Origin of the sequence: Fibrobacter sp. (assembly GCF_017545445.1) — a bacterium.
In the GTDB taxonomy this organism is placed as follows: Bacteria; Fibrobacterota; Fibrobacteria; order Fibrobacterales; family Fibrobacteraceae; genus Fibrobacter.
The window spans coordinates 1-115,343 of the sequence record NZ_JAFWOM010000133.1 but is presented as its reverse complement, the minus strand read 5'-3'; the positions used below and the strand labels follow the sequence as shown (position 1 = coordinate 115,343).

93 protein-coding genes and 1 pseudogene are annotated in these 115,343 nt (G+C 47.1%); 27 read left to right on the top strand and 67 right to left on the bottom strand.

Features of this window, described 5'->3' with window-relative positions; genetic code table 11:
* Nucleotides 1–18 precede the first annotated feature (18 nt).
* From IKG78_RS14900 to IKG78_RS14890, 3 genes are read left to right on the top strand one after another with little or no spacing between them, the layout of a single operon-like run.
* On the top strand, nt 19–465 hold the full coding sequence (locus tag IKG78_RS14900) for a MerR family transcriptional regulator (protein WP_290944868.1): 447 nt from the start codon (nt 19–21) through the stop codon (nt 463–465).
* 41 nt (nt 466–506) lie between these two features.
* Nucleotides 507–1,088, top strand: coding sequence for a flavodoxin family protein (locus IKG78_RS14895; RefSeq protein ID WP_290944866.1), 582 nt, complete (start codon nt 507–509; stop codon nt 1,086–1,088).
* A gap of 7 nt (nt 1,089–1,095) precedes the next feature.
* On the top strand, nt 1,096–2,187 hold the full coding sequence (locus IKG78_RS14890) for an MBL fold metallo-hydrolase (protein WP_290944864.1): 1,092 nt from the start codon (nt 1,096–1,098) through the stop codon (nt 2,185–2,187).
* A 15-nt stretch (nt 2,188–2,202) separates the two neighbouring features.
* Here IKG78_RS14890 and IKG78_RS14885 read toward each other — a convergent pair whose 3' ends face one another.
* Together IKG78_RS14885 and IKG78_RS14880 are read right to left on the bottom strand one after the other, a co-directional pair.
* Entirely contained in the window at nt 2,203–3,366 is a 1,164-nt protein-coding gene (locus IKG78_RS14885) for a hypothetical protein (protein WP_290944862.1), read from the bottom strand.
* Nucleotides 3,363–4,211: a TIGR02147 family protein gene (locus IKG78_RS14880; RefSeq protein ID WP_290944860.1), complete on the bottom strand. Its 849-nt coding sequence runs from the start codon at nt 4,209–4,211 to the stop codon at nt 3,363–3,365. The genes IKG78_RS14885 and IKG78_RS14880 overlap by 4 nt, the downstream gene beginning before the upstream one ends.
* Before the next feature lie 166 nt (nt 4,212–4,377).
* Here IKG78_RS14880 and IKG78_RS14875 point away from each other — a divergent pair, with 166 nt between their 5' ends.
* The 8 genes from IKG78_RS14875 (at nt 4,378) to IKG78_RS14840 (ending at nt 16,426) form a co-directional block, all read left to right on the top strand.
* The gene (locus IKG78_RS14875; protein WP_290944859.1) at nt 4,378–6,075 is read left to right on the top strand and encodes a glycosyl hydrolase; all 1,698 of its coding nucleotides are present in this window, start codon (nt 4,378–4,380) and stop codon (nt 6,073–6,075) included.
* Nucleotides 6,076–6,184: 109 nt separating this feature from the next.
* The gene (locus tag IKG78_RS14870; RefSeq protein WP_290944858.1) at nt 6,185–7,552 is read left to right on the top strand and encodes an SGNH/GDSL hydrolase family protein; all 1,368 of its coding nucleotides are present in this window, start codon (nt 6,185–6,187) and stop codon (nt 7,550–7,552) included.
* Between the two features lie 208 nt (nt 7,553–7,760).
* Nucleotides 7,761–9,218, top strand: coding sequence for an esterase (locus IKG78_RS14865; protein WP_290944856.1), 1,458 nt, complete (start codon nt 7,761–7,763; stop codon nt 9,216–9,218).
* 175 nt (nt 9,219–9,393) lie between these two features.
* Nucleotides 9,394–11,160: an ABC transporter ATP-binding protein gene (locus IKG78_RS14860; protein WP_290944854.1), complete on the top strand. Its 1,767-nt coding sequence runs from the start codon at nt 9,394–9,396 to the stop codon at nt 11,158–11,160.
* Complete coding sequence (locus tag IKG78_RS14855) at nt 11,161–12,909, top strand: ABC transporter ATP-binding protein (RefSeq protein WP_290944852.1); 1,749 nt, start codon at nt 11,161–11,163, stop codon at nt 12,907–12,909.
* Nucleotides 12,909–14,240, top strand: coding sequence for an MATE family efflux transporter (locus IKG78_RS14850; protein WP_290944850.1), 1,332 nt, complete (start codon nt 12,909–12,911; stop codon nt 14,238–14,240). Before IKG78_RS14855 ends, IKG78_RS14850 begins: the two co-directional genes overlap by 1 nt.
* 33 nt (nt 14,241–14,273) lie before the next feature.
* Entirely contained in the window at nt 14,274–15,158 is an 885-nt protein-coding gene (locus IKG78_RS14845; RefSeq protein ID WP_290944848.1) for a DMT family transporter, read from the top strand.
* Nucleotides 15,159–15,265: 107 nt separating this feature from the next.
* Nucleotides 15,266–16,426: an ATP-binding protein gene (locus tag IKG78_RS14840; protein WP_290944846.1), complete on the top strand. Its 1,161-nt coding sequence runs from the start codon at nt 15,266–15,268 to the stop codon at nt 16,424–16,426.
* An 8-nt stretch (nt 16,427–16,434) separates the two neighbouring features.
* Here IKG78_RS14840 and IKG78_RS14835 read toward each other — a convergent pair whose 3' ends face one another.
* From IKG78_RS14835 to IKG78_RS14825, 3 genes are all read right to left on the bottom strand, one after another.
* Nucleotides 16,435–17,817: an LlaJI family restriction endonuclease gene (locus IKG78_RS14835; protein ID WP_290944844.1), complete on the bottom strand. Its 1,383-nt coding sequence runs from the start codon at nt 17,815–17,817 to the stop codon at nt 16,435–16,437.
* 6 nt (nt 17,818–17,823) lie between these two features.
* Nucleotides 17,824–19,017 (bottom strand): AAA family ATPase, encoded by a 1,194-nt coding sequence (locus IKG78_RS14830; RefSeq protein ID WP_290944843.1) that lies wholly within the window; start codon nt 19,015–19,017, stop codon nt 17,824–17,826.
* 251 nt (nt 19,018–19,268) lie between these two features.
* The gene (locus tag IKG78_RS14825) at nt 19,269–20,276 is read right to left on the bottom strand and encodes a DNA cytosine methyltransferase (protein WP_290944842.1); all 1,008 of its coding nucleotides are present in this window, start codon (nt 20,274–20,276) and stop codon (nt 19,269–19,271) included.
* A 794-nt stretch (nt 20,277–21,070) separates the two neighbouring features.
* Between IKG78_RS14825 and IKG78_RS14820 the strand changes: the two genes are divergently transcribed.
* The 6 genes and pseudogenes from IKG78_RS14820 (at nt 21,071) to IKG78_RS14790 (ending at nt 26,204) form a co-directional block, all read left to right on the top strand.
* Nucleotides 21,071–22,039 carry an ORF6N domain-containing protein gene (locus tag IKG78_RS14820; RefSeq protein WP_290944841.1) on the top strand — a complete coding sequence of 323 codons (969 nt, stop codon included), beginning with the start codon at nt 21,071–21,073 and terminating at the stop codon, nt 22,037–22,039.
* Between the two features lie 146 nt (nt 22,040–22,185).
* Nucleotides 22,186–23,230, top strand: a pseudogene (locus tag IKG78_RS14815) (PDDEXK nuclease domain-containing protein).
* A 153-nt stretch (nt 23,231–23,383) separates the two neighbouring features.
* Nucleotides 23,384–23,944, top strand: a complete 561-nt coding sequence (locus IKG78_RS14805) for an ORF6N domain-containing protein (RefSeq protein ID WP_290944838.1) — start codon at nt 23,384–23,386, stop codon at nt 23,942–23,944.
* A 124-nt stretch (nt 23,945–24,068) separates the two neighbouring features.
* Nucleotides 24,069–25,250: a DUF4405 domain-containing protein gene (locus tag IKG78_RS14800; protein WP_290944837.1), complete on the top strand. Its 1,182-nt coding sequence runs from the start codon at nt 24,069–24,071 to the stop codon at nt 25,248–25,250.
* Between the two features lie 47 nt (nt 25,251–25,297).
* The gene (locus IKG78_RS14795) at nt 25,298–25,726 is read left to right on the top strand and encodes a hypothetical protein (protein WP_290944836.1); all 429 of its coding nucleotides are present in this window, start codon (nt 25,298–25,300) and stop codon (nt 25,724–25,726) included.
* A gap of 76 nt (nt 25,727–25,802) precedes the next feature.
* Entirely contained in the window at nt 25,803–26,204 is a 402-nt protein-coding gene (locus tag IKG78_RS14790; RefSeq protein ID WP_290944835.1) for a hypothetical protein, read from the top strand.
* A 270-nt stretch (nt 26,205–26,474) separates the two neighbouring features.
* Here the strand turns inward: IKG78_RS14790 and IKG78_RS14785 are convergent, their stop codons facing one another.
* The 3 genes from IKG78_RS14785 to IKG78_RS14775 form a co-directional block, all read right to left on the bottom strand.
* Entirely contained in the window at nt 26,475–27,827 is a 1,353-nt protein-coding gene (locus IKG78_RS14785; RefSeq protein ID WP_290944834.1) for a TolC family protein, read from the bottom strand.
* 118 nt (nt 27,828–27,945) lie between these two features.
* On the bottom strand, nt 27,946–31,020 hold the full coding sequence (locus IKG78_RS14780; protein ID WP_290944833.1) for an efflux RND transporter permease subunit: 3,075 nt from the start codon (nt 31,018–31,020) through the stop codon (nt 27,946–27,948).
* A 9-nt stretch (nt 31,021–31,029) separates the two neighbouring features.
* Nucleotides 31,030–32,088 (bottom strand): efflux RND transporter periplasmic adaptor subunit, encoded by a 1,059-nt coding sequence (locus IKG78_RS14775; protein ID WP_290944832.1) that lies wholly within the window; start codon nt 32,086–32,088, stop codon nt 31,030–31,032.
* A gap of 155 nt (nt 32,089–32,243) precedes the next feature.
* Here IKG78_RS14775 and IKG78_RS14770 point away from each other — a divergent pair, with 155 nt between their 5' ends.
* Complete coding sequence (locus IKG78_RS14770; protein ID WP_290944831.1) at nt 32,244–33,140, top strand: helix-turn-helix domain-containing protein; 897 nt, start codon at nt 32,244–32,246, stop codon at nt 33,138–33,140.
* A 91-nt stretch (nt 33,141–33,231) separates the two neighbouring features.
* Here the strand turns inward: IKG78_RS14770 and IKG78_RS14765 are convergent, their stop codons facing one another.
* From IKG78_RS14765 to IKG78_RS14755, 3 genes are all read right to left on the bottom strand, one after another.
* The gene (locus tag IKG78_RS14765; RefSeq protein ID WP_290944830.1) at nt 33,232–34,743 is read right to left on the bottom strand and encodes an ABC transporter ATP-binding protein; all 1,512 of its coding nucleotides are present in this window, start codon (nt 34,741–34,743) and stop codon (nt 33,232–33,234) included.
* Nucleotides 34,744–34,886: 143 nt separating this feature from the next.
* The gene (locus IKG78_RS14760; RefSeq protein WP_290944829.1) at nt 34,887–35,573 is read right to left on the bottom strand and encodes an energy-coupling factor transporter transmembrane component T; all 687 of its coding nucleotides are present in this window, start codon (nt 35,571–35,573) and stop codon (nt 34,887–34,889) included.
* Nucleotides 35,570–36,175: an MptD family putative ECF transporter S component gene (locus IKG78_RS14755; protein WP_290944828.1), complete on the bottom strand. Its 606-nt coding sequence runs from the start codon at nt 36,173–36,175 to the stop codon at nt 35,570–35,572. The genes IKG78_RS14760 and IKG78_RS14755 overlap by 4 nt, the downstream gene beginning before the upstream one ends.
* A gap of 258 nt (nt 36,176–36,433) precedes the next feature.
* Between IKG78_RS14755 and IKG78_RS14750 the strand changes: the two genes are divergently transcribed.
* Nucleotides 36,434–38,791 carry an MMPL family transporter gene (locus tag IKG78_RS14750; protein WP_290944827.1) on the top strand — a complete coding sequence of 786 codons (2,358 nt, stop codon included), beginning with the start codon at nt 36,434–36,436 and terminating at the stop codon, nt 38,789–38,791.
* An 11-nt stretch (nt 38,792–38,802) separates the two neighbouring features.
* On the opposite strand, the gene IKG78_RS14745 is transcribed toward IKG78_RS14750, so the two are convergent.
* The 17 genes from IKG78_RS14745 to IKG78_RS14665 all read right to left on the bottom strand — a co-directional run bounded on the left by IKG78_RS14745 (nt 38,803) and on the right by IKG78_RS14665 (nt 58,976).
* Nucleotides 38,803–39,702: a hypothetical protein gene (locus IKG78_RS14745; protein WP_290944826.1), complete on the bottom strand. Its 900-nt coding sequence runs from the start codon at nt 39,700–39,702 to the stop codon at nt 38,803–38,805.
* 1 nt (nt 39,703) lies between these two features.
* Nucleotides 39,704–43,360: an ATP-binding protein gene (locus tag IKG78_RS14740; protein ID WP_290944825.1), complete on the bottom strand. Its 3,657-nt coding sequence runs from the start codon at nt 43,358–43,360 to the stop codon at nt 39,704–39,706.
* On the bottom strand, nt 43,347–43,895 hold the full coding sequence (locus tag IKG78_RS14735; protein ID WP_173387928.1) for a hypothetical protein: 549 nt from the start codon (nt 43,893–43,895) through the stop codon (nt 43,347–43,349). Before IKG78_RS14735 ends, IKG78_RS14740 begins: the two co-directional genes overlap by 14 nt.
* A gap of 238 nt (nt 43,896–44,133) precedes the next feature.
* Nucleotides 44,134–45,171, bottom strand: coding sequence for a PDDEXK nuclease domain-containing protein (locus tag IKG78_RS14730; protein WP_173475043.1), 1,038 nt, complete (start codon nt 45,169–45,171; stop codon nt 44,134–44,136).
* A 450-nt stretch (nt 45,172–45,621) separates the two neighbouring features.
* Nucleotides 45,622–46,815 carry a hypothetical protein gene (locus IKG78_RS14725; RefSeq protein ID WP_290944823.1) on the bottom strand — a complete coding sequence of 398 codons (1,194 nt, stop codon included), beginning with the start codon at nt 46,813–46,815 and terminating at the stop codon, nt 45,622–45,624.
* A gap of 106 nt (nt 46,816–46,921) precedes the next feature.
* Complete coding sequence (locus IKG78_RS14720; RefSeq protein ID WP_290944822.1) at nt 46,922–49,021, bottom strand: heavy metal translocating P-type ATPase; 2,100 nt, start codon at nt 49,019–49,021, stop codon at nt 46,922–46,924.
* A 389-nt stretch (nt 49,022–49,410) separates the two neighbouring features.
* Nucleotides 49,411–49,620 carry a DUF1490 domain-containing protein gene (locus IKG78_RS14715; protein WP_290944821.1) on the bottom strand — a complete coding sequence of 70 codons (210 nt, stop codon included), beginning with the start codon at nt 49,618–49,620 and terminating at the stop codon, nt 49,411–49,413.
* Nucleotides 49,621–49,910: 290 nt separating this feature from the next.
* A complete protein-coding gene (locus IKG78_RS14710) occupies nt 49,911–50,339 on the bottom strand; it encodes a flavodoxin (RefSeq protein WP_290944820.1) in 429 nt (142 codons plus the stop codon).
* 38 nt (nt 50,340–50,377) lie between these two features.
* Nucleotides 50,378–50,938, bottom strand: a complete 561-nt coding sequence (locus tag IKG78_RS14705; RefSeq protein ID WP_290944819.1) for a DUF3793 family protein — start codon at nt 50,936–50,938, stop codon at nt 50,378–50,380.
* A gap of 291 nt (nt 50,939–51,229) precedes the next feature.
* Nucleotides 51,230–52,384, bottom strand: coding sequence for a hypothetical protein (locus IKG78_RS14700; RefSeq protein WP_290944818.1), 1,155 nt, complete (start codon nt 52,382–52,384; stop codon nt 51,230–51,232).
* 283 nt (nt 52,385–52,667) lie between these two features.
* Entirely contained in the window at nt 52,668–55,625 is a 2,958-nt protein-coding gene (gene feoB / locus IKG78_RS14695) for a ferrous iron transport protein B (RefSeq protein WP_290944817.1), read from the bottom strand.
* Nucleotides 55,625–55,909, bottom strand: a complete 285-nt coding sequence (locus tag IKG78_RS14690) for a FeoA family protein (RefSeq protein WP_290944816.1) — start codon at nt 55,907–55,909, stop codon at nt 55,625–55,627. Before IKG78_RS14690 ends, feoB begins: the two co-directional genes overlap by 1 nt.
* A gap of 1 nt (nt 55,910) precedes the next feature.
* On the bottom strand, nt 55,911–56,345 hold the full coding sequence (locus IKG78_RS14685) for an iron dependent repressor, metal binding and dimerization domain protein (protein WP_290944815.1): 435 nt from the start codon (nt 56,343–56,345) through the stop codon (nt 55,911–55,913).
* A 324-nt stretch (nt 56,346–56,669) separates the two neighbouring features.
* Nucleotides 56,670–57,020 carry a P-II family nitrogen regulator gene (locus tag IKG78_RS14680; RefSeq protein ID WP_290944814.1) on the bottom strand — a complete coding sequence of 117 codons (351 nt, stop codon included), beginning with the start codon at nt 57,018–57,020 and terminating at the stop codon, nt 56,670–56,672.
* 2 nt (nt 57,021–57,022) lie between these two features.
* Nucleotides 57,023–57,436: a hypothetical protein gene (locus IKG78_RS14675; protein WP_290944813.1), complete on the bottom strand. Its 414-nt coding sequence runs from the start codon at nt 57,434–57,436 to the stop codon at nt 57,023–57,025.
* Nucleotides 57,437–57,444: 8 nt separating this feature from the next.
* Nucleotides 57,445–58,179 (bottom strand): DUF1538 domain-containing protein, encoded by a 735-nt coding sequence (locus IKG78_RS14670; RefSeq protein ID WP_290944812.1) that lies wholly within the window; start codon nt 58,177–58,179, stop codon nt 57,445–57,447.
* Nucleotides 58,164–58,976, bottom strand: coding sequence for a DUF1538 domain-containing protein (locus IKG78_RS14665; protein WP_290944811.1), 813 nt, complete (start codon nt 58,974–58,976; stop codon nt 58,164–58,166). Before IKG78_RS14665 ends, IKG78_RS14670 begins: the two co-directional genes overlap by 16 nt.
* A gap of 171 nt (nt 58,977–59,147) precedes the next feature.
* On the opposite strand from IKG78_RS14665, the gene IKG78_RS14660 reads away from it, so the two are divergent.
* Genes IKG78_RS14660 through IKG78_RS14650 form a run of 3 tightly spaced genes read left to right on the top strand, consistent with a single transcriptional unit; the run spans nt 59,148 to nt 60,761 of the window.
* Nucleotides 59,148–59,693 carry a sigma-70 family RNA polymerase sigma factor gene (locus IKG78_RS14660; RefSeq protein ID WP_290944810.1) on the top strand — a complete coding sequence of 182 codons (546 nt, stop codon included), beginning with the start codon at nt 59,148–59,150 and terminating at the stop codon, nt 59,691–59,693.
* Entirely contained in the window at nt 59,686–60,027 is a 342-nt protein-coding gene (locus IKG78_RS14655; RefSeq protein WP_290944808.1) for a hypothetical protein, read from the top strand. Before IKG78_RS14660 ends, IKG78_RS14655 begins: the two co-directional genes overlap by 8 nt.
* Nucleotides 60,027–60,761, top strand: coding sequence for a Spy/CpxP family protein refolding chaperone (locus IKG78_RS14650; RefSeq protein ID WP_290944805.1), 735 nt, complete (start codon nt 60,027–60,029; stop codon nt 60,759–60,761). Before IKG78_RS14655 ends, IKG78_RS14650 begins: the two co-directional genes overlap by 1 nt.
* 93 nt (nt 60,762–60,854) lie before the next feature.
* Here the strand turns inward: IKG78_RS14650 and IKG78_RS14645 are convergent, their stop codons facing one another.
* The 17 genes from IKG78_RS14645 to IKG78_RS14565 form a co-directional block, all read right to left on the bottom strand.
* The gene (locus IKG78_RS14645; RefSeq protein WP_290944803.1) at nt 60,855–61,070 is read right to left on the bottom strand and encodes a hypothetical protein; all 216 of its coding nucleotides are present in this window, start codon (nt 61,068–61,070) and stop codon (nt 60,855–60,857) included.
* A 230-nt stretch (nt 61,071–61,300) separates the two neighbouring features.
* The gene (locus tag IKG78_RS14640; RefSeq protein WP_290944802.1) at nt 61,301–62,701 is read right to left on the bottom strand and encodes a DNA methylase; all 1,401 of its coding nucleotides are present in this window, start codon (nt 62,699–62,701) and stop codon (nt 61,301–61,303) included.
* 167 nt (nt 62,702–62,868) lie between these two features.
* The gene (locus IKG78_RS14635) at nt 62,869–64,245 is read right to left on the bottom strand and encodes a diguanylate cyclase (RefSeq protein WP_290944800.1); all 1,377 of its coding nucleotides are present in this window, start codon (nt 64,243–64,245) and stop codon (nt 62,869–62,871) included.
* Nucleotides 64,246–64,497: 252 nt separating this feature from the next.
* Nucleotides 64,498–65,382, bottom strand: coding sequence for a hypothetical protein (locus tag IKG78_RS14630; RefSeq protein ID WP_290944799.1), 885 nt, complete (start codon nt 65,380–65,382; stop codon nt 64,498–64,500).
* Between the two features lie 312 nt (nt 65,383–65,694).
* A complete protein-coding gene (locus IKG78_RS14625; protein WP_290944797.1) occupies nt 65,695–66,453 on the bottom strand; it encodes a hypothetical protein in 759 nt (252 codons plus the stop codon).
* Entirely contained in the window at nt 66,453–67,190 is a 738-nt protein-coding gene (locus IKG78_RS14620; protein ID WP_290944796.1) for a tetratricopeptide repeat protein, read from the bottom strand. The genes IKG78_RS14625 and IKG78_RS14620 overlap by 1 nt, the downstream gene beginning before the upstream one ends.
* Nucleotides 67,191–67,383: 193 nt before the next feature.
* Complete coding sequence (locus IKG78_RS14615) at nt 67,384–68,949, bottom strand: glycosyltransferase family 39 protein (protein ID WP_290944794.1); 1,566 nt, start codon at nt 68,947–68,949, stop codon at nt 67,384–67,386.
* 254 nt (nt 68,950–69,203) lie between these two features.
* Nucleotides 69,204–70,097 carry a hypothetical protein gene (locus IKG78_RS14610; RefSeq protein ID WP_290944793.1) on the bottom strand — a complete coding sequence of 298 codons (894 nt, stop codon included), beginning with the start codon at nt 70,095–70,097 and terminating at the stop codon, nt 69,204–69,206.
* A complete protein-coding gene (locus IKG78_RS14605; protein ID WP_290944791.1) occupies nt 70,090–70,920 on the bottom strand; it encodes a TIGR02147 family protein in 831 nt (276 codons plus the stop codon). Before IKG78_RS14605 ends, IKG78_RS14610 begins: the two co-directional genes overlap by 8 nt.
* Before the next feature lie 197 nt (nt 70,921–71,117).
* A complete protein-coding gene (locus IKG78_RS14600; protein ID WP_290944790.1) occupies nt 71,118–72,581 on the bottom strand; it encodes a T9SS type A sorting domain-containing protein in 1,464 nt (487 codons plus the stop codon).
* A 326-nt stretch (nt 72,582–72,907) separates the two neighbouring features.
* Entirely contained in the window at nt 72,908–75,598 is a 2,691-nt protein-coding gene (locus IKG78_RS14595; RefSeq protein WP_290944789.1) for a beta-L-arabinofuranosidase domain-containing protein, read from the bottom strand.
* Nucleotides 75,599–75,678: 80 nt separating this feature from the next.
* Nucleotides 75,679–76,395, bottom strand: coding sequence for a hypothetical protein (locus IKG78_RS14590; RefSeq protein WP_290944787.1), 717 nt, complete (start codon nt 76,393–76,395; stop codon nt 75,679–75,681).
* On the bottom strand, nt 76,388–77,221 hold the full coding sequence (locus IKG78_RS14585; protein ID WP_290944786.1) for a TIGR02147 family protein: 834 nt from the start codon (nt 77,219–77,221) through the stop codon (nt 76,388–76,390). The genes IKG78_RS14590 and IKG78_RS14585 overlap by 8 nt, the downstream gene beginning before the upstream one ends.
* Before the next feature lie 181 nt (nt 77,222–77,402).
* Nucleotides 77,403–79,127, bottom strand: coding sequence for a hypothetical protein (locus tag IKG78_RS14580; protein WP_290944784.1), 1,725 nt, complete (start codon nt 79,125–79,127; stop codon nt 77,403–77,405).
* A gap of 141 nt (nt 79,128–79,268) precedes the next feature.
* Nucleotides 79,269–80,909, bottom strand: coding sequence for a glycoside hydrolase family 5 protein (locus tag IKG78_RS14575; RefSeq protein WP_290944783.1), 1,641 nt, complete (start codon nt 80,907–80,909; stop codon nt 79,269–79,271).
* A gap of 219 nt (nt 80,910–81,128) precedes the next feature.
* Nucleotides 81,129–82,628, bottom strand: a complete 1,500-nt coding sequence (gltA, locus tag IKG78_RS14570; protein ID WP_290944781.1) for an NADPH-dependent glutamate synthase — start codon at nt 82,626–82,628, stop codon at nt 81,129–81,131.
* Entirely contained in the window at nt 82,628–83,515 is an 888-nt protein-coding gene (locus IKG78_RS14565) for a sulfide/dihydroorotate dehydrogenase-like FAD/NAD-binding protein (protein WP_290944780.1), read from the bottom strand. Before IKG78_RS14565 ends, gltA begins: the two co-directional genes overlap by 1 nt.
* A gap of 246 nt (nt 83,516–83,761) precedes the next feature.
* Here IKG78_RS14565 and IKG78_RS14560 point away from each other — a divergent pair, with 246 nt between their 5' ends.
* Complete coding sequence (locus IKG78_RS14560) at nt 83,762–84,184, top strand: Rrf2 family transcriptional regulator (RefSeq protein WP_290944779.1); 423 nt, start codon at nt 83,762–83,764, stop codon at nt 84,182–84,184.
* A gap of 8 nt (nt 84,185–84,192) precedes the next feature.
* On the opposite strand, the gene IKG78_RS14555 is transcribed toward IKG78_RS14560, so the two are convergent.
* The 5 genes from IKG78_RS14555 to IKG78_RS14535 form a co-directional block, all read right to left on the bottom strand.
* On the bottom strand, nt 84,193–84,852 hold the full coding sequence (locus IKG78_RS14555) for a fibrobacter succinogenes major paralogous domain-containing protein (protein ID WP_290944778.1): 660 nt from the start codon (nt 84,850–84,852) through the stop codon (nt 84,193–84,195).
* 64 nt (nt 84,853–84,916) lie between these two features.
* The gene (locus tag IKG78_RS14550) at nt 84,917–86,659 is read right to left on the bottom strand and encodes an NPCBM/NEW2 domain-containing protein (protein ID WP_290944777.1); all 1,743 of its coding nucleotides are present in this window, start codon (nt 86,657–86,659) and stop codon (nt 84,917–84,919) included.
* A gap of 1 nt (nt 86,660) precedes the next feature.
* A complete protein-coding gene (locus tag IKG78_RS14545; RefSeq protein WP_290944776.1) occupies nt 86,661–88,394 on the bottom strand; it encodes a glycosyltransferase family 39 protein in 1,734 nt (577 codons plus the stop codon).
* A complete protein-coding gene (locus IKG78_RS14540; RefSeq protein ID WP_290944775.1) occupies nt 88,394–90,052 on the bottom strand; it encodes an NAD(P)/FAD-dependent oxidoreductase in 1,659 nt (552 codons plus the stop codon). The genes IKG78_RS14545 and IKG78_RS14540 overlap by 1 nt, the downstream gene beginning before the upstream one ends.
* Nucleotides 90,053–90,076: 24 nt before the next feature.
* Nucleotides 90,077–90,490 carry a GtrA family protein gene (locus IKG78_RS14535; protein WP_290944881.1) on the bottom strand — a complete coding sequence of 138 codons (414 nt, stop codon included), beginning with the start codon at nt 90,488–90,490 and terminating at the stop codon, nt 90,077–90,079.
* A 368-nt stretch (nt 90,491–90,858) separates the two neighbouring features.
* Between IKG78_RS14535 and IKG78_RS14530 the strand changes: the two genes are divergently transcribed.
* A complete protein-coding gene (locus IKG78_RS14530; protein ID WP_290944773.1) occupies nt 90,859–91,923 on the top strand; it encodes an acyltransferase family protein in 1,065 nt (354 codons plus the stop codon).
* A gap of 381 nt (nt 91,924–92,304) precedes the next feature.
* Here IKG78_RS14530 and IKG78_RS14525 read toward each other — a convergent pair whose 3' ends face one another.
* Complete coding sequence (locus tag IKG78_RS14525) at nt 92,305–93,573, bottom strand: M18 family aminopeptidase (protein ID WP_290944771.1); 1,269 nt, start codon at nt 93,571–93,573, stop codon at nt 92,305–92,307.
* A 66-nt stretch (nt 93,574–93,639) separates the two neighbouring features.
* On the opposite strand from IKG78_RS14525, the gene IKG78_RS14520 reads away from it, so the two are divergent.
* Nucleotides 93,640–94,632, top strand: a complete 993-nt coding sequence (locus tag IKG78_RS14520; RefSeq protein ID WP_290944769.1) for an MlaD family protein — start codon at nt 93,640–93,642, stop codon at nt 94,630–94,632.
* Nucleotides 94,626–95,408, top strand: a complete 783-nt coding sequence (locus IKG78_RS14515; protein ID WP_290944768.1) for a hypothetical protein — start codon at nt 94,626–94,628, stop codon at nt 95,406–95,408. The genes IKG78_RS14520 and IKG78_RS14515 overlap by 7 nt, the downstream gene beginning before the upstream one ends.
* A gap of 93 nt (nt 95,409–95,501) precedes the next feature.
* On the opposite strand, the gene IKG78_RS14510 is transcribed toward IKG78_RS14515, so the two are convergent.
* The 16 genes from IKG78_RS14510 to IKG78_RS14435 form a co-directional block, all read right to left on the bottom strand.
* Nucleotides 95,502–96,383, bottom strand: coding sequence for a hypothetical protein (locus tag IKG78_RS14510; protein WP_290944766.1), 882 nt, complete (start codon nt 96,381–96,383; stop codon nt 95,502–95,504).
* Between the two features lie 155 nt (nt 96,384–96,538).
* Nucleotides 96,539–97,411: an orotidine-5'-phosphate decarboxylase gene (pyrF, locus tag IKG78_RS14505; RefSeq protein ID WP_290944764.1), complete on the bottom strand. Its 873-nt coding sequence runs from the start codon at nt 97,409–97,411 to the stop codon at nt 96,539–96,541.
* Nucleotides 97,411–98,661, bottom strand: coding sequence for a TrmH family RNA methyltransferase (locus IKG78_RS14500; protein WP_290944762.1), 1,251 nt, complete (start codon nt 98,659–98,661; stop codon nt 97,411–97,413). The genes pyrF and IKG78_RS14500 overlap by 1 nt, the downstream gene beginning before the upstream one ends.
* Nucleotides 98,658–100,526, bottom strand: a complete 1,869-nt coding sequence (dxs, locus tag IKG78_RS14495; protein WP_290944760.1) for a 1-deoxy-D-xylulose-5-phosphate synthase — start codon at nt 100,524–100,526, stop codon at nt 98,658–98,660. The genes IKG78_RS14500 and dxs overlap by 4 nt, the downstream gene beginning before the upstream one ends.
* Entirely contained in the window at nt 100,526–101,413 is an 888-nt protein-coding gene (locus IKG78_RS14490) for a polyprenyl synthetase family protein (protein WP_290944757.1), read from the bottom strand. Before IKG78_RS14490 ends, dxs begins: the two co-directional genes overlap by 1 nt.
* Before the next feature lie 46 nt (nt 101,414–101,459).
* Entirely contained in the window at nt 101,460–103,085 is a 1,626-nt protein-coding gene (locus IKG78_RS14485) for a carboxypeptidase-like regulatory domain-containing protein (RefSeq protein WP_290944755.1), read from the bottom strand.
* The gene (locus tag IKG78_RS14480; protein WP_290944753.1) at nt 103,082–103,918 is read right to left on the bottom strand and encodes a TIGR02147 family protein; all 837 of its coding nucleotides are present in this window, start codon (nt 103,916–103,918) and stop codon (nt 103,082–103,084) included. The genes IKG78_RS14485 and IKG78_RS14480 overlap by 4 nt, the downstream gene beginning before the upstream one ends.
* Before the next feature lie 135 nt (nt 103,919–104,053).
* Entirely contained in the window at nt 104,054–104,461 is a 408-nt protein-coding gene (locus IKG78_RS14475; RefSeq protein WP_290944751.1) for a hypothetical protein, read from the bottom strand.
* A 34-nt stretch (nt 104,462–104,495) separates the two neighbouring features.
* Nucleotides 104,496–105,839 (bottom strand): GGDEF domain-containing protein, encoded by a 1,344-nt coding sequence (locus IKG78_RS14470; protein ID WP_290944749.1) that lies wholly within the window; start codon nt 105,837–105,839, stop codon nt 104,496–104,498.
* Nucleotides 105,840–105,905: 66 nt separating this feature from the next.
* Nucleotides 105,906–106,955 carry an SGNH/GDSL hydrolase family protein gene (locus IKG78_RS14465; RefSeq protein WP_290944748.1) on the bottom strand — a complete coding sequence of 350 codons (1,050 nt, stop codon included), beginning with the start codon at nt 106,953–106,955 and terminating at the stop codon, nt 105,906–105,908.
* Nucleotides 106,956–107,118: 163 nt separating this feature from the next.
* On the bottom strand, nt 107,119–107,757 hold the full coding sequence (locus IKG78_RS14460; RefSeq protein ID WP_290944746.1) for a hypothetical protein: 639 nt from the start codon (nt 107,755–107,757) through the stop codon (nt 107,119–107,121).
* Nucleotides 107,758–107,858: 101 nt separating this feature from the next.
* Nucleotides 107,859–108,668, bottom strand: a complete 810-nt coding sequence (murI, locus tag IKG78_RS14455) for a glutamate racemase (RefSeq protein ID WP_290944743.1) — start codon at nt 108,666–108,668, stop codon at nt 107,859–107,861.
* A complete protein-coding gene (locus IKG78_RS14450; RefSeq protein WP_290944741.1) occupies nt 108,652–111,123 on the bottom strand; it encodes a UvrD-helicase domain-containing protein in 2,472 nt (823 codons plus the stop codon). The genes murI and IKG78_RS14450 overlap by 17 nt, the downstream gene beginning before the upstream one ends.
* A gap of 126 nt (nt 111,124–111,249) precedes the next feature.
* Entirely contained in the window at nt 111,250–112,269 is a 1,020-nt protein-coding gene (locus IKG78_RS14445; protein WP_290944739.1) for a lysylphosphatidylglycerol synthase transmembrane domain-containing protein, read from the bottom strand.
* Nucleotides 112,266–113,399: a glycosyltransferase family 4 protein gene (locus IKG78_RS14440; RefSeq protein WP_290944737.1), complete on the bottom strand. Its 1,134-nt coding sequence runs from the start codon at nt 113,397–113,399 to the stop codon at nt 112,266–112,268. The genes IKG78_RS14445 and IKG78_RS14440 overlap by 4 nt, the downstream gene beginning before the upstream one ends.
* 8 nt (nt 113,400–113,407) lie before the next feature.
* Nucleotides 113,408–114,184 (bottom strand): class I SAM-dependent methyltransferase, encoded by a 777-nt coding sequence (locus tag IKG78_RS14435; protein ID WP_290944735.1) that lies wholly within the window; start codon nt 114,182–114,184, stop codon nt 113,408–113,410.
* A 607-nt stretch (nt 114,185–114,791) separates the two neighbouring features.
* On the opposite strand from IKG78_RS14435, the gene IKG78_RS14430 reads away from it, so the two are divergent.
* A partial coding sequence (locus IKG78_RS14430; RefSeq protein ID WP_290944732.1) for a sigma-70 family RNA polymerase sigma factor occupies nt 114,792–115,343 on the top strand: 552 nt, incomplete at its 3' end.

Here is a 115,343-nt window from a genome sequence, read left to right as displayed (position 1 = left end):
TAATTATATTTTGTTAATATGAGTTACTCCATAGGCGATGTCGTCAAGAAAACCGGGCTTTCGGCCCATACCCTACGCTACTACGAAAAAGAGGGCCTGCTTCCCTTTGTTAAGAAAAACGCCTCGGGAATGCGTGCCTACAGCGACGAAGACCTTCGCTGGCTTACCATGATTGAATGTCTCAAGGATTCGGGATTACAAATCAAGGAAATCCGCCAATACATCGAGTGGTTCAACGAGGGCGATTCAACGCTTTCCCAAAGGCTGTCCCTTTTTGAAAACCGCCGCAAGATTCTTGAAAAGGAAATGGCCCGCCTTACAGTGGTCATGAACAAGATCCGCTTTAAGGAACTTCTATATCGGGAAGCCGTTCGGGTGGGCAACCTGGATGTCGCCACCAACGAAAGACGGTTCAAGCATCTGAAGAAAAAGTTGTTCGAGTCCCCGGACGATTTTGACAAGTAGAATTTTAATAAAGAAACTTTTTTACAACAAAGGAATTTATTATGAAGGTTATTTTATTCAATGGCAGCCGTCGTGAAAAAGGCTGCACTTATACAGCGCTGAGCCTCGTGGCAGGCGAACTCAAGGCCGCAGGCATCGAGACGGAAATTTTCTTCGTGGGTGGCCGCGTGCTAAAGGGCGAAACCGATGCCGTGGTTCACGAAGCCAAGGAAATCCTTAAAACAGCCGATGCCGTCGTCTATGGCTCTCCAGTTTATTACGCCTCCCCCAGCGGTGAAATGTTGATGTTCTTGGACAGGCTTTACGGCGTTGCCGAAGCGGAACTGCTCTTTAAGCCTGCCGCAACGGTTGCTTCTGCCCGCCGTGCAGGGACTAGCGCCACTCTCGATGCATTGAACAAGTACCCAGCATTTGCACAGCAACCCATGGTGGCATCGCGCTACTGGAACATGGTTCACGGCTCTAGCCCCGAAGACGTGCTGAAGGACGAGGAAGGCGTGCAAATTATGAAGGAACTGGGCCGCAACATGGCGTGGATTTTGAAGAGCATCGAAGCGGGCAAGAAGGCGGGTGTTGAACAGCCTGTAGCCGAAAAGAAAATTTTCACGAACTTTATCCGCTAAAAAAACGATGCGCTTGCGTTTTGCGAAGAACAAGAAACTCATGATTACGGCGATTATTTTATCGACCCTTTTTATTCTGGGAACCGTTGGCGTGCTGTTCCTGAACCAGGCAAAATTTGGGCGTATTCCGCAAGGCAAACGCCTTGAACGCATCAAACAGTCACCGCATTACGATGGTCAAAAGTTCGTGAATGACGAAAAGACTGTCACAATGACGGGCGATAAGAACTTGTTTGAATCGACGCTTGAATTCTTGTTCGGCAAAAGGTCGCAAACCGTTCCCGATACAGCGCTGACGGTCGTCAAAACGGACTTGAAATCGCTGCCGCAGGACCGCGATTGGATTGTATGGTTTGGACATTCTTCGTACTTGATGAATTTATCCGGGAAAAAGATTCTTGTGGATCCCGTGTTTTATCAGGGTTCGCCAGTAAGCTTTGTGAACAAGATGTTCAAGGGAACAGATGTTTACAAACCTGCCGACATGCCGGATATCGATTACCTGGTGATTTCACACGATCACTGGGATCATTTGGATTATCAGGCCGTGAAGGAACTCGAACCACGCGTAAAGTGTGTGGTGACGGGGCTTGGTGTGGGTGAACATTTTGAATACTGGGGTTACCCCGTCGAGAAACTTGTGGAACTCGATTGGTGGGATTCTACCGATCTGAGTGAAGGTTTTAATGTGACGTCGACTCCGGCAAGGCATTTTTCGGGTCGTGGAGTAAGGCCGAATAAAACGCTCTGGTCATCGTTTGTGTTCAAGACGCCGAAACGTAGCGTTTGGATTGGCGGTGATAGCGGTTATGGCGGGCATTTCAAGAAGATTGGCGAAAAATTTGCAGATATTGACCTCGCTATTCTCGAGAACGGGCAGTACAATGAAGATTGGAACCAAATTCATACCTTGCCCGAACAGCTCAGTAAAGAAATGCTGGACTTGAATGCAGACCGCTACATGACGGTTCACCATTCCAAGTTCTGCTTGGGTTACCATACGTATTTTGAACCGCTCGAAAACGCGAAACGCGCCGCTCAGGAATCAGGAAAACCTATGCTTATGCCGCAAATGGGCGAAGTTGTTTATTTGGAATAATACGGACAAAAAATCTTATTTGAAATCGACTCCTTCAAACACGATTTTGTCAACTTCTAGATAAGTTCCGCTTCTCATAAAGATGCTGAATAGACCGATTTCGTGAGAAATCTCATTCCACTCCACTTGATAGGAACTCTCTTCAAGAACTTCCCTACCGGGGTGCAAAATGATTTCATTCCAATTTTCGGTCGCTTTGGCCGTCCATAACGATTTTTTGAAGGCATTCTCTCCCACTTCGCGGTAATGCTCCAAAGCAATGTTCAATTCACAGTCGCCTCGCACCGTAAGGCGAATCGCTGTGAGATTGCTCAGGTCGAAAAATCCTGTATCAAGTCCGAGATGCGTTCCTAACAAAACGAAGCCCGAATCAATCGCAAACTTAAGAGCTAGATATTTTCCGTAATCTTTATCTTCTTTTAATGCAGATGTGAAACCACCTGCACTATCGGGGACCGTGAAATTCGCTTTGCCAACGGCGTTAAAATACCAGCCATAATTGGGATAAGTTTTAGCAAGGTTGTTCAAGTTATCGCCATCGTCAAAGTCTTCGAAAACGTATTCGACAGACTTTCCCGGAACAGGAACAAGCATGTCCGCAGCGTCCTCTGGTTTGAGCGACACTTCTGCAATGGACGAGTCCCCGGCAACAATGGTAAAGAGTCCAGCTGGCACATGTGCAAATACGTACTCGCTACCGGAGCGTTTTGCAAAATAGGGAGTCGATTCCAGTTTGACATCTTCTGACAGGCTGCTATTTTCTTGAGCAGAAACGCCAGTACGTACGATGAGCGATGCCGAGGGCAGTAACGCAATTTCTTGAACCGAAGAGTCGGCGAAATTGACTGATGACCAGCTCATGAATGCGGAATCTTCACCCGCAAGAGCCTCCACAAAGCAATCTCCGCCTGCACAGACACCGAGACTATCGTAGAAAGAAACTCGTCCGCTTGAATCAGAAAGGGCACTGTCAACGACTGAGAAGGCGTCTTTCGAATATACCTTCATTTGCGCATGAACGAAAGGCTTGTTTGAACCGTCAACAACCATGACGGCTATTCCGTTTGTCGTTTCACTTGTGGCACCTGCGGTATTGCTTTCTGAACAACCTAAAAACAGCGACAGGCAAAGCAAGACGCAAAACGAAACACAAAACGAAGTTTCCATACCTTTTTTCATTGTTCTTCCTTTTTCATCATCGGAAATAACTGAAAGTTTAACTGATAAACGCTATCGCAAATTTGCGGAGGCATCGCATTGACTACGTTTACGATGGCTTTTCTCGTTTTGGCGAGGATTTCACGAATTTTATCAATTTGTTGCGAATCAAGAGCCATCGTGAGCGTGCTGATGTCGCGTTTTTCTTTGGGTGTGTTTTGGATGGATTTGCCAGCCAGATCCGCGATACTGCTCTGATAGTCGCTAATACAAGCGCTCAGCCAGTGTTCCATAGTCTTGAGATGAGCGTCGGTCGGAACCACACGACCATCCTTGTTGGCGCGAGCAAGTCCGAGCTGCAACAAAGCATCGACAGCGTTTTCTACTTGCGAAGCGGAAAGCTTTGGAATGCAGCATTCCCCAAGGGCGGCAGCATCTTGTGTACCGCGATAATTGAATACATCGAGCGCCGAGCGGATCATCGGATAATACCATTGCTGAAAATAGCGGTACCGGGCTTCGTCGAGTTCTCGGCAAGCTGCAGGTCGCATTTTTTGAAGCGTTTCAAAATGGCTACGCACATCTTCATCGTTTTTCGCCTTGCCGTAAGCAATCATTTCGCGGAAGTATTCCGCCTTGGCATCCTTGAAATGGAAAAAATTAACGAAAACATCTATGCATTTCGGAGAAATGTGGCGTTTACCCTGCAATATTTTCAAAAGCAGGCTTGCGTCCATGCCAACCGCCGCAGCAAACACTCGATAACTGAACGAGGAATCCAGTGATTTTTCGAGTTCATAGAACTCTTGCAGGAACTTGCGGTAGTCCGAATAATCGTAGATGTTGATTTTGTTTTTTGCAAACATAAAGCTCTCGCCGGATATAAAATGACCCTATTTGAAAAATCGTTTCATTTCCTGACGTCTCGTAAAAAAAATATACATTTCGTGGACATTTTTGTCCACACCATTTAAAAAAAATAATTGATAAATATACTTGGGGAATATAATTTCGTGGAATGGAGGATCCCTTATGATTTATAGAAAAAGCGTTTTTGTTTTGGTCCTAGCTCTTTCGAGTATGGCGTTTGCCACTAAGTACGAAGCCGAATCAGCAACTCTTTCCGGAGGAGCAAAAAATGTCAACGCATCCGGAGTTTCAGGAACGGGTTATGCCGACTTACAAGAAGGAAATATTTCTTTTAATGGTGTCACCGCAGAGAGTGCGGGCAAGTACCAAGTAACCATCCATTACAAGGCCGGAGATTTCAAAGCAAACTACTTGAAAGTAAACGGCGCAACCGCAGGCACCATCGACTTTAACGCCACTACTTCATGGGCGGATGTCACGACAGTCGCTACACTTAAAGCCGGGACAAACACAATCTCTATTGAGAAATACTGGGGCTGGATTAGCGTTGACTATATCGATGTCGAACCTTATCAATCCTCCCCTTTCAAAATATCCGCAACGCCAGTTACCCCAAATGCCACCGAAAGTGCCGTCAAACTCTACAGTTTTTTGCGAGAAAACTTTGGCAAAAAAACGATTAGCGGTATGATGACCGGCGACATGAGCGGTTACACCATGGGAGCCGACTTCAAGACGCACGACGACGTGAAATACACCTACACGCGCACAGGAAAGTACCCGGCTCTTGTCGGTTTAGATTTCTTGTTTGCAAGCGGTCCGAAGGCAAACGAAAGTTGGAACAAGGAATACACGGACAAGGCAATTTCCATCGCGAAAGGCCTTTGGAAAGCGGGCGGCATCCCAGCATTCACTTGGCACTGGAAAGATCCTCTGGACAAGAAAGACGCCTTCTATATCCAAAGTGCAGCAAACGGAGGCGAATACACCGATTTCGATTTCTCTACAGGTTTCAAGCCAGGCACCACTGAATGGAATACCGAAAGTGCTGCTTACAAAGGAATCGTAGCCGACATTGACCACATCGCCGATTACTTCCTTGAATTGCAGAAAGAAGGTGTAGCGGGAATCTTTCGCCCTTTGCATGAAGCTGGCGGAAAGTGGTTCTGGTGGAGTATCAATTCCGGAGAACAGTTTGCAGCCCTTTATCGACTCGTCTATGACCGCATGGTCAAAGTCAAGGGTGTAAAAAACATGATTTGGGTCTATAACCCTGAAGGAAGCACTGTCACCTCTTGGAATCCAGGTAGCGAATACTATGATGTTCTCTCCATCGACATCTACAACAGCGCAAACGACCATTCCAGTAACGCAAGTGCCTTTGACAAATTCAAGAACGCCTCGAAAAGCACGAAAATTATAGCTCTCAGCGAAAACGGCCCCATTCCCGATGTGAACAACATGCATACCGACGAAGCCGTATGGAGTTGGTGGATGCCGTGGTACAGCACTTGGAGCGGGACTTGGCCCGGCCAAACAAAAGATGGCGTATGGAAGAGCAACATGAATGACGAACGCATTATCACCCTCGAAGACATGCCTGGCTGGGACAAGTACACAGCGAATACCACCCCCGATACTTCGGCAACGAAACCTGACACTTCAATTACCAAGCCTGACACGAGTACCATCAGTATCGTAACCTTGCCACGCATGGCCGGTACTGCGACCACCGTCGGGATTTTTGACTTGAACGGCCATTACTTAGGCATCACCACGCAAGGACTTCCGCAAGGCCGCTACGTTGTGCGTAAAAAGATTCAAAATCTCATTGTGAATACAGTGTATTTCAAGAAATAAAATTGTTGGGTGTAGGGCGGCGCGACAAAAAAAAGAGAGTTTTGTAAGGTTTGGAGTTTTTTTGGAGCGTCGCCCTTTTTAATTTGAAAAGCACATGGGAAACAATCCGATGAAAAGCATGACTGTCGCAACATCAATCGCTATCTGGGCAATTATCGGCCTTGGGACTGCTAACTCCATAACGCCGAACAAGTTAGTTTCGGGCGGGCTTCCTGCACATACAGGAACAAAAACAACAGATTACTTGACTGACGGATACCTCACCAATTGGAAAAGCAGCAGCGAGAAAGAAATCGCTTTGAACGTGGGTGTAGGACCCTCAAAGTTATTCGTAACCTGGGAATCGTACGGCGACTGCGCTTGGGCGACGAATTTTACCAGTGGATGCGGTCACAGCGGCGTTGCGTTGTCCAATTTCAAAGTATTGACTTCAGCGAATTCGACAAATGGCACCGATGGCGATTGGGAGATTGCCGCTACCATCAAGAACAATCCTGTAATGGCTCGCGGCGTGACAATCGATTTTGCAGGCAAGTCATGGTTCAAGTTCGTGAGCGACAAGGATGTTGGACAAATTCTCGAAATAGAGGCGTTTGACATGAGCCAAGGCGGCACTGACACTTGGTTTTTCATGGGCACAAGCATTAGCCAAATGGGAATTAAGCAGCAAGATACAGACTCAACCACAGCTCAGTTGATACACGCAAGGTTCCCGGAATATACGCCCGCAATGCTGCGTGGAGGTATCGGTTGCATCAATAGCACCGAAGTCGTCGCTCATTTACCTGAATATCTTGAATACGCAGGAAATGTGAAATATTGGGCGATTGAAATGGGAACAAACGATGCATGGGGCGGCGGCGATTGGAACTTGAACACTTTTGTGAAAAACATGCAGACAATCATTGATTCTGCAAAAGCGCATGGTATCACACCCATTATCTCACGAATTATCGCTACGGATTCCGCCAAAGCGGGCTGGCAAGTCAATCCCGCGTTTTTAAAAGCGGTAGATAAATTAACAAAAGACAACAAGCTCCCTGAAGGTCCAGATTTTTACAGCTATTTTTCGAAACATCGGGAACTACTTGGAAGTGATGGAGTCCACCCAAATGCAAATGGCGGAGGACAAGCAATGCACCACTTATGGGCACAAGCACTTGCTCCGTTATACGCCGAAAAAGACACAGTTTGCAAAGATTGCAAGACCGTTGATGACAGCACGACAACCATAAAATCGTACAACAAAGTAAAATTTACGTCACCTGTAGTCTATACGCAAGGGAAAAACCTTTTTTTCGAAAAAATCTCTTCAAATTCCGCTACGGTAATCTTAATCTCTGCAACAGGACAGATTACCGCACAAAAGAATTCTGTTGCAAGTCGAGTGACATTCGAAAATTTGCCGGTCGGCAAATACATCACAGTCATTCATGGCAAAGGATTTCGCTTTACCTCCCCTATCGTAGTGAAATAGATTAAATAAGTTTCAGCCTATCCTCCTGAAATGTTAGACAAAATAAGATTTGCATTCAAAGATGCGAATCTTATTTTTGTTTTTAGCCAGTCACGTACTTAGATTCGTGGACAATGTTGTCCACGAAATAAAAATTACATGTGAAAGAAACCTCTTTTCAAGAGTATTTTTTTGGAGGGACAAGAAAAATAAAAAAGGAGTAGCTTATATGAAAAAAGTCCTATGGAGCGGATTACCTTTTAGCGTAATTCTAATGATTTCGGTTATGGCAGCAAACGCATTTACCCTGACAGGAACAGTGAACGACAATAGCGGCAAGGCTGTTCAGGGTGCAGACATTTCACTTATTCAAAAAGGGCTCAAAACCAAAACAGATGCATCCGGCGCATTCACAATCCATCAAGACGAGGAGATGCAAGCGATAGCAAACAGGATTGATGTCGGATATCTTTCTGTAAATAACGGGATCCTTTCTTTTTCGCAAGGTGCAAACACTCCAGTACTGGTACAAATTTTTGACATGGTCGGAAATCGCTTGCTGAACGAAAAAATGTACGGCTCGGGAATGGTTGACATGAAAGCGACCGTGAAAGCGAAGGGCGTGTATGTCGCCCGCGTCCACGTTGGTTCGGCACAGCAAAATTTCAAGTTCACAGCCGACGGAAGCTTTAATACAACATTTGGCGAGCAATCTAGCGCCAAGGCTCTTCTAAAAGCAGGGGACTCGGATAACCTACGCGTCGTTGCTGACGGATTCGACACTCTCAATGTAAAACTCGACAATCTCGACACGAATCTTGCGCTTACACTCAAGAAAACGGTTCCACCGCAACCGCAGTATGAATATGGATGGGGCCTAAAGAACGATCCGGTGCCGACTCGTGGCTGCGGCAAAGACACTAAACTCGATTACAAGTACCGTGGCAATAAGCCCTACATTGATTTCAGATGGAGTAAAGGCATGCGAACCGTGCGCATTGACATGCCGAAAAGTTATGACAAGAATAAACCGTACAAACTCATTTTCGGAATGCAGTGCATGGGCGGTTCTGCAAGCGCCGTGCAGGATGAAGGCTATCACGGCCTCAAATGGATTGACAAGAACGAAACTGCAATTTTCGTCGCACCCGAAGGCAATGGCAATCAGCTGCCCTGGGGACAAGATGATTACCTCCTTTTTGACGAACTCCTCGCGTACCTCGAAGGCAACTTCTGCATTGATTCTAGCCGTGTATTTTCTATAGGATTCAGCTATGGAGCCATGTTCAGCAATGGCCTTTCGTGGAACCACCAGGACGTGCTCCGCGCAGTAGCGGTTTATGAAACTGCAGAACGCAACATCTGGCTCCCGCAGCGCAAGAAAATGGGAATCGGTTGGATGGGCGTACTCGGTCTCGATGATGGTATGTGTACCCCCGAAATGGGCCGGAATGCGCGCGACATCATCTTAACGCTCAACTCCGAAGGCGGCAAGGCGAAAAACGAACGTGCCGAAGAAGCCCAGCGCAACGCGCCGCACAAGTGCTACGACTACACGACTGTCGAGGAACGATTCCCTGTTCGCTGGTGCACGCAAAGTGGCGGTCACATTTGGGACCACAAGGACCCCGGCCAACAGCAATCCTGGGTTCCGCAGGCCACATGGGATTTTTTTAACAAATTCTAACGGGTAAAGCCATTCAGAATCGGATGTCCAGTATGCCAAAATGTGCTTTTTCAGCCACAAACTAAGAAATAAGCAAAAAAAATCTACTCCAAATGGTTTAATGAAAATCCATTTGGAGTAGAAATAAAAGCGTATTTTTCCAAAATTTGGTTCAGTCCTTTTGGGAGGAAACGCTATGAAAAAGAAATCTCTGCTCTCTTGGATTTTTCTGTTTGCCAAAAACAAGAAAAAATACTACATCGCAAGCATTTTCTTTGCGCTCTTGCGCGTCGCTTGCGGAATCGCTCCTTACATCATTATCGCAAACATCGTACGCGAGCTGCTTTCGGGCGTGCGCGACTGGGATGTATATCTTAAGGAATGCCTGATTATTGCGGCGTTCTGGTTCGGGAATGTCCTGTTCCACAGCATTTCGACGACGCTTTCGCACGTAGCGACGTTTAACGTTCTCGGCAACATCCGCAAGGACCTTTGCGACAAGCTATCGCGTGTGCCGCTGGGTTCTGTTCTCGACATGCCCTCGGGCGCGCTCAAGAACATCCTGGTAGAACGCATCGACAGCATGGAAACGACGCTTGCGCACGTAGTCCCGGAATTTACCTCGAACCTGATTCTCCCTGTGCTCATGTTCGTCTATCTTTTCCATATCGATTGGCGCATGGGCCTGGCCTCGCTTGCAACGCTTCCGATCGGCATGATTGCGATGGCGTTCATGTTCAGCGGGGCACAAAAGTGGTTCGATAATTCTATCCAGAAAACGAAAGCCCTGAACGACACCGCGGTTGAATACATTAACGGCATCGAAGTCATCAAGGCGTTCGGCAAGTCAAAATCGTCTTACGACAAGTTTGTTGTAGCAGCAAAAGAAGGGAGCGACTGTTTTGTCGAATGGATGCGCAATTGCATTTGGCCGCACGCCCTTGCCATCACGGTCGCTCCTGCCACGCTATTGACGGTGTTGCCGTTCGGCGGTTACTTCTATTACAACGGTTCCATTACGGCCGTCAATTTTATCACCGTCATCATCGTTTCGGTGAGTATCATGATGCCGCTCCTTACCATCATGAGTTACAGTGACGACATCAGCAAGGCGGGCGTCATTTTCGGCGAAGTCGGCTCGGTGCTCGAAATGAAGGAACTTGCGCGCCCCGCGATCGACAAGCGCAAACCCGCTGACAATTCCATCACATTGAAAGATGTGCGCTTTAGCTATCATAAGGGAATCGAAGGCGAAGAAAAGAAGGAAATTCTCCACGGCATCAACATGGTTCTCCCCGAAGGAAGCTTTACCGCATTCGTGGGACCGAGCGGTTCGGGCAAATCGACGATTGCACGCCTTATCGCCTCGCTTTGGGACGTTGACAGCGGCGATATCGAAATCGGCGGCGTAAACATCAGAGACCTTTCACTCGAAGAATATAACCGCCGCATCGCCTACGTTTCACAGGACAATTTCTTGTTCGACATGTCCGTCCGCGAAAACATTCGGCTCGGGCGGCCTTCGGCATCGGATGCCGAAGTCGAAGAGGTGGCGCGCCAAAGCGGCTGCTACGAATTTATCATGAGTCTTGAAAACGGTTTCGACACGATTGTCGGTGGCTCGGGCGCCCACCTCTCCGGTGGCGAGCGCCAGCGCATCGCCATCGCCCGCGCCATGATGAAAAACGCCCCCATCGTCATTTTGGACGAGGCAACCGCCTACACCGACCCCGAAAACGAAGCCATCATCCAGAAATCCGTGGCAAAGCTCGTGCAAGGCAAAACGCTCATCGTCATCGCACACCGCCTTTCGACCGTCAAGGACGCCGACAAGCTCTACGTCATCAAGGACGGCAACATCGACAGCTGCGGCACGCACCAGGAACTGCTCGAAAAGGGCGGTCTCTACAAGTCCATGTGGCAGGCCCACATCAGTGCCAAGGATTCCGAGGAGGATGCATAAATGTTCGATACTCTCATTAAATTCTTTAACTTCTGCAATGCGGAAAATCGTCGCAAATTCTACGGCTCTATCATCGTGGGAATCTTCAATTCCTTCTTCATGGCACTCCGCATCGGAGCCATGGCCGTCATGATGCAGGGCGTCATTCGCCACGTACAAGGCGAAGCGCCGTTTACCATGGACACCGTCTGGCTTTCGCTTGGGATCATGGTGGCAAGCCTTATCGGCGCAACCGTTACCAAGCGCGTCATGAGCATGTGGCAAACCGAAGGCGGCTACCGTACTTGCGCCTCCAAGCGCATCGAAATCGCCGAACACCTGCGTTACCTGCCCATGGGCTACTTCAACAAGAACAGCCTCGGTTACATCACCTCCGTCACCACCAACACCATGGAACAGCTTGGCGATGTGGCAACACGCGTTGTCATGATGGTCACGCAGGGCATTCTCGACACAATTCTCATCATCGTGATGATTGCCTTTTTCGATTGGCGAATTGCGATTGTCGCGACCATCGGCTTTGCGATTTTCCAGTTCATCAACACGCTCATGCGCATGAACGTCCGCGCCGTTTCTCACGAAAAAGTGGAATCCGACAGCAAGGTGGTCGAAAAGGTCCTCGAATACATCCAGGGAATCGCCGAAGTCAAGGCCTACAACATGACCGGTAAACGCTCCAAGGAACTGAACGAAATCATCGACAGGAACACCCGCGCGAACATTGGCATGGAACTCAAGTGCGTCCCGCTTTCGAACTTGCAGACATTCGTCGCCAAGCTCACCGGGGTTGCCATCATGATGTTCTCGATTCATTTCTACCTGAACGGCTCCATGGAACTTGCCAACTGTGCCATCATGCTCGTGTGCTCTTTCATGCTTTTTGCAGCCTTGGAACTGGGCGGTAGCTACGCAGCGCTCCTCCGTGCCGTTGATATCTCCGTGAACCGCGCAAACGATATCTTGAACAAGCCCACCATGGACATCGATGGCGAAGAAATTGCCCCCGCCAATCACGACATCAAGGCCGACGGTATCGATTTCGCTTACGATAAGCGCAAAATCATTGACAACGTGACGCTTTCCATTCCCGAAAAGACGACTACGGCTATCGTGGGCCCAAGCGGCTCCGGCAAGACGACGCTTTGCCATTTGCTCTCGCGCTTCTGGGACGTGAACGCGGGTTCCGTGACTTTGGGAGGCCACCGCGTGCAAGATTACAGCATGGATAGCCTCATGAAGAATTTCAGTTTCGTGTTCCAGAACGTGTATCTGTTCCGCGATACGATTGAAAACAACATCAAGTTCGGGAATCCGAGCGCCACGCACGAGCAAGTCGTAGAAGCCGCCAAGAAAGCCTGCTGCCACGACTTTATCGAAAAACTCCCCGACGGTTACAACACGGTCATTGGCGAAGGCGGCGCAAGCCTCAGCGGCGGTGAACGCCAGCGCATCTCGATTGCACGCGCCATCATGAAGGATTCTCCGGTCATCATTCTGGACGAAGCGACCGCGAACGTGGACCCGGAAAATGAACGCGACCTGATGCTCGCCATCCAGGAACTGACCCGCGAAAAGACGGTCATCATGATCGCGCACCGCTTAAAAACCGTGCGCCACGCCGACCAGATTATCGTCTTAGACAAGGGCCGCATCGTGGAACAGGGCAAGCACGAAGAACTCGTGAAGAACGGCGGAATCTATGCCCGGTTCATCGATTCCCGCCGCGAAGCCGTCAGCTGGAAACTGTAATGCAGATTCAACTTTCGGACCATTTCACTTACGGGAGGCTGCTTCGCTTCGTCTTTCCGTCTATCTTGACAATGTTTTTTACCACCATCTACAGCATTGTCGATGCTGCATTTGTCTCGAACTTTGTCGGAAAGACTTCTTTTGCTGCCGTAAACCTCGTCATGCCGGTCCTTATGCTTATTGCCGCTCCCGGCGTGATGATGGGGGCCGGCGGCAGCGCGCTCGTCGCAAAATTTCTCGGCGAAGGCGATAACGAAAAAGCGAACAGGGCATTTTCAACAATCGTGTATGCGACAATCGCTTACGGAATTACCGCAAGTATCACGGCATCCTATTTTATGGAAGGATTAGCCGCATTTCTGGGTGCCGACGGCGAGTTCCTTTCGCAGGCGACTCGTTACGGGCGCATTGCTGCCCTTGGCGGAATCGCCTTCGTTTCGCAGCATCTCTTTTACTGTTTCATGATTGTGGCAGAAAAGCCTAAGCTGGGTTTTGCGCTTACGGTTTTAGCGGGCATCACAAACATTGTACTGGACCTGTTGTTCATTGTCGTTTTGGAATGGGGCATTTCCGGAGCGGCCTTGGCGACCGTTATCGGTCAGTCCGTCGGAGGTTTCACCCCGTTCGTATTTTTCCTCTCGCGAAACAAGACTCCCCTCCGAATCGTGAAACCCGTTTTCGATGCCCGCGCGCTGTCGAAGGCCATCTCGAACGGAGTCTCCGAGCTGGTTACAAATATCGCCATGTCCATTGTAAGCATGCTGTACAATTTCCAGCTCATCAGAATTGCCGGAGATACGGGCGTTGCCGCATACGGGGCAATCATGTATGTAAGCTACATTTTTTCGACATTCTTTACAGGCTATTCGTTTGGACGTGCTCCCATCATAAGCTACCATTACGGAGCCCGCAATACAAGCGAACTCAAGAATCTATTCCGTATGGATTGCGTGATTGTTGCGGTTGCGGGTGTCGTGCTCACAGCCTCGTCAGAAGCACTAGCGTTACCTTTGGCAAAAATTTTCGGCGGCTACGATCCAAATTTATTCGAAATGATTCGCCACGGCATCGTCATCTATTCATTCGCCTACTTGCTGATGGGCGCGAACTATGCGGGTTCCTCTTTCTTTACGGCCCTGAACAACGGCCTAGTTTCGGCTCTCATATCGTTCTTGCGGACATTCGTGTTCGAAATCATCGCCGTGCTTGCGCTCCCCATTTTCTTCGGGCTTGACGGCATCTGGAGTTCGTGCGCTGTCGCTGAAATCGCCTCGTTTGCGGTTACTGCAATCTGCGTCGTGGCCTTCCGTAAAAAATATGGTTACTGTTGATTTGGTATTCACGCAAAATTCTGCATTTAAATCATGGACAAGAATGTCATTGCGATTGGTTATGCTATAGCGGCGGCCGCATTTTATGCACTGAATGTTCCCTGCTCCAAAATGCTGCTGGCCCACATTTCGCCCGTATTCATGGCGGGACTGCTCTATATTGGTGCGGGGATCGGCATTGGCATCCTCTACCTATTCCATGTTAGGCGCGAGCCTCAATCGGATCGGCTCTGCAAAAAAGATTTTCCCTACACGCTAGGCATGGTCCTGCTCGACATTGTCGCCCCCATACTGCTCATGTTCGGCGTCAAGTACGGAACATCCAGCAACGCCTCCCTGCTCGGGAACTTCGAAATCGTCGCGACAACGCTGATTGCGCTGTTCATCTTTAGAGAAAAGGTGTCTACGCGTTTGTGGATTTCGATTTTATTTATAACGACATCCAGCTTCATTCTCTCGTTTGAAAATGCCGATGAATTCAATTTCTCGATCGGTTCCATTTTCGTTCTCGGCGCGACCATCTGCTGGGGGCTAGAAAACAACTGCACCCGCAAAATTTCAAACAAAAGCACATACCAGATTGTGACCATAAAAGGCCTCTGTTCCGGAATCGGTTCCATCGTCGTTTCGCTTACCACAGGCGAAATGAACTTTGCCGTAAAATACATCCCGCTCGCCCTGCTGCTCGGCTTTGTGGCTTACGGCCTGAGCATTTTCACCTACATCCGCGCACAAAAATACCTGGGAGCCGCAAAGACCAGCGCCTTTTACGCATTCGCGCCCTTTATCGGCGTCCTTTTTTCCGTCGTGCTCCTGAACGAAAAAATCACGCTACAATACATTGTCGCGTTCCTGGTCATGATTGCCGGAACCATTTTCGTGGTTTACGATACGCTTTTGCAAAAAAAACGAAAATAAATAGCCTGATTATATGATTTTCATAAATCGGACTATATGATTTTCATAAACTAGACTATTGCTTTTTCATAAAAAATATGCTATATTAAAAAAAAAAGGGCGTTTTTATGATAAAAAGGGCAATTTCAGATACAATTCTAGATGTGGCGACGAAATTTCCCGTGGTAACGTTGACGGGACCAAGGCAAAGCGGCAAATCTACATTGCTGAAGTCATGTTTTGCAGACTATAAATACATTTCGCTAGAAGACCCCGATGTCCGCCAACTTGCCGAAAACGACCCTCGCGGTTTTCTAAGAGAATGCGGAACAAAATGCATTATAGACGAAGCGCAACGCGTTCCGGACTTGTTCTCTTATCTACAGACAATCGTGGATTCTCATGACCAATGCGGGCAATTTATTTTATCCGGTTCGCACAATTTTCTGTTAATGGAACGCATCTCGCAAAGCCTTGCCGGCCGCACAAGCGTCCTCAAACTTTTCCCGTTTTCCGCCGATGAATTACGGGAGGCCGACAAACTTCCTAGCGATCTAGACGAGTTTCTGCTCAAAGGGTGCTACCCAAGACTCTATGACAAGAAAGTTACGACAAAGGAATACTTTACATCATACCTGCAGACGTATGTCGAACGGGACGTACGCCTATTGCGAAACATAACGGACATGGCCGCATTCAAGCGCTTCCTCAAGTTATGCGCCGCAAATGTGGGCTCCGTAATGAACGTCGCTTCGCTCGCCAAAGATGCAGGGATATCCGTCACAACTGCAAACTCCTGGATTTCGATTCTTGAAGCAAGCTTTATACTTCTCCGCCTCCCTCCGTACTATAAGAATTTTTCGAAAAGAGTCGTTAAATCATCTAAAATTTATTTTTGCGACACCGGGCTCCTGTGTAATCTGTTGAACATTTTTAATCAAAAACAGCTGCAAAAAAGCGGATTACGCGGGGCAATTTTTGAAAATTTCGTAGTTGCCGAATACATGAAAAACGCCTTGTTCAAAGGCGAAGAACCGCAACTCTATTTTTGGCGAGATTCAAATCAGAATGAAGTTGACTTACTTTGCGAAACCGACGGAGAACTGCACGCAATAGAAATCAAGTCCGGCGAAACAAAAAATCAGAAATTCTACGACGGACTGAAAAAATTTGCCGAGGTCTCGGGCATCCCGCTTTCTAACACAAGCGTCGTCTATGGAGGCGAAGACTCATACCACGGCGAAAATCAGAAATTCATCAGCTGGAAAGAAATAGCGCCAGTCGTCTGACCCGACTCTTATCTGATCAACTCCGCGAGTTCACTTTGCGCAGTGGGGTTGTTTGCGTAGTTCCGCATGACGGATTTCATGTCGAGGAGAATGCAGCGGATTTTGTGATAAGGTCGGTTTTCGTCCTCCACGTTTTTCCAGTCACCATAGATGTAACCGACGCGTTTCATTGCATAAACGTCATTGCGAGGGAGCACCGCGACCGCGGCAATCTCATCCCATTTCCCAGCATCCGCACAGTACGGCATAATGAATGCATTGTAAACCCCGTGCGATGTCATCCCCGCGAAGGCGGGGATCTCCTTTAGACGCGTTTCCACATATTCCGCATAAGCCATCTGCTTACACACGGATTCGGCCCCCGGCAAATGCGAATTGAAACCAGTCAAGCCGTATTTGTAGTACTTTGAATCAAGGATATACACACCCTCCCCCATAACCATTATCGTATCTGGTCGGAGTGTGGAACGTTTCGGGTCGTTCAGAACTATTTCCTCTTCGGATTCATCAAGTTTTTCATCGAGGCGTCCGTCATTCCATCTCAAATGCGGATTAAATTTATCCTTGGCAACCCCCTGCGGCAACTTCCCGAAAATTTTGTCAATCATTTTCTCCCACACGGGGGCGAACTTGTTTACCCCGAAATAAAAATCATCTGCCGTTTTTCCGTCTTCGGTTTTATGCCCGGCAAGATACTCCACAATTCGGGCCAAATCGGCGAGCAAGCGTAAATCACGGTCATTAAATGTTTTCGCAAGTTTGGAATGAATTGCGTTGCAGAACAGGTCATAATCAAAATCCAACTGCGGCTCTTCGGACGGATCTATGCCGAATAAAAATCCGAGTTTCACAAGAGCGTCATGAACGCAGAACTTGTGGACTTGCGTAATGAGCGTATCTTCGTTATAACTGACTTTACGGGCGATAAAATCTAGGTACACGAGATTCTGGGCATCTTCGGTAATGACAGGTTGCACGGCCTTGATTGTCCGTCCCCAACTGATCTTCCCGTTTGCGCCCTTTTTGTACAGAATTTCCTTTTCGTCAAGGTAGCCGAAATCAAGAAAATTCCGGATAACATTCAAGTACGAAACCATCGGAAATTCAGATTCGCCATGTTCCTCCGCGAATGTGGAAATGGACGAATCCTGATGAATTTGTTCCTGCAGCGAAGGGTCGGAAAGCACCGTAAAAAGATTGACGACGCATTCCCGTAATTCTTCTTCGGGGAGCTCGCGCAAGGCCGAGTCATCCTTGAAATATCCCAAGGGAAAGATGATGCTTGTTTCTAGCACACCACCTTCCTTTGTTTTTTCGCAACGAATGCCGACGAACTCGGTCTCCGAATTCGCCTTAGATTCGCAGGAACATATTTCGTTTAGCTTTTGCATCAAGGATTACAGCGTTGGCGATGCTACAAATGCGACAAGATTCGCCTTGTCCTTGAAAACGTCAAAGCGTTCTTTTCCTTCAGACGGTTTTTCAAAGGAGTTGATCAACTTTTCCAGAGTATCAATTCCTTCGGCAAATACTTGCGGACGCTTGAACTTGAAAACGTCATCCCACAGGAACTTCAGTACCTTTTCGGCAAAGACCTTGTCGTCAATAATGCCGCCCACGTTGCTCACGAACCAGACTCCGAGCCGCTTGTCTTCGGTGCTGGAAAGACCCTTGAGGGTGGCCGTAATTTTGGCGTTGATCCATCCCCAGAATTGTCCCCATTTAATACCGGTATCGTCAATCTCCGCTTCGTATTGTGTTTTGACGGCAGGCTTAGTGAGGTCAAATTCGTTGCGAACCAGTTCCATGTCGAAACGGCGCTGGAATGCGTTATCCAACGTGAACACATTCTGGTCGCTAGTATTCATCGTTGCCAAGATGGAAAGGTTAGGCGGCAAGCGGATAGCCGTATTCGAATCAAAGCGAATATTCCCAATCTGAATGCTATTTTCAGTTCCCCGAATATAGGCGTTCACATCATCGTTCTGGACAAAATACTGGCTCCAGCCTTCTGTAAACGTGTTTACCGTCGCATTTGCAGGGTCATTGCCGAGAGAATCTGTTTCTCCCGCCTTAAGCCTATCTAACAACTGGAAGGTATCGCCGAAAATGGCCGCTGCATTACCGCGGTTGATTTCTTCGATAACCAGGTAAAATTGTTCATTGGGATTGAGATAAGCCCGCTTGATAATTTGCGTAAACGGCCCGGGCGTAAATTCGTAGGTGACGTGACCGTTGACTTTCGGTAAAATCTGACCGATGAATTCGGCGTTGGTGTATTCCGGGTGGAACACGACACGAACCTTGTTCTTTTCAGGAACGTTCTTCAGATCCTCCCTGATTTTATTGCTCTTTCCGCACCCAGGAACACCATAGTAGATGATTTGAGAGAAATTCAGAGAATCCGTGTTAAAAATATTATTTATTGCCGAATCATCTTTTTTTGTATCATTGATGACTGTGTTAACATTCTCTTGAATACTGTCAAAAAAAGATTTTAGCGTTATTGCATCATAAATTTTCCGTGGATTATTTGGAGAATTTCCTTGATAAACTTCCCATAATTCGCTTTCAGGATTTTGGTGAACCAATACATATTGATCAGCTCGTAACTGTGTAACACCCGAAAAAGTTTGATTTGATAGAGGGCGCCCATTTAATGAGCTCAAAAGTAAAAGGAATTGATTGCGTAAAATTCCGCTGTTTAATCTATTTCGGCTTGAACCAATGTATTCATTTGAATCAAACGCTTTTGCAGTATTGATTATGGTCTCATCATTTTTTTGTTTTTGATTAAATCCATATAGATTAAACAACCTATCCGCATCACTTTTATAAAACATCATGCACCCCACTTTTTGAGATTCTCTTTTTTCTGCGGTTCAGGGGAACTTGCTCCCAACGGGAACCCCATCAAGTATTCAGCATTCTTTGGAGCCGGTTTTCCAAAAACCTCTTTGAAATTTCTACATCCCTGATGTTTCATCATTGATGGAGCAGAGTAGTTTGCCATCGTAGTTGGCGTATGAACTAACCCCATCTCTTCACCATAGGTTTTCCTTATCCAAGTTTTCTGTTTTTCAAAAACCTGGGATATTTCTTTTTCTGAAACATCTTCAGTATATGTTCCATTTTCAATGTGGCGATTTACCAAAATCCTAAATGCACTTGCAGCAACAAAAGGCGATTGGGCGTTTCCAACTCCTTTCAGTTGTTCTCGGCGGTCCGCAATAGGAACATCTACACCAAGGTCATCAGGATTCTTACTCCAGTAAGAACCTTTAAATTTGGGAAGGCTAATGATGTGGTCTTTTATCTTTTCAAAAACTTTCTGATTCTTGACTGCTAGCAACCAAAAACGGTTACGCTGATGATCAGCTCCAAGATTAGAACAGCTCAAACGACAAAACTGGACCTTATATCCAATGGACTCTAAATCTTCCTTAGCTTTAGAAATAGCGCGTAATACAACATTTTCACCGAAAACAACCGGAGCGTCAGATTCTTTGGCGAAGCGCAACATTTCATCCCAAAGATTTTTCTCTGCGATATTTTTACCATGGGCCGCAGTACTGAAAGCCTGACAGGGAAACCCTCCGCACAGGACATCAAATTTTCCTTTAAATTCTTTGCCATTTAATGCGCGAAGATCTCCGTAAATTTCAAACGGATTCATCCATCCGTCTTTTTGACGTTGTTTCAAAACCTTCTGACAAAAATCACTGATTTCAACGCCTGCACAACATTCGTGGCCTAATAGTTCACCTCCATAAATACCACCACCAATTCCTGCAAAGAGATGAAATTCTTGGATTTTGGCTTCGGTTGTTGCGGCTTTTTTCTGTGCCATTTTTTCGCTCCGTGTTGAAAGTGAACGAGTTCACTCTCGCGGGAGCGGTTCTAGCCGATTCGCTTGGCCGGGGTGCGGGCAAAAAAAGAACGGCGGGGAGCCGACTCACTCCTCGCCTAAAAGCGCGACTTTTTCAAAAGAATACAATACACCCGCAAAAACCCGAGCGGATACAGTACGCCCAGGGTACACTACGCCCATGCAATCCACGGGCGATGGCGAGTCATTGCCTTATTCTCGTTGTTGAAATTGTCGAGATTCCAGATAGAGGACAAGAGCTAAACTCTGCGAGTCCACCCCTGTTCTGCACTTGTCCAATCTTTTTCGGAAACAAAAAAGGCGTGGAGTTGAATGCATTTACCTATCTGAGGCTCTCGACTGCCCACAACGAATAAACACAAACAACTCACGCCCCAAAAGGTCGTGCGGCATAAACAAATACAAATTTGCTATGTAACCTAACGATGCGGCAGGCGATGACCTGTCGCAGACGTGAGCGTCCGTCTTGTTCTCGTTGTTGAAATTGTCGAGATTTCAGATAGAGAACAAGAGAAAACTCTATTTTCATTCAAAATATAGATTATTCCGGTGTCAAAAGGTGACGCCACGCTCGGAAGGCAAGAAAAAAGCAAAAAAACGCAGAATTCAACCGCCTGCAGGGGTCGATTTTCCTTGAAATTGTCAAAATTTTCGCGAAAATCGCCAATTGTCATAATGTGACATTCGAAGAATATATATTTGTATCGAGAACACTTTACCCCACTTTTTTTGCTTGTAGGCGGAAGGAGTAGAAGATGGCTAGAAAGACCGAAAAAACGGATGATATCGCACTTAACCCGCTTATGGAGTTGGATGTAGAAAAGATGATTCGGGTTGTTCGTGGCAAGCAGGTCCTGCTTGACCGTGATATTGCAACATTATACGGTGTTGAAACTAGGGCGATAAATCAAGCCGTCAAGCGAAATATAGAACGTTTCCCGGATAGATATTGTTTCCAGTTGGAAAAAGGCGAATTGGGCATCTTGAAATCACAAAATGTGATTTCAAGTTGGGGCGGCGACAGGTTTAAACCCTATGTTTTTACAGAACAGGGCTTTGCCATGCTTTCATCCGTCCTGAAAAGCAAGGTTGCCGTGAATGTATCCATCGCAATCATGGATGCGTTTGTCGCCATGCGGCAGTATTTATATCAAAATGGCGGAATTGTCTATCGCCTTTCTAATGTCGAAGTAAAAGATTTGGAACAAGACGCCCGTTTTTTAGATCATGACCACAAAATTGATTCTCTCTTTGAGGCGATGGACAGGGGCGAGCTCAAAACCAAGGGCTTATTTTACAACAACCAGGAGTTCGATGCCTATGTATTTGTCTGTAACCTGATTCGCCAAGCCAAAAAAAGAATCGTCCTTGTCGATAGGTACGTGACCGAGAAGACTCTGACCATGATGCTCAAGCGGGAAAAAAGCGTTTCCGTGACTATTTACACCTACGACAAGAGCAAAGTCCTTGAAATGGACCTAGCCACTTACAACGAACAATATCCTGACAGCCCGATGCAAGTCTTGCCAAGTTACGGAATGCACGACCGATTCTTGTTCATAGACGATACTGCCTACCACTTCGGGGCTTCGCTCAAGGATTTGGGCAAGAATACGTTTTTCTTTACGCAGGAAGATTTCACGTTGGACGAAGTGTTGAAGGAATCGCAGAAGATTCAGGGAAAAAAAGAAAGTCGGGCATTACAGGGTAACAACGCGGATTAGAGTTCTGCGGGGTTGATTTTTGTCAAAATTGCCTAAATTTCCGCAAAAATCGCCGATTGTCATAATATGACACACGAGGAATGTATATTTGCGTCGAGAACACTTTACCCCGCCTTTTTTTGCTTGTAGGCGGATTGGAGTAGAAGATGAATAAGCGTGTACCGCCTATCGGTAAAGCCGACGGAACAACTTTTGAAATCCTTGCGGAACGGGTAAAAGACGTCCATAATGCGACAAGTTCCGTAGCCAAGGGTGCCGTAAACCAGCTTCTGACTATACGAAATTGGGCTATCGGCTGCTATATAGTTGAATATGAACAAGAGGGGTGCGACCGAGCCAAGTACGGTGCTCGTTTATTGCAAAATTTGGCTGACAAATTGTCCATCAAGGGGTTTGATCGTCAGTTACTGAATGCATGCAGGATGTTTTACATGAAATATCCACAGATTTGTGAGTCAGCGACTCACAGATTGCAGGGAATAGACTTATTTCCCGAAAAAATGGCTTTAATTGAGAAAAAACTTAGGGGGGCAATTTGCGAGACGCCGTCTCGCAAATTCGAAACGCCGCCGGAATTGCTTGTCACTCGGCTTTCATTCTCGCATATTAAAGAAATAATGACCATTGACGACCCTATGGAGAGGTTCTTCTATGAACTTGAATGTATCAAAGGCACATGGAGCGTGCGAGAACTTCGTCGGCAAATCGACACGAAACTCTATTTCAGGAGCGGAATCAGCAAAAAGCCGGAACTGTTGCTGCAAAGGGTGGAAAAAGGCGACGTTAATGCAGTCTTGTCGGTCAAGGACGCATATACTCTCGATTTTTTAGACCTGAATGTCAAGGATGCGTTCTCCGAATCCGAATTGGAACAGGCTATCATGGACCATTTGCAGGAGTTCCTGTTGGAGATGGGCAAGGGGTTTTGCTTTGAGGCTCGGCAAATTCCGCATTGAACACGCGGCACAACTGAATGCCTACATCTCTTATTTCAAGGATTGTGAGATGGTGGACGGGGATAATCCTCCGATCGGGATTTTGCTCTGTACAGAAAAAGGACCGAAAATGGTCCAGTATGTATTAAACGGCATGGACGAGAAGTTGTTTGTCTCAACATACAAGTTGCAGCTTCCTGACCGGGAACAATTGGAAAACTTCTTGATTAAGGAAGTGAAGGAGATGGGGCTGTAAAAAAACGCGACCTTTTGTTCAAAAAGTCATAAAATGCAAAAAAATTCGCCCTTTTTCTCAAATTGTCATAATATGACACACGAGGAATGTATATTTGTATCGAGAACACTTTACCCCGCCTTTTTTTTGCTTGTAGGCGGATTGGAGTAGAAGATGAATAACGAAAACACGTTTTCGATTTTAATGCGCAATGTGGCAGACCGAATTGCATCCGTTCGAAATCATAAAATCATTTTGGATGCCGATGTCGCTTTGTTATATGGTGTAGAGACAAAGCGAATCAATGAGGCGGTCAGGAACAATCCTGACAAGTTTCCCTCGACATATATGTTCCAGTTGTCAAAGGACGAAGTTGAAATTTTGCGGACGAAAATTTCGTCCACAAATTATTCGGCCAAAAGCAGATCTTTACCCTACGCTTTCACAGAAAAAGGCCTCTATATGCTTGCGACAATTTTAAAAAGCAAGACGGCGATTAACACAACTTTCGCCATCATCGAGACTTTTGCGGTTGTTCGAGAACTCAAGAGAGAACTTGTGGAGTTGCATAAAGAAGGCGACAAGGAGGAAAAGCATTCGAAAATGCAGCATTTCGGAGAGATTCTCACAAACATTGTTATGCCGGATTTAGAAACAACGGAAACAGAATCCTCGCTGGAACTGAACTTTATCATAGGCAAGATAAAACATTCCGTAAAGCGTGTTAAGCGATAGATGAAATTCGGCGCAATCAGCAAGGCCGACGGAACAACTTTTGAAATCCTTGCGGAACGGGTAAAATTTTGTCAAAATAGCAAAAAAAATGAATCTAGAGTGTTTGTATATTTTATATGGATATATGAAACAATCGTTAGCGAAATTTAAAAAGATATTGGTGCTTGTGCTGTTCACGGCATTTGCCGGTTTCGCACATGCCGAAACGCCCACGATTGATTCGACAATCGCGGACTCCGCCGCCGTCGATACCGCGCAGAAGCTTTCCCCGTTCGATCACCTGGGCCAAAACATGTTGCTGAGTGCGTTCGGCTGGCCGCTCGGATTCCACATGCTCGGCGGTGCGCTTACGTACAAGTTCTCAATGAAAAATAACGACTTGATAGTTGCCCGTTTTGCGGCCCGTCAGGACCAGTTGGTGACCGGCATCGCATTCACTCCCGGCATGATGATGGGGACGTTCTTCCCGATTCTTGTTCCGGGATACATGTATTTTTTCAGCGACAACCACACGCTGAACAACACCGGTGCCGTCGCCGTGCAGGCCACCGCCGTAGCGTTCCTCTACAACAACTTCCTCAAGGCGATTTCGGCACGCGAACACCCCGACGCGAAACTCAACAGCGGCGAGCGTTCCCGCGATTTCAAGTGGGGATTTTTTAGGCGCGGCGTCTTTTACGGCTGGCCCTCGGGACATTCCATGACCAACGCTGCCATGGCCATGAGCATCACAAGCTACAACCGCGACAAGCCTCTCGTCGTGGCAGGCTGCGCCCTGTATGCGGGCTATATCGCGACAAGCATGGTGCTCGGCGCAAAAGGAGAGGCACACTGGTTGATCAAGGGAATTCTCAAGGGCAAATACAACGCCTTGCGAATCGTGCGGACAGTTATTAACGCAGGCGTTATCGGATGCGTTCTGTTCTTGATAATAAGCGGTGTGATGCTTTCGAATCACGTGTTTACTTGGCTCGGTATTGAAAGTGGTGCAAGTTTTGCACGTACGGCCCACATGCTTGCGAGTCACTGGTATCTCGTATTTGTCTCGCTCCACATCGGATTGCATTTATCGCTTTTTATTAGAGGTCGTGTTGCGACAGGAATTGCCGCGGCTCTCGGTGCTTATGGAATTTATACCTTTGTCGCTCGCGGTCTCTGGAAATACCTTACGCTCCAGCAACCGTTCTTCTTCCTTGATTTGGAACGCGGCTATCTGCTGTTCACGCTTGACTACATCGCCATCATGGCACTGTTCGCGATGGCGATGCATCTTGCGATGACGGCGATGGTTAAATACTCACGCTGACAAAAATGTGAAACTTCGCCCTTATAAAAATTCTATTTTAAACTTTGATGAAAACCATTAAACAAAATTTCCTTTTGATGATTGCGGCGGCATTTTTTGCAATTCTCGCCGCCGTTGTTGAGGGGTCTTTTGTTTATGATTACGATGTTGAATTAAACTCAAGCGTCGAATTAAGCGATGCCAAATTCAACCAAGACGCCGCTCACGAAAAGTCACATGTTCTGTCGCGAGAAGTTTCATCAGAAGCCGTTCTGCTCATGCGAAGAGCCGGGCAACAGGCGCTTTCACGTACTTTACGGAATGCGGGTTTTCAAGGAATTGGCGGTCGCGATGCAGCAGCATTTAAATGGGGTGCAAAGCACACTATTCAAAAAGTTTTTGCATCAATCGGAATACATAACGGCTTTCCGACACCCCTTGCATATCAAATTCCCAAAGAATATTACGTATTCACATTAAAACGAATACTTTGTTAACAAGTTCTTTCTCTCGATACACATTCCGCCGCACAAACAAGCGGCAAAATTTAAACTTTTAACAAAGAGAAAGAACATGGAAAACATTTCCAAAATGGAGATGGCGACAGCCCTCTTCAATCAAATTTATATCAAAACCGAAAAAGCCTTTTTCGGCCTCAAAACCAAAGTCACTTACGCCCCGACAAATTCTCCTGTCGTAGGGACCGCATTGGAATTCGCTCCCGCAGAAGGGCAAAAAGCAAAAGCAATTCTCGAAGCCTCCCCCGCTGAACTCGACGCCGTCCTGCAAAAGAATGGTCGCCCCAAAACAAGCGATAACGGGAACATGAAACTGAATCTCTGCTACTCGCGAGACCATGAATTCGCAGCTTTTCACTTGCAGCAATTCTCGGGATTCGAATACCGCACGATTATCGAAACGCGATTCGCCACAGGCAACGACGCGAAGAAATTGCTTCAAGCATTCATCAAGTAAACGCAAAACATAACGCAAAGCGGATGTCGAAATTTCGGCATCCGTTTATCTTTCTAAAAGTTTTCGTTGAATAAATACATCAGGCTTTGCCACAAGCTACTCATACGACACGAGAATTGAAAACGTAAGCATGACCTAAAAACTACAGATAGGACTACATAATAAAACTACACAAAAAGCTACAGATAGAACTACACAGAAAACTACACAAAAGACTACACTGAAAAACTACACTGAAAACAAGAATAACCCAACGCATTCCCGCTCCGTTTACCGGCCCGTCGCAATCAAATATGCACAGACTGCCGTGTAATATCCAGTGACGGCTTCAGTGTAAGAATCCGTCGCCTGCTGGCGTAATGTTTCAGCTTCAAGCAGATTGCTGAGCGTTGCCGTACCCGCATTGTAGAATTCACGTTGTGTACGCAAGTTTTCTTCGGCTTGGGCAATAGCATCGCGACTGATTTCAATTTGCTTAAAGGATTCGTTCAGCGTATTCCATTTGGCGTCAATATCCACCTTAATCAAGTTCTTGTTTTCAACTTCATCAATTGCCGCCTTTTTCGCCTTCAAATCAAGCTTCGCGATAGAATAGCTATTGCTCCACCAATCCGAAATCGGCACAGTAAGCGAAGCAAAAAGCACTCCATTTACAGCATCGTCATCAAGCAAGTTTTGATACAAAAGGCTCGCGCCCACAGCAACCGTAGGCAGCACCTTGCCGCGTTCCATCGAGCGTTCCTTTTCGGCAGCTTCGCGACTGATGGCAAGCAGCTTGCTTTCGGCACGGCGTTCAACAGCATCGTCAGCAGAAATTGCGTAAGATTCAGGCGGTGTAATTTGAATAAGATCAGCCTCGGCAAGGTCAAAGTCAGCATTGTCACGGTTCATTTGCCTTGCAAGCATGAGCTTCGCCACCGAAATTCCGTTTTCAAGTTTCAGGCGATTGCTTTGCAGTTTTTTCTTTTCGAGTTCAACACGGAGCAAATCATTTTTCACAGCGACACCGGCATCTACGGCAATTTGCACATCGCTCCGAATCGCCTCCACCTGTTTTTCCGCTTCGGCAAGCGTTTTTAATTTTTCCTTAAGCGAAACGATGAGCCAGTAATAGGTCTCCGTATTCTTGCGGATTTCCGTTTCGGCAAGTGTTTCTTGCAATTTGGCAGCACGTGTCCCAATTTTGGCAAGTTGATTGCCGTTGTAAATTTGCCCGCCCACAAAAATCGGCTGAATCAAAGTCAAATGCCCGATAATTCCTTTATCGACCATTCCCATATTGAATGTCGATGGAAGCCCCTGAAGCACAGAAGGATCAATTCCTGCTTGCGACAAGGTCGGCGCTACTTGCTCTCCGACACTTTCCATTTCTTTGGACAAGTCCATTTTCTGTTTGACCAAGAAATCGTTTGAGATAAAGGCAAAACCACCAGCGAACACCTTCGGGAAATACGCCGGGAAGGCACTCCCTTCAGTTTCTTCGGCCATTTGGCGATTCACTTTCGCACTCTTCAAAGTCGCATTATTTTCGCGTGCAATACGCAAGCAATCATCAAGCGTATACACATCCGCCGCAAACGAAGCGGAAATGCCTAAAAGAAAAGCAATAATTATGTTATTCAATTTATAAACTCCCTGGATTCTTCGTCCCTTCGGTCCTCAGAATGACGCAAAAAGAACGTTTACTTCTTACCATCCACTGCCTATCGCCTACTTTTTCCTAATCACTAATCACCAACCACTAACCACTAATCACTTTCCTGCGTCTAAACTTCATACAACTTACACCCCAATAAGCAACGGGCAGCACAGTCAAAATCAAGCACATCGTCACAAGCGTTCCCCAGAAAATGATGATGGCCATAGGCACCCACAGACCATCTCCACTCACCATCATAGGTAAGACTCCCGCAGAAGCCGCCGCCGAAGTCAGGAATATCGGACGCATACGCCTAAGTGCCGAATTGTAGATGGCATTTTTAGAATCCAAATGCTCATCACGCTTCAATTCCTCAGCATAGTCAATCATGATAATTCCGTTACGCACCATAATTCCAAGCAGACTCACCATACCAAGAACACCCGTAATCGTAAAGTCCAAATCCATAATCCACATAGCAACGCCCGTGCCGAAAGTGGAAAGCGACAATAACGAGAAGAGCATAAGAGCCGTACGAATTCTACGGAAGTGCCACACCATAATAAGGAACATCATGGCAACCGCAACGACGAGACCTTTAAGGAGGCCAGGAAGCGTTTCGATAACAGAAGCCGCTTCGCCACCAAGCTCCAATTTAACGCCATCGTCAGCCGTCAGCTTTTTCAGCGAATCAAGATGCTTTAAAGCAAGGTCATTCGCACTGACGCCAGACGAAACTTCGGCAGAAATCGTCACCGTCGGGAGGCCGTTTCTTCTATCGCGAGACCCCTCGTTAAACACAGGCGAGAACTTTGCAATCTGGCGGAGCGGTGCATTGGATAGTCCACCATAAGTTGCAATCTTTTCATTTTCAAGATCCGAGAAACTAGCAGAATCAGCATGCGTTCCCTTAAGCACTACAGGAACATTTCTATTGCCTTCCCAAAGAGTGGCAATCGGGAATCCGGCATTGTAGCGAGAAGCAAGCATCGCCTCGACAGAAAACTGGTTCACCCCAAGCTTTGAAGCGTTCTCATCAAGCGAAACCTTAATGCCGCTCAAGGGTTCTCCATAAGAACTGCGAACAAGATAAACTCCCGGGAGACTCCGCAAATAATTTTTCACCTTATCACTTGCAACTTTACGACTTTCATCCGTTCCATCAGAAATTCTAATTTCTATTGGCGATGCGGCATCGCTAAAGCTGAGCTGTTTAAAGCGCACAAATACATTTGCAAAATGATCTACATATTTTTCCGAATACTCCTTGATAATCTCTTCTGTAGCATGAGCACTTTCGGTATTTACGATAAACTGCGCAAAATTTTCACCGGCAAATTGCGGTGCATAAGTCATATGAAAACGCGGCGAAGACATTCCCTTGAATGTCGTAATGTAGGTGACTCTCGGATCTTTTTCCAAGATACACTTCATGCTATCCGCCACGGCAGAAGTCTGATTAATTGAAGTCCCGTTCGGCAAATAAAATTCCACAGAGAACTGATTGCGTTCCGCAATCGGCATGAGTTTTATGGGGCGAGAAATAATCATAACCGCGCCCAAGACAACACAAATAACCGCCACAAGAATGGTCAATTTGGGGAACCTGAAACAAGTTCTCAAAACGCGTTCATAGATAAAGTTCGAGACGCTCTCAAAAGAATACTTGCTCTTCTTTTTTGTTTTCGGTTTTAAGAAAGCAAATTGCAAATAGGGAACAATAAATATCGCCACGAGCAAAGAAATCGAAAGAACGATAGTCACCGCCCACGGGAATGTTGTCACAAAATCGCTAAACATTCCATTCATCGTCACCAAGAACGGGAAGAAGGTAATGCTTATGGCGAGCGTAGCCGAAAAAATCGATTTCAAGAAATGAACGGCGCTATGTTCCGCCGCTCTCCAGCGTGTACCGGAACCATAAATTCGTTCTTGATAATCATCCAATATCACGATGGAATTATCTACAATCATTCCCAGCGACACCATCAAGGCTGCAAGCGTCACACCGTTTATTTCGTAGCCGAGGCCAAAGAAAAGCCCAAGCGAAATGAAAATGGATATTGGAATAGTCGAAGCCGCAATCAATGCCACCTTGAAAGGTTGCAACAGAACAACCACAATAATAACCGCCAATACGGCAACCAAGATTTCTCTCAAAAAGTCATCAATACTTTTGCCGACAACTTCCGTCTGGTCCGTAATGCGGAACATCTTGACTTCTTCAGGCAAGCTGCTTTCAAATTCCGAAAGCACCTGTTTTATTTCCTTGCCCATTTTCACGATGTCGTGGCCTTTTTTCATTTCGATGCTAAGCATCACGCACTTGTTGCCGTTCACTTCGATATAGGCTGTACGATCAGGATATTCGCGTTCCACACGGGCTACATCTTTCAAGCGAACCACACTTCCGTCAGGCGCACTAAAGACAATTGTTTCGCGGACACTTTCTAAAGAATTCACGCCGCTTTCCACATAAATCGGGTGGTTGTAATCGCCGTCCCTTAAGGTTCCCGCAATATTCACGAGGCCTTGCCCCGAAAGGAACGCGGTCACCGACTTGTAACCCAGCCCATATTGGGAAAGTTTTTCGTTATCCAGATAAATAGAAATCTGGTCTTTCTGTTCGCCAAAACGCGTAATGCGGCCGACACTTTCAAGCGGTCTTAAGTTATCCGCAAGTCCGTCAAGATATTCACCCAATTCACGATAAGTTTTATTCTTGCTTTCTATCGCCAAGAGCATCGACGAAGCATCGCCAAAATCATCCATCACGATTATCGCAAGGACTCCAGCAGGCAAACTCGACTTGAACTGCGAAACGCCATGCTTAAAGCGACTCCAAAATCCATCTTTGTCATACACGTAATCTTCAAGCGCCACCTGAACAATCACCATGCCATCGCGAGTCATAGAAGTCGTTTTGCTTTTTTTGACATCGCCATAAGTGAAGATGTAATCTTCAAGCGGTTTCGTAACACGGTCTTCCACTTCTTTTACAGTTGCACCGGGATAAACCGCAATCACAACACCCTGACGCACCGTAAATTCAGGGAACTCATTTTTTCGGTTAGCAGAAAGGCCATAAACGCCAAATAGCACCAAAATGCAGCAGAGCATAAACACAATGCCGCGATAGCGCATGGCGGTTTCAACAAAGGAACGTTTCTTTTTCATAGAATTCCCCTATCGAGCAACAGCCTGATTTGCCGTTTGAACTCGGTCACCCTCGCCCACCTTGGACATTCCCTTTACCACAACGGAATCACCATCGTCAATTCCCTGCACCAAAAGCTGTGAACCATTTCCTAGAGAGGTTTCAACATTTTTTCTCATCGTTTTTCCACCACGGACGACCCAAACAAAAGAACGATTGTATTCATCCAAAAGCACCGCAGATGCGGGGAGTTCAACACCCGTCACAGAATTTTTGCTATCAATGGACATTTCCAAAAGCATTCCCGGCAAAAGTTCGCCGCTCTTATTTTTCAGCTCAGCTTCGATTTGGTAAGAACGCGAAAGCGGGTTTGCAGAAATCCCCTTATTTGTAATCTTCCCTTCAAAAGCTTTATCGCCAAGCGCACCGACGCGAACTTCAACCTTATCGCCCACATTAAGCGAAGCCACATCTTTTTCAGGAACGGCAACAACCGCCTTAACCGTCGCGATATTCACGATGCGAAACACAGGAGCGCTCGGCACCACATTCTGCCCGACTTCAAGCGATTTGCCCGCAACAATTCCCGTTGCAGGGGCGTAAAGTTTGCAATCATCCAGCGCCTTTTGCGCAAGTTTCTCCGCAGCAATCGCCTGTCTGTATTTACTTTCGACATCCATCCATTGGATTTCAGAGATAGTCTTGTTCTGATGCAACTTTTCCATACGGGCGCGAGCATCTTCCGCCTGATTTTTCAAAGCAGAGGCAATCTCCAAGGCACTCTTTGCAGATGTATCATCCAAGGTCGCCACAAGCGCACCCTTGTTCACCTTTTTGCCTTCGGTCACACGCACAGACTTCACCGTCCCCGGCGAAGAAAAGCTTACCATCGTTGTCGCGACTTCGGCTATAGAACCCGCGTAACGCAACGAACTGCCGACATTTGAATTCTTAGCAACAATAGTTTCGACTTTAACTATTGGCATTTTTTTCTGTGCGATTTTCTTGTCGTTGCGAGAATTAAAATCACTTTCGCAAGCAACAAGAGACAAAATCAAAAAGGGAAGTATATACAATTTCGTATTCATACTTTTAAAAATATGATTTAGGCCCGCCAATTATAAGGTTAAAATTTCGCTAAAAACAGAAATTTTTACCATAATTTGCACTTTTTAGTGCTTATTTAGGAAAAATTGAGGTAATTTTTACTAGGAGCAATTTTTAACATTCATTATTCGATTTTATGAAAAGAAAGCCCACAAACGCAAATAACATAAAGAAAGCCGACCTTTCCCTATTAGATTTTTTGAAGCAGTCAAACACTGTTCCTGGGAAAATTGTCTTTTTTGAAAACATTGAAGGGCTAGACACATCTGGCTATTTTTACCTACAAGGTCTTGCATTATTTTTAATTGAAAAAGGCCACAGCACAATCGAAGTAAACACAACAACATACGAGTTGGAAAAAGGCTGTATTTTTGTCGCGTTTCCTGGGCAAATCATTCATGTTATTAGTATAAGCGATGATATTAAACCATTGTGTATAGCGTGTTCAATGGACATGATGAACGACTTAATGTCTCAAGTCAAAGATAGCTTACAACTTTTTCAACATGCAAAGCAATCATCATTCCAGAAAAGGGATGGTGAAGATTTTGAACAAATAAAAAAATCGTTCAGGCACATACAAGAAAAAATAAAAGTCACCAAAGACAACCGCTACCACTATCAAATTATCAAAAATCTTGTAATATCCACCGCCTTCGAATGCCTCGATATTCTAACCGAAAAAAATATTGAACCGCAAGGATCCAACCGCAAGAAAGCTTTGCTCAACGCCTTCTTGCAAAAAGTCGAAGAAGAACACCGCGAAAACCACAGCGTCAAACATTACGCTGACGAACTTTTCGTCACTCCAAAATATCTTTCTACGGTCATTGAAGAAATGAGCGGCAAAGGCGCAAAACAATGGATTGATGAATACATCGCCCTAGACGCAAAAGTCCTTTTGCAGTCATCGCAAAAAGACATTCAAGAAATTTCAAACGAGCTAAACTTTATTGATGTCAGTTTCTTCGGAAAATTTTTCAAACGCATGACAGGGATGACGCCCAAAGCCTTCCGCGAGAAAAAGGAATAAGCGGTTTGCGCAGTTCGCAAAAAAAATGTATGGATTCTCCTTCGGAGAATGACTAATCATTATGATATTGAAAATTATTCAATTACAGTCTCTATAGTTTTCCGGTCATCGTCTTGATGAGCTGATTTTCATTTCCTGAAAGCGGATACTGTTCCACGATTTTTCCATGTTCCATACGAATCACAGATTGGCAACTGTTCAAAATAAATTCGGGGTCATGCGTAATCACGAGTAGCGTTTTTCCACTAGCGGCAAGCTTTTTAAGAGTTGCAGAAACAGCAAGCATTTGCCTATAGTCAAGACCGCTTGTGGGTTCATCAAAGACAACGACATCGCAACCGCTCGAAATTCCACTGCCGATAGCGACACGCTGTTTTTGCCCGCCCGAAAGAGCCATCGGATGATTGTCCGCATATTGTTTGAGATTGAGACCTTCAAGAATTTCAAGCGCCAAGTTTTCGTCTTGCGGTTTCATGCCGAGCAGGACTTCATCCAGAACGCTCTCGGTAAAAAGTTGATGGTTCACATCTTGCATAATCAAGTAAGTACCGCATTTGCGGGCTGCACGTTTTTGACGCCACGAGCCCTGCAATCCGCAAAGCACCTGCGCAAGCGTCGATTTGCCCGCGCCGTTATGACCAATCAGCGCCGTAATTTGCCTGCACGGGAGTTCAAGACGGTCAATGTCAAGAATCGGATGCTTTTTGTGATACGCAAATGTCAGGTTCGTAAAGACAATGGATTTCGCTATGGATTGCTTCGCGAGATCCAGCTCCTTCGAACCTTGCGGCCCTTCGACAAGCTCAGGGACCTTACAAGGTTGGTGAGCTTGCCGAACCATTCCTTCGCGCAATTGTTCCAAATTCATGCAGCGCAGTCCGAGGCTTGCCGCATATTCCGGGCCTTTCGCTTCGAGTTCCGCAGGCTTCCACTCTTCTGCGATTTGCCCATCCTTCACATAACAAATTCTGTCGGCGACATCACGCAAATAGTAAAGGCGATGCTCCACGATAACGACCGTTTTCCCCGCCTTTTTCCATCGCGAAACAATTTCCTTCAAATCCTCAATCGTCTTGAGGTCCAAATTCGCAGAAGGTTCATCGAGTACAAAAATTTCAGGACCCGTCGCCGAAACAGACGCACACGCAATTTTCTGTTTTTCGCCGCCCGAAAGATTAAAAATGCTACGGCCTAGCAAATGCTCTAAATGGAATTCCTGGACAACATTCGCCACGCGCTGCTTGATTTCTTCGGGATCCATTCCCAAATTTTCGCAACCAAAAGCAAGCTCGCAATCCGTATCGATGTTGAAAAATTGCGAACGCGGATTCTGGAAAACGGAACCCACAACTCTTGAAATTTCAGCAAGCGTCATATCGGCGGTATTCTTGTCGCCGAGCAGCACATCGCCATCCATCGTTCCCGAATGATAATGCGGAATCAAACCGTTAATGAGCTTTGAAATCGTCGTCTTTCCGCAGCCCGACTCCCCCGCCAGCACAACACACTCGCCCGAACGAATTTCCAGATTCAAGTTCTTGAGAATCGCATCGTCAAGGGAATCAGTGTAAGAGAAGGAAATGTTTTTGAGAGAAATGTTCATAAATTCATCCTAATAACAGTCTTCTTTTTCGTCACCCCGGATTTATTCCGGGGCCAGTTATTGCGAAATACACATGCCGATCCCGGCACTAGGCCGGGATGACAATAAAAAGAACAAAGAAGACAATGAAAGCAACGAATTCATTATCGGTAGCAAGTTACAGTAAAGCTCACAACAACAACAATACAATAAGCGCACACAACAAAATCCGCCCAGCGGAATCCAATCGTTGCAACGCAAGTGCGTTTCGTTTCTGCCGAAAGCCCTCGCGTCACCGCTGCAATCGAAAGTTCATCACCAATTTTCGTAATAGAAACCAAAAGCGGTACTAGCCTATATTCAAGGAATGCCACTGGACTTTTTAAAGTCCGCAAGCTAAACAAGCGAATTCCACGCATTCTCATGGCATTGCCAATCGCACGGGATTCGTCAAATACTGTCGGAAAAAATCGAATCATCACAATCAAGGGAATCGTAACCTTGTTCGAAATACGCATCCGCGACATGCACGCCAAAAACTCATTGACTTTGGTAGTTGTTACAACATAATATAGTACAACACAAGCGGGCATAATGCGGTACATCAAAAACAACGATGCAAGAATAATCGTACCCGAAGTACCAATATCCAAATTTTTCACCTGACCAAAGAAAAAGCCAGCACTCAAATAAACAAAAAAGAAAGCGCAAACAAATTTCCACTTTCCCTCAAGCAACAGCAAAATAGACGCTACAACAACCATCAACAAGCTATAGACTAGCGGAGCGGAAAAAATCATACCATTTGCCACCGCCGCTAAAAACAATTTTGTACGCGGATCTAGTTTCACTGTGCAAGTCCGATGCGTTCAAAATGCTTTTTCATCACGCGACGAGCAATGAATCCACCAACTACGGCACCTGCGGCACCAAATCCAAAAAGTCCAATCAAAGGCCAATAGCTGCTAGAAAGCTCCGCCAAATGAGCAATATAAGCCTTATCACAAATAGAACTGCAATACGCCAAATATTCTTCGGTCGAAGACCAAAGCGGAATCATCATCGAAGAAGGTACAAAACTTATCATCACATTAGCAAGCAGACATCCCACAAAATTCTTGTGGAACAGCTTTAAGCAAAGGCCCGCCAAAACGCCATACACCACGCAAAGTAAACCAAAAGAAATTCCGTGACCAGAGATTGTCATGACAACGCCGAAAAGCGTGCAAAGCAGCACGCAGCAAAGTAAAGGTCTTTCGACTTTCGAAAAGAAAAGGAATAGCGGGACGCTTGTCACCAAGCTCACTACGCATGTGGAAACCACAATAAACGCAGGAATAAAACCGATACTCGCTCCAAGTCCAGAAAGAACAAGGTAAAGTGCACCAAAAATGCCCACGTTCACGAGGTCACGCACCAGCGTATTCGAAGATTTTTTTCCAGTAGTTTTCATATTTATGCCATCCCCGACTAAGGTTGGTGAGTCTGCCGAACCATCGGGAATCTCCTTAAACAGTTCCGATTGTGGATACTTTTTCGGGGCAAAAATAGAGAAATTTCATCATTAAATTCTACTCCATTTAGACGCGATTTAGCCCCGTTTAACTTTTCAAACACATACTATATCCACCCACGTTTTGAGTGCGTCCGATTGGAGTAGAAAAACGCTACACGTTATATTATTTTCGGGCAAAATTTTTGGGAGGATGTTATGCAAGTTTCTCGCGTTAATAAAGTTTTCGCCCGTCTGGGGCGTTTTCAAATCAAATTCCGTTGGCTGATTTTACTTGTAACAATTCTTGTAACTTTCATTGCATGTCTCGGGCTTCCGCAACTGCAAATGACCAGCAGCGAAGAAGAATGGTTTGACGATTGGGACAAAGTCAAAATCGACCAAGCGCACTTCAATGACGTTTTCGGCAGCGATGACGGCTATATGGTGATGGTCCGTGCTAACGATGTTTTTGCACCCGAAGTTTTAAGCGCCATTGACCGACTTTCCAAGCGCCTCGAAAACGAAGTCCCTTACGCTGACCGCGTCGTTTCACTCACGCATAACTTATCCATTCCCATCGCAAACAACGAGGGCTTTGAAGTCATAGACCCGTTCGAAAGCGGCATCCCGACAGATTCAGCACAGCTCGCCGCCAAGAAATCGCTTATCATGAGCCGTGAATCTCTCGTGAACAACATCGTCTCTGACGACGCCAAAGAAACATGGGTTATTCTCTCGTTGAAATCATACGAAGGCGGCATCGATTTCGGCAAAGACAGCATCGCACCTTTCGCTCGCAACGTCATTCTCTCCGATGAATTCAAAAGCGACAAGTTCGAGATGCTCCCAACCGGCATGAGCTACACCGAAATGGAAGAAAACGAAGTCATCTCGCGTGAATGCGCTATGCGCATCATCTTCGGCTTCGCCGTCATGCTCGCATGCCTTATTTTATTCGTACGCTCTTTGCGCGGAGTCATCGTCCCCGCCATTGCAACCGTCGGAGGAATCGCATCAGTTCTCGGTGTAAACGCCTGGCTCGGCATCATTGGCGACGAAAGCATGGTCGCACTCCCCGTACTTTTGGGCATGGCACTTTCAGTCGGCTATTCCATCCATTACATCAATTCGTTCCGCATGCATTTTAGGCGCACGGGCAACCGCCGCGAATCTGTCATAAACGCTGTCGAAGAAACCGGTTGGCCAATTCTCTTCACTGTTATCACTACCGTAGCCTCGCTGATTTCGTTCTTGTTCGCTGGCATCCGCCCGATCCGCTGGATTGGCGGCATTTCGGCAGGCATCGTCTTCATGGTTTACCTGTACGTCATCATCTTGATTCCGATTCTCATGAGCTTCGGCAAAAACGCAAAACCCGACCCGACAGAAGTGAAAGCGGCCGGCGCCACCAAAGCCGACATTCTCTTTGAATTCTTCGGTCGCAAAGTTTGCAGGCACAGCGGCATCATCGCCGCAATTTCCGCCGCCATAATGTTGTTGCAAATTCCAGGCGTGATGAACATTGACGTGAACATGGACTACACAAAAACGATGGGCGAAAAAATCCCGTTCGTCACAAGGCTCATGGACATGCTTAGCGGAAAACTCGGAAGCCTCTACGATTTCAATGTGATGGTCGAATTCAACGAAAGCGACGCGCTTAAAAATCCCGCCAACATGAAACGCATCGAAACGCTTGAACAAAAACTCGGCACGCTCCAGCTCACAAAAATTTCAGGCGACAAGCCCCGCGTGCAATCCGTAACGCGACTCGTGAAAGAAATGAACCGTACGCTGAACGCCGACAGCACGGAATACTACAAAATTCCCGACGCGCAAGACATGCTCACGCAATTGCTGTTCCTCTACGAGATTTCAGATGCCGACGCACTCTTTGAACGCATGGACGAAGACTACAAAACAACATTCATCCACATAGAACTATCTGGGTACGATGCCAAGAAAATCGTTAAAGACCTCGATTCCGCAAAATCGTATGCCGCGCAAATTTTCCCGGACGCCAAAACTTCAATCGTCGGTGAAGTCGTAAACTACGCCGAAATGAACGGCAAGCTAGTGAACGGATTATTGCGTTCATTCGGAGGTTCATTCGTGATTATTGCTATCATGATGATTCTCGCATTCGGGAGCATCAAGGCTGGCCTCATCGGCATGATTCCAAATGTTGCCCCCGTGCTTTTAATCGGTGGCGTCATGGGCTATTCGGGAATGCCACTTGACATGATAACGATGATCGTAATGCCGATGATTTTGGGCATCGCCGTTGATGACACCATCCACATGAACAATCACATCAAATACGGTTACGAGCGCACGGGCAGCTACAAAAAAGCGCTGCTGCTCTCTTACCGCGAAATCGGGAAGACAATGGGCATGACCACATTCATTCTATGCGCGATGTTCTTTGTGTTCATCTTCAGCCCGATGGGCGCATTGTACAACGTCGGATTACTTTCCATCATTGGCCTTGCCGCAGCCCTCATTGCCGATTACACGCTCACCACAGCCCTTGTATATGTCACCAAGCCGTATGGGAGAGAGAAACGCTCGTAAAAAGATTTCAGCTACTCGATATATCCTTCTTGGTCGTAACACTTGTGATGTTTCTTGATTAGATTCACAAGCGGTTGAACTCTCGAATCGGTCACTTTCATATTCTCGAATTTCAGAATCTGGTTGTCGTAGCGTTCGCGGCTGCCGTTTTCAATGCGTTTTTCAGCATCATTTGGAACAAAGAAAGCGGAACGCTCCTCAAGTTTGGCATAAAACTCGGTAAGATAGATATTGATGCCAGCAAGATCAAAGTCACCGAAATGCACATAATAATTGTCATTTTCACAGAGCCAACGAATTAAATCACCAGACTGCGGATAGCGAGCTACAAAAAGCAACGGCTGAGGCTTTGTAAAAGGAACAATTTGTTTAAAAAGTGTTTTTTGTCGTCCGATGTAGCGGAAATTTTCCATATTTTCAATTCCCACAACAATCACATTTTCAGGGATAAAGAAATTTTCATAGTCCGCAATGAAAACGTATGAACCATCAGGCGGATTCAAATCAAAATGTTTTCCATTGAGACTCACTGGTATCGGTTCATAGCAGTTTACCAAGAATCCCTTGCAACTACGGGCAGTTCGAATTTTTGAATTACCTGTTGATACAGCTTGTTCCTTTCGCATGGCCAACGGTCTGATGCTACTGTCCGCCCAAGAAAGCCTACGATACATCTCTTCGCTTTTTTCTAAATCTTTGAACGCATCATCTCGAATGGCTAGATAAGCTCGTAAAGCATTTCCATTTGGAGCTTTGCAAAAAGAACCTCGTCCTTTTGGGAATGAAATCAGCAAACCTTCCTTCAGCAATTCGGCAAAAATAACTCCTTTACAGTCGCTTGCGGGGAGTTCACCTCCGTTGGCAAGAACTATCAATTTATTCAATAACGCTGTTGTAATATTGTACGCCAAATTACACTCCTAGAGCTCTTGTCATTAACGGCCTTACCACGGTTTGCGATTTTGCATTCTTTTCGAGCAAATATGTGTAGCGGTATTCCGATACACTCTGCGTTGTGGGAGAACCATTCACCAAATAAATGTTTCGACTATTCGCAAATTTCAAAATGCCATTTGCATTCTTCGGGTGGAGTTTTCCGATTTCATCCATCATGCAGTGGAGTTTAAATTCGCCGAACTTGCGTGAAGCCTGCGTCTTGAAAACATTGATGAGCATGATGTTCACCATTGCTTTCACGAGTACATCCGTACCTTCGGAACCCACATTAGAAATTTTGTCAATCCATCCAGTATCGTTATCGTTTTCTTGTACGCGGAACTGCAAGCGGAACGCATCCGAAAGTTTCAATGTATTACGCGTTGGTTCGTCATTTAGTGACTTCACAAATTGCAAAAGCAAATCAACCGCTCCGCGATTCGCACTTTCCGTATCGCCCATTGAGAACAAGTTTAATTCACCCAACGCATACTGATTTTCTGCATAGAATCTCTGCATCGCAAGCATCAAACGCATCAGCTTGTCATTCGATTCTTCGGTACGCAAAGCGATACTCTTGATTACGCCTGCAAAATTCTTTTCGACAAAATCGCGATTAATATTCAAAACAATTTTCTCGATTTCAGATTTTTGACGCGTAACATCGCCAACTTCTTTTGCAACGCGAGCCAAAATGTCGGAATATCGACCGCTCGTACGTTTGCGATATTCCTCAATCTTTTCGTTCAACAAAAAGTCGCTCAAATTGTCCGCAAAATCCATGAAATCGCTTTCGCTATTCAATTCCATCTTGAACTTGAACGTGTTACGTCTGGAAAAACGCCCCTTGAACTTGTTAATAGACATCTCAAGTTCCTTGCTTCGCTTTTGAGCGTTCATCAACGATTCCTTGAGTTCAGTCAAAATTTCAGTACAGAGACGGGCATTCGGTGTTTCGCCAACGCTCTTTATATTTTCTGGGCAGAAACTTGAAACGGAGAATTTATCCGTTTCTTCAACGGACTCCTTCAATTTGCGATCCGTTTCGCGGTTCTGCTGCAAAATTTTATTTTGTTCCGCTCGCTTCGCTTCAAGGCGTTCCTTGCGAGCATTGAACTTTTGTTGCAAATCGTTCAAACGACTTTCTAAATCGCGTTTTTCATTTTTGAATTCGTCTTCATGATCGAAGAATTCCTGCTTGTCGTATCGATAACGAGCGACAAAATCGCGATTCCGTTCTATTTCGTTTAGCTGTTGCTGTACATTATCAATTTCCGCTTCGCATTCCTTCAAAACGCTGACATCGACATTCTTATTTTTCAACTCTTCGTCACGCTGCTGCAACAACAATTTACGCTCGTTTTCCGCTTCGTTCTTTCGTGTTTCAATTTCTGCAAGAATCTGCACGCGGAAATCATTAAACGCATTTTGAAGAGATTCATTTTCTTGCTGTTTCGCTTTTTCGTTTGCTTTCAGTTCGCGATTTTTATCTGCGATAATTTTATTCTGCTGTTCCTCGGCATTCAACAGTTTTTCAGAGATGACATTCTGTTGCGACTGAATTTCATTCTTACGTTTTTCAATTTTCGCAGCATCATCGCGAATCCATTTTTCGCGTTCATTTTCCAAACGCTTACGCTTTATCGGAATCTGCACGAGTTCATTTTCGGCGTTTCTGATATTTTCCAAAAGCGGCTTAATCTTAGGGGCATACGAGCGTTCTACCGCCGAATTATTCTTTTCAAGAGCATCCGACAATTCCGTCTGTTTTGACTTGTTGTCTTCAACGGACTTCAAAATTGATTTTTTCTCGGTCGCAATTTCTTCGGGCGTTCGCACACGAATCGGCAAATCTTCAAGATTGATTTTCACGCCGAAAAGAGCGTCTCCATCTACAAGTTCCGGAGAAAGATCCGTATTGTACAGAACCGATTCCTCATCGACTACCTTGCCAATAGAATTTTCCCAACCCGGTTTATTCTGGCTAAGCCATTCATAAAGCGAACCCTTTTGCCGTTCCAGCAAATCGTCAAGGCTTTTGAGCTGAGCGGCAAAGCCTCGATTTTCCGCAACCAAGGCATCATTCTCTTTTTCGTATTCAACGCGATTGCGTTCCAGCTCGGCATCTCGTTGAGCAGAAAGTTTGTTCAACTCCGCTTGGCATGCAGACTTCAGCACCTTCGTTTCACTTTCGTGAATATTCAATGATTTTAGTTGTTCATCGCATTCATTAATTTTATCTTTAAACGGATGTTCATACTGAAGCCTTAGCAGCTCCTTTTCGCAAGCGACACGATCTGCATTCAAGGCATTAATTGTATTTTTTACGCTTACCAGTTTTTCATCAAACCGAGCAACAATCGTTTCTCGCATTTGTTCAAATTTTTCGAGCACCCGCTGCCGTTGTTCCAACAACTCCGCATTTTTATCGTTCAGGCGAATGTTCTGATTTTGCTTAAATTCTTCCAAAGCCCGCGAAACTTGTTTCAGCAAATTCTCAAACTTTTCGGCGACATCTTCATATTCACGAGTCAGGAGGCGGCGACGTTCTTCCAATCGTTCTTTCTCGATTTTCAAGGAGCCTTCGCGTTCCTGTTTTTTCAGAATCTCATCAATATTCTTTGCTTGGTATTCCTGGAATTTATCGCGACACTTTTTCAAATTATCCTTAACAAGCGTCAAGTCCGCATTTAACCCGTCGCGTTCCTTGTTAAACTTTCCACTTTCTTCACTAATCAGGCGAATCGTATCGTTCAAGGCTTCATTCGATTTTTCAATTTCAATCGCAATCGACGGGAGTTGCTCTTTAGCCACGCGATAAGAATAATTCAGTTGCTTGCCACAATCCTCGATATTCTTTTTGAGTCCCAAAAGCGAATGATAAATTTTAACAACGCGGTCGGCATCAAGCCGCGTCTCGCATTCGCCTCGCTTGTTCGTCGTGAACCAAAGCCCGATATCGTTATATTCCTGCTCGAACTCCGAAACTTGATGCCTGAAATATCCCAAGTCGATAAACGAACTTTCGCTATCCATCGATTGAATTATTGTTTCCTTGATAAAATCTGCATCGAGTTTAGAGTTGAGGAAAACATTCTGAATGCTTCGCGGAATGTTCTGGTAGCGGCTACTTTCCGCAATCGAAAACTTGAAAAATTCCTTCCGCATCACCGCCTGATGGTTGCCGTAAATAATGTCGCGGAACATTTCGTAGCGATCGACAATCGGGCTCATATAGCAACCGTTCAACCGAGTGCGAACAGTCGCCATTTCAGCAGTCACTTCGCCATTATCGTCAATCAGCCATTCCTTTTTGTACGGAGAATCGATAAAACGGAATACCGCACGACCATTCGATTTGCTTACCAACACGCAGAATGCCGACTCATCGCGTTCCACTTCATAGACAACATAAGAATTTGACTGTTCAAAATAAAAATCGTCAAAAGACTTTTTCTCTTTTGGGATTCCAAGCTTTTGCTTGTCCGCATTGTAGAAAAAGAGAATTGCACGCAAAAGAGTACTCTTACCCACGCCCTGCGTACCAATCAAATGAACATTACCGTTCAGGCCAATTTCCGCATAACGCACATGAGCACTGTTGATAAAGACAATCTTGTTAAGGGATCTCATTTTCCGCTCCCTCCACAATATTCAAACAATTCACCAATTCTTCGAGATAATGGAATGCAGATGTCACTTTGTACAATCCTTCCAAGTCGTTTTCCAATTCCACAAAACCCGCTTTCATCAAATCATCGGTCAACCTGTCGATTACATCTGCAAAAACCTTCTTGTCGGCATAAAGCTTGACCGCTTTATCCTTCAGTTCCATATCGCATGAAATCCGTTCCAGAATTTTCGCCTTGGTAAAAACGAATCCTGAGCCGAACGCAGAATTGAAAGTTTTCAAAAAATCCAGACGGTCAATCCAGTCACAAAAACGCAAGAGCTTGTCAACCGCATTCACCCTCTGCTCATGCCGCGAAAAGTAAAAATACCCGTTACCACTCTCCAGCACAAAGCCGATACCTTCGTAATATTCACGGTAGCTTTCAAAATCATCTTCAATCTGGTCGAAATATGCACGGTTCGCCTGCGAAACGCTGTTCATCGAAATGAACGAGCCCTTGCTCAAAATGTCAAAAATTTCCTTGGAGTATTTCAGCATAAAAGAAAAATATAAAAGTTCAGCAGTACGCAGAGTAATTTTACCCGAAACATTCAATAATACGCAAAGTATTTCTTGTAAAAAAACTCATGTTATTTTTAAGAGTTTATCGCATCCATTTATTGCGTCATTTTTTGATGCGATAATCCTGTGCATAGCACCTCTACTATCGGAGGGTACATCGCCGGACATTCGATTTGCAAAGAAAAACATCGTTGGCCACGAAAACCGTATGTCATTTCTCCGCAAGAATTTTTTCAAGTTCGCCCTGCAATTCCTCGCGTTTGGGGAGATAAAGTTGGTACTTGCTTACAAACAAATTGTTTTCTATGCCCTGCATCGCGTATTCCATCAACAACTGGTCCTTGTAGGCTCCGAGTACGATTCCGATAGGCGGATTGTCGTCCTGGGCGCAAACCTCTTTTTTGAAGAAATTCAAGTACATATTCATTTGCCCCACATCGTAATGCTCGATTTCGCCTCGTTTTAAATCAATAAGAACAAAGCACTTGAGATTGTAATTGTAGAACACCAAATCTACTTTGAACAGCCTGGCGCCAATTTGCATCTTGTACTGCCGTCCGATAAAAGCGAAGCCTTTGCCGAACTCCAACAAGAATGTTTGCAAGTTGGCGACAACCTTTTCCTCGATATCTCCTTCAAGGTATTTCTGTTCTTCGTTTACACCAAGAAATTCCAGAATATAAGGGTCCTTTACGATATCTTCAGGCTTTTGCGTTTGGACTCCTTGCTTGCTTATTTCCAGCACACCTTTTTTGTCCTTGCTCAAGGCAATCCTATGGAACAGCAGACTTTTCATCTGACGCTTGAGTTCCCTGACGCTCCAGTTCTCGTTTTCGCATTGTCTTGTATAAAAACCTATTTCGAGATCAGAATCAGCTTTTAAAATTTCAAAATAATGACTCCAACTCAATTTGTGAGACAGCGTCTCACGAATTGGAAATGCCGTAAAAAGTTTACGCATATAGATCAAGTTCGAACGACTGAACCCTTTTCCAAATTGCGCGGTCAAGTCCTTAGCGAGGTTATCCAACAGTTCTGCCCCATATTGGGCCTTCGCGTTGCCGCCTTGTTCATATTCTACAATATGACGACCGATTTGCCAATAGGTATTTACGAGAGTGGAGTTCACTGCTTGAAACACCTGTTTACGGCTTTCAATCAGCAATGAACCTATTTGCGTTACAAGATTCTTGTACCCATTGCTCTGGTTTTGGGGAATCTCTATTTCTTTTCCTGTCTTTTTCTTCATTTTTCACTCCAGCCCGCAAACAAGCTTGAAATTGCGGGTCTTTTCTTCTGCTTAGCAAATATACATTCTTCAAATGTCATATTATGACATTTTTCAAAATTTGCTCTTAAAATTTACCCACTGCCGACACTTTCTTCAATTCCTCCACTATCGGGTGGTACATCGCCGTTCAATTCCTCGCTGAAAGTCCGCACACTCACATTTTTCGCATTTTCGCACAGCATTCTGCGCCATCTGTAAGGAATTTTCCACTAGGCCAGTGTTTCCAAGCATTTGTTGATTTTCCGAGGCAATGTAATCCTTCATTTTCTTGAACAAACATATTAGAGCGATGCTCTGACGCACAGCCAAATTGCCCTTGAGAATGTACATAAGCATATAAATGCCTTGCTCGGTAAACGTGTAGGGAGCGTATCTTTGCCGCCCCAACTTGAGGTGCAAATTTTGCACTCACTTCGGATATATCAGCGGATATTCGTACCCATACGCTTCTTCGTACTTGTCCGTAATTTCAAATTCGTCCGAGAACTGCGATGCAAGCTGGCAAAAGAGCACCAGTTTTCCTTCCAAATCAATTTCGTAGGGATAACTGTAATTCATGACATAGTAAAACAAATCCGTACTCGTCGCCATGAATCCGTTTTTCATCTCGGTCTGATCGACCATCGGGATGACGATATTCTGTGCGGCAATTTCACTTTCGTCAAGCGGGTCTGCCAATTTTTTTCGAAGGTTGTTGCAGTTCTGCTTTCGGCCACGCACTTCACGCAATACAGAGAGTCCGTCGTCGCTTCCTCTCAGCCAATCGAGCGATACCTTGATTCTGTAGCCCACATTCGGTTCCATCCAAACAGGGTTTCGACTCGCCAGAACGTTCGTAACATCAGTATTCGTTTCGAGCACTTGCTGATCGCGGAAATATTTCACCAAGCGAATCTTTTTCAATAGTTCGCTTTGGTAATCAATCAAGTTCAGATATTCGATAATCTGCTTTTCGATTTCTATTAAGTTGTGCGAAGACTCGTTCAAGTCATACCGCAAATCATCAACCACAATTCGCAAATCCGCATCCATCGCAATTTTAAAAAATGCAGCCTGATTGTCTATCACTTTTTCCGCTTCAATTATCTGCAACTTGATACCGTCGCGTTTTTCATCGAGATGCTTGAGTTTCGCCTTTTTGATTTTGTAATTTGGTTCGTTCTTGTAAGTGTTATCGACATTACGCTTCAAGTCTATGACGTTACGCTTTGTATTGAGTGCAATGTTTTTCAAGCTTCGACGCACTTCGCGCAAGTAATTGTACTTTTGCGATTCATTCGTTTCTTGCAAGTAATATTCGATAGTTTCGTTCAGATGGTCAATATTCGCCTTGACGCTTTCGACATTGATTTCTTCGTTGACTTCAAGAACCTCTTCGAAGAACTTGAGATAAACATCTTCAAGTTCCAAAAAATTTCCGTTGTCACGAATGATGCCATAATCCACCAAATACTGAATACGCGACATTTTGTAATCGACAAGTGGCTCCGCCAGATCCATGCGAAACGAGAGCGTTTTTCGCTTCGCAAACATTTCTTTTAGCAAAGCCTTCTCGCGAGAAAGAGCCTGAATGAGTTCATCGATGGAGCGAAAATTATTCATAGTCAGAAAATTATAAAAAAATCGCCCCAGCATTTAGCTAGAGCGAAACTTAGCGTTATCATTCCCGCGACCCGTGCAGCATAGCCGATGTCATGTAGGAATCTTCTTACGTCACTTTCAGCTTCGTCATGCTTTTTGCGCAAATGCCCATGGTCGATACGTTGTGCAAGAAGGCAGACGTTGTCGGCGAGAGGAGCCCGAGAAAACCGCCTACAAGCAAGCTTGTATTGAACGTCACGATAAAGCGGTAATTCATCATGATGCGTTCCATAAGCTTTTGGCTCAAGAGACGCAGTTCCACAAGGTCTTCGAGATTCTCACGGCGGAGCGTCACATCGGCTGTTTCGCGGGCAATGTCCGAAGCATCGCTCATGGCGACAGAGACGTTTGCCGCAGCAAGTGCAGGGGCATCGTTGATGCCATCGCCTACCATAATTACGCGTTTGCCTTCGGACTTCATTTGTTCCACATAATGGTGCTTATCTTCGGGCAAAACTTGAGCGAAGAACGTATCGATTCCTAAAAGTTCCGCTACGCGTTCAGCCGCATTTTTGCAATCGCCCGTAATCATCACCACATTCTTGATGCCGTTTTCACGCAATCTGCGAATGGCAACCACAGCTTCTTCGCGAGGCGGGTCGCTAATGCACAAGGCGCCGGCAAGTTCACCACCGATGCCAAGGTAAATCACAGACGCAGCCCCCGCTTCTTTATCGATGATGCGCTGGTCATCTTCGGACACATTCACCTTTTCGTCTTCAATCACAAAATGCTTGCTGCCGATAACCGCACGTTTTTCGTCAAGCGCTGTCGCAATGCCATGTGCCACAATGTACTTGACATCGGCATGTTCTTCTTCGTGAGCGATTCCGCGTTCAAGCGCAGCCTTCACAATTGCACGTGCCATGCTATGCGGGAAGTGTTCCTCGATGCATGCCGCAATTTTCAAGATTTCATCTTCGCTGCGACCGCCAAACGGGATAATCTTTTCAAGACGCGGTTCCGCCTTCGTAAGCGTTCCCGTCTTGTCGAACACAATCGTATCCGCAACCGCAAACTCTTCGAGATACTTGCCGCCCTTTACCGTCATGTCCATATCCGCCGCTTCACGCAACGCAGAAATCACGGAAATCGGAGTCGAGAGCTTTATCGCGCAAGAGTAATCCACCATCAAGATGGAAACCGCACGAGAGATGTTCTGCGTGAACAAAAGCGTGAGCCCAAAGCCGAGGAAACTGAACGGCACGATGCTATCGGCCAAATGTTCGGCACGGCTCTGCACACTCGCCTTCAGGTCTTCGCTGTGGTCTATCAGCTCAATAATTTTTTGGATTTTCGTATTGCCGTTGACCGCGCGGACCTTCACGACAATCGCACCTTCTTCCAGGACGGTTCCCGCGAACACCGTCTTGCCGCGAGTTTTCATCACCGCCTTAGATTCACCCGTCATCGTCGATTCGTTCACGAAGGCCTCACCTTCCATGACGCGTCCGTCCACAGGAATCATGCTGCCTGAACGCACACGCACCAAGTCGCCGACCTGGACATTCTTGAGTTCAATCAGCGTATCCACGCCATCTTTCACGACCCAGACTTTATCGACTTTTACGGCAAGGCTCCCTGTAAGCGCCGTACGCGTGCGAGCCTTGGTATAATCTTCCAGCAAGCCCGACACGCCCAAAAGGAACATGACCGTTCCGGCAGATTCGTAATTGCGTTGCAACAGCGAAGCGCCAATGGCGGCACCGTCCAACACATCAACGGTGAGTTTTCCACTCATGAGCGTCGAAATTCCGCGTGCCACATAACGCAACCCGCGAATCGTTGTAATCGCCGTGCGGATGGGGAGCGGAACAAACCAGCGCAACAAATAACGACGCGCAATCATCCCCATGAGACTTGCCTTAAAGCCGTCATCAAGAGATTGCAACTGGTATTCCGTTTCGCCATCGCATTCCGGCAGCGATTTGGGGTTCAGCGATTTTGCAAATTCAAGAATCTGGTTACGACTCGCGCCGTAATCGCCGTTCTGCGGCTCATATTCAAGCAATAGCCCGCCATTGGCGCTATGCACCACGGCACTTTTTACGCAAGGCACGCCAACACATGCCTTGTGAACACGCGCTTCATACTCACGATCAAAAGCAAACGCTCCGGCACGCAAACGCAAACGCCCCGGCTTATCGTAAACGATTCTGAATTTCATAAGAGGTTTTAGGTTATAGGTTGTAGGCGATAGGTCTAGTTACACACGCTTCGCGTGTCCATTGAAATTAGCCGTAAAAAGACTGATATGTCCAGCGAAACATGTAACTGAATACTTCGCCCGTTAGACTCAGTATGACGAAATCATTGTGATTAGGAATTAGGAGTTAGGACGAGTATCACGCGTTTTTCACGTCTATTGCAAGGCGGCTCCGCCGCGATTATTTTCCTACAATCTGTCCCCTATTACTTAATACCTTTCTCTCGTCTTTGAACAAGTTCCAAATGCTTGGCTCAGTTATAGGTCCGCAAGCAGCCCAGCAACATTCGCCTTTTACATTTGTAGTCTGTAGGACCGCAGGTCCGTTCTTTCGTCTAATTCAATCCTGCTTATGCCTTGGCGTCGTTGCAAATATCGTTGGCTTCGTCCTTCATATCCTGGAATGCGGCCTTGGCGTCAGCAGTGAATTTCATGCCATGAGCAAGTCCTTGAACGGCGAGTTCGCGAGTTTTCTTGGCCTTGAGCACTTTCTTTGCGACTGCGGAACCCACAGCACCGGCAACAACGAGCCAGAATTTTTCGTTTTTGAACATCGACATAATCATTCTCCTTATTAAAGAAAAATCAGCGGAACACCTGTCCGCTTTTAAAAATTAGATACTCTCCCCGCCAATTGTAAATTATAAACAAACTAAATATATAACTCACGCGACCCCGCGTCGCAGTTGAGTTTCACGCGACCGACGCTAACATTGTTAGTGAATTTCTAACAATGTTAGACTCTCTAATTTTGTTAGACTCACTAACATTTTGTGGATCCCCTCCCTGACGGTCGAGGATGACAATAACCAACTACGCTCCAGGATGACGCGAAGAGAACGGCTATCGATTACGACAAAGCAAGAACCTTGCCGAGTTCACGGCACTTTTCCTTGCCAGCATCATCCGGAGTGCCTTCAATAGCAAGCGGATCATCAGCAAGAACAAGGCCCGCATTTGTAGCATCTTCTTTCCACGGATTCATCCATTCGCCGCCACCCCAGCCGTAAGAACCGAACAAAACAACCTTTTTGCCCGAAATTTGCGTTTTCAGTTGATCATAAAGCGGCTGGAATTCGCTATCTTCAAGTTCTTCGGCACCCATTGCCGGGCAACCCAAAGCAAACTTGTCAAACTCATTGGCATTTTCCACCTTAAAAGCAGACGTATTGAAAAGCGTCACATCGGCACCCGATTCCTTAGCACCAGCGACCACTTCATTCGCCATGATTTCGGTATTACCCGTACCCGTCCAAAAAATAACAGCAATTTTATTCATTTTGTTTTCCTTTTAATATGAAATGATTTTCAAATTTGTCAACTTGCAACGGTCAATTCTTCCAAAGAATCGCCCTGTTCAAAACGTTCATTGAATATCTTGTGACACTTTTTATAAACCTCGAAAATGTGCATCGAATTCGGCACGTCATTATAAACTTTCCAGCATCCAATCAATTTGTAATTTTTCCCGCCATACGCTATAAAATCTTTCACATCTTGTAATGGGTATCCCAAAAAAATTCCAACTTCGTGCGGAAAGCACACCGATCGCGTCATGCGCACCTGAAAAAAGTTCAACAGCGATTCAGCATCAAAGCAGCTATAGCCAAAACCTTTCAAAAAATTGCACACCTCGCGAGAACATCCTAAATTCTGTAAAGCGCTATTACGATAAACATAGATAAAATAACGTCCACATCGTTCCGCAACAACGCGAGCAGTAACGCCCTTGGGATTCAGCATTTGATTCCACCTGGCAAGCACATTGCAAAGCACAACACCATCAGCAATATCAAGGCAAAAAAGATTACCCGCCTTAAGCCCCGCAAGCGTCGGTGCACAATGGCGAACTAAACGAGAATCCAGATTTTTAATCATGAACAACCTAAACAAAAGCAAAAAAAATCCCGCCGACGACTTCCGCCGTGGGCGGGATAACCTAATCCAGCATACATGAGGTAACGAATCCTATACGCTAGCTGAGGTTCTATGGCAAATTATCTTTATACTTATTTTAGAAAATAACAAAGTAAAATTCTACTCCAAATAGACTCAGAGCAATCCAAAAGTTAGCTAAAACTAATTATTTTCATCTATACAAAAATCCCGCCCACGATATTCATCGAGGCGGGGGATTTTCATCCTATGGCAAAAATTAGAATTAGTTTGTTAGAAAGCAAATACCGTTTCGAGGCCGAATTTGAGAGCGGTATCGTCACCAGCATCGTCTCCGACAGGGACATCAACCATCGCAAAGCCAGTAATTTCAAGACCTTCGACCGGAGTGGCATAAGCACGGAGGCCAATGTCAAACGTCGAAAGTTTATCGTCCTTGTTCGTACTGCGAGTATGGTATTCAATCGGGAGGCCAAGAGCAATTGCGTCGTTAATCTTCACGCCCGGTTCACCATAGACAAAGAAATATTCAGGAATTTCTTCGTCATGAACAGTCGGATGCTTCTTGTCAATTGCAGCGAAGAACACGGTCGCCTTGACATTAAACATGCCTAAATCCAGCGACGGTTCCGCAAGAATCGCATGCGTTGCATCAGGATGATCTTCTTTAAGATTGTCTGCATGCAAGCCATAAACGAAGTGGAAGCCGAAACCGCCAAACTTCAAGTTTGCCTCAAGGCCTGCATGAAGTTCATTATGCTTCGGCTCCTGATAAGACTTGTAATCAAAGTAAGGACGGAGTGTACTTTCGCCAAAGCCAAGTTCGTAAGCGAGGTGAAGGTTGTATGCAACACCTACGCACGTTTCTTCACCATCTTCTTCAACGCAGATTTTATTGTCGTTGTCACCGCGACCAAAGCCAATCCCAAAAACAAGGCCATTAAAGTCAACTTCAACTCCTCGGATATCGTGTTCTGCCATACCGGCGGCATTGTCTGCCGGATCGTCATAATCGTAATAATTGAGGAAAGCGCCTTCCGAGAACGTCAAGTCGCCAAACTTCACGGCAAACTTTTCATTCGGTGCAAACTGTACAAAAGCTCCATTGTAAATAGCAGCCGGATCCGTCGTTTCGCCATCGGCTTCGAGCTGTGCGGATGCAGACCACTTTTCGTTAAATTTGACATCGACATTCAAATCAAATGTTGATGCATAGCTGTGACTCTTAAAATCTTCGTTGATGACATCACCTGTGTAGGCGTCAAATTCTACTTCGCCAGAGAACTTGACTTCAGGGCCCTTCGATTCAACAGCCGGCGAGCTAGTCGAAACCGCCGTAGGCTCAGCATCATCGGCAAAAGCCGGAACGGCAAGGACAGAGGCAACTGCAAGACCAAACAAAAGATTTGAAGTTAAACGAGTCTTCATAATTCACTCCCATGACGGACTTATTTCTTCGTTTTTGTAACACTCCGTCAGCTTTTTACATTTTGTGTTACAAAATCCGTGGCTTTTCGCCCTTTTTACTATTCTTTAAGCAAAGAGCGTGCCAACTTTTTTTCAGTTCTATCCATTCAGAATCATTTTTCTCCACGCACATATATTAGCCTCCTCTATTATTGTTAGCTTTGTCTAATTTAAGGCGTTTAATTAAGGGCTGACAGCTTTCGGGCCGCCAGCCCTTAATAATGATTCTTGACTCAAATACAGGTTAGTCTTCGAAACGCCCTTTCTTATTTGCGTTCATACCAAAGAGTTTGAGGAACACGAACGTAGCCACAAGCACGATGATCGAACTTACAATCCAGAACACATTGCCACCGACCGGTACCTGGTAGAGGAGTACCGCGACAGCCCAAGCGAGAACCGTCTGCACCACCGCCATCAGCACGCCGAGCCCAAGGCCGATTTCGCGAACCACGACACCCATCGCAGCAAGGCACGGCACATAGAGCAAGATGAAGATGAGGAACGCAAACACCTGCCAGTTAAATCCATCGACCGGGTTTCCGTTCTTGTCCGGATTGTGGAAGTAAGAACGGAGGTTAGCGTAAATGTCAGCAGTTTCGCTCAGGTCTCCTTCTTCGAGAGCGCCGATTTCATCTTCGCTCAGCGTGAGGCCTGCAGCAGCGAGCTTTGCAAACACCGCCTCGCGAGCCTTGTCGGCACCTTCATCTTCGCTGAAGGTCTCGATAGAAGCATATTCTTCGCAAGTAATCGCTTTGGCTTCAAGAATCTTATCGAGCGTGACTTTCTTGAGCTCTGCGGCATTCTGCGCTTCGAGTTCACCAGATGTTCCGAGAATGTCCGTGAGGGAACCAAAGACTTCGCTCAAGTTTTCAGGAATCGTGCCGAGGGCTTCGAGGAACGCAGCACCGATGTTCGGAGCGCCACCTTCTTCCTCTTCTTCGGCAGGGCATTCATCCACGCCAGCGATGAGAGGCTTTTCTTCAGCGGACACTGCGGCAGCGGGCGCTTCGGCGGGCTCAGCGACCTTTTCTACAGCACTATCAGTGACAGCAGAGTCAGCAGCGACTACATCACTTCTCTCGTCTCTCGTCTCTCGTCTTTCGTCTGCAATGGGGCGTTGCGGGGTGTCCCCGCTAGAAGGGGTAGCGGATGCCGCGTCAGCGGCAGGAGCGAGGGGAAGGCTTTCCCCACCACCTATTCTTTCGTCTTTCGTCTGTAGCGAGCCACCGGCGAGCGTTCTTTCGTCTGACACGTCGCCAGGACCCGCCATGGAGTACAAGGAGTTCATCGTACCAATCACAGCTTCCTTAGCAAGGAGGCCAGTGAACAACGACACAGAAGCCGGCCAGTTGTTCGATTCGACACCGAACGGTTCGAAAATCGGGGTAATCGCCTTACCGATCACAGAAAGCAAGCTGTTTTCGGAATCGCCGTTACCTGCAGTAAATTCGCTTTCCGTCTGGACCTTGGATTCGTCAATCACGACACCTTCGGGGAGCGGGACTTCCTTTTCGTCCTGCACCATGGCGTAGCCTTCTTCGCTCTTCACGATTTCAGTCTTTTCGCCGTTGATTTCCGTATAAAGTTTTTCAACAAAGCCAAAACTGTTGAGGAAGCCGAGAATGGCAACCGCAATCGTAATCACCTTACCGGCACGGATAACATAATCTCGCAGACGGAGCCAAGAATGGATCATGAGCGACTTGAACTTCGGCAAGTGATAAGGCGGCAGCTCCATCACAAAGTTGCTGGCCTCACCCACGAACAAGGAGCGGCGAAGAATCAAGCCATAGACGATTGCAAAGAGAACGCCCGCAAGGTAGAGGGCAAACACCACCGTCCCGGCCTGCGTTCCGAAGAATGCAGCCGCAAACAGCGCATACACCGGAAGGCGAGCGCCGCAGCTCATGAACGGCACAAGGAAAATCGTGAGGAAACGTTCACGCTTGGATTCGAGCACGCGAGAACCCATAATGCCCGGCACGCCGCAACCAAAGCCGACCATCATCGGCACAAACGCACGACCCGGCAAACCGAGGAATCGCATAAAGCGGTCCGCGACAAACGCCGCACGCGCCATGTAGCCAGAGTCTTCCAAGAACGAAAGGCAAAGGAACATGAAGAAAATGACCGGGATGAACGTCGAAACCGTCTGGATACCGGCACCCACACCGTCTGCCAAAATTGCGGACACAAAGCCCGGCGCATGCAGCACATCCGTGAGCACGTAGCCAAGGCCATCCACGAAAATGGCACCAAACAGCACGTCAAAGAAATCAATGAACGCGCTACCGATTGTCACGGCAACCCAGAACACCAAATACATCACCAAGAGGAAAATCGGGAGCGAAGCCCAGCGATTCAAGAGCACAGAATCGAGCTTGTCCGACCAAGTTCTCTTTGTACGGCTCGAAAGAATCGTCTTGCTTGCGATTTCGTGAGCCATGCTGTAGCGAGAATCCGCCATTGCAAATTCGCTTTCTTCGCCAAGAATGGCAGTCACTTCGGCCTTATTAATCTGAACCTTTGCTTCTGCAAACTTATCTGCATAGCTCTTTTCGTTGCCCAAGTACATGAGGGAAACCCAACGGGCATCCGTATCCAAAAGCTTTGCAACGGGCTCCACCTTCGGCTTCAAATAATCAATAGCCTTTTCGACATTCTCGCCATAATCAATCGTCTTGGGCTTCATCTTCTTGCCCGCGATAACATGCGCCATCTGGCTGATGAAATTCGTGATGCTCCTTTCATTCACAGCAGAAAGCGGAATCACCGGCACGCCGAAACGTTCCGCAAGAATATCCAAGTCCAAATGCAGGCCGCGCTTTTCAGAAATGTCGATCATGTTTGCCGCAATCACCATCGGGATTTGCATATCGACAAGCTGCGTGGTCAAGAACAAATTGCGTTCGATGTTCGAGGCATCAATGATATTAATAATAAGGTCGGCTTCGCGAGTGAGCAAATAATCGACAGCGGCGCGTTCGTCTTCCGCATTCGCAAAGAGCGCATATGTACCCGGCAAATCCACAACGCGGATATGCTGGTCACCAATTTCAAAAAAGCCTTCCTTCTTTTCGACAGTCACGCCAGGCCAGTTACCAACACTCTGGCGAGCGCCCGTAAGAGCATTAAATAGAGCCGTTTTACCGCAGTTCGGGTTACCGGCAATAGCGATTGTAAAAAGCTTCGGAGCCATTAGACCCTCTTCAATTTAAGAACGTTCGCTTCTTGTCTGCGAAGCGACAAACGGTAAGAAAGAACACTGACTTCAATCGGATCACCGAGTGGAGCCACCTGCAAAACTTCGAGCGTCACGCCACGAACAAGCCCCATCGACAAAAGCTTGGACTTGTAGCGGGCATCGCCCTCGTTATAGCCAAGTATTTCCACTTTATCGCCTTTCTTGAGGTCGGAAAACTTTGGTTCAAGATCCCATTTTTTTGTAGAGGTTTTGCCTCCACAACCGCAATTACAACCCATTTTATTTTCCTTTTTTTGCCTTTAAAGCATTCGCCTTTTTCGCAACGACGCCTTCAGAACCTTTTTTCATGAAGTCCTCGATTGTCGAAAGGGTTTCAGCCGAGAGAATATGTTCCATGCTACAAGCGTCCTTGTCAGCAATCGCTTCGGAAACGCCGAGACGGATCAAAAAGCCCTTCAAAAGAATATGGCGGTTCAGCACATCGGCAGCCGCCTTACGCCCTTCCTCGGTGAGTTCCACACCGCTATAGGGTTCCTGAGTCACAAGGCCCAGCTTTTTAAGTTCAAGAATCGCTTTTGCCACAGAAGGCATCTTTACGGAAAGGGCGGCTGCAATGTCCTTGACGCGGGCAATTCCGTTCGCAAGGCGCAGCATGTGCACCATCTCCAAGTAGTCTTCGAGGCTCTGGCTGAGCTTCACGTGATTGTTTTCCATATTGATGATCCTTTTACGTTAACGTCGCCTAAGTTTATTAGACAAGACTAAATTTAGTAAGCCTAGGCTAATTAGTCAAGGCTAAACTTTTATTTTTTTGCAAATGGAGTTTTAAACCATCTATAGGTATAGATAAAAACTATCACAAAACACCCCAAAACCGATTACTTCCAAGTGAAGGAGTAAAAATCAACCGGATCCTATCCCCCGGCTCAGAGGCCGGGGCTAAAGGCAAAACGGCTTCGCTTAGTTACAAAGGCTCCAGGATGACGCTTTAACTATTTCGAATTAGTCTAACAGCTAATAACCAATAACTATTAACAACTACGCTTTCTTCTCGGCAGCCTTGGCGTCAGCTTTCCACGGCGTGAGCCCGACAACGTTATCAACCGGTAGCGAGAACGCAATCCCCTGCCCCATCGTATCAAGGCCGGCCTTTTCGTAAAGCGAATGCAACACCGCATCTTTCACGTTCACCGGTACAAGAATCAGCACAATCTCTTTTTCAGGCTGTATTGCGATATGGAAGAACGATTCCGCTTCCTTGTTTGCCGTTCCGCGAGCATTCAATACCGTGCCGCCACGTGCACCGGCATCCTTCGCCGCTTCCATCACAGTATCGGAGAATCCGTTATTCACAATGCAAATAATAAGTTCGTGACTATTCGTGGCCATGGTTATTTTCTCCCCACCTGGGAACGGTTATCGCTCAAAAAGTTAAACACAGACTTGCCAATCACGCTCGCCATCGGAATCGTGTAGGCAATGCCTTTTCCATTCACAATCGTCCTGAATTTTTCTTCAAGGCATTCCAGAACGGCAGGCACATGATCTTCGCCGATGATACTGACAATCACCGCACGTTCAGGGTCTGCAAGCCCTAACGCCGTCAAAATTTCACGTGGGGCCGTTCCATGTCCATAAAGAACAAATTGCATATTCGCCCCAAAAGACTGGATATAGTCCATGTAAAAGTCGGCCTTCGACCGCATCACCGTCGTCACGAGAATCTTCAAGCGATTCATCGAAACTTTGGAATGAACCTTTTTACGTACAATCGGTTTTCTTGTCAAATTATTTTCTTCAGCCACAGGAACCTCTACACAAAATCAATAATTTGTTCATCATCGGCATCCTGCAAGCGACGCATCATCATCCTGTTGCGCAACAGCTTTGCAACAATCGCCTTGAAGCCAAGAATCTGGATGGTAATAAGCGGAGTCATCGCGACCATCGCCACAATGCCAAATGCGTAATTCAAAATGGAATCGCCGCCATCGTGAATCACCGAGCACGAACCTATCGCCAAAGGCAAAATAAAGCTCGAAGTCAAAGGACCGCTCGCCACGCCGCCCGAGTCAAACGCAATCGCCGTATAAAGTTTCGGCACAAAGAACGAAAGCGCAAGCGAAATAAAGTAACCCGGCAACAAGTAATAAATAATCGGGAAACCTATAATGATACGCAACATCGAAAGCCCAATCGAAACGCCCACGCCCACCGAGAGAGCAATCAGCATGGAGCGTTTCGTCACAAGTCCGCCCGTCACTTCTTCGACTTGCTTGTTGAGCACATGCACCGCAGGTTCTGCAAGCACCACCACCATGCCGATGATAAAGCCCGCCGTCACCAAAGCATACGGGCGTTTTGCAAGTTCGCAACCTATTTCAAAGCCAATCGGCATGAACCCGACCGTCACTGCAGTAAGGAATATCACAAGCCCCACAAACGTATAGCAAATCCCAACGCCCACCTGCACAAGCTTCACCAACGGAAGTTTGAGCACTGTAAACTGCAACGCACAAAAGAACACGACAATCAACGCCAAAGCCACAAATACTTCTTTGCAACCTCCCAAATCGTAGGCAAGAAGTGTTCGCCAAGACTCGCTTCTACCGAATACGCCGCCGTCGAAAGCTCGTATGTCAAATCGCCCTTCGAAAAAACGACCAATCCCATCAACGCGATAATCGGCCCTACAGAACAAAGTGCAATCAAGCCGAAACTATTTTCCGATGCATTCTTGCCGCCAATCGCCCCAGCAACACCCACGCCAAGAGCCATGATGAACGGCACCGTAATCGGCCCTGTAGTTACGCCCCCAGAATCAAACGCAAGCGGCACAAAAGCGTTCCGCCCGACAGACACCATGAGCATCCCAAGCATGAACAGCACCATATAAAAGAAAATGATAATTGCCGACAAATCTTTCTTGAACACAATCTTCAAAATCGCAAGCAGCAAGAATAGCCCGACACCAACGCCAATCGTCGCAATCAAAAGCCCCGGCTTCACCGCATTTTTCACCTGTTCTGCAAGCACGGACAAATCCGGTTCTGCGACCGTGATGAGCACGCCCATCACAAAGCACACCGACACAAGCAGCAAGAGACGCCGCGACTTGGTAAGCCCAGAACCCACATACGCCCCCATCGGAGTCATGGCAAGGTCCGCCCCCAAGTTAAAAAGCCCTATCCCCACAATCAAAAAGACTGCACTGATCGAAAAAACAATCTGCTCTTTCACCGAAAAAGAAACAAGCGGAGTGTGCGACACCAACAACACGATAAGCGTGATTGGCAAAACAGAGGCAAAAGCCTCTTTCAATTTTTCAAAAAGAATTTTTTGCATCGATGTAAAATATAATTAAAAGGAAATGGCGACCCCGGAATAAATCCGGGGTGACAATAAAAAAAGCAACCTACATGTCACCCCGGCCTCCGTGCCGGGGCCAGCATAAACAAAAAAAAATTTTAGTATTCATGCAACCAACACAAAACCCTGCACATCAAAAATAACGAAATGAACGAAAAAGTCATCATAAAGAAAATTCAAGAAGGAAGCCGCGAAGCGCTTGGCATGCTGTGGAAATCCCACAGCACAAACGTTTTGAACCTTGCGTTCAGAATGCTCAAGAACCGCGACGAAGCCGAAGATGTTTTGATGGATATTTTCGTCTCAGTTCCCGGCAAGATCAAGAACTTCCGTGGTGAAAGCGCTCTTAGCACCTGGCTGTTCCGCCTTACCGTAAACGAATGCCTCATGAGACTGCGTTCCAAGAAACGCCACGCAGAACTCGAAGGCGAACACATCGAGCTTCTGACGACATCCGCCATCGGAAGCAAACACGAAGAGCAAATAGACTACGACCCGGAACTCTTGGAATTTGGACTTTCAAAGCTCTCCGCCGAAACGCGAAGCATGCTTTGGCTCAAAGACGCCGAAGAACTCAGCGTCAAAGACTTGTCCGAAATCTACGACATGCCCGAAGGAACCATCAAGGCAAGACTCAGTCGAGCAAGAACCGTCGTCAAGAACTATTTACAGGAGAATATGAACTATGCGTGATCAAATCGATTTCTCAAGACTCGAAAGAATCAAGCCCAGGGAATCCTCTTGGGAAACGGTCTGCGCAAGACTCGATTCTTCCAGCAAAAATAAATTTATTGATTTTATACAAACACGTACCAAGTACGTGCTCGCCGCAAGCTTTATCGCCGTTGCGTTCATCACCGCATTTGTAGCCGTCAACCGCATGGATTCCGAAGCGATTCTCGTACAAAGCATCGCCAGTGACGAACTCGTCTCGTGGTACAACGACCTCGGCGAAACAAGCGACGACGAACTTGAAAATTTAGACACATACAGTTCCATCAGCTATTTATTAGAGGAGACAAAATAATGAAGGACTCTACAAAAACATTCATTGCAAGCCTCATCATCTTTGCTTGCTCCCTCGGCTTCTTCATCGGAGCCTTCGCATTCAACAACTCTGGCAGTTTCTGCGCTAGCAAGGCCGCAACATGTTGTTCAAAAAAAGGAATTTGCGAATCTAGAATTGGCGAAGCAGGCGACTGCTGCAAGAAACAAGGTAACTGTTGCAAGAAAAAAATGGACTGCTGCAAACGTCACCACGGCGAATTCCGCGAAGAAGGCCCTCATCATGGGCAACACTTCCACCACGGCGAACAGCCTCGCGACCAGCACTTCATGGACGAACACTTTAAAGGCGACCGTTTCAAAGACGGCAAAAAGTTTGACAAGAAGTTTGACTTCAAAAAAGGAGCCGCTTTCATGGATTCCGTACTGCAAGTCACCCACGAACAAAAAGCAGCTTTGGAGCAGCAACGCAAATTGATGGATTCGACCTTCAAGGTGCTTCGCAAACAAAAGAAAGAAGCCGAGAAAGCACTCCGTGAAGCACTCGACGCTAACGACGACAAGAAAATCGCCGCAGCAAAAGCAGGCATCCTCAAGGCACAAGAAGCATTGCTCAACCACAGAATCAACGGCGTGAAGGAATTCAACAAGATTCTCACCAAAGAACAGCTGGAAAAGTTCAAGGCATTACAGTTCGACCGCATGAAAAAGCACGACAAAGGCGACCGCGAACATAACCCTGAACACGACGATTAATTCTTGCAAGCAAATTTTATTTTCATGATTCCTTGAATAACAAGCCTCCGGCCCAAAACCGGAGGCTTTCTGATTTGACTATCAATCGGGAACTCATTCATCCACATTTTCCAGCATATTCTCGTCGCGGTTCGCTTCTAGATGATGTTCGGCGGTTTCTGCAATTTTTTCGTTGTGGCCACGCAGAGCAGCAAACGGGCTGAAGATTTTCGCCCGGTTGGCAATGGACATTCGCGGATGCTTCATCAAAAAGTTCCAATCATCTCGCGGATACGGCAAGTCTATTATGTCTTTGTAGTTGTCAAGCATAATGCAGTGGTTAGTGATTAGTGGTTAGTAAAATTAGGATTGTTTTAGACGAAAGACGACAAATGCGTAGGGCGAGAGACGCGACCACGCTTGCGTGGGCATGACCGAGTCCAGCATTTGGGATTAGAGCAAAGCGAAAATCCAAAGACGAGAGATATAGTCGCGGCTTCGCCGCCTAACAAAAAAAAACTTTCGTCTGTAGGCTCGTAGAGCCGTTCTTTCGTCTAACCTCACGCCTTGTGTCCTCCGATTTGTTCGTTGCGTTCTCGCGTGGTTGCGCCCTCCTGCATGTCCATGCCTTTGAAAATCGCATTCTTGCCAAAACGTTTTTTGATGGCGATTTGGGCAAGCATCATCTTCTTTTCGCGTTCGACTTTTTTCACATCCGTAAAGAGGTCGTAGCTTTCTTGCGTTGAGCTTACAACGTTATTTGCAGTAAGGTTCAAACGTTTCACAGTCAGCAAAGGATTCATGATGCGGTCCGCCAATTTCATCACCGCCTCGGCAATCGCCGTAGCAGACGATGTATAATTCATCAACGGAGCTGTCCCATGCGCAGGTTTTGGAATAGTGCGTCCATAACCATCCACAACAGTCTCGCCATGATAAATTCCTTTATCTACATTTTCGCGGTCGTAGCCCACATGAAGCGTGAGGCCATTTGTCACAAGCCCTTTTTCCACAAGGTCGAGCGCAAGCGTATCCACCATTTCACGGATGACGATTTTCGCTTTGGCACATTCGTAGGCACAACTTAAAACTTGCCCCCCGCCAATGCTATGCGACTTGGATTTATACCGCTTGATTTCTGCAATGCCGCACGGTTCGTAGCCCCATGCATGGTCAATCAAAATTTCCGCATTCACGCCGAACATTTTGTACAACGCATCAGGATTCTTGACGCTTGCACGGGCAAGGTCGCCCATCGTAAAAATTCCACGTCCGTTATTCAAATAGCAATGAGCCAAACGCTCCGCGATGCCACGGCCCAACTGCCAAAAACTCGTGATTGGCCTATGACCCCAAAGTTCCTTGCGATACGTCATCTCATCAAGTTCAGCGATTCGCACGCCATCCGCATCCGGCTCAACATGCTTCGCCATCACGTCCATCGCAATTTTGCAAAGGTAAAGATTAGTCCCGATGCCAGCCGTCGCCGTAATGCCTGTCGTTTCAAGCACATCGCGAATCATGTCTTTCGCCAGCTCCCTCGCCGATTTCTTGTACAGCGAAAGGTAATGCGTCAAGTCGATAAAGCATTCGTCAATAGAATAAACATGAATATCTTCTTCACTCACGTATTTTAAATAAACTTCATAAATGCGAGTCGAATATTCCACGTACTTTGCCATTTGCGGCGGAGCCACGATGTACTGCACATCTTCGCCCGTCCGCCGTTTGACTTCACGCACCTTCTGGATAACCTCGAACAAGCGTGCTCGCCCGGGGATTCCGTACGCTTTAAGGCTCGGGGTCACAGCAAGGCAAATCGTTTTCTCCGTGCGGCTCGCATCAGCCACCACAAGATTCGTCGTCAACGGATCAAGCCCACGGAGCACGCACTCCACGGACGCAAAAAACGACTTCAAGTCGATGGCAACGTAAGTTCGAGTTTCGCGCGGCAATCTCATAAGGTTAAATATAGCTATGACCGGTAATGCATGAGCGGTGAGAACATAGAATTTAGATGGCGGCATCATCCCGCACTCCGCTGCGGGATCGGTTATTTATAAAACAGACCCCGGAACAAGTCCGGGGTGACAATGTAATAGGATGACTATTTCTAGTCTAACTTCAATTACCTGTATTTCAGTTCCGGGTGGGCTTCGTAGTACACGTTCTTGTTAGCGTACATCCGTTCGTCAGCAAGTCGCATTGCGCGGCGGATATTGCGTTCGCCATAGCATACGCCTATCGAAAAACGAACATCTTCCGTTTTGCCCGAAAGGAAATGTGCACGAGCAACGCGGTCTTGCAGTTCATCTTCCGTAATTTCAGGCACGACGATCATAAACTCGTCGCCGCCCGCACGATAGACCGTCCCGTCATGGAACACCTCTTGCAAAATCAATGCCGCTGAACGAATCATCTTGTCGCCAGCATTATGACCTTGTTCATCATTTACGCGCTTCAAGCCGTTCAAGTCAATAAAGAGCACCGCCTGCGGCACCGGCAATTCTCCAGCGACAACGCGGTCCACTTGATTGTTCATCACGTTTCTGTTCTTGACGCCCGTGAGCGAATCAATCGTGCTCATGATTTCAAGTTCATTCAAAAGCTGGTAGCTTGCAATTTCAGACGCTAGGAAGAACGTCGTAACTTCGAGAGTCTCCTTAATCTTCATCACGTCAGCGACATTGAAATTGAGCGCCCACATATAACCTAGAACTACTCCGCCATGGCGGAGCGGGAACAGCACGATAGTCTTTATCCCGGCTTGTTCGAGCGAGGCCCCCCAAATCGGGTTTTGGTCACGCAATTTTTCCATATCAGATTCATCTTTTACAATGACGCACGTGCTGCCGGCCAATGTATTCGGCCACGTTTCCGTAATCGGATAGAACCCGTCAATGTAATGCGACATCGGGAACAAGTTCGACCCCTCGCGGAGCGATTCGGCAAAAATAGTACATTCACGTTTCTTCGAATCGGTCAACAAGATGCAGCAGTGCTCGGAACCACAAAGTTCGCCGATATCCGCAATCACTTCCTGGAACGCTTGTTTGATATCGCTCGAACCGCGCAACTTGATGCAAGCTTTCAGCACATCGGAAGCCGTCTCCGCGGAAAGGTCCGCCATCGCCGAAGAATCCGCCTTCGGGGCCACATCGTAGCAGTACAGGCAGTAGCCAATATTTTCGCTATCGGATTCCAGCGGCAGAAGGAACATATTCAGCCACAGCCCCATCATGTAGAGATTGACGTAGGCATGAAGCGGCTTGCCTTCGTGAATGCAATGGTAGCAGTGGTCCTCGAAATTCTGGTTTTTAGGGAAACACATTTCGTATGGACATCCCGGAACAAACGGGTGGTGCGTAATAGCTTCGATATCGGCACAATGCGCCTGGTTACCGGCAACAACGCGGATATTCCCGAATGTTCCGTCTGGAAACATTTCGACAGAAACGACGCAGGCCTTAGCCCTGTGGTGCGACAGAATATTTTCAAAATCCATATTGCGATCCCCGCCAGAATTTTTAGCTAGATATACAAAATATATACCATTTTAACAAAAATGTTTTCGGAGCTAACACCTAAAAGCACACAAAAAGACGTTTTTGCACTTCATCGAGAAATTTATGCCGTTTACTTTAAAATGGCACTAACTAAAGTAAACAACAAAAGTAAAATCTCATAAAAAGCCGACCCCGGCACAATGGCCGGGGTGACAGAAAGTAAATAGAGAATTTTTAATTTATCTTAAATACTATTTTCCTTTGCGGAGGCGGTTGCCGATAGCACGGAGAACATCCTTGATCTGCTTTTCACTAAGCGACGAATCCGAGCCAGATTTTGCAAGCCCAGTCGCAGTGTGGAAATCAACAATCAAATCCACGAAATCAGAGCATGCGGTAATATTCTGGTCGTAGAGTTCGAAATTAAAGAATTCTTCCGTTTCACCGTTTGCATATTCCTGCTGATAATCCTTAAACGCAGCAGAGCAATCATCTTTATTATACGCATAACGGAATTCATGCTTTATCGGGCAAGACTTGCCTGCATAAGAAATCGTATAGTTAATGGATGTATTCGTATGAGAATCATAGGTCATTTCTAAGCCCTGAATGCTAATCTTATTGCATTCCATCGTAATGGAGGTCTTTGGAACGCCTGCAATTTCAGCCAAGGTTTCCTGCATTTCGCCAAAATTTCTAAAGAGGCACTGCGTGTTGATGAAAGCAACTTCGCTGTAATACGGGTCTTCGAGTCTAAACCCTTCAACGAGAGAATCCTTAAGCGAAGAGGATCTATAGAACACTCCATTCGGGAAAGTTTCTCCAGCAATGGCCTTGAATGCATAAGAAACTTTATTTCCGTCGCGCTTTGCGTCGAACTCAGCAGTATTGTCACTCACTAAATTCAAGGATCCCAAGCGATTTTCTTTTTGCCACACGAATTCATTGGCAGCATCCGTGCATGTCGCCGTTGTAATTTCAATATTGCCGTCTTCATAGGTAAATTCACCCATCTGAGCAATGATGTAGTCATCCGGAAGCACCACAGAAGTGGACGACGAATCGTCATCTGACGAAGACACGCAACCAGTCAGTGCAAGGGTTGCGGCAGGAAGGAGTGCCAAAATTTTTTTCATATAGTCCTCTTTTTTTTGGAATTGTCTTTTTTAATGTACAATTTTTTTAAGCATTGCACAAGCAAAAAAGATGTATAAAGCGAAAATTTATTTACTTGAGTTGTAAAATCGCTAATAAAGGTTGTTAAAAGGAGACGCCCACCCTTCGACATGGTTCGGCAGGCTCACCAACCGAGCTCAGGGACCTGAGTGGGCACGACATGTTGATACGAGTCAGGTTAGTTTAAGATTACCAATCGTTGCGCTCTTCGAGCGCAAGACTCTCACCTCGGTCATAGAAAAAATGCAAGCATTTTTTCTGCGACACTCGGCTTACCAGTCTTTAGCAGGGCGGGCTTGGCCGCGGACGGGTTTCCACGGTTTGCGTTCGCCGTTCTGTTCGTCAAAGTCTTTCAGGAGCTGGGCGGCTTCTTCAGGAGTCAGTTCGCCGGGTTGAAGCGGCTGCTGTTGTTCTTCTTCGGAACCATTGCTATCGCTAGAACCGGCTTCGGGCTGTTGAGGCTGCTGTTGTTCTCCGCCGCCATTGCTGTCGGAACTTTGTGCCTTGCTATCACTCGACTGACCTTGATTCCCTTGGTTCTGCTGGTCTTGATTTTGGTCGTTCTGAGAACTGGAAGAACTTTGGTCACCATTCTGGTTTTGCTGGTCCTGATTCTGCTGATCCTTGTTTTGATCTTGGTTATTCTTGTCTTGATTCTGGTCCTGATTCTGATCGTTCTGATTTTGGTCGTTGTTGTCTTGATTCTTGTCGTTCTTCTTGTTCTCGTTTTTCTGCTCGTTCTTCGCTTCGTGAATGCGATCGAGGAGCATCTGCAATTTTTGATCGTTCGGATAATGTTGCAAGCCTTCGTTGCAAGTGATTTCTGCCGAAGGTAAACGATTTTCGATGTACTGGAACGCAGCATCGCCATAGTAAGCCGCAGCCGATTTGGGAGCCGCAAATGCCGCAGATGCAAGGAAGAAGATCGCTATCAAAACGAGATGAGAGAGAGATTGCTTCCACCACGCTTCGCTCAGGTTGACACAATTCTTTCGTCTCTCGTCTTTCGTCTTTCGTCTCAAAATAATCATCAGATCACCTCCAAGTCGTTGTCGGTGTTGCTGGCATCAATCTTGGTCTTCGGTTTGCGCCCGGCCTTGATTTCGATGACATCGTCGAGGCGTTGCACATGGCCGCTCAACTGACCGGCGGTTTCATCTTCGGCTATCAGATTTTCAAGCATGGATTTCGCTTCGGCATACTTGCCATCTTTGCTCAACTGCATGGCACGCGCCAAAACTTGCTTTGCCTTGTCAGAGAGCGGGGGCTGTTTCTGGTTGTTGTCCTGATTCTGGTCTTGATTCTGCTTTTGCTTGTCGAGTTCTTCCTTGAGCTTGCGCTGGACAATTTCCACGTTCTTCTTGGCGTTTTCAAAATCATTGTCCAAGTCAATTGCTTTTTTCAAGTAGGCGACAGACTCACGCCAAGCGGCAATGCGTTCGCTTTCTTTGCCTTCGGGTACCTTTTCACCCACACGGAAATACGTGTTCGCTAAATTGTACGCGGCCTTGGCCGCAAGCTTTTTATCGGGCATGCGGACTGCGCTTTCGAGTTCCTTTTTGGCTTCTTCGTAATTTCCAAGTTTGTACTGGCACGTACCGATGTTATAGAACAAAAGCGGATTTGCGGGTTCGGCCTCGCGAGCTTTCATGTACTTTTCAAGCGCCCCGGCATAATCGCCATTTGTAAATAGCTTATTACCATCGTTAATGGGCCTTGCCCAAAGCGATACAGAAAAAATTAAAAGAACAGTCCAAAAAAATCGCATTTTTAAGCCTTTTTAGTCATTGGTCAATGGGTTCCCACTGTCTATTTTCTACGGCTAGAATATACAAAAAGTAAAAGCAGAAAAGTAATACCTTCTACCTAGAATAAGCTTCTACAATTAACAAAAAATATCCCAAGTAAAGGAGATGCCCGCACGGAGGCGGGCATGACAAGCATTAAAACAAAAAACTCTTTCACATTACCATTATATATAAAACGGCACTGCTCACAATAAATGCGGCGACCGTAATGTAGCCACACACTTTCCATGATGTCGAAGATTCCTTCAAGGTTACGCCCATCGCGACAAAAGGAGCAAAACTCAGGAGAACCGGCAAGATGTACCTAAAATCATTACTGCACGCAAATGGATACTTAATCCGTAACGCCATCAACGCTGCAATAAATGCAACGCCTTGCAACAACAAAATCCAATGGGCAAGGCCGAGTCGAGTTTTCCAGAAACCGCGAATGGCAAACACGATAAGTCCAAGCAAAAACACGCTCATCATCGTTGCCCAAAAACGTCCATTCGCAGTCGGCAGCATGCTCCATTCGCCAAACATGGAGGACTTAAGAGCATAATTCCAGAAAAAATCGCGACCCATAGCGCTATCCCAGCCACTTGTAAACGGATACTCCAAGAAATTTCGCAGATCAAAATACAGATAATTAAATGCAAAGTTAGGAACTCTCATCGAGCGGTTCAAAACATCGGCATTTCCGACAAGTTCGGCCCCCATGATTCTCCGTAAAACAAATGTCACAGCAATAATGACAAACATCGCCCAAGCAACAATTTCAGACTTAGAAGGCTTTTGGAAACGCTTGTTGACAAAGTATCCGCTCAACATAAACACGAAGAACAATCCTAGCGTAACAGCCCCTGTTGATTTAGTCCATAATGCAAGCGCTGTTGCAACAAGAGCCAATATCAAATTTTTTCCACGGCCATCCTTAACATAACTCATTCCAGCCCACATGCATAAAACATGCATCAAATAAAACATGGAATCATTTCCGATACGGGGCGTGACCATAATCATTAACGGCCAGAAAATCCAAAGAGATGATGCTATAATTAAAGGCCACCCCTCAAGAATTTTTCTGAGGAACAACATCCCGAAAAATGCAGTCAATACAGAAAGCAGCAAACTGAAACTCTGGAGTCCCGCCGTTGCTGGCAAGCCCAAAAATTCACTCAACACATAAAACGGTGATGCGGCCACATAATACACAGGCGGATGGTAGCAAGACCAACAATCTTGAGTACTGGGGACAGAGTGATTTTCGATAACATATTGAATATACTCGATATGTCCTTCCACGTCCATTGAAAACTTCTTATACGGCATCGCCATAAAGAATACGCAACGGAAAAGGATCCCAATAAAGAGCAATGCAATTAAAGTTTTTCCAAAACGCAAACGTCGAGCGATAAAAGCAAAAAACAACGAAAGCGAAATAAAAGCAAGAACGTTAATGGCATAGCCTACAATCGAATTCATCTTCACAAAAAACATAAATCCGCCGGGGCCGCCCATATTCCTTAGCGTCATGACATAATGCGTCGTTCCGCTTTGCCGATAAGGAGCGATTACACTATCCGGCAGCATAAAGCCCTTTGAAAAACTGCAATTATCCTTGAATTTTGAAAGATCTATCACGTTGTTGTTAACAGCAACTTTATCGGCACAATCATCTGGAATAATCCACATGTTGTATGAAAAATTATAGGGACTAACGATATCGAATTCCATGTTAAATGGTTTATTGATTTCGATATCCCTACCAAAAGGAAGCGACACGCTCTCCGTTTTTCCATTTTGTACAAAATTTACATTTTTAACAGAAATATTGCCAAATATTCCAAGCGCAAAGAAAAAGAAAAAACAAATAGCCGCAATAAATTCTGGAGTTTTGAGGTATTTTTTCATATCAATTTTAAAGGTATAAATTCCGTGAACAAGTTTAAATATAATTTATTTACATCATTTATTACAAAATTTCTTTTTTAAAGACAAGACATATGGCAAGATTCGTCCCCATCACCAGTTTCACAAACTACAGTACAAACAGGCTCCTTAATCGGTTCTGATTTACAATTTTGTTTGTACATTTCGGCTTCATCCGTCAAAAGCTCTGAAACAACAGCCTTTTCGGGCATCGGAATCGCACATGCGAGTTGCAGGGTTCCGCCAGCATTTTCGCAACCGCTTCCGGTTCTGTAATTTCGGAACGTCCCTGATTGGGATTCACAATTTTTTTGGAAGTTCATGCTATCGGTACGGCATTCTGTCACTACATCGCCTCCCCAATAGTTATTGCTCAGCATCCGCAACATCACATGTTCATCACGCAGTACAAGAGTCGTCTGCATAAAGAATCCGCGGAGTCCACCAACCATCTGGACTCCATTTTCTTCTTCGTACAACCGCACGAAACATTGAGCCTGTTCTGAATACAGTTGCCCAGCCGTCATGAAATTATATACAGTCTTAGAAGACGATGTTGTCGGCAAAAGCGTAGAATCGTTGCTTTGGGCAAAACCGTTGTTTCCTTCCAAAATTGCAAGAACGCTATCAAGCACAGCTCGTAGCGAATCCGGCTTTACATCCAGAATCACCGAAGCAGAACTTAAAGCCACAGCAAATGCCGATGAACTCGATCTTTTTCGCGAGGCACTTGATGAAGATCTAGAAACGTTTTTTTCACATGACAAAGCAGTTTCTTCCCCCGTGCCCCCCGATGTTTCGAAACCACTTGAAAGCCCTACACTTGCAGAAAGAGCATTTTCAGTCTCCTTCGCTACATCGTTTGGTTCCGTTGTCACGCCCGCTAGATTGTCCGAATTAGAACACGCAGCAAATAAAATAATTACAAAAAGCAGTAAGGTCCCTCTAGTCATGGTTCGCTCCCTTACGCTTTGTCAGCGGGAAGAGTTGCAAATTCAATCTATAAACTTGTTCGCCATTTTGGTCTTCACACGCGATTGCGACAATCTTTTTTCTAAACTTTTCGACTTCTTGCGAAATCCGCTGGAAAGTTTTTTGCGAAATTCCCATCGTGATTCCCGAAAAATTCCGTTCTTCTATAGGAATATTTTCTACAGCATTCACGGCAAGTTCCGCCATCTGCTTATGCATGGGTCGCATCGTCGGACGAACACAGCCCGGCGTCCCTGTCACAACTTTTTCAGTCTGTTCGTAATGATATTCACCATATTTTTTGAGAAGCCCCATATGCACCATAAAATCCAGCGATTTGCGAATTTCGGTCGCGTTCAATTCAGGGTAACACAACTTTGAAAGATCCAACGGTTTTGCACCGGGATTCATGGGAGCAAGTTCACGCAAAACGGGATTGTACCAATTGCTAAAATAAGCGTAAGCATCGCCCGCCAAGGTACGCACTTTATTTTCCTTCGCGAGTTCCTGCATTCTCGCAAACGAAGACTTTTTCTTTTGTTCGTCACGGGAATCGGCAAACGAAACCATTTCCTTAAAGTATTCTTTGGCGCTCCCTTCGAGTTCCATAGCCATAGCAACCTGTTCGGTCCCCACTTTTGAAAGTCGGCTTTTTCCATCACATACAAGTTTCATGTAGTTTGATGACGAAAATCCTGCAATTCGCGAAAACTCTCTCCACGAAAATGCAGAAAGATGCTTGCGTTCATCATAAAACGCTTGCATGTACTGCCTATAATCCAAAAATTCAAATATCGGTTTCATGGGTTTTGCCTTGCGCAACAATATAGTTTTTTCATAACACAAAAATCGCTTTTTTATTAAAAAATTGGCAAAATTTACAATTCTTTAAAATATTTTTAATTATATAACACATTTTGCCGCATAAAAGAAATTAGGGGACAATAATAAAAACTCCCGGCCGGAACCGGGAGCTTATGAGGAGGAAAGAATTTCTTGTCTTAGAACTTATTGAAGAAATCCCAAGTAGTTTCAGGCACCCAAGACTGACGCTGGCCAGGATCCTTGTGATCCCAGATGTGGCCACCGTTCTGCGTGCACCAGCGGACCGGGAAGCGTTCTTCGACAGTCTTGTAGTCATAGCAGAGGTGAGGACCGTTGCCGCCATATTCCTGAGCTCTTTCGTTCTTCGCCTTGCCGCCTTCGGAATTGAGTTCCAAGATGATATCGCGGGCCGCGCGTCCCATTTCCGGACGGCACAAGTCATCTTGCAAGCCGAGCACGCCCATCCAACCGATGCCCATCTTTTTGCGCTGCGGGAGCCAGATGTTGCGTTCTGCAGTTTCATAAACAGCGACCGCACGGAGCACGTCTTGATGGTTCCAGGAAAGTCCGTTACTGAACATGGAGCCATAGCTAAAGCCGGTCGAGAACACGCGAGAAGAGTCGATGCAGAAGTTACCTTCGAGCATAGCGAGGAGTTCATCGAAAAGCAAGTAGTCGTCTTGTGCCCACGGGGCCTGGTTTCCGTTACCTTCCGGAGCGACGAAAATAACCGATTCTTCCTTGTCAAACGGCTTCAGGCCATAGTAGCCTTCGTCCTGAACGCCGCCGGCCCAGCCGCCCATGCACTGCATGCCGAAAATGAGTTTGTACGGTTTATTCTTGTCGTAGCTCTTCGGGATGTCGATACGCACGGTACGCGTACCCTTGCTCCACTTGAAGTCAATGTACGGCTTGTCGCCGCGATACTTGTAATCAAGCTTGGTATCCTTGCCGCAACCGCGTGTCGGCACAGGATCGTTTTTGAGGCCCCAGCCGTATGCGTATTCCGGCTGCTTGACCGTCTTTTTGAGTTTGAGCGTTAAGTTTGTATCCAAGTTGCTGAGCGTAACCGTCAAAGTATCGTAATCCGTAGCAATCACGCGGAGACTGTCGCCATCGCCTTCTTTTGCAAGGCCACGAGCAACGGCTTCGCCAAAAGAAGCCTTGTAATTGCCATTAGAAGTAAAGCGGAACGTGCTTTGAGCACTGCCCACGCTCACACGAGCAAAGTAAGAACCCTGAGCCTTGACAACAGACTGCATGTCCAGCGTTCCCTTGCCCTGAAGCGTTTCGTTCAAAATACGAGAACCCACGGCATCAAAAATTTGTACGCGAACCGGTTCATTTGTACTCTGCGAATAAGATAACACCCCATTCATCACGCTCACGTAGCCGATAGAACGTCTTGCCACATGAATGGCTTCCGAGCCTCCTATCGAATCATTCTTTTCTTCCTTGAAAATTTTGAATTCGCCTTTTGCGTCGGTCGTCGTTTTGAGACCTTCCTTCAAAAGCTCGACAGAAGCCTTTTCAATAGCCTTACCACTTTCATCGCTTACTTTACCTGTAAGCGTAAAAGCCTGTGCCGATGCGACCATGGCAAAAGCCATAGCAGCACATTTTAAACCAAAATGGTTCATACATGTTCTCCTTTTGTATCGTTCCCAACTCTTTATCCCGATAGGACAAGTCCTCCAAACTGATTTGATACACGCAAGGAAATACACCACGCAAACGCGTGATTTTGCAAAACCAAGCATGAACACACCAGTGTTCTACCTAACTAAACCCAATAATAATATACCTCTGCTTGTGCACTTTATCACAAGGAATCACTACGGTTGTGTGGACAATTAGTCAATGGGAACAGTAGGAAGTAAAAAGTGGTTAGTGGTTGGTGGTTAGGAATAGGAAAAAAGCCCTCGCAATTGCGAGGACTTCTTGGTTGAGGAGTGTGATTTAATGTCTAAAGTCCGTTTTTATTGAACAACGTATAACCGCGGACGAGACCGTCTTGGAAGAGTCGCTCGATGTAGTTGCCGTTCTTGAGGCCAGCGATATCGACGTTAAATTCGCTTGCACCTGTCGGGAGCACTTGCGAGAGCTTTAGTCGCCCGTCCATCGAATAGATTTTCACGCTCATCGTATGAGAAAGCGGAAGGCTAGATTCGATTTGAAGCGTTTGACGGTCCGCACGCACGCGGAGGCCTTGCTGCACAGCGACAGGTTTGAAACTTGACGGCGGTTCCACAACAACTGGCTTCGGCTTGTTGCGGAGGAGTCGTACTCCATAAATTCCGCCCACCATTCCAGAAGTTGCCGAGAACGCGATACGCACCACCTTCTTGCCCTTAATCATCTTGTCTGGAATCGGGTACGTCACATTCACAAATTCGTCCTTTTTCCAGCGGTTCGAAATCGTCTCGGTCGTAAGTTTTTCGCCGTCAATGGAGATGTCAAATTCACGCGTGCAGCCTTCGTTGCCCCAGTAACGCACCATAAGGCTCAGGGAATCTTCACTATTCGTCTCGAATTCGTAACTGATGAGACCACCATCGCCGCCCGAGCACTTGCCCGCATCGCGGTAAAATTCTCCGTTTGCCGTGCCCTTGGTGGAATTTTTCTCTTCCATCTTGTGATCGACTTCCGGCTGTTGCTCACCCGGAGCCACCTTATCGACCGTCTTTTCGTCAAGCGCCAAAGCTTCTTTCTGTTCCTTTTCCAAGCGGTCGAGAATCGTCGGGTCCGTAAGCACCATCCAATACATCATATAACGGGCATCGTGAACTTCGTAGAACGGCTCCAGAAGCAGGCTTGCGTCTTTTTGTTTTGCGAAGAGGTAAGGAGCCTTGAAGTGCAACGGCTCGCCCTTCACCGGTTCCACCTTCGAGGGGATATCTTCTTTTTTGCTCGCAAGCATCGGCGCCTGATCCAGCGATTCCAACGCTCCAGACGCGATATGGCTCCAGCGACCGTCATCGGCGACAAGGCCATTCAAATTTGCCGTACCCGTCTTTGCAGAAAGCACAATCGGCCCATGCAAAAGCGCCACGTAATCCGTCACGCCCGGCAAATCTTCAACATGCGTGTACATCGGGTAAAGCACTTCGACAACATCGCCCGACTTCCAGGACTTTCCGGCAGAAACGTAGCTCGACGGCGTTGATTTCTTCACGACGGTATCGCCATTGACAATGACCTTGAATTCACCTTCCTTGACCCAGTACGGATGGCGAATCTGCATATCGAAATCGCCACTGCCTGTAATCGTGAACTTGGAAGATTCCCCCTTCGGGAAAGCTGTTTCCTGTTTGATTTTTACGCTCTTGTCTTTCCAGTTCAGCATGGAGGCCACAAAGAGGTTCACATAGAGAGCGTCCTTGTCTTTGGTATAAATAAACTGATTGTACTTCGCCGGGTTTTCCATGCCCGAACCGACGCAGCACCACATGCCCGCATTGATCTTGGAATATACGCGGTAATGGCGCGGACGTGCTGGTGTGAAATACACATAACCACCGTGTTTCGGATGGATTGTCGAAAGGATGTGGTTGAAAAGTGCACGTTCATAGAAGTCGGTGTAATGCGCATCGTGCTTGATGTTGAACAATCGTTCCGTCAACTTGAGCATGTTGTACGTATTGCAGGATTCTGGTCCTTCGCGTTCTTCGACAAACTTTTTATGGTTGTTAAGCGCCGGGAAATGTTCCGAAATGCTGTTGCCGCCAATGGCGATACTGCGTTTATTCACAACTGTCTGCCAGAAGAAATCGGAACCTTTCTTGTACTTTTCATCGCCCGAGAGTTCCGCAATTCGCGCGAAACCCACAACTTTCGGCACCTGCGTATTCGCATGCACGTTCGTCAAGTTGTCATTGCCCTGCGACATCGGATTCAAAAGCCACTGGTGCGACCACTTCTTTGCGGCATTCAAATACTTTTCGTCTTTCGTGAGCTTGTAGGCGTCAGCATAGACTTCGGGCATGCCGCCATGTTCCGTACCGAGCATCTGCTGCATTTTGGAATCATTCAGGCCATTCGTAATGGTAATACCCCAGTCGCAAAGCGCCAAGAACATCGTCTTTGCCTGCTCATAACCCGCATAAATATAGGCGTCACGCAGACCCGCATAAAGCTTGTGGATATTGTACCACGGCACCCAATAGCCGTTTTGCGCACCGGCATCGCCGTTCTTCATCTTGAGCCACATTTGCTTGCCATTCGGCACTCCGCTGATGTAACCCTTGAAGTTATTGTCCTTGGAATTCTGGTCCTGAATCGTCTTGAGTTCCTTCAAGATATATTCAATGCGTTCCTTGACCTGAACGTCGTCGTTATCGGCGTAATGCATCGCGAGTGCGCTCAAGTAATGCCCGAGCACATGGCCATCGAGGCCCGCCCAGTTCGGGAACTTGCTCGCCTTCGGCCTCATGCCCGCTTCTTCGTAAAACGGCGCAAGCAAGCGATCGACATCGTAGCTGAGGAGCGTTTCGACATTCAAGTCCTGACGTTCCTTCAAGACTCCGTCCAAAAGCTGCACATCCGACAATGCGAACATGTCGGGGTAAAGCAAATCCTGAGAAAATCCGAGACTGCACGCAAGTCCCGTCAAAGCAATCGCCGAGCGAACATGCTTACCAAACCATCCTAACTTCATTGTTTCCACCTTTTTCTAGAGTGTATTCAACCCCACTCTAGAAAATAGATTGAAAAACGGAGGATAAGAATGGTACTAAATCAATTAGTTTTGTTGATTTGACAATGGCCTTCTTCGCAAATTTTTTCTACTTCTTCAGTAAATTCTCTTAAGAGCGTATCGAAATCGGCACTTTCATCGACGTAAGAACAGTACGCATCAAGATTTCCATTTTTATCGCAAGCACCAACAATTCCCTCTTTTGATTTTGCAAGTTTGCACGATTCCTCAAAAAAGATGAACAGGCTATCGCAAGCACTACCGTAATTTTTCAGTTCTATAGTTTTTTCAATTCGATTATTTTGTCCAAGCTTAAACTTTGCAAGATATTTATTTTCATTGTTATCACAAGTCGCTGTCGCTCCTTGTTCTTTTCCATAGACCGCAACTTGACCATCATTAGAAACCTTTACGTAATTTTTATCACCGATAGCAACACCATACTTTTGAGTCACTTCCGTAGAAAATTCAAGACGAGAATACAAAGTATCGATATGAAGATTACTATCCACGTTCACAACAATCACGGTTGCCTCATCTTTAATTATATGAACACTTGGCTGTCCTTCTAAATATTTATCATTCGTATCTAATGAGCTAGACATCGAAGAACAACTAATAGATTGTTTGCTCATCGAAGAACTGCTTTCATCCGTATAAGCCAATGGATTCGCATTCGGATCAACAGTCCCGCTGGAGCAAGCAACCACTGCAAGCAACGAAAAAAGTCCAATGATATAAACACTCTTTTTAAGCATGTTTCTTTTCCACTATTTTATCGGTGACAGGGAAAAACTGAAAATTGATTCTACACACTTGTTCAAAGTTAGAACATTCATTCGCGATGGCAACAACTTTTTTGCAACAGGCCTTGATTTCTTCGACAATTCTATTGTACGCATCCTGATTCACGCTCAACGTAACGCCGTTAAAAAAACGTTCATTTACAGAATAGCGGTCAACAGCACGGGCAGCCATGATCGCCATTTCCTTGTGCATGGCTCGGATGGCGATGGGAAGAGCCTCCTTGGAGCCGACAACAGTCTGTGCCGTTTGCGAATAAACTTTTTCGCCATCCTTTTTCAAAAATCCCGCTTTGACGAGAAACGCGAGAACGTCTCGAACTTCTTCTGCAGACACGTATTCCTTGCATACATCCGCTAAATCACGCGGATTTGCCCCCGGCATGAGCGGAGCAAGTTCCCTAATCACAGGATACTTCCACGATTCGTAATACTGGAAAGCCTCTTTATCCACAACGCGAACCTCGTGCTCCAAGGCTATACGTTGCATTTCAAGGAGAGCCGCCCTTTGGGATTCGTTATTTTCGGCATTCCCAAAAGCGACAAGCTGGTAGAAGTACTCTTCTTCGTAATCGACGAGTCCCATGGATTTCGCGACCTGGCAAGCCTTTATTTTGCTGAGCTTGCTCTGTCCCATGCTGACGAGCTTCAAGAAATTCGGCGAAGAGAACCCCGCATTTCGACAAAACTCGCGCCAAGAGAACGCCCCCAAACGTTTGCGTTCATCGTAGTAATCTTGCAAATAAAGATGGTAATCGCGGTATTCGAAAATAGACTTCATAATACATAAAATAAATTTTTACATGGAAAGATGCAATATCTGTATTATACACGCAATTATATTTTTAAGCTACAAAACGGATGTTTTCATAGAAAAACATGCATCAAGAAAACCATATAATACGCATTGTATAATAGAGAAAAGGACGTAATTAGTTTTGCCGATTCAACAAAAGGCGATATTATTTTATGGTAATGACACGGATGTCCTGATCAATCTTTAAAATATACCGGCCAGCATGTGCCACGCGGTACTGACGATTCATCCCCCAAGAACTCTGATAAAGCATTTTGCCCCGAGAATCGAAAACGGACACCATGGCATTAAAATCAGGGGTCGTAATTTGAAGGTCACGTCCAACAACTTGGACATTGTGCAGTCCTATGTTTTTGACGCCCGACAAAACGGTTGTACCTTTACCCGTTGAATCAAGAGGCACCGCAAGACTCAACAAATCTTCCGAACACATATACTCCGCAAGAGACGCAATAATGGGCAAGCCTTTGTCAGCACATCTGGACCAAATTTTGTTATCCGCGGAAGCGTTTTGATTCAACAAATCCACAAAATTGGAATTTTCCGCTTCGGTCTTCGAAACACCCTTGGTTTCACTTATTGTTGCAAGCGAATCAACGGATGCCACGGTCTTCAACTTATCGCCATCAACCGCATATATTCCACTTAAAGACGACGTATCTTTAACCATCCCCACCAAGGATCCTGCCATATTGTCGGACTGCACGGAAGCCATCGAATAACTGTTTGTAATGCCGGAATTATTCAACATGCCTACAATCCCGCCGGCAGCGGCATTATTTTCAACATTAGGACACGTTGCCTCTACAGTGCCGTAATTCACGACATTTTCGACAAGTCCATCTAAAGAAACGCCAACAATTCCACCGGCTTCCGGGTAGTTAATGACTGGATTTCCGGTATCGTAATCCTTACTCAATTCCGAGCTTGCCTGGGCATTCATCGAACCATAGTTGGCACATTTTGAAACGGAGCCTTGGTAATTAAATCCAGCAATTCCGCCAACGCGAGCCTCGGCGTTCCGAGTTGACATTTCTGTTTTCGTATCCACATGGATGTTCCCGACATTGACACATTCCATGATTTTTCCGCCTGCATTATACCCGACAATACCGCCAATAGTTCCAGCTACACGAATGGACTTTGCTCCACTGCCGGACATAGCCGCATAATTAACGCAATTCGAAACTGTCCCGCCATTTTTCCCGACAATACCACCAACATAATAGCCTGTATATTCGCCTGTATGCGTTATAACTACTTTATTCGTTGAATGAGAAACAGTTCCCCGCGCATTCTGCCCCACAAGACCGCCAGCAAAACTCGTACGTTTTGCATTCATGTGGCCCGAAACAAAGCTGCTATCTACCGTTCCATTTAGCAAATACGCAACAATACCTCCCCCACAAGGCGCAATTTCATTGGAAAAGTCACTATTCATATCGATATTCTTGAGGTTCAGATTCTTTATAACGCCCTGACCGCCAACAATTCCAAAAAGGCCAAACATGCCATGATTCGAGACAGAGCCTTCGCTTTTAAGGCCATATATGGCATGGTGATTTCCATCAAACACTCCCTTAAACACGATGCTGTCTGAGGCTCCAATTGCAGTCCAAACTGTAGAGCCAACGCTTGCAGAATCCTTGCCCATGAAGATATCGTTTTCGAGGACTGCATTTATGGAATCATTGCCAGCCTCAATTTGAGCCTTGAACCAGGCCAGTTCTTCGGGACTTGTAATAGACCAATAAGTTTTTCCGCCAACCTCTCGCGAGGAAGACGGTTGAGACGCATCACCCGACCATTCTGCAAAACAAAAAGCAGAAAGGATATACAGAATGCCAATAATTCTATTCACTTCACTCATATCAACGTCTCACTATAATTTTTCAACAAAATATAAAATTTCAAAAATGATGACCAAATATAAAATTAAGAGACGGTTTACGCCGTCCCTTTTAAAAATATCCGCGAGGAGATTGTTAGAAATGCCCGCGTGGTAGCTTTGTTAACGAATCTTGACTTGCAAAACGCTATTCTTGCATTTGGCGATGTAATTACCTTGTCGGAGGCCACGCAACTGCATTTGGGCCTGCCCGGCGGACACGTTATTCGTGGAGCGGACAAGGTTTCCGTTCATGTCGAACAGCATAATGTTGCCAGAGCCGTAAAGCGTGTTACCGTCGCGACGGAATTTCACCGGTCCCTTAACAAGAACAGTCGGCAATGCCGAGCCATCGCAATATTCCACTAAACCAACCTTACAAAGTTCTTCTGGAGGCCAGCCGCATTCCGGCATCAAAGCATCGCAATTTTTCGTTACAGAGCTGCTTGACTGAGAGGTTGTACTGGAACTAGAAACAGGTGCATCGCCGCCGTTAATAAAATCTTCGACGTGGGTCACGCCCTTGTTCTCGTAATTGCCGAGGCCATAAACACCGCGCATGGCGTTGATAACGTCAACTTCAAGCACCTTGCCCACTGGCGAGCTTTGACGGCGAATATAAGCCATGTTATCGTAGCCGGAATTGCTCTCGTTGCCCATGTCCCAGAGAATCGGGGTGAGCCCGTACTGCTTGGCCGCCGAAACGACATCTTTGTGCCACTGCACGCGGCCTTGCTTATGCAGATTCAGGTCTGAACCGTTCAATTCCGGAGAGCGGACGTTTGCGCCGAATTCGCCAACAATGACCGGGTAGCCCTTATCGACATAGTTCGTTTTCATCTTGGCAAACTGTTCCTGCGGATGCACGATACTCCCGAGCTTAGAATCGACAGAACCCGCCCATGCGTTGTAACCAGCATTACGTTTAGTTTCGCCCGCCTTAGTGTAATCGCCATAATAGTACTGCGGCTGAATCATTTCACCACCTGGAGCACCCCAATCCTGAGGACTCGTCATGAGCGTGTACTGGTACGGATCGTAATAGTGCACTTCGAACATCAAACGACCTTCAACCTTGTCCTTCGGGAAAGTGCTTACCGGAGCACTTGCAACGGACTTGTCGATGTCGGTGTTGAGGCCCTGAATAATCAAGGAGCGAGTTTCGTTGTTGCCTCCTGTAGAACGCACCGCATCAATGAACGTTTGGTAGTAATGCATGAGCGTAGAAACATGCTGCGAGGTCCAAGAGTTCACATTCGGGCCGGGTTCGTTGGCGCCAGCGAAAAGCAAACGTTCGTTATAATCCTTAAACTTATTCGCAATCTGCGTCCAGTAAGTTTTCATTTTCTTGTCGATGGTATTATCGACGTTCGTGCCAATGTTGCTCTGGAACCAACCGCCTTCACCTTCATGGTGGATGTTCAAAATCGTGTAAAGCCCCGCACGCATGGCATAATCAACGACCGTTTTCACAGAATCGAGCCATGTTTCTGTGATGACTCCACCGGGAGCGTGGCTGTCCCAAGCGCAAGGAATACGAACCGTGTTGAAGCCCGCCGCCTTCACGGAGTCAAGCAAAGCCTGAGTCGGGTAAGGGTTGCCCCACAAAGTCGGGTTGTTCGGCACTTCCATCGAGTTACCGATATTGAAACCCATGCCCATCTTGGCTTGAACTTCTTTTGCTGTTGGAAGCGTGGCAGCGGAAACAGAGCAAGCAAGTGCCGCTACACCACAGGTGATTGCGAAAATTTTTGACCAAACCATAACATCTCCTTGAGAAACCCTTTTTTAGAATATAATCAAAAGATTTTCAAAAAGGCGATGTCACAAAAAAGGATGAATTGACAAAAAAGAACGGGGTTAAAGGCGACCCCGGAACAGAGTCCGGGGTGACAACGCAAAAAAGGATGGCCGAAGCCATCCTCTTTTAAAATGCGTAAGGCGATTCCGGCACGGAGGCCGGAATGACAGTCCAAGCAAGAATTACTTTTTCAAGAACTCGTTGATACCAGCTGCAGCGCGGCGCCCTTCGCCCATGGCGAGGATCACGGTTGCAGCGCCGAGCACGATGTCGCCACCTGCATAGACCTTTTCCATGAAAGTCTTGTTGGCGGTTGCATCTTCGAGAAGGATGTGACCCTTCTTGTCCACGGAGAGTTCCGGAGTGGTGTTGCTGATAAGCGGGTTGGAACCGTTACCGATAGCAACGAGCACGGTGTCGCATTCGATTTCGAAGCTTACACCTTCGACCTTGACCGGACGCGGACGGCCCTTTTCATCGGGTTCGCCGAGTTCGTACTTGTCGACGAGCATGCCACGGACGTGACCGGCTTCGTCGCCAAGAATCTTGGCCGGGTTCTGCAAGATGCAGAATTCGACACCTTCTTCCTGAGCATGGAGAACTTCTTCCTTACGGGCCGGAAGTTCGTTCATGCTACGACGGTAAATGATGCGGACCTTTTCTGCACCGAGGCGGAGAGCCATACGGGCAGCGTCCATAGCGACGTTACCACCACCGAGAACGACCACGTTCTTACCGGGCCACATCGGGGTATCGGCATGTTCCTTGTCGTAGGCGCGCATGAGGTTTGCACGGGTGAGGTATTCGTTAGCAGCGAACACGCCGACGAGGTTTTCGCCTTCGATGTTCATGAACAACGGAAGACCGGCACCGGTACCGACGAACACAGCGTCAAAGCCATCCTTTTCGATGAGGTCCTTGAGCTTGCGGGTACGGCCAATCACAAAGTTCGTTTCGAACTTCACGCCCATAGCGGCGAGAGATTCAATTTCCTTATCGACAATCTTCTTCGGAAGACGGAATTCAGGAATACCATAGCGGACCACGCCACCGAGCTTGTGGAAAGCTTCGAAGATGGTCACGTCGTGGCCTTCGCGGCGGACGTCAGCAGCGACAACCAAGCCGGCAGGACCAGAACCGATCACAGCCACCTTCTTGCCCGTTGCAGGCTTAACAGCCGGAACGGAAGCGCCACCGTTGTTGCGTTCGTAGTCGGCAGCAAAGCGTTCCAAGCGACCGATTGCGACAGCCTGGTTCACATCCTTGTGCATCTTGCCCATCGTGCAGTTCATCTGGCACTGGCGTTCCTGCGGGCAAACGCGGCCGCAGATTGCCGGGAGCAAGCTCGTTTCCTTAATCTTTGCGATAGCGGCCTTGAAGTCGCCTTCGGCAATCTTTGCGATGAATGCCGGAATGTCGATGTGCACGGGGCAGCTTTCGACGCAGAACGGCTTCTTACAAGCGAGGCAGCGGTTTGCTTCGACGATAGCCTGAGCTTCGGTATAACCCTGAGCCACTTCTTCCATCACGCGTGCGCGGTAGCTCGGTTCGAGCTGCGGCATCGGCTGAGCCGGGATAGCTGTCTTGTCCTTCGGCTTGAGCGGCTGCGGAAGAGCCTTAATCTTTTCAAGTTCCACCTTGGCGGCGGCGTCCAACTGTTCGCGAGTCATATGTTCAGACATTATTTGCTCTCCTTAGCCTTGGCATCGGCCATCTTATCAATGTTGCACTTGTGGCCGTCATTTGCACCGAAGCGGTGCATGGCTTCCTGTTCCTGGGGCTTGAAAGCGCCCATACGCTGGAGCATGTTGTTCCAGTCGACTTCGTGGCCGTCGAATTCCGGACCATCGACGCAGACGAACTTCGTCTTGCCACCGATAGTGACGCGGCAACCACCGCACATGCCAGTACCATCGACCATGATGCTGTTGAGGCTAACGACAGTCTTCACGCCATACGGCTTGGTGGTGAGGGCGCAGAACTTCATCATGATCGGAGGACCGATAGCGATGACCATGTCCGGCTTGCCCTTGGTGTCTTCGCAAAGTTCCTTAAGCGGTTCAGTCACGAGACCCTTGCGGCCATAAGAACCGTCGTCGGTCATGAAAATGATGTTGTCGGCGAGAGCCGTCATTTCTTCCTTCATGAGGAAGAGGCTTTCGTTACGGGCACCCATGATGATAGTCACCTTGTTGCCAGCAGCCTTGAGGGCCTGGACAATCGGGTGCATCGGGGCAATACCGACACCACCGCAAACGCAGACCACGTGACCAAAGTTGTCGATATGGGTCGGAGAACCGAGCGGGCCAACCAAGACCGGGATATCGTCACCGACTTCGAACTTGGAAAGTTCGGTCGTCGTCTTGCCAACCGTCTGGAAAATGAGGGTGATAGAACCTTCTTCAGTATCGGCATCGGCAATAGTGAGCGGAACGCGTTCACCGTTGTCCTTGTTCGTCTGGAGGATGATAAATTGTCCTGCCTTACGTTCTTGCGCGATCAGCGGGGCGTGGACGCGGAATTGGAATACCGCGGGAGATAACTGTTTTTTAAAGAGAATCTTTGCCATAATGCGTGGCAATATAGAAATTTTTTTTGACCACTGATAGTATAAATGTATGTAAAGAGCTCTTTATTGCATGTCATTCCGAGCTAATAAATTGACTGGATCTTTCCCCCTACAGGGTCAAGATGACGACGAAGGCAGGGTCAAGATGACGATGTTACCACAAAAAGTAAACGAGACAGCCAAGTATTGTTATAGGTTTTATCAATAATAATGTATATTTCAACAATAAAGGAGTCATTTGAAACAATGAGAGTATCCACAAAAGGGCGTTACGCGATCCGTGTCCTTATCGACATGGCAAAAAACGGAGAAACGGATTTTCACCCGTTGCACGAACTAGCGACACACCAAGGATTGTCCGAAAAATATCTCGAAGCCATTCTCGGAACTCTCGTCAAGAACAACATTCTCGATGGCGCACGCGGCAAGGGCGGCGGCTACAAACTCACGAAACCGGCATCAGAACTCACTGTCTGGGAAATCCTGAATGCCATCGAAACTGCGATGACTCCCGTAGAATGCGTCGATAACGACAAGAACGGCTGCGACCGAGCGGACATTTGCCCGACACTCCCAATGTGGAAAGACTTTGCCAAAATCATCAAGGATTACTTCTCAGGGATCACCATCAAGCAGTTAGTCAGCAAAGCCCCCCCAAAAAACTCTTAGTGACCAAGTCAATCTTTTACACAGCGAACTGAACAAGACATTCCTATTTCCCGGATAGACAATTTCGCACCGTCAGATTTGTCAAACTCTATATAATAAGCATAGTTGTCATCGTACTGCGTAGAAGTCCAAAAGCAGGCAGTGCGACCCAACAGGCGAAAACCTCCCGTAACCTCCATGTAACCGGCTGGCAACACCGAAAAGCCGTAAGTATCACTACCATTGCCATCATCATTCCAGCCATCTTTCGATTTAAGCATTTTACCCGCCATCGTTTGTCCGCCAGCTTTGCCAATCATCCATCGAAATTCATCCTTATCCGGCAAGTGCCAACCTTCCGGGCAATCTGTTTTAGCACCTCTCCACGTATAGAGGCCACCGTACTTTGAACAAAGGCTATCATTATTGCTGTAACAAGAATAATATTCAGATTCGTATTTGAAATTCTCCGCCATCCACACCTGATTGTTAATCACCACAGTCTTATAAGTTTGACCGTCGCGTGAATCAGTCATGGAACCAATCGTTACACTCGAAGAACTCGACTTCACTGAAGAAGATGATTTCACTGAAGAAGACGATTCGGTCGAAGGAGCAACCGAATTGTCATCATCACCGCAAGCAGCAAGCATCAAAGCAATTGCAGAAAACCAAAAGAAACGATTCATATAACCCTCCTCTTTTTGGGTTTAAAGATAACAAAACCTCACAAGTCCCTCCGCTACACCAAATTTATCGCAATTTAATATAACCGTTCAGCCAATCGGTATGGTCGCAATTATTGGGGCCGTTCGGGTCTGTCATGAGTTCCAGTTTTGACGCTCCCTGCAAAGGAATATTTGCAAATTCCACATTGCCTCGTCCTCGTAAAATGGAGCTTCGCCACACATGCTTTCCATCAACCTTAATAATAAATATCGCACTTCCTTCGTCATAACATTCAGCATCGATTCCCGCTCTTACAAACAACGAATCGGCATTTTCTGGAAGTTCCATGACAATATCAGATTCAGCATGAGCGCCAATACCATATCTATAGATTCTATTTCCGGCAGTCAATTCATGGTCATCTACAGACTTATTTTTCTTCGGGACTTTATAACTTTGTTCTGACTTTATCCATTTCAAATCCGTCAAGAGGACAATGTTGTCGCCTGTAGGCACAAGAACGGGGCGACTTCGGTAAGCAAGTAACCCGCCTTCAATCAAGACAATTGCAGAAAGCAATGCATAAGGCATCCAAGAAGGGAATACCACATTTTTCAAGCAAGAAACTATTTTATTCGCAACTTTAGGAGTTGCAATGACAAAAATCGAAAATACAAGTGCAACACACCCCATCACAGAAACGATCACCCATACATCAGGGCCACGGAACGAATTGATGAGGTTCACGTTCAACGCGGCCACAATCGTAATAAGCAAGCTCGGGATTCCTCCGCGACGCATATCCCACATAATCCAGCAAAGAGCCATAGGAACGGCGTACAACAAATAGCGTTCATGCATTCCCGGCAACAACACGAAAAACGCAAGACCGTTTAACGAACAAAGTGCAAACGCCGTTCGAACGTTTTTGCATAGAATAGATTTCACCAAAGCAAAAACAGAGATGATAACAAAGAGGATTTTTCCAAGGACAATCGGCTTCAGCAAAAAGCCGAGACCATCCGCACTCACGCCCCAGATAGGAACGTTGTCCGGAGCGACATTTCCGGCCAGCAGAATCCAAATATTGGCGGCATTATATGTTGCATACGCATACTGGCTCATCGTCATCACGTAAGCCCTGTTTAACATCGGCAATAAATTTCCGCCAACGATAAACGGCAAGAACACGAGGGCAGCCCCAACGACGGCAAGCGGGAGGCCTTTCCAAGAAGTTCTCCAATTGCGGATAAAGAGGCCGCCAAAGATGGGCAAGAACGCAATCATCTGAAACTTCGACAAAAGCGCAAGCACATACAACATAGACGCAAGGTATATATAACGCGGACGACTAATGCAATAAATCGCAAGAGAGGCAATCACAACCGGGAACAAGTCCACTTGCCCCCAAACAGGGCCATCCAACAGCAACGCCGGATTCAAGGCAATAAAGGCCAACAGCAAGTGTTTTTTCCACTGCGGGTAATTGAACTTTTCTGCAATGCGGCAAAGCCAATCCACAAGAAACAAATGCGAGAAAAATATCGGCCAAAGGCAAATAAATTTCAAAAAGAACGTTTTACCGACAGCGACACCGAACAGCGAATGCACTTTGGCGACGACCCAAAGCCACAAAACATAAAGCGGCGGATAGTTTCCGTCAAAGCCGCCAAAGCCTCTATCCATCAATTGCTGGACCCAGCCCGCCCAATAGCCTTGGTCGCCGTCGTAAGAAATTGCCGCGGTACAAATAACATTTGCAAGCAAGCAAATCACGCCCCAAAAGATGAACAATTTCAAGTTATTTCGGTACTTGTACATAAACATGCTATAGACTCATCAGTAAAATGGAACTGCAAACGGCAAAAATCAAAACGGCACTCCAGCCGCAAACTTTAAGTTTTCGTGACGCGCCATAGCCGCAAAAGCCCATGCCCACCCACGGCAAGCAACTCAAAAGTACGGGCACAATGTAGCGGAAATCGTTGCTGCAAGAGAACGGGTATTTCAAGCGGAGCGTAATCATCGCTGCAAAGAAAAGGAACGCCTGGGCCGCAATCACCACCTGGACTTTATCCCAGCGGGATTTCCAGAGTCCGCGAAGGCCGAAGCAAAGTAAAGCGATAAAGCAAATGTTTATAATGGAAGCAAGCCAAAGCCCCTTGGGCGTTGTCAACAACTTAAATTCACCGAACAGCGAAGTTTTTGCAAGGTAATTCCAGAAGAACTGGCGGCCAAGCTCATCGTGCCACGGATCTGTATAAGGTTGCGTCATGAAAGTTTTCAAGTCAAAGAACAAGAAGTTTCCGGGAGCATTGCGGATAAGTACTGTACTATCATTACCGCTTGCATTTCCGACGACTGCATGCGACAACGCAACACACGCTACAGCAATGGCCGACGCAACAAAGAGCCCTGCGCCAACACGTTCCGAGCGGCTCCAGGTACGCGGATTTCTGCAAAGCATAAGCAACGCCGTAAGTCCCAAGACGCCAAACGTCACGACAGCAGTCGATTTCGTCCAATAAGCGATAAACGACGCTACTACAGCAACAATAAAATACTTCCCGTAATTCGTGCGGATGTACTTGAGGCAGCCCCACAACGCGACCGCATGCATCGCATAAAAGAGAATGTCGTTCCCTAGCCGCGGAGACGCTAAAACAAAGCTCGGCCAAACGCTCCACAAGAGAGATGCGGCGAGAAGCGGCCCTCCACTCAATACATTTTTAAGGCACGCAAGTCCAAAGCCGAGTGCAACAAGCGAGATAAGGAAATCAAACCACTTGACAGCATTCTGCGGCGAGCAATTCATGAGGTTCGACATTTTCCACACACCGGCACTCATAACAAAATAAACCGGCGGATGGTAACAAGTCCAGCATTCATCCGATGCGGGAATGCGATTTTGCTCAGCGATGATTTTCATGTAATGCACATGGCCGCCCACATCGTGACCACGCTGGTCATAGAACGTTTCGCTAGTGTAGCCCACACGCAAAAGAAGCCCTATGAAGAAAACGAGAAGCAAGCTGCGTTTTAGTTTAAGACGGGCTCCAATCGAAAAAATCAAAGCTCCAAGCAGCAAGAAGAACATCACCGAGAAAAAGCCTAGCCAAGAACCGCCACCATTGATAACCGCAGTAAGGCCACCAAGGCCGCCACCATTCCTAAGCGACATCTTAATATGCAAATCCGAAACATCCTTGCCCAGATTCTTTACGATTTCTGCTTTGTTTAAAATAAAGCCCTGGTTCCAGCTACAATAACCGGGGTAACGCTCAAACGGGAATTTTACGTCATTGACAACAAGGTTTGTAACGCAATCATCTGGATGAATATCCAAATAAAAATCACTTGCAAAGCCAGCGGAAACATCCATTTCTACAGAAAAAATTTCTCCCGTTTCCATCGGGACGCTTACCGGCAGAGATGTCGCCGAATCCGTCCCTTGCCTATGCAAGACAACATTTTTGATTTCTGGACTAAACGCATACGAGAGGATGACAAAAAGAGCCATCCCCAAAATTAAAGGGAGTTCCCGCTTGACGAATTTACGCATTACTTTTTACCTTCGTGGTATTCCTCTTCGCTATTCACGTTCCAAAGCGCGGTTTTGTCGCTGCTACCGTCGCGGATGCACTTGACGACTTCCATCGCGGCGAGCATGCTGTGGTCCATGTTGTTGTACTTGTGCATGCCATTGCGGCCCATGAGGAACAAGTTTTCAATCGGATCGAGGTAGCCACGAACTTTGTCAAATTCGCCGTAAGTGCCGAAGTAAGCCGGATAAGCCTTTTTGATGTGGAACACCACGGAATCGCGAACAGACTCAGGCCTTGCCACGTCAATCTTGTCAAGTTCTTCGATGGCAAACTTGATGAAATCAGCGTCGGGCATGCTCCACATATCATCGCCTTCCGTCGCAAAGTATTCAAGGCCAATCCATACTTTTTCAGGATCAGACACAAGATACGGGCTCCAGTTGTTGAATATCTGAATGCGGCCAAGTTTCACGTCGGATTCCTGCACGTAAATCCAGTTGTCGGCCACAAACTTGAGCTTGCTTTCGGGCGTGCCCGGTTTTGCCGGATTCTTGATTTCAAGTTTATCCAAAAGCAGCCCCACAGTAATGAAATCGCGATAGACAAGACCGTCAGAAACGCGGCGCACTTCGGCGGGTACAGGAGTTCTATCGTTGTCCATTGCGGAGACAAGTTCTTTGACCGGCATTGTCGAAAGGAAGTAATCGCAAGGGAACGTTTCGCGTACAACGACACCTTCCGCAGAACGCTTCTCGACAACGACGCTCAAGACGCGGCTTCCGGACTCATCGCGGTTCACACCTACAACCTTTGCGTTCATGCGGATTTGGCCGCCCATTTCTTGCACTTTTTCAGCAACCGTTTCCCACAGCTGGCCGGGGCCGAATTTCGGGTAAAGGAACTGACCGATAAGACTAGTCTCCGTATCCTTCTGGCGGATATCTGTATTCGCCGAAGATCCATCGGCTCCATCTGCAGCCTTTTTCTTGCCAGCAAAAAATTGCTTCACCGCATGAATCACGGTCTTCGTAATCGAAAGGCCTTTGATACGCTGACCACCCCAGTCGGGGCTAATCTTGCTGCACGGCACGCCCCACACCTTCTCGGTGTAGTCGCGGAAGAACGTGCGGTAAAGTTCCACGCCAAAACGGTTGATCATGAAATCTTCAAGACTATTCTCTTTGCGGGCCGGGAGCAACTGAACCTTGAGATAGCTAAACCCAATCTTCATCATGCGTAAAAGACCCAAGTTGCGAATCGTATCGCCATTCAAAGCGATCGGGTAATCAAACAACTTACGCAAAAAGAGAATTCGCGAAAGGCGGCTGCGGCAAAGCATCACATAATCCGTCTTCTCAGGATCAGGACCGCCCTCCGTAAGCGGTACGGAACGCCCAATCGCGATATCGTCCTTGCTCGCTACACCTTGGAGCGGCAAAATCCCTTGCCACCAATCCATTACAGTATCGCTCTTACTAAAGAAACGGTGGCCGCCAATGTCCATGCGGTTTCCGTTGTAACGAGCAGTCCGCGAGATACCGCCAATCACATCTTCCGCTTCAAAAATAACAGGCTTCACATCTGTCGTACGCAAAAGTTCAAGTGCAGCAGTAAGACCCGCAGGGCCAGCACCCGCAATCACAGCAACTTTCTTAAAAGCTTTCTCTGTAGTCATTTTATCCTTCCTATCACAAAATTCCTAAGCATTTTTCCGTTCCCGAAAAAGCATCAGCTTTCGAGCTCCAAAATTCCACATCAGTACCAAGGCCGCAGCCACAATCTTCGATACTTTTGCATTCCAGTCGAGATTCCCGACCATCAAATACATGAGCAACTGATTGAGGCCAACGCCAGCAATCCCGACAATGGCAAAAACGCCAAATTCCGCCGTCTTTTTATTTTCAAGAACACGCTTGCATTCTGAAAAAACCCAAACGATACTCATGATGTAATTAATCACAAGCCCCGCCACAAGCCCTACAAGATTCGCCAGCAAATAATGCCACCCAAACTTATCATAACAAAGCACAAATAAACCATAATCTACCGCAAAGGCAAGTCCACCCGTTACCAGGTACCGAACCAGTTGCCCTCTCAGCGAGCCTCGGGGCATTTTCCGCCGAAGCGTTTCAATAAAACTCTCTTTTTGCATGAACGTAATAATAATAAATCTTGACGTTAAAAAACGCTTCACAAGCAAAAACAGGATTATTCTTTCATCGCATACGTTGCATATAACACGTAATGTATTTTATAGCATCCGTTACGTAAACAAATCCAAACAAAAAGGTTCTGCAAGCGATAGATTTTAGTTTATCAGTTTATTTAAGAACAAAGAAGATTTTAGTCATTGGTCGTTGGTCAATAGTCATTGGTTGTTAGTCAATGGTCATTAGTTATTGGTTGTCGGTTGCTGGTTTTATGGCAAAGAATCCAAAATAAAAATTCTATTTTTGCGAAAATAAACATAATCATTCGAATATGAAGCCTAAAAGAATTGAATACATCGATGTCGCCAAGTTCCTAGCCATGATTCTAGTCGTGTTTACGCACGGAGTCAAGGAAAGCAATTTTGTCGCTTTTGCATTCGCCTTCCACTTGCCCGTTTTTTTCATTCTGAACGGAATGACATTAAAAATCGAGAATCAGAAGTTCGGCGAGTTCCTTGTGAAAAAACTCCAGCGGTACATCATTCCGATGTTCGGGCTTGGAATTATTTGCGTTCTCTTCGATTTGTTCATCAAGTGGCTATTCAACAATCCCATTGCAGACCATTTCGTTTTGATTGGGATAGCAAATGTCATCAACCAAGTCCGGCTATTCGCCATCTGGTTTTTGCCGGCTTTGTTCTTTACGGATATTATTCTCTTTGGATTTCACCGGTTAGCAAAGGGCAGGCTCTGGCTTATGGGAGTCTTGTCACTTTTACTTTTGGGTATCGGAATTATTTTCAACCAGTTCCACAATGTCGCTTTAGTTTGGAACTTCGATGCCGCCCTATTCGGAACGATTTTCACTTATATAGGATTCGCATTCCACCATCAAAAACTTTCGGGCATCTACACCTTTCTTACAAAAGTACGGTGGCGAGCAATCCTAATTGGAATCGCCTTGATGGTTGCCACTTACTTTATAAGTCAATACAGTTACGAAGACTCACGTCGCCACTTGGAAATGTTCTCACGCTATTACCTTCCCTATTACCTTACGCTACCCAATGCAGTCATGGGCTCTCTCGGATTTATCCTCATCTGTCGTGGAATCACGAACCCAGTTTTAGCAAAGCCCGTTGAAATAAATTTGACTCTTTTGGCATTCCATCAAGTGCTCGCGTTCCCGCTATTTCGATTCAAAGTATGCCCGGAATGGTGGGCTAAGGTTTATTTATTGCCGGTAAGCGACCTGCAATATATACTTTTCAACGCAACAATGACTTTATTTACAATTGCGCTGATTACACCAATTTATTTTATTATAAAATATTCTCCATTAAGCGGAATCGTAAATCAGCCCTTGGCAGGGATGTATAGACATAATAGTGGTTAGTAAACAGTGATTAGTGGTTAGAGAAGCGCATGGAGAACCGTATCTGCAATAAGTACTGCATGGATCCCCTCCCTGACGGTCGAGGATGACTGAGCTAAGGGCATGGCCGAGCCGAAAGGTTGGGACAAGAGCGAAGCGAGTGTCCAAAGACGAGAGAGTAGTGGCTAGAGAAACGCATGGAGAATCGTATCTGCAATAAGTACTGTATGAGATCTCCTAGCGGAGAATGACAGTTTCTTTCACGCAGTCATCCCGGATTTATTCCGGGATCTCCTTACACGGTTCTTATCGCAGATACAATACTGGCCCCGGCACGGCCGGGGTGACAGCATCAGCGGTGGCGGAGCCGCGATTTTTCACCTAATACCTAACACCTAAACCCTAACGATAGAACGTCTGCAACAGCTTTATCATATCCGCGTGGTCGCTTGCGGCCATCATCTCGCGGATGCTGTGCATGCTGAGCATGGGCTCTCCGATATCGACCGTCGGGATTCCAAGATTTGCAGAAACCGTCGGACCGACCGTCGAGCCGCATGGCATGTCGTTACGCGTAATGAAAACTTGAAGCGGAATTTTCGCTTGTTCACAAAGCAAGCGGAGCTTGGCAGAACTCATCAAGTCGCTCGCATATCGTTTCTGAGCGTTTGTCTTCAGCACTATTCCTTTACCCAAAAGCGGAGCATGATTCGGTTCATGCTTTTCCGTATGGTTCGGATGTTCCGCATGGGCCATGTCAATGGATAGTGCAATGGACTCCGCTAGGTATGAGGTATGGGGTCGCTCGCAGGCTCGCTTTGAGCTATGGGTTATTCTTGCAAAAATTTCATCCAAGACGCTTTTCAAGAAGTTGCCGGCGGCACCTTCGCGAGTTGTAGAACCCACTTCTTCGTTGTTGAAGAAACAAGCGACAAGGCAATCCCTTTCATTCGATTCCGCCGAGGCAATCGCCTCTGCTATCGCATGGCAGCTGCTCAAATTATCGAGCCTTCCCGAATAAACCCATTCATCGTTAATACCGCCTTGATTTGCCGGCTGTGCATCAAAAAGCTGGGCATCAAAATCAACCAGCCGTGCCCCCGCAGGGAGTTCTTTTTCAAGCGCAGCTACAAACAAATTCTTTTCATTTCCTTGTGCGCCACACCACAATGCATTGAAATCTATTTGCGGATTCAGTTTAAGTCCGTCCTGGTTCACATTGCGGTTCAAATGAACAGCCAGCTGCGGAATCCTGAAAAGTTTCTCACCACGGAACAACCTCGTTTTAAGCGTCGCTCCATCCGCACCCTCCACATAAGCAAGCATCCCCGCATAGCCAAGGTCACGGTCCAACCAGCTCGTATAAAGCGGAGAACCATAGACCTCCGTATGGAGCGTGCATACGCCCGCCGAAAAGCAATCTGGGTTCGGCGAAATCTTGAGGGTCGGAAAATCCGTATGCGCAAGAGCGATTCTGAACCGCGAGGACACGTCCCACTTTCGAGGTACGCGGAACGCAATGAGTGAAGCTCCACGAGTTACGAAATAAGCCTTTCCAAACTCAACATCCGACTCAAAATTTGCAAAAGAATTCGCTTCAAAATGTGATTTTAGGCACTCTACCGTGTGATATGGAGTCACTGCGGTATTCAAAAACTCAAAAAAATCCATATTTCCTCAAATTTTTTCAATTTTTTTCTTTTTGACAATATAATCTATTTATATTTCACGCAAACAATGGCATTTCAAAAGATTAAACAGATTAACTGGATGGAAATGTCCGGCCTCCTGGTCGGCGTGTTCAGCACAGTTGCCGTCATGATTTTTTCGTTGGTTCTTTACCATTACCTTTTTGACACGGGCATCATCAAAGCAAAAGAGTATAAACTCTACAGTAACTTTGAAAAGGCTTTGGGTCTTAGACCTGGCACTCGTGTTCAAATTAGCGGCGTGGATGTCGGACAAATAACGGACATGCAAATCAAGCCCGATGGCAACGGCGTCTTTATGGAATTTTCCATCCGGCAGGAATTCCAACCACTGGTTACCGACAGTGCAATCGTCTATGCCATCCGCGACCAGAACATGATTTCGGCCCGCGTCATCAATATTGACATCAAGAAAGGCAAAGGGCGAATATTGGAAGGTGGCGATACCCTTAAAGCCGGCAAGGCTCAAGATATCGAAACCGTTCTTGAAACGACCAACTTACTCCTTGGCCGCGTGAACCACCTCATCGATGCCGCCGACGAACTTTTGGCGATGGCTTTAGACACGGGCACAACCGTTGGCGCGATGTTCGGCTCTCGCAAACTTTACGACAACATAGACAAGCAACTTGGACGGCTCAACGAAATTACATACCTCGGCAAAAACGTACTCATGAAAACTTCGTTCTTGCTAGACACCATGAAAAACGAAGTTCCAACCCTCGTAAGCCGGGCAAACAGTGTAACACTCAACATGGGCAACTTGCTCGAAGACATGAAACCCATCTCAGGACAAATGTCTTCGCTCATCCATTCCATGGATTCCACAGTTGGCAAAGCCGACAATATACTTAACACTTTCGGCGTCGTGACATCTGGTTTGCAAGACTTCATGAACGCGACAGAAAACACAATGCAGAATGCGGATGACCTGATGAACGGCATGTCCAAGATGTGGCCCATCAGAAACAACGTTCCGAAAAATGATTCAGTGCCCTTTGTCGTGGAGACGCTATGGTAATGCGAAACGCTATAAAGATCGCACTCTGCGTTACGCTTAGCGGTGTTTTCACAGCATTTGCGTCGGAATCAGGAACCCTTGCAGCACGTGCTCAAAAATCCTTGAAAGCAGGGAAATTTGCAAGAGCGTATTCGCAACTTGAACGAGCACTGATTGCAAGCCGCAAAGAAGCTGACATCCGTTCTGAGAACCGCATTTTTATAACCATGGGGCAAGTCCGCACCATGAGCCTCGATTTTAACTTTGCCGACTCCCTACTTAATTATGTGAATAGTAGCGAAGCAGATCGAACCACACGTCTCATGCTAGTCAAAGCCAAAATGGGACTCAAGAATGCGACAGAAAAATACAGCGATGCAGTTTCACTTTGCGAAAGCGTTAGCGAAGACGACCTAAAAGAAATCGACGACAACTTGCAAGGAGCTTTTTATTCGGAATGCGCCATAGCCTACGCAGGCACCCACAGCGAAGAAAAAGCAAATAAAGCCCTCAAGATGGTCGATAAGCGTATCGACGACGATACAGGCATTTACTACTGGACGCAGGCCCGCATGGCTGATTTGCAAAACCAAGGCGAAACAGACAAATTTTACCGCAAAGCAGAAGAAAAGTTCATCGAAGCCAATGTTCCCTACATGACAGCCAACATACTTTACCATAGAGCCAAGTATTTAAGCAAGTCCAGCCCTAAAGAAGCGAAAAAATTGTTCGAACGTTGCCAAACAGCATTTGAACTGATGGGACTTCCAAACAACACAAAACGCTGCGAACATTAGACGAAAGAACGGGCTATCGCCCTATAGACGAAAGACGAGAGAAGTCCTTTGCGACGCACTCATTTTAATGTCGTTTACAACAATTTTTCATTTCTAATTCTTAATTTTTTCCACGCTATCCGCAACGGCTTTTACAGCAGTTGTATCAGGAGTGCTAGCCGCAGTAGAATCCATAGAATTTTCGGTTTTCGATTCTTCGACATTAAGCTCTTCAACTTTCTTCATCGCCAAAAGTTCGCGGAACACAACAGCGGGATGAATTCGGCCTTCTACCATTCCATCAACAAGAGCTTTAACTTTCAGATAATTTTCGTCCGTTTCGGGATCAACGAAACCGTTATACCCCAAAAGCCTAAGAATTTTCTTGTAAAAACTTGTTCGGAATTTTTTGAACCGCGGTTGCATCACATCATTCAAAATCGTTTCCAAAGCAGTTTCCGTCTGCATGGAGTCGAGTTCAAAACTGCGATAAATCGTGCGGATGTGATCAGGAATTGTCGTATCCGGGCTATCGAAATACTTACGCATCACATTTGCCGCTTCCGTCCTGTTCGGATACGGACCGCGAGCAAGCCGCAACGCAAAATAAAGCGAAAGGCGCCAGTTCTCAGGATAAACACGAGATGCACGACGTAGCACCGAGAAGTCCGAAGTATCAGGAGCGTTAACAGGAGTCACGCCACCGACAAAGTAATATGGTGTATAGAACAGAGAATCCAAGCTCGTGGAAAGCTCCGCCACGTGACCAAGGTAAGCGTATTCCTTACCCGTGAGGTAGCTTTCACCCAGTTCCGTCAACCCCTTGATCCAAAAGAGTCCCGCCACCGACGCATCATGCCCAGCAGCCATATAACGAACAGAAGAAGCCTTCGGCAAGAAGGACTCGTCAAAGTTTGTACCCGGCAACGGCTTTGCGTAATGGAACGCAAGCGCGATGATAGCAATAGCAGTTATAATAGCAGCAAGGAAACGCATGGGGGTAGTCGGAAGTAGGAAGTTATTGTTAGACGAAAGAACGCTCACAAGTTCGCTTTAGACGAAAGACGAGAGAGAAAGTATCGCGGCTTCGCCGCCTATCTAAAATAATTCTTTCGTCTCTAGTCTGTAGGCTCGAAGAGCCGTTCTCTCGTCTAAAATGCGCATGCCTCCGCGAGTTTTTCGAGTGCATCGACACAATCGTTTGCATAGTTCGCCGGCGTATCGTTGCGTTGCCATGCAAAGTTGAGTCCGCTGCTCGAATTGAGCACGTGGAACTTGCGTTTGCCGCCACCGTTTTCGATAGCCTTGAGAACCGTCTTGGCATCGCCGCCCTGGCCACCCGGCACACCCGGGATGGACACGCCCGGAATGAGGAACGGGATTTCATACTTGATTTCTTGCGACAGGTAACGCGTGATGTTTTCAAGTTCGCCCGGATTCGTGGCACCGACAACAGCGCCGAGATAGCCCTTGCCAGCATCCCATTCCACAATCTTGTCAGCAACGGAATAGAACGCTTCAGCGGCATCGCGAATCTTCAAATCCTGAAAATCGTGAGCGCCCTTATTGCTAGTACGCAAAAGCACATAGGCACCGTTTTCGCTGTTTTCGCGAATGAACGGCCCGACGGAATCAGTACCCATCCACGGAGAAACAGTCACGGCATCGGCACGGTAAATATCGTAGGCTGCATTAGCATAGGCGGTACTGGACTTGCCAATGTCACCACGCTTTGCATCCAAGATAACAGGAATGCCTGCACTTCTATAATCGGCAATGAGCTGCTGCAAAACAAGCATGGACTGGATGCTCACGCATTCGTAATAAGCACTGTTCGGCTTCACGACGGCGGGCTGCACGTTACGTTTCAAGCAGCATTCCAAAATATCGGAATAAAAACGCTTGATGCGATCTTCGGGAGTCCCTTCGAGCGGAATAAGCTTGAGCACGGGATCCATGCCCATGCAAACCGGATTCCCGCACTTTGCAATGCGCTGTTCAAGGCGATTATAAAAGCACGTCATTACTTTAATTCCTCCTGAATCTGAGCTGCTTCGTAAGAGAGAATGCCGTGAGCAACAGCCACGTTCAGCGATTCGAGTTCGCTGCTCATCGGAATCTTCACCGTTTCGTCTGCAAGTTCAATGAAGTACGGGTTCGTACCAGCACCTTCGTTACCTACGAGGAATGCCATCTTGCGGAGCTTGTGAGCCGGAATTTCGCGGAGAGACTGCTTTGCATGCAAATCCGTCGCGATGATGGTGTAGCCTTTGCTGCGAAGGAAGTTGATCTGATCGACGAGATCTACGTCGAATTCAAACGGAACGCGAAGGAACGTGCCCGACGAACCGCGAACAACCTTCGGGTTGAACGGGCTTACCGTGCCGCGACCGAGAATCATGTCGTTAGAACCAAAACCAAGGCTCGTGCGGAAAAGCGTTCCGAGATTGCCCGGATCCTGCACGGCATCCACAAGCGTAAGCACGCTGCGGCTCGTTTCATAGACAGGCTTCTTGCTTGCGATGTTGCAGTAAGCAATAATGCCCTGTGTCGTAATCGTCGAAGAAAGACGCTTCATCTGTTCTTCGGTGAGTACATGCAACGTAATTTCGGCATCGTTGATGGCATCGATAAGCGGTGCGTTTTCAAAGCCTTCGACAGCATAAATCGAGATGACAATTTCGCGGTGGTGCTTCACGAGTTCTTCGACCACGTGCACGCCTTCGCCAAGGAACTTGCCTTCGCGTTCACGGCCCTTTTCGGTCGTGCAAGCGATGAGGCGCTTGAACCACGGCGGTGTAGAAGCGGCGTCATCAACCGTTTCGATTTGTGCGGCACGTGCTTCGAGTGCGGCTTCGTCCAAATTCTCGTCAACAGCCTCTTTCTGTTCAGGGCGTTGGCGATAGACAGGAGCGTTTGCGGAACCTTCACGGCGGTTGCGGTTGAACGGCTTGTCGCCAAAGCGGCTTGGACGGCGGTCACGATTGAACGGACGGTCGCCACCACGGCGTTCCTCGCGGTTGAACGAACGGCCTTCGCGATTGTCATCGCGATCGAAACGACGTTCGCCACGGTCTCCACGGTCAAAACGACGCTCGCCGCGGTCGCGGTCAAAACGACGGTCACCACGATCGCCACGGAACGAGGGCTTATCACCAAAGGAACCGCGGTCATCGTCACGACGAGGGCGGCGTTCAGGAGCTTCGCTCACTCCGAATTTACGATCAAGCGTCATTCTTACAGTACGCTTCGGCTTGTTTTCTTCTTCACTCATAGTTTTTCCATCAACTGTTTGGCGACGGATTCCCCGTCAATTTCTAAGATCTTGTAGAGAGCGTGGATATCTCCCTGTTCAACGAATCTGTCCGGAAGACCAAACCGGTACAGTTTCTTGTCCGTATAACCGAAGTCGGACAAAAGCTCCGCAATGGCCGAACCATAGCCACCCACAAGCGTGTTATCTTCCAACGTCACAATAACATTGTGGTTTTCAAACAACGAACGGTAGCATTCCTGGTCAAGCGGCTTTATAAAACGGGCATCCACGAGCGTCGGGTTGTATCCGTTTTCACGAAGCACGGAGGCTGTCTTCTTGAGTTCATTTGTCATGAAACCAGCACCCAAAAGCAGGATACCGGAACCCTTCTCAAGAATCTTGGGTTTCTTAGAATCAAACGGCCCTTCCGAAGGCTTGAGTTCTGCGGCAAGCGCTGTGCCTCTCGGATAACGAATGGCCACAACGCCTTCCATATCAATGGAAGCAGTCAACATGTCTCGCAATTCATTTTCATTAGACGGAGCCATGAGGGTCAGTCCGGGGACTGTCCGCAAGAACGACAAATCGAAAGCGCCATGATGCGTAGGCCCGTCAGCGCCGACAAGGCCGGCACGGTCAAGCACAAGCACCACATGCAAATTCTGCAAAGCAATGTCGTGAATAATTTGGTCGTAAGCACGCTGCATGAACGACGAATAAATCGCGACCACAGGAACTATGCCATCGCAGGCCATACCGGCAGCAAACGTCACCGCATGTTCTTCGGCAATACCCACGTCAATCACGCGGTCCGGCAGATCCTTCATCACAATATCAAGGCCGCAACCCGTAGGCATAGCAGCCGTGATTCCCATGATGCGCTTGTCCTTCTTTGCAAGTTCCAGGAGCGTATTGCCAAACACGCTCGTCAAAGACGGATTCGGATTACCTGGAGAAAGCGGGAGTCCGCTTTCAGGGTCGAACGCGCCGCAACCATGATACTTTGTCGGGTTCTTTTCGGCAGCAGAAAAACCGCGCCCCTTTTCGGTCAACACATGCACGAGACACGGACCTTGCTGATGCTTGACACGTTCAAGAATCATCACAAGTTCGTTGATGTCGTGACCGTCAATCGGGCCGAAATAACGGATGCCCAAATCTTCAAAGAAGCGTCCCGGCTTCACGGCATTCTTCGCCGCATTCTCGACCTGCAAGAACAGATCGCGGAAACGGGAACCCAAAATGCCCGGCAAACGCGTCATCACGCGGTCCAAGTCCGTACGCATCTTGTTGTAAACCGGATCCGAAATCACTCGGTTCAAATACTTGCTGAACCCGCCGACGTTAGGCGCGATGCTCATCCTGTTATCGTTCAGGATGATGGTCATGTTCTGCTTGGAGGCACCCACATTGTTGAGCGCTTCATACGCCATACCGCCCGTCATGGAACCATCGCCAATGACAGCAACCACGTTGTTGTTACGGTTAAAACGGTCACGCGCAACAGCAAAGCCAAGAGCCGCCGAAATCGAAGTCGTGGCATGCCCAGCCCCAAAGCAATCATAGACGCTTTCGTTCCTCTTCAAAAATCCGGAAATGCCGCCCTGCTGACGAAGGGTCTCGAACCTGTCGTAACGCCCGGTCAATAGCTTGTGTACATACGCCTGGTGTCCTACGTCCCAGACTATCTTGTCATCCGGCGCGTTATACACATAGTGAAGCGCAAGTGTAAGTTCAACAACGCCAAGGCTTGATGCCAAGTGACCGCCATGTTTGGCCACCTGCCCAATAATGGTCTCGCGAATCTGCGAAGCCAAATGGTACAACTCCTCCACGGAGCAATGCTTCAAGTCCTGAGGCGACTTTACGTCTTTCAGTTCCATTATTTCACTCGGGTAATGATGTATGCCGCAATAGAACGGAGAATCGAGGTATCACACTTCAGGCCATCCAAAGCCTTGATGGATTCCTCGTAAAGTTCCCTAGCACGTTCCCTAGACTTTTCCAGCCCAACGATGGACGGATAAGTCGCCTTGCCCTTTTCGACATCGGAACCGGCATCCTTGCCCAGTTCTTCGGTCGTAGAGACAATATCCAAAATATCATCCACAATCTGGAAGGCAAGTCCGATGGAGCGGCCGTAGTTGCGGATGATTTCCATATCCTTTTCGCTCGCATCAGCAAGCATCGCACCCACGAGGAGCGAAGCTTCAATGAGAGCCGCTGTCTTGTGGTAATGAATGTAATCGACAATTTCGAGATCGACCGTTTTGCCTTCGCATTCGATGTCGGTCATTTCGCCACCGATCATGCCGTAAGTGCCGAGCAGGTGCGCGAGGACTTCGATAGCCTTTGCATTTCCGGTCTTGCCCATCATCTCGAAAGCGTGGATGCAGAGGGCGTCGCCCGCCATCACGGCGGTAGATTCGCCAAATTTTTTGTGGCTCGTGAGCTTGCCACGGCGGTAGTCGTCGTTATCGACGCACGGGAGGTCGTCGTGAATAAGGCTGAACGTGTGGAGCATTTCGAGAGCGCTCGTCGCAAGCCAAATCTTATCCCCTTTGCCGCCGAACATGTCGAACGCCGCTTTGGCAAGTCCAGGACGCAGACGCTTGCCGCCTGCAAACATGGAATAACGCATAGCCTCGTGCAAACGGCACGGACGGTCCTTTACCGGGGGGAGATGTTCATCAAACTTCGCCTCGGCATCTTTTGCGATGCGGGCGAGATATTCCTGAGCAATTTTTGCTTCTGATTCAATAGACTGCATGCCTACAAAGATACTTAATTCGAGGCGTACTTAAAAGGTGTATTTTTTAGAAATACACGCCATAAAGCGTTATATCGTCTAGATAGAATTCCGTTCCGTTGCGGACGAAGAAGTGCAGCTGGCGCACATCATCCTTGAGCGTATTCCAGGCGATATAGCAGTTGCTCACATCCTGCGCGGTATAGCACAAGTCGTCGTACTTCACGACATAGCGCGTCCATTTCTGAGCATTCAAGTCCTTCCATTCCGAGGCCGCCTTGAGCGAAAGCCCGGCAACTTCTGATTCCTTATCCCAGTTTTCGAGCGACACTCGGATCTGGCCAGAACCCTTCGCATAAAACGAAATGGAGTCGAGCGAAGAGAGATTCCAGGCCTCGTCGCGGAGCATCATGCCGGTCAAGACCCAGGCGTAAATATTATTTGTCCCCACCAAGTTGTACTTTCCGTGGAACACCTTGGACTTGCGTTCGTTATCCGTTTCAAACGACTTGGAGAAAATTCTGGAGCCGACAGAATCCATGCTAAAATACCAATTCGCGGTATCCTTAACATTTTCAAAATTCTGCATAACGACATAAGGATAATCGAAATCAGCCGTTCCCTTCGAGAGTTCTACATCCTTTGTTACATACAACTTTTTCTTTTGACTTACAACGTAAATTTCAAGAGAATCGGCGGACGGGAGCATCGGGAGCGAGAAGGTTCCATCCGCATTCGTCTTCGTCATCACATCAAGGCCATACACGCCCACCCACGCATACTTGTCGCCTGCATGGAGCGTCACACGGCTCATGTAATTTGAAGTTTCCGTAAGCTTGACCGTATCGAGTTTCGCAATCTGCTTTTCCGAAAGCACCTTGGAATAAGCCATGCCCGAATGCAAAACCGTCACGCGGTAATTGCCACTCTTCAAAGAATCAATTGCGAACATGCCGTCCTTGTCGGCATATACATCCGTTTCAACGACTACGTTGTTCACACGCAGTGAATCGATGCGGGCATCGGACTTGCGGATCGCAAGGGAGGCAAACGGAACGGCCTTGCCGTCGGCAACGGCAACGAACTTGATTTTGTTCTTAAGCGTATCCGGCTGCAAGTCTATTTCTTCAGTTTCGTTCGGTTCGAGTTTTATAGACAAGCTATCATAAACATGCTCATTGTCATCACGCAAGAAATAGAGCTGTAACGAATCGTTCGACGGCAACTGCGAAAGCTGGAAGCGACCCATCGAATCAGAACGCACCAACACGTCCATACCGCGCACGCCGACCCAAACAAATTCACATTTTTTCGGAATTTCAGCAACACCGCCAAGGTTTGCCGTCGGTTCCAAGTTGATAGAGCCAATACTCGTATCGCCCTTGGTCGTGTAAAGCCCGGTGTAAGCAGAACCACCGTGAACAATCGTCAAGCGGTACTCACCCTCCGGCGCCTCGAACGCAAAGTTTCCAAGCGAATCCGCATAGAAGTCCGCATTGACAAGTTCATGGGTCGCACTATCTACAGACGACGTAAAGTCTGCGCTTCTAACGGCTATTCTAGCATAAGACGCCACACGGCCTTCGCCAACGTAGGCAATGCCGTTCGTCGTCTCGCTGCCGGGACCGCCGGCAACAGGCTCGGAACAATTCCAGAGCAAAAAAGCTGATAATATGCAGGCTAGCCGTTTCATTTTGACTTCTCCTGCAACTTCTTGGTAAATGCAAGCGGGAACAGCTGCACGTTCAGCTGGAACACCGTATCGTCGCCCGTGCCGTCCTGCGACAAGCGAAGCAAGTCCGCACGAAACTCCTTGACTTTTTCGCGGAGCAGTTGGATATCGTTCATGTTGAACGTCATGGTCACGGTGCTAATATCGCGGAGAGGCGGCGCATGGCGTTCAAGCGATTCACCCGCCAGGCGAATCGTCTCCTTCTGGAATGTCCGAACAGCCTCGGACCTCCAGTTACCACCAGTACTCACAAACGTATCGTTCACTTTCCAGAACCCGTCCTTCCCCTCAGAAATCATGTTCAGGTCGTGCAGGAGCTTGATGGCATCCTTAGCCTGTTCCACCGTGATGGGTGGAGTACAGCACTCGGCAAGACCTTCATAATCATCTTTAAAATTACAAATACCAATTACGGAACGAATAGCGTTATAGTACCAATGGCGATAAAATTCAAGTTCTTTTTTAGCAAGACGCTTCAAAGGAATACCCTTGAGAGCCTGCATCTTTTCATAATGGTTTAAAGCTTCCTGGTCGCTCTTGGCGCGACCGAAATAGACGAGTTCCGTCCAGTAGGCGGCTTCCTTTTCGTCGAGCTCGAAGAACTCGGCCATGGGCTTGATGAAGTTTACTGCATGGTGAATTTTACCTTGGGAAATGCGCAGGAGGTTTCCAGGATCTGCACCGAGCTTCATCGCCATGTATCGCCAGGATATAACGGTCTTACGCTTTTTGAAATCTTCAAAAGCATCCCTAATCCATTCGCGATAATCGGTGTATTCAAAAATCGGTTTCACAGAAATTCCTCAAGTTCGCCGAATCCTTTCACTATCTAAATGATACTTCCCAATCCTCATCCAACTAGACAGTGCGGGCGGTTTGAACCATATATAAAGATATCTTTATATAGCTCAATAGGATAGGGTTCAACGCTATCGTTCGTTGTGGAATTTTACAACGGAGGCCGAACCAGCACCGCAGGTCGCCCGCCAAGAACACTCTTTAAAATCAGAAAAACGCGAATCGCCACAACGTCCATCAAAAACAAGCTCACCGTTTTCATCCACTTGGTAGAAAACTTCGTAAGTGATTTCGACAAGCTTGGAAGCTTGGACCACAGGGTCACGCATGACTTTTGATGTGATTTCAATCACGCAGTTGTCTTTTTGCTCGGAGGCTTCCGCTACTTCGTCAACCGCATTCCAATTGAGCTGGATCTGCTTAAAACCATCAACTTCAGGCTTTTTTGCACACGACGTAAACAAGACTGACAAAGCAAAAACAATAGAGACAGCCGAAACACTCCATATTAGAGAGAAATATTTTGAGAAACAGTTCATCGAGAATTCCATACACCAGCAGAGCGGACTCGCACTAATGGTCTTGGCGGGTCGCACGCCTGAACGTCGCCACAGTCACGCGGTTGCGTCCATTTTCCTTGGACGAATAGAGAGCCTTGTCCGCACGGGCAATGAGGGACTTCGGATCTTCGCCCGGCACCATCTCGGTCACGCCGAAGGAGCACGTCACCTGTTGCTGCGTAATGAGCGTTGCCGTTTCAACAGCCTTGCGCAACTTCTCAGCGAGGAACGCACCATTCTGGATGCTCGTATCGTCACTCAAGACGACAAATTCTTCACCGCCCCAACGCACGAGGGAGTCCGTATTGCGGATCATGCTCTGCACGAGCTTAGCAAGATTCACGAGCACTTCGTCACCGACAAGATGTCCGTAAGTATCGTTGATGTTCTTGAAGTGGTCGATGTCGAAAATCATGAACGACACGGGGCAACCAGTGCGATTCAGCTTTTCTTGTTCGCGGAGAAGCACGCTGCTAAAGCCGGCACGGTTGAGGCAGCCGGTCAGCGGGTCTTCCTTGCTGGAGCGTTCGTACTCGCTCTTTTCGATTTCCAAAGCACGGAGGTTCTTCTTGAGTTCTTCTTGCTTTTTCTTGTTCGCCGCACGTTCGCGGCTGTAGTCGAAGAACCTGATAATCAAGATGATAAGGAAGGTGACGAACCAGAGCGCAACTAGCGTCGTCACGAGATCGACCTTGGAAATTTTCTTGCCCTTGAAACGGAGTTTGCTGATTTCCATGCCGCCGTAGCCCAGCGGAGCGTTCGTGCCGGTCTGGATTTCAATCAGCGGAATGTTCGAAAGATCGACCCTTGCCTTGTGGACGTTGATTTCGTTCTGGGAAACCCACCAGCCCGCCACGCGGAATTCCTGCGGGACAAACACAGCCGGATAAGGCTCCTTAGTCGGAGTAAATTCAATTTCGTTGAACTTGAGAGAGGTCTCGTCGTTCTTGCGGTAAAGCAAGCTGTCGTAGCCACGCATGTAAAGGCGGACGGAACCTTCGTTGCGCGGCTTGAGCCACACAAAAAGGCTGTCGTAGTTGGAGAGGTCAAGTCCTCTAGACTTACCGTCACCGAGATAAATCTTGATGCCGACATACGGATAGGCGTAGCCCTCGCGAAGTTCATACTCGATAACGACAGCGCTGTCGTTACGCGTCATGGATATGGCCGAAGTTCCGCCGTCAACAGAGTCGGCACTGGCAACCACATGCGGATACTCCCCTAAATTTATATCCAGAATATCGTCTAGGAAATGCTGATATGCAAACATGGCTATGACGGTAACCATCAATAGCACTACAATCAGGAAGTTCATCCTGAATAGGGCATAAACATTTCGCATAACCTTTGAAGACATAATCACATATCCACTTGAGACAACTGCTAATTTAAATATATAAAAAAGGTCATTACATATTTTAAATTATCGTGAAAGCCATCGTCCAAGACGGGCTATTATGGGTCTCAAAGTATTCGCAAGTTCTTCCTGGGAATGAATATCCGGGTGTCCGTGCAACGCAACATTCGATGTAAAGACATGTTTGTACTCCAAATCGTCATGTCCGGCAGCGATTTCAGCATCGTAAATCGCCTTGACGGTCGGGCCAAGGTCGTCGTTGGGCCAGATTTTTGTCGAAAGGAGCAGGAACTTCACGCCCGGATGCGCCTTGCGGAGCTTGGAAAGCAAGTCTGCGTAGGCCTTCTTGAATTTTCGTTTATCCGCATACGGCGGGTTGCCCTGGAAGTCGTTGATGCCGACAAAGACGACAATCACCTGCGGATGGAAATTCTCGAAGTTCCAGCGTTCCGGCTTCGGGTATTCGGTCACGGAACCCATGACAGTGTAGTCGTAGAGCTTTTCGAGAGTCCATTTGGGCACGATGTTATCGTAATTGCGGACGAGACCGCGACCGCTGAACGCATTCACCTGATAGTCGGCATTAAAGCCTTTCGCAAGGAGGTAGGCGTAACTCTTGGATGCATTCGTCTTGTCAAACTCGGGAGCATCCTCGGCAGAGGAACCTTCGCAGCCATAGCCTACGGTAAAGGAGTCCCCGATGAACTCGATGCGGCGTGAAGAAGGTTTGGGAGCATCGCCGAACTCGCCGTCAAGCGTAATGCCGTGAAACTTGATTTCGGGAGCACCGCTTTCGCTAATCTTGATGAGACGGTACTTATGGAACGAACCATCGTCATCGACCTTGGTCGTGTGCACTTCTTTCGAGTCAATCTCGAACTGGTCGATTTGCTTGCCATCGCGGTCGAGACGCCAGCGGGAATGGCCTTCGAGCGAAACCGAAATCGCAGAAGCCTTGGCGTTAAACGTAATTGACGAGGCTGGCGCACTAGCTCGGCTTACGCCGTTATCATGAGCCCAACGGCCATTAAACAGAAGATTTTCCATAGAAGAGGATGCTCCGAACGAGAACGCGGCAAGCGTCCCCAAAAGAATGAAAATGCGGATAAGATTCATTGGAGGAATGATAGTAATTTAGACAATGAACGTGATATAAAACACTTGGGTTCCTCCCCCTTTGAGGACATCATCCGATTTGTGCTGTTAACGCTAGAGTACAAAAAAATCCCGGCCAAGCCGGGACTTTGCAACAATGCATTAAAAACTCGTCGCCAACAAATTATTCTTCGGCAAGAGCTTCCTTGTATTCATCAACAGTAGCGATATACTCGTCAATCATGTCTTCCTTGGAATCCAAGTGGGCAAGAATCTTTTCAAGATGATCCTTGGCGAACACAGTCTTGAGCTGGCGGGAGGCATGTCCCTTGTAGCCCCATTCCTTGAGGATTTCGTCGGTCACAACGAAAGAGTCGTCGAGCGAGACGAAACGCATCGGGCCATAGACCGCCCAGTTGTGCTCCATCTGCATGCATTCCGGTTCTTCCATTTCGGGGTTTGCCATGTAGCGCTGCACATGGCGGGTACGCACGTCCTTAATCTTGTCGATACGCATGTAACCCATGATGAGGTACTTGTTGCGCATTTCGGAATCGCTCAAACCTTCGTAGCGGGTGCCGAACAAAATGTAGCGGCTCTTGCTCTTCACAATCGTGTTGATAGCCTTCACATTGTAGCAGCTCATCAAACCATAAGTGCTAGTTTCGTAGTTCGGTTCGTAAAGAAAACCCTTTTCATTTTCATTCAGCTGGTCGCGAACAGGCATTTCGGACTGGTGGCTAGTTTCAACATAAAGCAGACTTCCCGCCATGTTGCCGCGGTAGTCCTGCCAACCTTCAAGATTGATCTGTGTTTTAGGCATTTTTAAAATCCACTCAATAGTTTAAAGTTCCAAAATTAAAACGAATACAAGCGGACCGAGTACGGTTCGTCAGTAACAACCACTAAAATATAATTTATGGATTAAAAAGTCAACGACTCCGCCGAAATATCATCCATTCCAAAGCGAAAAGCGCCTTTTTTGAAAAATTCTGCGGTATCGGTCGTCAAATATTTGACACAGCCACCCTTAGTAAGCCGTTTTTCCATGTCCACATGACGTTTCAGGTAGTCTAACGTCTTGTCCGCGACGATATCTCCCTGAACAACCAGCCGTACATGCGGTGGAAGTGCGGCCCGAATTTCATCTTCGAGGAGCGGGTAATGCGTGCAGGCGAGCAAAACCGTATCAATTTCAGGATCTGCAGCCAAGAGCTGTTCAACATCCTTTTTCACAAAAAAGCGCGCCCCCTCGGTACCGCGTTCGCCGTATTCCACGAGCGGCACCCACATCGGGCAAGCGTGCTGCGTCACTTTAAGGTTCGGGAAAAAGTGGCTGATTTCAAGAACATAGCTGTTCGAAGATACCGTCCCTGCGGTCGCGAAAATGCCGATATGCCCCGTCTTCGAGAAGTTCCCGATCTCTTCGGCGGTCGGGCGAACAATACCCAAAACACGGCGGTCCGGAAACTCAACCGGAAGCACCTGCTGCTGGATGCTGCGGAGCGCCTTTGCCGATGCAGTGTTGCAAGCGAGAATCACCAACGGACACCCGCGGTGAAACAGTTCACGCACGGACTGAAGCGTGTAGCGGTATATCGTCTCAAAGCTGCGGGAGCCGTACGGAGCACGAGCGTTATCGCCCAAGTACAAGTAATCGTACTGCGGGAGCGTATGGCGGAGCTTCTGCAGAATGGTAAGTCCGCCAAAGCCGGAATCAAAGACGCCGATCATAAGCTTCTTCCATCATTTTTCTAACATACGGGAGCAGTTCGTGACGCGGGTCCATCGCATCGCCGCCATGAGATTTCTTGAATTCGACCGTATCTATCGGTTCAAGAATTTTCACATTCACCGGGCGGTGTTTGCAATCCTTACGATGTTCCCAAGCTTCGTCGGAACCTTTCGTGACTATGGGCAAAATAATAGCGTTCGCCTCGACCGCAAGCCTAAAGCAACCGCTCTTGAACGCGACCATGCCTTCGCGTTTGCTGCGAGTGCCTTCCGGGAAAATGAAAAGTTTCGGCATTTTGCCCGACTGTACCGCCTTTTGGATAATCGCGGCACCGCCACCTTTTTCGCGGTCGATGAACACGCAGCCCAGCTTGTGCATCCAGAAGTTTAGAATCGGGATGCGCTGCAACTGAGTCTTTGCGATAAACCCTACGACACGCTGCAACGCAAGGAACGCAAGCGGAATATCGAGGTACGAGCGGTGGTTCCCCATGACGAACACCGGGCGAGTCCAATCGACCTTGGCCAGCTGGGCCTGATCTTCAATCGTCAAATCGACGCGGATTGCCTGCATGCAGAATCGGGAAAACTTCTGAACCTTTTCTTCAATCCAGGAATCCAGGTCTTTACGATGGAAAACATAGACAAATGCAATTTTTACAATATGGACAAGCATAAAGAGAAGTATTCTTGCCGTAGCGAATATTCTAAATAAAATAACAGGCATATTCATCTCTGTTTTTGAATTTTCCTTGGGCAAAAAGCGAGACCGCTTGAGTTTCGCCAGACGCCCTTTCCAATACCTACGTTTGCAATATAGTAAAACCAAAAAAGATTCTGCCCGCGTCACCCCGACATAGAACAATCGACGTTCCTCGTCCAGCTGTTTTTGCCGTTGTTTGCGGTTTCCGGTGCACTTTCCCGGCGTAAGACCCTCGGACATTCCGGCGTAATAGACCACGGCGTACTGAAGACCTTTGGAGGCATGGACGGTTTCGACATGAATTCCGTCTTCAAGGACTTCGCCCTCCCCCTCTGCACCACCCGACTCCGACACGACCGTCCCCGCAATCGGGAGACGGGCATCGCGAAGAGCCTCCTCGTAATAAAGCCGCTGACGGTTGTAACGGACGAGAATAGCAAAATTTTTCCATTGCAAGTCATAACTTTCACGGAGCTGCTTGATGGATTCGATAATTTTCTGCATTTCCTCGACCGGGTCTTCGCTTACCCAAATTTCGGGTTCCCGGTTTTCCTTGAAGATTGGAGAGCCACCCGAGCCGTTCATGTTGCCGGCACGCAAGACTTTCCGCAAGTGAATGGGCTTGTTTTCGAAAATGCGGTTCGAAAAATGCAATATATTTGCGACCGAGCGATAATTCCATTCCAAACGGATAAGCGAACTTTCCTTGAAGTCGTCGCGGAAACGGTTGATGTTCCCGATATCCGCCCCACGGAATCCGTAAATGGCCTGGTCGTCATCGCCTACGACGAACAGCGACTTGCGTTCGCCAAGCAGAGCTTTCACGAGCCGGTATTGCGACGGGTTGATGTCCTGGTATTCATCGACGAGAATTTCCGTCCATTGATTTTGAAAAAAGGTTCGAGCATCTTCGTGATTTTCGAGCAAATGAATCGCTTGGTAGATGAGGTCTTCAAAAACGACTTGTCCGGATTCCAGCACGCGATTACGCAAGGGTTCTAGCTTTTTCAAGAGCTTCGCAGGATGCGCGTCTGAAAAAAGTTCTTCTCGCGAGAAGCGGAACTTTCGACCGCCGACTTTCGCAAGTTCTTGCATAAACGATTTATCCGCCGATTCTGTCGGTACAGGCATTTTCTTGAACCCGACTAGCTCGTACGCAGGGCAAGATTCGACCACAGCTGTCATCCCACCCACTGCCGTCATCCTCGATTTAGTCGAGAATCTCCCTTCTTCACTTGTCATCCCCGATTTAGTCGGGGATCTCCTTTCCTCATCTTGCCTAACAGGAACTTTCGACTTGAGAATAAACAGTGCAAGCGAGTGGAACGTGCAGAGCCGCACGCCAGCATCGGGGAACAGCTTTTGCACGCGTTCTCGCATTTCGGCAGCCGCCTTTGCCGTAAACGTAAGCGCCAGGATTTTCTCCGGCTCGACTCCCGACATTATGCGGTACTGGATTCGTTTGGTCAAAACTGAAGTTTTTCCCGAACCGGCCCCCGCCAAAATTAAAAGTTGTCCATTCTTTTCGTGATCGTGTAGCACCGCCGCACGCTGGTCGGAGTTCAACCCCTTCAAAAGATTTTCTACATCCATATTCTTTATACGCTGACATAAACTGCACTGGATGGGGCAAGCCCCAACCTCTTTGGCTCGGTCATATCCATACAAGTATGGCTGCGACGCTCGCCTTTCGAGGTTGTCTCTCCCTTCACAGTCGAGGATGACGAATTCAGGATGATTCATCGCTGTCATGCCTGCTCAGAGGCGGGCATCTCCATTTCAATTATTTCAGCTTTTTGCGTTCCTTTTTAACGCAAGTTCATATAGCAAACGATATAGAAAACGATATAATAAACTATGGATCCTATCGCACAAGCCTTACGGCCTTGCTTCAGGATGACCATTTGCAGGTTCCGGCGTTGGCTTTTGTCCCATCAAAAACACAACAGCTCCGAACAAGCTCAATATTAAACTTACAAAATATGCAAGCAACTGAATCACGACCGATTCAAGTCCGGGCACGCCTGCACGTGCAAAAAGCGACTGCGCCAAAAATTCACGCGGACCAAAACCGCCAATCGAAATCGGGAGTGCACTCACAATGGCGACCAACGGAATGTAATAGAAATACCACGACATCGAGAGGTTGACGCCAACCGCGATTCCGCAAAAGAAATGCACAAAAATGCGAAGCGACTGCGTGACCATCGAAAGGCAAATGATGTTCACCCAAAGTTTCTTGGAACGGAACTTCTGGAAACGTTCAAACATGCGCAACAAACGCGTTTCGATTTTTTCGGGCAAAATTTTTGCCGCGAGGTTGCAAAAGAACTTGCCAATGCGGCGGCTCAACAGTGCGGCAAACAACACGCAGAAGCCCATGAAAATCCACACCGACGGCCATATAAACGCACGTTGTTCGGCATCGTGTACAAAGAACAACGCCCCCACCGCCAACGCAAACAATGTAATAAAGAAAAGCCCAAACAAGCGGTCGAACACCGTCGCCGTAAAACCAGCGCCCACTGTATCTTGCCCCCCCTGCATGCGGATGTCATAGACTTTTTTGACATCGCCGCCGACATTTCCAGGCATGAAGTTGTTGAAGAACAGCCCCACATGATAAAGCTTGAGGAGCTTGCCGTACGACATGCAAACGCCCTGTTTTTCAAGCAATAACTTCCACTGGTAGCAGGCCGTAAAGTTCGAAACCGCAAGGCAAAGCAAAGCAAGAACAAGCGGAATAACGCTATCGCTTTTGAACAACCTATAGAGGTCGCTCACATCCCATTCCGGATCGTTCACAATGTTGCAATAGACAAAGTAAGCCGGAACAATCGTCACAACCAGCTTTAAGCAAAAAATAAGCAAAGACTTGAGCTTCGGATTCAATTTCATTTTCGTACGCTCCCCTCAATCGTACGTTCCAACAATTCCAGGGTTTCGCGGGCTGACTTTTCCCAGCTGAACGATTCGGCGTAACGCTTGGCATTTTGACCGAGACTTGCACGCAATTCAGCATCGCCATAAACTTTTTCCATCGCAGAAGCGCAAGCAGCAGCGTCGCCCGACGGGAACAAGATTCCCGTTTCGCCGTCACGGACGCTATCACGCAGTCCCGGCACATCGGATGCAATCGTCGTCTTGCAAAGCTGAGCCGCTTCCATCACAGTAAGACCCCAGCCCTCTTTGTAGCTTGTCTGCAACAAAGCGAGCGAAGACGAAAGCAGTTCGTACTTGCGTGCCGCCGAAACGTAACCCGTCAACTCCACCTTGCCTTCCAGTCCATGCGTTTTGAGCCATACCGGGAGTTTCTTCAAAAGCGGACCGTCGCCAACAACATAGAGCTTGACTTCGGGGTGCGATTTCGAGAATTTTTCAAACGCTTCGAGTGCCGTCCAAATGCCCTTGTAGCGGTGAACGCGAGAAAGCCAAATGAAATAAGGTTCTGTAGCATTCGTCGCGTTTTCACTCGATACCGCACTCTCGGCAATTTTGGGTTTTTCGGAGCCGTTGTAAATCACGGAAATGCGGCTTTCATCCACGCCGATTTCGGCAAGTTCTTTCTTGGTGCTCGGACTTACGACAACAAACGGCTGCGTGCGGTAAAAGAACGGGATAATCCGCTCAAAGAACCACACGCCAAACGCGACCGGGAAAACAGCTTCTGCAAATATCGATTTCCGCCACAAGTGATGCATCTGCACCAAGAGCGGCTTGTGGACGAACCAGTGGGCAAAGACCGGCAACTTGTTCAAATCTTCCACAACAACGTCAAAGTTGAATTCGCGGTCGAGCTTTTTCAAATTCAGCGCCACCGTGAGCTGGAACATCAAATCGCCGCCCTTGCGGACAACCTGAATTCCATCGACAACCTCGCGTTCCTTAGCACCTGGAAACGATGTCGTAAACAGGACCACCGTGTGACCCATTTCTACAATCTTTCCGAAAATGCGATGCAAGTGCTTTTCTGCACCTCCAGCAGCCGGATGCATACGATCCCGATAATTTACGACGAGGATTTTCAAGCAACGACCTAAGGTTTACGTCCGATAACGCCAATGCAAAGTTGTGTGTAATGCATCACCGGCACAGACTGAAGGCTGTCCAAAATCTTGTCCTTGACCTTCTGGTAAGTCGTGCCGTCGAGCGGATACTTCGGGAGTTCAACGCCGAACTTGAAGCCAAGCTCGCGGAGGATTCGGTAGAAAAGGTTCGGACGCATCCAGTCGCCATACTGGTAAATGCATTCAAAGCCAGCATCACGCATGAGCGTCTTAAGCTGCCCCATCGTAAATTGCTTTTCCCAACCGGCAAACCACTTGTCCATCGCAATCAAGATATGCTTGATAATCGTGTAAGGGTGAACCGTCTGCGGCACATCGCAAAGGCAGCAACCGCCGTGCTTGACGATGCGGAAGTTTTCCTGCAAAAGCGGAAGCGAATCTTTGAAATGCTCGGCCAAGCCCTGGTGGAACACCAAGTCGAAAGTGTTGTCCGGGAACGGGGACTTGAACGCATCGCCACGGACCAAGTGCAAATTCGTGAGACTTTCGCTTTCGCGGAGCGAATTCACAATTTTAAGGCTATTTTCGGCATAATCGAGCACATAGACATCGGCACCCAAGCGAGCGAGTTCAGCACTGTCGCGGCCAGTACCGGCACCGACTTCCAGCACCTTCAGGCCTTCGAGTTTAAAATTCTTCTTGATAGCTTCTATAATAGACGGCGAAGACGGATAGACTTTGTCCATGTCGTTCTTTCGCTGCCAAAAACGGTTCCATACGGATTGATCGGGCTCTTTTATTGACATAACGGGGATAATATACGAAAAAATGAGAGTAGGAAGTAGGAAGTAGGAAGTTAGAAGTAGGCAGTAAGCAGTGATTAGTGGTTGGTGGTTAGTGGTTGGTGGTTAGTGATTAGTGATTGGAGGTTAGAGTGATGAGGTATGGGCGCGGACCTGCGGTCCTGTGAGGTCGCTTCGCTTTGGGGTGTGGGCGAAAGTCGCGACCACGGTCATCCTCGACCTGTCATTCTGGATTCGTCATCCTCGGAGCGAAGCGGAGGGAATCCAGTAAAATTTCAGGTTTGAAGTATGGAAAATACGCATTCCAAAATGAAACGTCGGGGGCCGAAGGATGGCGTCTATGTTCATAATGAACACATAAACAACGTTTCCTTTACATTTCCTTCCTACTTCCTACCGTCTACTTCCTACTAATTTGTCACGTTTTAAAAAATTTGTTATATTTTTACGACACTTTTTGTAAAAACGAGGCAATATTTTATGACTTTTCGCACAATGAAATCTTCAAATTTCTTATTTTAAGGACTTTTTGTAAAAAATTTGGAAAATTTTACAAAATTGGCACGCAACTTGCTTTAAAAAAGCGATATTATAAGGGCAAGGTTTTAAAATGCATATTGATTCTACCGATACCACTCTCAAAAGATACCTAGAAGATATCCGTCGTACCGCACCCCTATCCCGCGAAGAAGAACAGATACTTTTCCAAAAAGCTAAAGAAGGCGACAAGATCGCCCGTAAAAAGCTGATTTCTGCAAACATGCGTTTTGTGCTCAAGGTCGCCATCCAGTACCGCGGCTGCCCGATTCCGCTGCCGGACTTGGTCAGTGAAGGCGCTATGGGACTTGTCCGCGCCATTGAATCGTTCGAGCACACTCGTGGTCTTAAATTCATCAGTTACGGCGTTTGGTGGATCAAGGCATACATCACTCGTGCCATCAACGAACAGGGCAACCTTATCCGCTTGCCGGCAAACCAGCACCTCCGCGTGCGCAAGGCTTTGCACGAACAGTCTCGCGGTAAGGAAATCAACGAAGAAATCCGTGAATTGATCCAGATCGGTCAGCGCGGTGTTTCGTTTGACAGCCCGCTCAAGGCAGACTCCAAGGCGACTTACGCCGAAGTCCTCCCGGACAGCGGCGCATCGAACCCGGAAGCAGAT

Excerpts from the sequence above, each read along its gene's own strand:
- IKG78_RS14770 (WP_290944831.1), top strand. The coding sequence starts at position 32,244 with ATGAAAAGAAAGCCCACAAACGCAAATAACATAAAGAAAGCCGACCTT.
- IKG78_RS14855 (WP_290944852.1), top strand. The coding sequence starts at position 11,161 with ATGTTCGATACTCTCATTAAATTCTTTAACTTCTGCAATGCGGAAAAT.
- IKG78_RS14595 (WP_290944789.1), bottom strand. The coding sequence starts at position 75,598 with ATGAAGTTAGGATGGTTTGGTAAGCATGTTCGCTCGGCGATTGCTTTG.
- IKG78_RS14805 (WP_290944838.1), top strand. The coding sequence starts at position 23,384 with ATGAATAACGAAAACACGTTTTCGATTTTAATGCGCAATGTGGCAGAC.
- IKG78_RS14575 (WP_290944783.1), bottom strand. The coding sequence starts at position 80,909 with ATGGTTTGGTCAAAAATTTTCGCAATCACCTGTGGTGTAGCGGCACTT.
- IKG78_RS14880 (WP_290944860.1), bottom strand. The coding sequence starts at position 4,211 with ATGTTTGCAAAAAACAAAATCAACATCTACGATTATTCGGACTACCGC.
- IKG78_RS14850 (WP_290944850.1), top strand. The coding sequence starts at position 12,909 with ATGCAGATTCAACTTTCGGACCATTTCACTTACGGGAGGCTGCTTCGC.
- IKG78_RS14730 (WP_173475043.1), bottom strand. The coding sequence starts at position 45,171 with ATGAAGAAAAAGACAGGAAAAGAAATAGAGATTCCCCAAAACCAGAGC.
- IKG78_RS14795 (WP_290944836.1), top strand. The coding sequence starts at position 25,298 with ATGAAAACCATTAAACAAAATTTCCTTTTGATGATTGCGGCGGCATTT.
- IKG78_RS14590 (WP_290944787.1), bottom strand. The coding sequence starts at position 76,395 with ATGCTTAAAAAGAGTGTTTATATCATTGGACTTTTTTCGTTGCTTGCA.
- IKG78_RS14715 (WP_290944821.1), bottom strand. The coding sequence starts at position 49,620 with ATGTCGATGTTCAAAAACGAAAAATTCTGGCTCGTTGTTGCCGGTGCT.
- IKG78_RS14710 (WP_290944820.1), bottom strand. The coding sequence starts at position 50,339 with ATGAATAAAATTGCTGTTATTTTTTGGACGGGTACGGGTAATACCGAA.
- IKG78_RS14605 (WP_290944791.1), bottom strand. The coding sequence starts at position 70,920 with ATGAAACCGATATTTGAATTTTTGGATTATAGGCAGTACATGCAAGCG.
- IKG78_RS14865 (WP_290944856.1), top strand. The coding sequence starts at position 7,761 with ATGAAAAAAGTCCTATGGAGCGGATTACCTTTTAGCGTAATTCTAATG.
- IKG78_RS14800 (WP_290944837.1), top strand. The coding sequence starts at position 24,069 with ATGAAACAATCGTTAGCGAAATTTAAAAAGATATTGGTGCTTGTGCTG.
- IKG78_RS14470 (WP_290944749.1), bottom strand. The coding sequence starts at position 105,839 with ATGTCTTCAAAGGTTATGCGAAATGTTTATGCCCTATTCAGGATGAAC.
- IKG78_RS14840 (WP_290944846.1), top strand. The coding sequence starts at position 15,266 with ATGATAAAAAGGGCAATTTCAGATACAATTCTAGATGTGGCGACGAAA.
- IKG78_RS14645 (WP_290944803.1), bottom strand. The coding sequence starts at position 61,070 with ATGCTTGACAACTACAAAGACATAATAGACTTGCCGTATCCGCGAGAT.
- IKG78_RS14500 (WP_290944762.1), bottom strand. The coding sequence starts at position 98,661 with ATGAGTGAAGAAGAAAACAAGCCGAAGCGTACTGTAAGAATGACGCTT.
- IKG78_RS14450 (WP_290944741.1), bottom strand. The coding sequence starts at position 111,123 with ATGACAGCGATGAATCATCCTGAATTCGTCATCCTCGACTGTGAAGGG.
- IKG78_RS14625 (WP_290944797.1), bottom strand. The coding sequence starts at position 66,453 with ATGATTATTTTGAGACGAAAGACGAAAGACGAGAGACGAAAGAATTGT.
- IKG78_RS14520 (WP_290944769.1), top strand. The coding sequence starts at position 93,640 with ATGGCATTTCAAAAGATTAAACAGATTAACTGGATGGAAATGTCCGGC.
- IKG78_RS14825 (WP_290944842.1), bottom strand. The coding sequence starts at position 20,276 with ATGGCACAGAAAAAAGCCGCAACAACCGAAGCCAAAATCCAAGAATTT.
- IKG78_RS14600 (WP_290944790.1), bottom strand. The coding sequence starts at position 72,581 with ATGAACCATTTTGGTTTAAAATGTGCTGCTATGGCTTTTGCCATGGTC.
- IKG78_RS14615 (WP_290944794.1), bottom strand. The coding sequence starts at position 68,949 with ATGGAATTCGATATCGTTAGTCCCTATAATTTTTCATACAACATGTGG.
- IKG78_RS14490 (WP_290944757.1), bottom strand. The coding sequence starts at position 101,413 with ATGCAGTCTATTGAATCAGAAGCAAAAATTGCTCAGGAATATCTCGCC.
- IKG78_RS14550 (WP_290944777.1), bottom strand. The coding sequence starts at position 86,659 with ATGTTTATGTACAAGTACCGAAATAACTTGAAATTGTTCATCTTTTGG.
- IKG78_RS14895 (WP_290944866.1), top strand. The coding sequence starts at position 507 with ATGAAGGTTATTTTATTCAATGGCAGCCGTCGTGAAAAAGGCTGCACT.
- IKG78_RS14725 (WP_290944823.1), bottom strand. The coding sequence starts at position 46,815 with ATGAATAATTTTCGCTCCATCGATGAACTCATTCAGGCTCTTTCTCGC.
- IKG78_RS14875 (WP_290944859.1), top strand. The coding sequence starts at position 4,378 with ATGATTTATAGAAAAAGCGTTTTTGTTTTGGTCCTAGCTCTTTCGAGT.
- IKG78_RS14780 (WP_290944833.1), bottom strand. The coding sequence starts at position 31,020 with ATGAAAAAGAAACGTTCCTTTGTTGAAACCGCCATGCGCTATCGCGGC.
- IKG78_RS14690 (WP_290944816.1), bottom strand. The coding sequence starts at position 55,909 with ATGGGTTGTAATTGCGGTTGTGGAGGCAAAACCTCTACAAAAAAATGG.
- IKG78_RS14655 (WP_290944808.1), top strand. The coding sequence starts at position 59,686 with ATGCGTGATCAAATCGATTTCTCAAGACTCGAAAGAATCAAGCCCAGG.
- IKG78_RS14540 (WP_290944775.1), bottom strand. The coding sequence starts at position 90,052 with ATGACTACAGAGAAAGCTTTTAAGAAAGTTGCTGTGATTGCGGGTGCT.
- IKG78_RS14545 (WP_290944776.1), bottom strand. The coding sequence starts at position 88,394 with ATGCGTAAATTCGTCAAGCGGGAACTCCCTTTAATTTTGGGGATGGCT.
- IKG78_RS14560 (WP_290944779.1), top strand. The coding sequence starts at position 83,762 with ATGAGAGTATCCACAAAAGGGCGTTACGCGATCCGTGTCCTTATCGAC.
- IKG78_RS14510 (WP_290944766.1), bottom strand. The coding sequence starts at position 96,383 with ATGCGTTTCCTTGCTGCTATTATAACTGCTATTGCTATCATCGCGCTT.
- IKG78_RS14740 (WP_290944825.1), bottom strand. The coding sequence starts at position 43,360 with ATGAGATCCCTTAACAAGATTGTCTTTATCAACAGTGCTCATGTGCGT.
- IKG78_RS14525 (WP_290944771.1), bottom strand. The coding sequence starts at position 93,573 with ATGGATTTTTTTGAGTTTTTGAATACCGCAGTGACTCCATATCACACG.
- IKG78_RS14885 (WP_290944862.1), bottom strand. The coding sequence starts at position 3,366 with ATGAAAAAAGGTATGGAAACTTCGTTTTGTGTTTCGTTTTGCGTCTTG.
- IKG78_RS14765 (WP_290944830.1), bottom strand. The coding sequence starts at position 34,743 with ATGAACATTTCTCTCAAAAACATTTCCTTCTCTTACACTGATTCCCTT.
- IKG78_RS14870 (WP_290944858.1), top strand. The coding sequence starts at position 6,185 with ATGAAAAGCATGACTGTCGCAACATCAATCGCTATCTGGGCAATTATC.
- IKG78_RS14535 (WP_290944881.1), bottom strand. The coding sequence starts at position 90,490 with ATGCCCCGAGGCTCGCTGAGAGGGCAACTGGTTCGGTACCTGGTAACG.
- IKG78_RS14565 (WP_290944780.1), bottom strand. The coding sequence starts at position 83,515 with ATGGCAAAGATTCTCTTTAAAAAACAGTTATCTCCCGCGGTATTCCAA.
- IKG78_RS14515 (WP_290944768.1), top strand. The coding sequence starts at position 94,626 with ATGGTAATGCGAAACGCTATAAAGATCGCACTCTGCGTTACGCTTAGC.
- IKG78_RS14860 (WP_290944854.1), top strand. The coding sequence starts at position 9,394 with ATGAAAAAGAAATCTCTGCTCTCTTGGATTTTTCTGTTTGCCAAAAAC.
- IKG78_RS14630 (WP_290944799.1), bottom strand. The coding sequence starts at position 65,382 with ATGAAAAAAATTTTGGCACTCCTTCCTGCCGCAACCCTTGCACTGACT.
- IKG78_RS14620 (WP_290944796.1), bottom strand. The coding sequence starts at position 67,190 with ATGCGATTTTTTTGGACTGTTCTTTTAATTTTTTCTGTATCGCTTTGG.
- IKG78_RS14835 (WP_290944844.1), bottom strand. The coding sequence starts at position 17,817 with ATGCAAAAGCTAAACGAAATATGTTCCTGCGAATCTAAGGCGAATTCG.
- feoB (WP_290944817.1), bottom strand. The coding sequence starts at position 55,625 with ATGGCTCCGAAGCTTTTTACAATCGCTATTGCCGGTAACCCGAACTGC.
- IKG78_RS14890 (WP_290944864.1), top strand. The coding sequence starts at position 1,096 with ATGCGCTTGCGTTTTGCGAAGAACAAGAAACTCATGATTACGGCGATT.
- IKG78_RS14640 (WP_290944802.1), bottom strand. The coding sequence starts at position 62,701 with ATGAGATTGCCGCGCGAAACTCGAACTTACGTTGCCATCGACTTGAAG.
- IKG78_RS14650 (WP_290944805.1), top strand. The coding sequence starts at position 60,027 with ATGAAGGACTCTACAAAAACATTCATTGCAAGCCTCATCATCTTTGCT.
- pyrF (WP_290944764.1), bottom strand. The coding sequence starts at position 97,411 with ATGACGTGCTTTTATAATCGCCTTGAACAGCGCATTGCAAAGTGCGGG.
- IKG78_RS14680 (WP_290944814.1), bottom strand. The coding sequence starts at position 57,020 with ATGGCCACGAATAGTCACGAACTTATTATTTGCATTGTGAATAACGGA.
- IKG78_RS14820 (WP_290944841.1), top strand. The coding sequence starts at position 21,071 with ATGGCTAGAAAGACCGAAAAAACGGATGATATCGCACTTAACCCGCTT.
- IKG78_RS14585 (WP_290944786.1), bottom strand. The coding sequence starts at position 77,221 with ATGAAGTCTATTTTCGAATACCGCGATTACCATCTTTATTTGCAAGAT.
- IKG78_RS14700 (WP_290944818.1), bottom strand. The coding sequence starts at position 52,384 with ATGAAGACTCGTTTAACTTCAAATCTTTTGTTTGGTCTTGCAGTTGCC.
- IKG78_RS14580 (WP_290944784.1), bottom strand. The coding sequence starts at position 79,127 with ATGAGTGAAGTGAATAGAATTATTGGCATTCTGTATATCCTTTCTGCT.
- murI (WP_290944743.1), bottom strand. The coding sequence starts at position 108,668 with ATGATCGGCGTCTTTGATTCCGGCTTTGGCGGACTTACCATTCTGCAG.
- IKG78_RS14665 (WP_290944811.1), bottom strand. The coding sequence starts at position 58,976 with ATGCAAAAAATTCTTTTTGAAAAATTGAAAGAGGCTTTTGCCTCTGTT.
- IKG78_RS14475 (WP_290944751.1), bottom strand. The coding sequence starts at position 104,461 with ATGAACTGTTTCTCAAAATATTTCTCTCTAATATGGAGTGTTTCGGCT.
- gltA (WP_290944781.1), bottom strand. The coding sequence starts at position 82,628 with ATGTCTGAACATATGACTCGCGAACAGTTGGACGCCGCCGCCAAGGTG.
- IKG78_RS14635 (WP_290944800.1), bottom strand. The coding sequence starts at position 64,245 with ATGGATTTTGAAAATATTCTGTCGCACCACAGGGCTAAGGCCTGCGTC.
- IKG78_RS14705 (WP_290944819.1), bottom strand. The coding sequence starts at position 50,938 with ATGATTAAAAATCTGGATTCTCGTTTAGTTCGCCATTGTGCACCGACG.
- IKG78_RS14445 (WP_290944739.1), bottom strand. The coding sequence starts at position 112,269 with ATGAAATTGAATCCGAAGCTCAAGTCTTTGCTTATTTTTTGCTTAAAG.
- IKG78_RS14485 (WP_290944755.1), bottom strand. The coding sequence starts at position 103,085 with ATGAAACGGCTAGCCTGCATATTATCAGCTTTTTTGCTCTGGAATTGT.
- IKG78_RS14790 (WP_290944835.1), top strand. The coding sequence starts at position 25,803 with ATGGAAAACATTTCCAAAATGGAGATGGCGACAGCCCTCTTCAATCAA.
- IKG78_RS14720 (WP_290944822.1), bottom strand. The coding sequence starts at position 49,021 with ATGAAATTCAGAATCGTTTACGATAAGCCGGGGCGTTTGCGTTTGCGT.
- IKG78_RS14845 (WP_290944848.1), top strand. The coding sequence starts at position 14,274 with ATGGACAAGAATGTCATTGCGATTGGTTATGCTATAGCGGCGGCCGCA.
- IKG78_RS14530 (WP_290944773.1), top strand. The coding sequence starts at position 90,859 with ATGAAGCCTAAAAGAATTGAATACATCGATGTCGCCAAGTTCCTAGCC.
- dxs (WP_290944760.1), bottom strand. The coding sequence starts at position 100,526 with ATGGAACTGAAAGACGTAAAGTCGCCTCAGGACTTGAAGCATTGCTCC.
- IKG78_RS14750 (WP_290944827.1), top strand. The coding sequence starts at position 36,434 with ATGCAAGTTTCTCGCGTTAATAAAGTTTTCGCCCGTCTGGGGCGTTTT.
- IKG78_RS14435 (WP_290944735.1), bottom strand. The coding sequence starts at position 114,184 with ATGTCAATAAAAGAGCCCGATCAATCCGTATGGAACCGTTTTTGGCAG.
- IKG78_RS14460 (WP_290944746.1), bottom strand. The coding sequence starts at position 107,757 with ATGCCTAAAACACAGATCAATCTTGAAGGTTGGCAGGACTACCGCGGC.
- IKG78_RS14465 (WP_290944748.1), bottom strand. The coding sequence starts at position 106,955 with ATGAATCTTATCCGCATTTTCATTCTTTTGGGGACGCTTGCCGCGTTC.
- IKG78_RS14755 (WP_290944828.1), bottom strand. The coding sequence starts at position 36,175 with ATGAAAACTACTGGAAAAAAATCTTCGAATACGCTGGTGCGTGACCTC.
- IKG78_RS14555 (WP_290944778.1), bottom strand. The coding sequence starts at position 84,852 with ATGAATCGTTTCTTTTGGTTTTCTGCAATTGCTTTGATGCTTGCTGCT.
- IKG78_RS14900 (WP_290944868.1), top strand. The coding sequence starts at position 19 with ATGAGTTACTCCATAGGCGATGTCGTCAAGAAAACCGGGCTTTCGGCC.
- IKG78_RS14610 (WP_290944793.1), bottom strand. The coding sequence starts at position 70,097 with ATGACTAGAGGGACCTTACTGCTTTTTGTAATTATTTTATTTGCTGCG.
- IKG78_RS14775 (WP_290944832.1), bottom strand. The coding sequence starts at position 32,088 with ATGAATACGAAATTGTATATACTTCCCTTTTTGATTTTGTCTCTTGTT.
- IKG78_RS14685 (WP_290944815.1), bottom strand. The coding sequence starts at position 56,345 with ATGGAAAACAATCACGTGAAGCTCAGCCAGAGCCTCGAAGACTACTTG.
- IKG78_RS14660 (WP_290944810.1), top strand. The coding sequence starts at position 59,148 with ATGAACGAAAAAGTCATCATAAAGAAAATTCAAGAAGGAAGCCGCGAA.